This window comes from Larkinella bovis (genome assembly GCF_042655385.1).
GTDB classification, from domain to species: Bacteria; Bacteroidota; Bacteroidia; order Cytophagales; family Spirosomataceae; genus Larkinella; species Larkinella bovis.
On the sequence record NZ_JBHSMA010000004.1, the window covers coordinates 519044 to 613679 of the forward strand.

85 protein-coding genes and 1 rRNA gene (1 of these 86 only partly in view) are annotated in these 94636 nt (G+C 50.5%); 31 read left to right on the forward strand and 55 right to left on the reverse strand.

What is annotated here, in order from left to right; genetic code table 11:
• A protein-coding gene (locus tag ACFPMF_RS16200; protein ID WP_379846998.1) for a radical SAM protein crosses the window boundary here: on the reverse strand, positions 1-748 show its 5' portion. It extends 614 nt beyond the left edge of the window; 748 of the gene's 1362 nt are visible here — the first part of the coding sequence; the start codon lies at positions 746-748; its stop codon lies off the left edge, out of view.
• Positions 705-1079: a hypothetical protein gene (locus ACFPMF_RS16205; protein ID WP_379847000.1), complete on the reverse strand. Its 375-nt coding sequence runs from the start codon at positions 1077-1079 to the stop codon at positions 705-707. Before ACFPMF_RS16205 ends, ACFPMF_RS16200 begins: the two co-directional genes overlap by 44 nt.
• A 37-nt stretch (positions 1080-1116) precedes the next feature.
• On the opposite strand from ACFPMF_RS16205, the gene ACFPMF_RS16210 reads away from it, so the two are divergent.
• Both ACFPMF_RS16210 and ACFPMF_RS16215 read left to right on the forward strand, forming a co-directional pair.
• Positions 1117-1491 carry a helix-turn-helix domain-containing protein gene (locus ACFPMF_RS16210; protein ID WP_379847002.1) on the forward strand — a complete coding sequence of 125 codons (375 nt, stop codon included), beginning with the start codon at positions 1117-1119 and terminating at the stop codon, positions 1489-1491.
• A gap of 30 nt (positions 1492-1521) precedes the next feature.
• Positions 1522-2004 carry a hypothetical protein gene (locus tag ACFPMF_RS16215; protein WP_379847004.1) on the forward strand — a complete coding sequence of 161 codons (483 nt, stop codon included), beginning with the start codon at positions 1522-1524 and terminating at the stop codon, positions 2002-2004.
• A gap of 30 nt (positions 2005-2034) precedes the next feature.
• Here the strand turns inward: ACFPMF_RS16215 and ACFPMF_RS16220 are convergent, their stop codons facing one another.
• Positions 2035-2550: an IS630 family transposase gene (locus tag ACFPMF_RS16220; RefSeq protein WP_379847006.1), complete on the reverse strand. Its 516-nt coding sequence runs from the start codon at positions 2548-2550 to the stop codon at positions 2035-2037.
• A gap of 19 nt (positions 2551-2569) precedes the next feature.
• Positions 2570-3043, reverse strand: coding sequence for a winged helix-turn-helix domain-containing protein (locus tag ACFPMF_RS16225; RefSeq protein WP_379847008.1), 474 nt, complete (start codon positions 3041-3043; stop codon positions 2570-2572).
• Between the two features lie 305 nt (positions 3044-3348).
• Between ACFPMF_RS16225 and ACFPMF_RS16230 the strand changes: the two genes are divergently transcribed.
• Together ACFPMF_RS16230 and ACFPMF_RS16235 are read left to right on the forward strand one after the other, a co-directional pair.
• On the forward strand, positions 3349-3966 hold the full coding sequence (locus ACFPMF_RS16230) for a type IV toxin-antitoxin system AbiEi family antitoxin domain-containing protein (RefSeq protein WP_379847010.1): 618 nt from the start codon (positions 3349-3351) through the stop codon (positions 3964-3966).
• On the forward strand, positions 3959-4738 hold the full coding sequence (locus ACFPMF_RS16235) for a nucleotidyl transferase AbiEii/AbiGii toxin family protein (protein WP_379847012.1): 780 nt from the start codon (positions 3959-3961) through the stop codon (positions 4736-4738). The genes ACFPMF_RS16230 and ACFPMF_RS16235 overlap by 8 nt, the downstream gene beginning before the upstream one ends.
• Here the strand turns inward: ACFPMF_RS16235 and ACFPMF_RS16240 are convergent.
• The 7 genes from ACFPMF_RS16240 to ACFPMF_RS16270 form a co-directional block, all read right to left on the reverse strand.
• Positions 4733-5830 (reverse strand): SIR2 family protein, encoded by a 1098-nt coding sequence (locus ACFPMF_RS16240; protein ID WP_379847014.1) that lies wholly within the window; start codon positions 5828-5830, stop codon positions 4733-4735. The two genes, ACFPMF_RS16235 and ACFPMF_RS16240, sit on opposite strands and share 6 nt — an antisense overlap.
• A gap of 11 nt (positions 5831-5841) precedes the next feature.
• Complete coding sequence (locus tag ACFPMF_RS16245) at positions 5842-7749, reverse strand: Piwi domain-containing protein (RefSeq protein WP_379847016.1); 1908 nt, start codon at positions 7747-7749, stop codon at positions 5842-5844.
• Positions 7750-7782: 33 nt separating this feature from the next.
• Entirely contained in the window at positions 7783-8022 is a 240-nt protein-coding gene (locus ACFPMF_RS16250; protein ID WP_379847018.1) for a hypothetical protein, read from the reverse strand.
• A gap of 2 nt (positions 8023-8024) precedes the next feature.
• Complete coding sequence (locus ACFPMF_RS16255; protein WP_379847020.1) at positions 8025-8294, reverse strand: helix-turn-helix domain-containing protein; 270 nt, start codon at positions 8292-8294, stop codon at positions 8025-8027.
• Between the two features lie 75 nt (positions 8295-8369).
• Positions 8370-9587: a phage integrase SAM-like domain-containing protein gene (locus ACFPMF_RS16260; protein WP_379847022.1), complete on the reverse strand. Its 1218-nt coding sequence runs from the start codon at positions 9585-9587 to the stop codon at positions 8370-8372.
• A gap of 374 nt (positions 9588-9961) precedes the next feature.
• Complete coding sequence (locus ACFPMF_RS16265) at positions 9962-10900, reverse strand: CPBP family intramembrane glutamic endopeptidase (RefSeq protein ID WP_379847024.1); 939 nt, start codon at positions 10898-10900, stop codon at positions 9962-9964.
• Between the two features lie 105 nt (positions 10901-11005).
• A complete protein-coding gene (locus ACFPMF_RS16270) occupies positions 11006-11938 on the reverse strand; it encodes a polysaccharide deacetylase family protein (protein ID WP_379847026.1) in 933 nt (310 codons plus the stop codon).
• A gap of 123 nt (positions 11939-12061) precedes the next feature.
• Here ACFPMF_RS16270 and ACFPMF_RS16275 point away from each other — a divergent pair, with 123 nt between their 5' ends.
• From ACFPMF_RS16275 to ACFPMF_RS16290, 4 genes are all read left to right on the forward strand, one after another.
• Positions 12062-12955 carry an EamA family transporter gene (locus ACFPMF_RS16275; RefSeq protein ID WP_379847028.1) on the forward strand — a complete coding sequence of 298 codons (894 nt, stop codon included), beginning with the start codon at positions 12062-12064 and terminating at the stop codon, positions 12953-12955.
• A gap of 10 nt (positions 12956-12965) precedes the next feature.
• Positions 12966-13940: an NADPH:quinone oxidoreductase family protein gene (locus ACFPMF_RS16280; RefSeq protein ID WP_379847030.1), complete on the forward strand. Its 975-nt coding sequence runs from the start codon at positions 12966-12968 to the stop codon at positions 13938-13940.
• A gap of 96 nt (positions 13941-14036) precedes the next feature.
• Positions 14037-15176 carry an acyl-CoA dehydrogenase gene (locus ACFPMF_RS16285; RefSeq protein ID WP_465262193.1) on the forward strand — a complete coding sequence of 380 codons (1140 nt, stop codon included), beginning with the start codon at positions 14037-14039 and terminating at the stop codon, positions 15174-15176.
• A 172-nt stretch (positions 15177-15348) separates the two neighbouring features.
• Positions 15349-16275, forward strand: coding sequence for a helix-turn-helix domain-containing protein (locus ACFPMF_RS16290; RefSeq protein ID WP_379847034.1), 927 nt, complete (start codon positions 15349-15351; stop codon positions 16273-16275).
• Between the two features lie 91 nt (positions 16276-16366).
• Here ACFPMF_RS16290 and ACFPMF_RS16295 read toward each other — a convergent pair whose 3' ends face one another.
• The 4 genes from ACFPMF_RS16295 to ACFPMF_RS16310 form a co-directional block, all read right to left on the reverse strand.
• Positions 16367-17152: a phosphoglycerol geranylgeranyltransferase gene (locus ACFPMF_RS16295; RefSeq protein WP_379847036.1), complete on the reverse strand. Its 786-nt coding sequence runs from the start codon at positions 17150-17152 to the stop codon at positions 16367-16369.
• The gene (locus ACFPMF_RS16300; protein WP_379847038.1) at positions 17118-17564 is read right to left on the reverse strand and encodes a hypothetical protein; all 447 of its coding nucleotides are present in this window, start codon (positions 17562-17564) and stop codon (positions 17118-17120) included. The genes ACFPMF_RS16295 and ACFPMF_RS16300 overlap by 35 nt, the downstream gene beginning before the upstream one ends.
• A gap of 79 nt (positions 17565-17643) precedes the next feature.
• The gene (locus ACFPMF_RS16305; protein WP_379847040.1) at positions 17644-18069 is read right to left on the reverse strand and encodes a phage holin family protein; all 426 of its coding nucleotides are present in this window, start codon (positions 18067-18069) and stop codon (positions 17644-17646) included.
• A gap of 211 nt (positions 18070-18280) precedes the next feature.
• The gene (locus tag ACFPMF_RS16310; RefSeq protein WP_379847209.1) at positions 18281-18664 is read right to left on the reverse strand and encodes a TraR/DksA family transcriptional regulator; all 384 of its coding nucleotides are present in this window, start codon (positions 18662-18664) and stop codon (positions 18281-18283) included.
• A gap of 336 nt (positions 18665-19000) precedes the next feature.
• Here ACFPMF_RS16310 and ACFPMF_RS16315 point away from each other — a divergent pair, with 336 nt between their 5' ends.
• From ACFPMF_RS16315 to ACFPMF_RS16325, 3 genes are all read left to right on the forward strand, one after another.
• Positions 19001-20275, forward strand: a complete 1275-nt coding sequence (locus tag ACFPMF_RS16315; RefSeq protein WP_379847042.1) for a Glu/Leu/Phe/Val family dehydrogenase — start codon at positions 19001-19003, stop codon at positions 20273-20275.
• A 176-nt stretch (positions 20276-20451) separates the two neighbouring features.
• A complete protein-coding gene (locus tag ACFPMF_RS16320) occupies positions 20452-21111 on the forward strand; it encodes a phosphatidylserine decarboxylase family protein (protein ID WP_379847044.1) in 660 nt (219 codons plus the stop codon).
• 165 nt (positions 21112-21276) lie between these two features.
• Entirely contained in the window at positions 21277-21714 is a 438-nt protein-coding gene (locus tag ACFPMF_RS16325; protein ID WP_379847046.1) for an SRPBCC family protein, read from the forward strand.
• Positions 21715-21789: 75 nt separating this feature from the next.
• On the opposite strand, the gene gcvP is transcribed toward ACFPMF_RS16325, so the two are convergent.
• The gene (gcvP, locus tag ACFPMF_RS16330) at positions 21790-24672 is read right to left on the reverse strand and encodes an aminomethyl-transferring glycine dehydrogenase (RefSeq protein ID WP_379847048.1); all 2883 of its coding nucleotides are present in this window, start codon (positions 24670-24672) and stop codon (positions 21790-21792) included.
• Positions 24673-24816: 144 nt separating this feature from the next.
• On the opposite strand from gcvP, the gene ACFPMF_RS16335 reads away from it, so the two are divergent.
• The 4 genes from ACFPMF_RS16335 to ACFPMF_RS16350 are packed head-to-tail and all read left to right on the forward strand — an operon-like array spanning position 24817 to position 28106.
• The gene (locus tag ACFPMF_RS16335; RefSeq protein ID WP_465262192.1) at positions 24817-25656 is read left to right on the forward strand and encodes a glycosyltransferase family 2 protein; all 840 of its coding nucleotides are present in this window, start codon (positions 24817-24819) and stop codon (positions 25654-25656) included.
• A 6-nt stretch (positions 25657-25662) separates the two neighbouring features.
• The gene (locus ACFPMF_RS16340) at positions 25663-26430 is read left to right on the forward strand and encodes a DUF268 domain-containing protein (protein ID WP_379847052.1); all 768 of its coding nucleotides are present in this window, start codon (positions 25663-25665) and stop codon (positions 26428-26430) included.
• The gene (locus ACFPMF_RS16345; protein ID WP_379847054.1) at positions 26427-27230 is read left to right on the forward strand and encodes an FkbM family methyltransferase; all 804 of its coding nucleotides are present in this window, start codon (positions 26427-26429) and stop codon (positions 27228-27230) included. The genes ACFPMF_RS16340 and ACFPMF_RS16345 overlap by 4 nt, the downstream gene beginning before the upstream one ends.
• Before the next feature lie 3 nt (positions 27231-27233).
• On the forward strand, positions 27234-28106 hold the full coding sequence (locus ACFPMF_RS16350) for an alpha-1,2-fucosyltransferase (protein ID WP_379847056.1): 873 nt from the start codon (positions 27234-27236) through the stop codon (positions 28104-28106).
• Here ACFPMF_RS16350 and ACFPMF_RS16355 read toward each other — a convergent pair.
• Genes ACFPMF_RS16355 through ACFPMF_RS16365 form a run of 3 tightly spaced genes read right to left on the reverse strand, consistent with a single transcriptional unit; the run spans position 28098 to position 31241 of the window.
• Positions 28098-28469 (reverse strand): DUF2304 family protein, encoded by a 372-nt coding sequence (locus ACFPMF_RS16355; RefSeq protein ID WP_379847058.1) that lies wholly within the window; start codon positions 28467-28469, stop codon positions 28098-28100. The genes ACFPMF_RS16350 and ACFPMF_RS16355 overlap by 9 nt on opposite strands.
• Positions 28469-29152, reverse strand: coding sequence for a glycosyltransferase family 2 protein (locus ACFPMF_RS16360; protein WP_379847060.1), 684 nt, complete (start codon positions 29150-29152; stop codon positions 28469-28471). Before ACFPMF_RS16360 ends, ACFPMF_RS16355 begins: the two co-directional genes overlap by 1 nt.
• Positions 29145-31241, reverse strand: coding sequence for a DUF7657 domain-containing protein (locus ACFPMF_RS16365; protein ID WP_379847062.1), 2097 nt, complete (start codon positions 31239-31241; stop codon positions 29145-29147). Before ACFPMF_RS16365 ends, ACFPMF_RS16360 begins: the two co-directional genes overlap by 8 nt.
• A 145-nt stretch (positions 31242-31386) precedes the next feature.
• On the opposite strand from ACFPMF_RS16365, the gene ACFPMF_RS16370 reads away from it, so the two are divergent.
• Both ACFPMF_RS16370 and ACFPMF_RS16375 read left to right on the forward strand, forming a co-directional pair.
• Complete coding sequence (locus ACFPMF_RS16370) at positions 31387-32388, forward strand: lysylphosphatidylglycerol synthase transmembrane domain-containing protein (RefSeq protein ID WP_379847064.1); 1002 nt, start codon at positions 31387-31389, stop codon at positions 32386-32388.
• Between the two features lie 126 nt (positions 32389-32514).
• Positions 32515-34110, forward strand: a complete 1596-nt coding sequence (locus ACFPMF_RS16375) for a M28 family peptidase (protein ID WP_379847066.1) — start codon at positions 32515-32517, stop codon at positions 34108-34110.
• 93 nt (positions 34111-34203) lie between these two features.
• Here the strand turns inward: ACFPMF_RS16375 and ACFPMF_RS16380 are convergent, their stop codons facing one another.
• A complete protein-coding gene (locus ACFPMF_RS16380; protein WP_379847068.1) occupies positions 34204-35829 on the reverse strand; it encodes an amidohydrolase family protein in 1626 nt (541 codons plus the stop codon).
• Between the two features lie 270 nt (positions 35830-36099).
• On the opposite strand from ACFPMF_RS16380, the gene ACFPMF_RS16385 reads away from it, so the two are divergent.
• Positions 36100-36876, forward strand: coding sequence for a hypothetical protein (locus tag ACFPMF_RS16385; protein ID WP_379847070.1), 777 nt, complete (start codon positions 36100-36102; stop codon positions 36874-36876).
• A 13-nt stretch (positions 36877-36889) separates the two neighbouring features.
• On the opposite strand, the gene ACFPMF_RS16390 is transcribed toward ACFPMF_RS16385, so the two are convergent.
• The 8 genes from ACFPMF_RS16390 to ACFPMF_RS16425 all read right to left on the reverse strand — a co-directional run bounded on the left by ACFPMF_RS16390 (position 36890) and on the right by ACFPMF_RS16425 (position 47255).
• Positions 36890-37483, reverse strand: coding sequence for a chemotaxis protein CheB (locus tag ACFPMF_RS16390; protein ID WP_379847072.1), 594 nt, complete (start codon positions 37481-37483; stop codon positions 36890-36892).
• A complete protein-coding gene (locus ACFPMF_RS16395) occupies positions 37465-38277 on the reverse strand; it encodes a CheR family methyltransferase (protein WP_379847074.1) in 813 nt (270 codons plus the stop codon). Before ACFPMF_RS16395 ends, ACFPMF_RS16390 begins: the two co-directional genes overlap by 19 nt.
• Positions 38278-38283: 6 nt before the next feature.
• The gene (locus ACFPMF_RS16400; RefSeq protein ID WP_379847212.1) at positions 38284-38649 is read right to left on the reverse strand and encodes a response regulator; all 366 of its coding nucleotides are present in this window, start codon (positions 38647-38649) and stop codon (positions 38284-38286) included.
• 36 nt (positions 38650-38685) lie between these two features.
• Complete coding sequence (locus ACFPMF_RS16405; protein WP_379847076.1) at positions 38686-42291, reverse strand: response regulator; 3606 nt, start codon at positions 42289-42291, stop codon at positions 38686-38688.
• A gap of 21 nt (positions 42292-42312) precedes the next feature.
• Positions 42313-43902: a hybrid sensor histidine kinase/response regulator gene (locus ACFPMF_RS16410; RefSeq protein WP_379847078.1), complete on the reverse strand. Its 1590-nt coding sequence runs from the start codon at positions 43900-43902 to the stop codon at positions 42313-42315.
• Positions 43903-44104: 202 nt separating this feature from the next.
• A complete protein-coding gene (locus tag ACFPMF_RS16415) occupies positions 44105-44941 on the reverse strand; it encodes a phytoene/squalene synthase family protein (protein WP_379847080.1) in 837 nt (278 codons plus the stop codon).
• 73 nt (positions 44942-45014) lie between these two features.
• The gene (locus ACFPMF_RS16420; RefSeq protein ID WP_379847082.1) at positions 45015-46493 is read right to left on the reverse strand and encodes a phytoene desaturase family protein; all 1479 of its coding nucleotides are present in this window, start codon (positions 46491-46493) and stop codon (positions 45015-45017) included.
• 249 nt (positions 46494-46742) lie between these two features.
• Complete coding sequence (locus ACFPMF_RS16425) at positions 46743-47255, reverse strand: RNA polymerase sigma factor (RefSeq protein ID WP_379847084.1); 513 nt, start codon at positions 47253-47255, stop codon at positions 46743-46745.
• Positions 47256-47758: 503 nt separating this feature from the next.
• On the opposite strand from ACFPMF_RS16425, the gene ACFPMF_RS16430 reads away from it, so the two are divergent.
• A complete protein-coding gene (locus ACFPMF_RS16430) occupies positions 47759-49978 on the forward strand; it encodes a TonB-dependent receptor (RefSeq protein ID WP_379847086.1) in 2220 nt (739 codons plus the stop codon).
• Positions 49979-50107: 129 nt separating this feature from the next.
• Here the strand turns inward: ACFPMF_RS16430 and ACFPMF_RS16435 are convergent, their stop codons facing one another.
• Together ACFPMF_RS16435 and ACFPMF_RS16440 are read right to left on the reverse strand one after the other, a co-directional pair.
• Positions 50108-50938, reverse strand: a complete 831-nt coding sequence (locus ACFPMF_RS16435) for an SDR family oxidoreductase (RefSeq protein ID WP_379847089.1) — start codon at positions 50936-50938, stop codon at positions 50108-50110.
• Positions 50935-52362: a serine hydrolase domain-containing protein gene (locus ACFPMF_RS16440; RefSeq protein WP_379847092.1), complete on the reverse strand. Its 1428-nt coding sequence runs from the start codon at positions 52360-52362 to the stop codon at positions 50935-50937. The genes ACFPMF_RS16435 and ACFPMF_RS16440 overlap by 4 nt, the downstream gene beginning before the upstream one ends.
• A 413-nt stretch (positions 52363-52775) precedes the next feature.
• Between ACFPMF_RS16440 and ACFPMF_RS16445 the strand changes: the two genes are divergently transcribed.
• Positions 52776-53519 carry a hypothetical protein gene (locus ACFPMF_RS16445; protein WP_379847095.1) on the forward strand — a complete coding sequence of 248 codons (744 nt, stop codon included), beginning with the start codon at positions 52776-52778 and terminating at the stop codon, positions 53517-53519.
• 91 nt (positions 53520-53610) lie between these two features.
• A complete protein-coding gene (locus ACFPMF_RS16450) occupies positions 53611-54228 on the forward strand; it encodes a DinB family protein (RefSeq protein WP_379847098.1) in 618 nt (205 codons plus the stop codon).
• A 44-nt stretch (positions 54229-54272) separates the two neighbouring features.
• Here the strand turns inward: ACFPMF_RS16450 and ACFPMF_RS16455 are convergent, their stop codons facing one another.
• From ACFPMF_RS16455 to ACFPMF_RS16500, 10 genes are all read right to left on the reverse strand, one after another.
• Positions 54273-55805: an OmpA family protein gene (locus tag ACFPMF_RS16455; protein ID WP_379847214.1), complete on the reverse strand. Its 1533-nt coding sequence runs from the start codon at positions 55803-55805 to the stop codon at positions 54273-54275.
• Positions 55806-56268: 463 nt separating this feature from the next.
• Positions 56269-56823: an LOG family protein gene (locus tag ACFPMF_RS16460; RefSeq protein ID WP_379847101.1), complete on the reverse strand. Its 555-nt coding sequence runs from the start codon at positions 56821-56823 to the stop codon at positions 56269-56271.
• 75 nt (positions 56824-56898) lie between these two features.
• Complete coding sequence (locus ACFPMF_RS16465) at positions 56899-57675, reverse strand: hypothetical protein (protein WP_379847104.1); 777 nt, start codon at positions 57673-57675, stop codon at positions 56899-56901.
• 51 nt (positions 57676-57726) lie between these two features.
• The gene (locus ACFPMF_RS16470; RefSeq protein ID WP_379847107.1) at positions 57727-58065 is read right to left on the reverse strand and encodes a phage holin family protein; all 339 of its coding nucleotides are present in this window, start codon (positions 58063-58065) and stop codon (positions 57727-57729) included.
• A gap of 97 nt (positions 58066-58162) precedes the next feature.
• Positions 58163-58768 (reverse strand): bifunctional phosphoribosyl-AMP cyclohydrolase/phosphoribosyl-ATP diphosphatase HisIE, encoded by a 606-nt coding sequence (hisIE, locus tag ACFPMF_RS16475; protein ID WP_379847110.1) that lies wholly within the window; start codon positions 58766-58768, stop codon positions 58163-58165.
• A gap of 2 nt (positions 58769-58770) precedes the next feature.
• A complete protein-coding gene (gene hisF, locus ACFPMF_RS16480; protein WP_379847113.1) occupies positions 58771-59532 on the reverse strand; it encodes an imidazole glycerol phosphate synthase subunit HisF in 762 nt (253 codons plus the stop codon).
• A gap of 108 nt (positions 59533-59640) precedes the next feature.
• Positions 59641-60360 carry a 1-(5-phosphoribosyl)-5-[(5-phosphoribosylamino)methylideneamino]imidazole-4-carboxamide isomerase gene (gene hisA / locus ACFPMF_RS16485; protein ID WP_379847116.1) on the reverse strand — a complete coding sequence of 240 codons (720 nt, stop codon included), beginning with the start codon at positions 60358-60360 and terminating at the stop codon, positions 59641-59643.
• A 76-nt stretch (positions 60361-60436) separates the two neighbouring features.
• Positions 60437-61036, reverse strand: a complete 600-nt coding sequence (hisH, locus tag ACFPMF_RS16490) for an imidazole glycerol phosphate synthase subunit HisH (protein ID WP_379847119.1) — start codon at positions 61034-61036, stop codon at positions 60437-60439.
• A gap of 176 nt (positions 61037-61212) precedes the next feature.
• Positions 61213-61887, reverse strand: coding sequence for a hypothetical protein (locus tag ACFPMF_RS16495; RefSeq protein WP_379847121.1), 675 nt, complete (start codon positions 61885-61887; stop codon positions 61213-61215).
• A gap of 169 nt (positions 61888-62056) precedes the next feature.
• Positions 62057-62983 (reverse strand): DUF72 domain-containing protein, encoded by a 927-nt coding sequence (locus ACFPMF_RS16500; RefSeq protein WP_379847123.1) that lies wholly within the window; start codon positions 62981-62983, stop codon positions 62057-62059.
• Positions 62984-63163: 180 nt separating this feature from the next.
• On the opposite strand from ACFPMF_RS16500, the gene ACFPMF_RS16505 reads away from it, so the two are divergent.
• Positions 63164-65839 carry a valine--tRNA ligase gene (locus tag ACFPMF_RS16505; protein WP_379847125.1) on the forward strand — a complete coding sequence of 892 codons (2676 nt, stop codon included), beginning with the start codon at positions 63164-63166 and terminating at the stop codon, positions 65837-65839.
• A gap of 95 nt (positions 65840-65934) precedes the next feature.
• Here the strand turns inward: ACFPMF_RS16505 and ACFPMF_RS16510 are convergent, their stop codons facing one another.
• Complete coding sequence (locus ACFPMF_RS16510; RefSeq protein ID WP_379847127.1) at positions 65935-67041, reverse strand: OmpA family protein; 1107 nt, start codon at positions 67039-67041, stop codon at positions 65935-65937.
• 209 nt (positions 67042-67250) lie between these two features.
• On the opposite strand from ACFPMF_RS16510, the gene ACFPMF_RS16515 reads away from it, so the two are divergent.
• Entirely contained in the window at positions 67251-67772 is a 522-nt protein-coding gene (locus ACFPMF_RS16515; RefSeq protein ID WP_379847129.1) for a D-glycero-alpha-D-manno-heptose-1,7-bisphosphate 7-phosphatase, read from the forward strand.
• Here the strand turns inward: ACFPMF_RS16515 and ACFPMF_RS16520 are convergent, their stop codons facing one another.
• Together ACFPMF_RS16520 and ACFPMF_RS16525 are read right to left on the reverse strand one after the other, a co-directional pair.
• Positions 67773-67904 carry a hypothetical protein gene (locus ACFPMF_RS16520; RefSeq protein WP_379847131.1) on the reverse strand — a complete coding sequence of 44 codons (132 nt, stop codon included), beginning with the start codon at positions 67902-67904 and terminating at the stop codon, positions 67773-67775.
• 67 nt (positions 67905-67971) lie between these two features.
• The gene (locus ACFPMF_RS16525; RefSeq protein ID WP_379847134.1) at positions 67972-69456 is read right to left on the reverse strand and encodes a type III PLP-dependent enzyme domain-containing protein; all 1485 of its coding nucleotides are present in this window, start codon (positions 69454-69456) and stop codon (positions 67972-67974) included.
• Positions 69457-69787: 331 nt separating this feature from the next.
• Here ACFPMF_RS16525 and ACFPMF_RS16530 point away from each other — a divergent pair, with 331 nt between their 5' ends.
• A complete protein-coding gene (locus ACFPMF_RS16530; RefSeq protein ID WP_379847136.1) occupies positions 69788-71143 on the forward strand; it encodes a UDP-N-acetylmuramate--L-alanine ligase in 1356 nt (451 codons plus the stop codon).
• A 126-nt stretch (positions 71144-71269) separates the two neighbouring features.
• Here ACFPMF_RS16530 and ACFPMF_RS16535 read toward each other — a convergent pair whose 3' ends face one another.
• Both ACFPMF_RS16535 and ACFPMF_RS16540 read right to left on the reverse strand, forming a co-directional pair.
• Positions 71270-74122: a PVC-type heme-binding CxxCH protein gene (locus tag ACFPMF_RS16535; RefSeq protein WP_379847139.1), complete on the reverse strand. Its 2853-nt coding sequence runs from the start codon at positions 74120-74122 to the stop codon at positions 71270-71272.
• 192 nt (positions 74123-74314) lie between these two features.
• Positions 74315-75193 carry a sugar phosphate isomerase/epimerase family protein gene (locus ACFPMF_RS16540; RefSeq protein ID WP_379847142.1) on the reverse strand — a complete coding sequence of 293 codons (879 nt, stop codon included), beginning with the start codon at positions 75191-75193 and terminating at the stop codon, positions 74315-74317.
• 136 nt (positions 75194-75329) lie between these two features.
• On the opposite strand from ACFPMF_RS16540, the gene ACFPMF_RS16545 reads away from it, so the two are divergent.
• The 7 genes from ACFPMF_RS16545 to ACFPMF_RS16575 all read left to right on the forward strand — a co-directional run bounded on the left by ACFPMF_RS16545 (position 75330) and on the right by ACFPMF_RS16575 (position 82483).
• The gene (locus ACFPMF_RS16545; protein WP_379847145.1) at positions 75330-75875 is read left to right on the forward strand and encodes an RNA polymerase sigma factor; all 546 of its coding nucleotides are present in this window, start codon (positions 75330-75332) and stop codon (positions 75873-75875) included.
• A complete protein-coding gene (locus ACFPMF_RS16550; protein ID WP_379847148.1) occupies positions 75872-77506 on the forward strand; it encodes an outer membrane beta-barrel protein in 1635 nt (544 codons plus the stop codon). The genes ACFPMF_RS16545 and ACFPMF_RS16550 overlap by 4 nt, the downstream gene beginning before the upstream one ends.
• A 166-nt stretch (positions 77507-77672) precedes the next feature.
• Positions 77673-78914, forward strand: coding sequence for a serpin family protein (locus ACFPMF_RS16555; protein WP_379847151.1), 1242 nt, complete (start codon positions 77673-77675; stop codon positions 78912-78914).
• Positions 78915-78921: 7 nt separating this feature from the next.
• Complete coding sequence (locus tag ACFPMF_RS16560; RefSeq protein WP_379847154.1) at positions 78922-79374, forward strand: META domain-containing protein; 453 nt, start codon at positions 78922-78924, stop codon at positions 79372-79374.
• Positions 79375-79601: 227 nt separating this feature from the next.
• Positions 79602-80888, forward strand: coding sequence for an LVIVD repeat-containing protein (locus ACFPMF_RS16565; protein ID WP_379847157.1), 1287 nt, complete (start codon positions 79602-79604; stop codon positions 80886-80888).
• Between the two features lie 108 nt (positions 80889-80996).
• The gene (locus ACFPMF_RS16570; protein WP_379847160.1) at positions 80997-81491 is read left to right on the forward strand and encodes a hypothetical protein; all 495 of its coding nucleotides are present in this window, start codon (positions 80997-80999) and stop codon (positions 81489-81491) included.
• A gap of 14 nt (positions 81492-81505) precedes the next feature.
• Positions 81506-82483: a hypothetical protein gene (locus ACFPMF_RS16575; protein WP_379847163.1), complete on the forward strand. Its 978-nt coding sequence runs from the start codon at positions 81506-81508 to the stop codon at positions 82481-82483.
• Positions 82484-82519: 36 nt separating this feature from the next.
• Here ACFPMF_RS16575 and typA read toward each other — a convergent pair whose 3' ends face one another.
• The 10 genes from typA to rrf all read right to left on the reverse strand — a co-directional run bounded on the left by typA (position 82520) and on the right by rrf (position 94630).
• Complete coding sequence (typA, locus tag ACFPMF_RS16580; protein WP_379847166.1) at positions 82520-84334, reverse strand: translational GTPase TypA; 1815 nt, start codon at positions 84332-84334, stop codon at positions 82520-82522.
• Between the two features lie 215 nt (positions 84335-84549).
• Entirely contained in the window at positions 84550-84759 is a 210-nt protein-coding gene (locus ACFPMF_RS16585) for a hypothetical protein (protein ID WP_379847169.1), read from the reverse strand.
• A gap of 150 nt (positions 84760-84909) precedes the next feature.
• Complete coding sequence (locus ACFPMF_RS16590) at positions 84910-85179, reverse strand: hypothetical protein (RefSeq protein ID WP_379847172.1); 270 nt, start codon at positions 85177-85179, stop codon at positions 84910-84912.
• Positions 85180-85288: 109 nt separating this feature from the next.
• The gene (locus tag ACFPMF_RS16595; RefSeq protein ID WP_379847175.1) at positions 85289-86137 is read right to left on the reverse strand and encodes a dienelactone hydrolase family protein; all 849 of its coding nucleotides are present in this window, start codon (positions 86135-86137) and stop codon (positions 85289-85291) included.
• A gap of 60 nt (positions 86138-86197) precedes the next feature.
• Positions 86198-87475: a metallophosphoesterase gene (locus ACFPMF_RS16600; protein WP_379847178.1), complete on the reverse strand. Its 1278-nt coding sequence runs from the start codon at positions 87473-87475 to the stop codon at positions 86198-86200.
• A 66-nt stretch (positions 87476-87541) separates the two neighbouring features.
• Positions 87542-90967: an efflux RND transporter permease subunit gene (locus ACFPMF_RS16605; RefSeq protein ID WP_379847181.1), complete on the reverse strand. Its 3426-nt coding sequence runs from the start codon at positions 90965-90967 to the stop codon at positions 87542-87544.
• A gap of 39 nt (positions 90968-91006) precedes the next feature.
• Entirely contained in the window at positions 91007-92140 is a 1134-nt protein-coding gene (locus ACFPMF_RS16610; RefSeq protein ID WP_379847184.1) for an efflux RND transporter periplasmic adaptor subunit, read from the reverse strand.
• A gap of 51 nt (positions 92141-92191) precedes the next feature.
• On the reverse strand, positions 92192-93541 hold the full coding sequence (locus ACFPMF_RS16615) for a TolC family protein (protein ID WP_379847188.1): 1350 nt from the start codon (positions 93539-93541) through the stop codon (positions 92192-92194).
• Positions 93542-93557: 16 nt separating this feature from the next.
• Positions 93558-94190, reverse strand: a complete 633-nt coding sequence (locus ACFPMF_RS16620; RefSeq protein WP_379847190.1) for a TetR/AcrR family transcriptional regulator — start codon at positions 94188-94190, stop codon at positions 93558-93560.
• Positions 94191-94518: 328 nt separating this feature from the next.
• Positions 94519-94630 (reverse strand): 5S ribosomal RNA (gene rrf / locus ACFPMF_RS16625).
• Positions 94631-94636 lie beyond the last annotated feature (6 nt).

Below are 94636 nucleotides of genomic sequence, written 5' to 3' on the forward strand. Positions count from 1 at the left end.
GAATCTGATGCGCCAGCAAGGTTCTCAAATTTCGATCAATGAGGCTGAAACTCCCCGTCCCTGATTTAAAGGTTCGGGTTCTATCATGATCTTCGTCCAACCCATCCACCGAAATCCCATAGGAGATATGATACGCTTTGGAGAATTCCAGTATTTCGTCGGTTAAAATGGTCAGATTGGTAATAAACGCGCATTCCAACTGACAACCTTCTTCCCGCAACACTTTTTGCGCTTGGGGAATGAACCCCTTCCAGGCTTTGAACTGGCTGAGGGGTTCTCCTCCGGCCAACCGGAGTTTGATGCTATTGATTTTGCGTTTCTGAACTGTTTCGACCATTTTATTCAGCAACTGCTGCCTGGTCGAGTCTGACATGCCAGCCGTCGTATTCAGTGTTGAGATATAGCAATAACTACAGGTCAGATTACACCGATTAGTGGTATGAATCCAGAAATTGAGCGATTTTGGACTGGATGGTCTTTGGGGTATGCTGAAATGATGATCAAACCGGATAATTTCGGTTTGGGCCAGTAAGCTTAAAAATTCCTCTAACTTTTCCGACGAAATAGCGAGTTGGTCACTCAGGGCTATTATCGAAGTCCGATTATCAATGGCAGCAAGAATCTCATACTGCGCCCGATTGAGAAGACGGAGCGAGTTGGGATAGGCACAATTGACGACATAAAAATGCTGATCGTCAAGAGGTTTAATCAGTAATTGAGGTGATTTGATCGGGATCAGATTCTTCATCGTCTGATGTTGAGTAGCCAATGCAATCGCAATTGGCATTTGCAGAGGTGATGGCCAGTTCTTTTTGACCAATCAGTTTTTCTAAAATTGCAAGATCATCGAAAAGGATCTCTTGCTCATTGATCGCTTTCATTGAGGAATTTTTATGATTATTGGTGGTTTCGTGTTGGAAGGGAAAATCAGGAGAGCGTCTGTTTAAAAAGGTAGACCCGATCATCTTCCATAAAATTACTGCATTAGGCACGGTAGCGGAACATTCCGCTACTTGTATCGTACAAGTGTTTTGCTTGTTTTTTACAATAGCATTTTTGATAGCTTTGTGTATGGACACGACGAGAACTATGCCCCGACCGCATCAAGGGCGAAATATGAAGCGTATTCGCGAAATGCTAGGGATTAAGCAAGAATCCATAGCAGTGGGATTGGGGCTGACTCAACAAGCCGTATCGCAGCTTGAACAGAAAGAGACTTTGGACGAACCGTTGTTAGAAAAAGTAGCTAAATCGCTGGGAGTGCCTGAAGAAGCCATTCAAAATTTCAATGAAGAGACCGCTATTAATATTATAGCGAATACTATTACTAATCACGACCAAGCTGCGGTTGTTAATTATTACCCTACTTTCAATCCTATCGACAAAATAGTTGAGTTATATGACGAGAAGATCGCTCTATATGAGAGGATGTTGGCGATGGAAAGAGAGAAAAACGATTTGTTACAAAAACTTCTAAACTCAAAAGAGTAAGCAAGTTGTAACATTAAGTTATTTATACCTATGTCGTACAGTGACCTCTTAGCCCAACAGGACAAGGAGCTTGAGCGGCTGAATCAGGAGTATTACGCAGACCACGCAACGATCAAAAATCTGCAAAACGATCATTACGATAAAGGCCGCTTTGAGGGTCAGTTAGATCGGCTTAAGCAATTGCATGAAAAGAAGGTCAAAGACCTGCAAACCCGCTTTGCCCAGGAACAACGGGAGTACCTAGGAGAGCCAACCCCGCCGGAACCATCACCTGATATTTCCCAAAGCCAGGATAAAGCCGTTGATATGATCAAAGCGCATCGGCAACAGCAAACCGAAAGTCCACCCAGCAGTCGGCAAGGCATGGGCGGTGGCCAAGAAACCACGCGTTCGCAATCTGTAAAAGGTCAATCCGTCGATGAAGCCGAAGTCAAAAGGCTAGCGCAACAGACGCGAGAAAAACGGGAACAAAAGCAGCAGCAACAACAGCGTCGGCGTGGGTTCCGGCGATAAATTCAATATCTTCTCTTATAGATCCGTGAGTTAACTTGTAATAAACCCTATTTCTTTCTTATGGAAGAATGCTTGTATTAATTTGGGATCGCTCTCTACTAATCTAATTTGGTCTAAGACAGCTATGGTCAAATCGTTTAACGAAAGGAAGACTCGGTTTTTCAGGCTCTGCTTCAGGTAGCTCCACACTAACTCAGTGGGATTTAGCTCCGGACTATAGGCCGGTAAACGCTCCAGATGAAGCCGACCCGGTCGATCTTTGAGCAAAGCCCGGATTGCATCACCGCTATGAATGGAAGCATTATCCCAGATAATTAAGAGATCTTTCTTGCGGTAGCGGCTACAGAGTTTCTCTAAAAACCAGGCAATATCTTCATTACAAAAAGGCCGATTCTGTCCAGCAACATAAATTCGCCCATTGGGGGCAATAGCGGCAATCAGATTCAAATGGGCACGCCCAGCTTGCTGCTGCAAAACCGGTGTTTGTCCACAGGGTGCCCAAGTCAACCCTAACATAGGCAACAGATAGCAGGCTGATTCATCCAAATAGAGAATAACTCGCTGCTCAGTCTGAGCTTTTTTTGAGTTCGGGTAAGCGTTCCTCTCGCCATTGTTTAATCCGTTCTGGATTCTGTTGGCGAGCTTTGGGCTGGGGTTTCTGCCGTGTCCATTCCACTTTTTTCAGTAAGCGCCCTACTTGAGAGGGATCATAGCTAACGCCAAAAAGTTTCTTAATCACCTCATTAACACGAGGACGAGTCCATAGCTGGCCGGGAAAACCATGATGTTCCGCCCCTTTATTGAGTTCTTCAACCAGTTGAGCCAACTGTGTTTGGCTCAGTCTGGCGGTCGCACCGGCGGGTTTTCGCCAGGCCAGCGCGGCTTGTCCTTGCTGTTGATATTTGGTCAAGGTGCGGCTGACCCAACCTTGGGTCAAGCCTAGAGCTTGAGCGATCGCTACTTGTTTCCAGCCCTGTTGGTGCAGAGCAACGCAGCGTCGGCGCAAAACTTCGTATTCGGTTTGTTTGTAGCTTGCCATAATAATTGCAAGTTACCAAATATTACAGATCTATTCACAGATCAATAACAAACAGCAAAAGATATTTCCTTTCTTTGCTAAAAACCGTAAAAGAAGGAAATAAATGACTTTCCCATGCAAAAAGCGTATAGTTAGCTGATTAGGTATTGGTGCCGTAAGCTTATAGACTTATTTTTCCGTTAAAGAATTAAGCTTATAAACTTAATTTCAAGAATGACGAGCTGGATCGTTCAAAAACTATTGACACATCATTTATATTAGTTTATATCTTATTTTTGTTATTTTTCACAAAAATAAGGAACGATGTGAATTTCATCACTTTTCAACAAGCCTTCAAAGAGCGGGATGTCATTCCGGTGAATGATATTCTTAAGCGATTCCCCAACTTCGACACACGCCGATTAGTAGAATGGCAGGAAAAAGGCTATCTGCAAAAAATCATCAATAAATTCTATAGCTGGACAAACCGGCCCATTTCAGAAGATCGACTGTTTTTTACAGCCAACCGTTTGTGCCATAACTCCTACGTATCTTTATGGTCAGCGCTGCGCTGGTACGGCTTTATTCCAGAAGGTGTTTATCAAGTCTTTTCGGTCACGACCAAAAAAACGCAGCACTTTGAAACTCCTTTGGGGTATTTCAATTATCAGCATGTCAAGCCTGATCTGTTCTTTGGTTACCGGCCCATGCAATCCGGTCAGCGGGAATACTTATTAGCAGAACCGGAAAAAGCATTGCTTGATACATTTTATCTAAGCCCCGAGTTGCGTGATCAGTTAGACATTGAGGGTTTGCGTCTGAACATTGAAATCATGGCTGAACGCTGCAATCCTGATACACTTGCTCTGTATGTCCAGGCTTATCATAACAAGCGTGTAGAGAAATTAACATCCCTCATCATTGAGCGTCTGAAAAATGGTTAATCTCCAATATATTAAGCAATATTATCCCGAAAACCTACACGGTTTCGAACGGGAGCTTCTGCGGGAATATCTGCAATGCGTCATGTTGCAAATCCTTTTTGACAGCCCATTAGGTCGGCATTTTGTTTTCCTGGGTGGAACATGCCTGCGGCTTGTTCACGATAACAGCCGATTTTCAGAAGATCTGGATTTTGATAATCTTGCTATTACGCCAGAACAGTTTGATGATGTGGCCCAACTCATGGAAAAAGAGCTAACTGGCCAAGGATATCATGTTGAAATCCAAGTCGTTGGTAAAGGAGCCTACCGGTGCAATATCAAATTCCCCGAAATGCTCTATAAACAAGGATTATCTAACTTGAAAGAAGAAAAGATACTGATTCAGTTAGACACCGAAGCCCAACGGTTCGATTTTACACCCGAAAGCCATATTCTCAACCGTTTCGGCGTGTTTACCCAACTCAGTGTCACACCGCTTGATCTGATTCTTGCGCAAAAATGCTATGCCGTGTTGAACCGGCCACGCAACAAAGGGCGTGATTTCTTCGATATTGTATTCCTACTTGGCCGCAATATTAAACCGAACTATGCTTATCTTGAACAAAAGGTCAACATCCGCACTCCAGCAGAATTGAAAGAACGACTGCTGGCACATTGTGAAAAACTGGATATGAACGAGCAAGGACGAGATGTAGCAAAATTCTTATTCAATCCGAATGATGTGCGCCGTGTAGTTTTATTTCAAGCAATTGTAAAGCAAACTGAATTATAGAACATCTTGCACATTTTGAACCGGATCTATAAGAACTTCATCTTTAAAAGGAACATCATCTGGCTCGTGTAACTGGCTTATAAAATAATCTTTATTCATTATCTCGGTCATAAATTTTTTAGCTGAAGCATCTTCAACAATAATTTGATCTATAGAATCCAAGGAAAGCTTTTTTGATATAAATTTTCTTTTTTCATTGACATCAGCATTCCAAATAGGTTCAACGCTAAGTAAGCGTACATTAGGTTTTGATTTTAATGCTTGCGAAAAAATAATATTAACGTAGTCATCAGCAAATGAGTACCCAATAATAACAATCAAACGAGCTTCATTTAAACATGCCTCTCTAAGCTTTGATGAATAAAAAAAATAAGGGTCTACCGAAGTCATTTTGTGCTGAATACCAAAAATCAACTCAGGATGTTCTACTGGGTCATCACTTATAAAAAGTTTACTCCCGTCAATATACCAATCAATAGAGCCATGTAGCTTATATAAAAAGAAATGTTTTCCTTCTGAATTATCAAAATTAGAATAATGCCAATCTTTTGTGCCTTTATTAAACCCAGTTTCTATTGTCCGGCGTTTACCAACTACACGTTCAAAACATAAATCGTAATTTAAAGTAAAAACCTTTATAGTTTCTGCAATATCGCCTGACAAACTATCAAAAGCTTCATAATAACTAGCATTATCATAATTTTTAATCCTTACCCACTCGTTCAATTGCCTTCTTATTAATTTTTGGAGATTACTTATATTTTGAAAATTTGCTCCTGCTAAATCAATAAGCCTCGTATTCCAAGCTCCAATGAAAGGATACATTATATTTTTGTCTCTTTTCTCAATCTCAGAAATAACAATTAGCAATTTTTCTACATTGAACGCTTCATCAAATCGCCCAAATATACCGTCAGAATAGTGGATACTACTTTTAAGATAATAATACAAATCTCTGTATTCTTGCCATTCTTCTTTTTCGTAAATAAGCCTCTCTATATGCCTCACCATCTGGTTAGATATAGGGATATTAGCGTCTACACTTGCGCCAGCGCCAAAAAGAAAAATAATATCATCTCCATTAATCTCCATATAACAAGCTTCTATAAAAACCAAGGCTTCTTATTAGATATAGCACCTTCACTATATCCTTCTATTATCTCAAAGGCTTTTGTGTATTCAGTAATAATTTTAGAATAATATATAGAAATGGGGATAGACTTTGAATTAAATCCCCGCCAATTAGCCCCTGATAAATTCAAAACATCTTGTAAGTATGTGTTCATATTTATATTGTCCGGCTCTTCCAAATTCAGGAATTCAATATGAACTGGATTTGATAGTCTTTTATCAACTATTTCTTTTCCGTATAATAAACCTTCAAACCATACCAAGAATTCTCTTTTAGAGAGCCTTACACAACTACTTTCATAAGGTACAAGGGTATTGTGATCACTGTATCCAAAAAACTTACTTTCAAGGTTGATTTTAATAGCAACGAAATTCATCAGCTTAATTTGCTGAATTGCTTCTGTTAATGCCGTAACTTCAGAGTGTTTAATTTTAAATGGTAAATGCAAAACGCAAGTCTTATAAGCATCAAATTTACCTGACACTAATAAGGCCACTAAATTCGCCTGAAGTTGTTCTAAATAACTCTCTTCCGTATCAGCGTCTGCCAAAATATCAAGACTTCTATATAGCCCACTTGAGTCTAGGCATATGGTATAGGCGAAATATTTGCTTATTTTTCCAGATTTAGCGTCCTTTTTATGTGAACTACCTATTCCTAAGATTAAGCAATTATTATTGCTTGGTTTAACAATCCATGGAATGCCTCCTAATTTTGCAAAAATTTGTAACGCTAAGTTAGAGGTAGACCACTTTAATGCATTCCGCAAACCTAATTTTCGATAATTTACCACTTGAAGTGGAAAGTCTTCTTTTATGAAATTATATTTCAAGTAGAAATAATGTTCAGAAGCGTCATCATCATTATTCTGATCATAATCTTCAATATATAAAGCTATATATCTTTTATTAGGTTCGTTTATTCTAAACTCTTTAGCTTTATTTATGGCTTCATCCAGGGACTCTTTATCGAAATTGTATAATGTTATTCTTTTAACATTTTCTAACCCAAATTGAATTTTAAACATTATATTAAATCCAGGAAATGTGCCTGGATTTAGTTTGCCTAGTAGACTTAAATATAACTCATTAGCAAACTGTCTATATTTATCATGAAAAATAAAAATAAAATTTACATCAGCGCTTACTTTTTGATAGGGACCAAAGTTTCTTACACCTTGAAATTGTGAATATGATGTATTACGATTGTTGAAAATATACTCCTTTTTACTAAGTTGAAAACTATTTACATTACAAAGTTCATCTTTTACAGTTACAAAAGAAATTTCATCTATTGGCAAAGTTCTAAAATCAATGTAAGCCTTTTCAATAAATTTATTAATAAGCCTGTGTTTATCTGAATAATAGTTTTTATTGCTATTTCCTTCTGAATTAAGGCTGAGGCTTAATTTTTGTACTTCTTTATCAAATGGCACATGAGGGTGCTTTACAAAGCGAAAATCTATTAAGAATCCAAAAGTTCCTTTATTTTCAAAAAAATAAGGACTTAAATAAATTATTTGTCGCCCTTGGGGAAAAGCCTGGATAGTGAATTCAATTCTATCTCCTGAATATTTTGCCTTTATATATTCAAATGGGAAAGTAGAACTTTTTTTAAGGCATTTAACAAGACTATATATCAAAAATTTTTTCGTCATATTTCTTGAATCTAAGAAATATGCGTTGAAAAGCTCAAATCCATCTTTTGGAAGAAAAGAAACAAGGTATCCTGTCCTATCACTACTTCCACTATCTTCAGGTAAAGAATACGTATGGAGTTCAATATCTTCTATTTTACCCTCAGGTCTAAGCATTCTGTAGACTGGAAAAGTAAAATCCCGTTCTTCTATTGGCAAAAAATTTAATTTTATATTATTCATACTTAATATCTACTAATCAAATATTATGAATTACTACCGCTTCCTTTTAATGTTCTGCTTCTGCCGTTCGCGAATTGCTTTCATTTCTGCGACCAGCTTTTCGTGTTCGAACTGATTTTTGCCTTGGACCATTGCTCGGCTGTAATCATTGGGAGTAGTGCTACTTTGGGATTTGAGAATCTTATCCAATAATTCCGGTTCGTGCTTGGCCAGTTGGTAGCCATGATTGTACCCTCTTATAAATTGCTTACTGGGCTCCTCTTCTTCGATCATGGCTAAAAAGTGCTTTTAGAATTGCGGTTCAAATAGTCATTGATGGAATCGGAATCATAGAGGATGATTTTCTTTTCCGGCTGTGAAAACCGAATGCTGCCTTCGTCGCGGAGCTTTTGTAAGGTCGTTTTACTTTGAATGCGCAGTTTCTGCATGGCCTCAGTCCCTGAAATCCATTTATCTTCCTTAACAGAATGCTGCTGTTGTATGCGTTCAACAACCTTATCAATCAAGGCATAAAAGGCTTCATCCTGAAGACAGATAACTTCCATTGCATTTTTTTACGGCAAAATAAAAAAATACATTGAAAAGCCAAGTGATACCCTACCAATATACGTGGATTGTACTTATGGTTTTGATTCCATATTGAGCACCTTATCCAAAGCATCGTCGGTCTGCTGGGTGGTAAAGTTAGACTGATATCCCATCGTCGTGAGAATGCTACTATGCCGATAAAGCTTTTGCAGAATTTGTACCGGTATTTTGTCACTGGCGACTTGGGCAAAGGAATGCCGGGCTAAGTGCATCGTCAGTTTCTTGTCGGTTCCGATCAGCGGAGCAACCTGCGTTTTAAGGCATTTGTCGATGGCACTGGTCTTGAAAGCAATCGTGCGTTGAGTAATAAACTTGTCGTTGAGGTCAACGCCTTTTAGTTCAGGAAATAACAAGTCGTCCTTCGTTTGCTGGAAAGCCTTGTAATGCTCAATGATTTTTAAGGCCTTATCCGGTATTTTCAAAGAACCGCTTTTGCTGTTCTTACCCATTTCATAATGAAGTCGGTCATTTTGAAAATCGCTCCATTTCAGCCTGAGAACGTCACTAATCCGCATCCCAGCAAAATAATAGGAGAACAGCCATAGATTTCGAACGTGATCGGCATTGCCTTGTAGCTCGACGGTTTCCAGTCGGGTTATTTCATCCTGGGTCAGACCAATCTTACTAGATTCCGGGAATTTGATTTTCATCTTGCCTTTGCCAAACGGATAGTGTTTGGGATCAATAACACCTTCCTTGATGGCATGACTAAAAACCGACCGGATCATCACGATATGGTTTACTGCTGACCGCTCCGAATGATTGTGCTTCGTGATCAGATGGGCTTTGAACCGTTCCAGCATGGCGACGGTAATATCGGCAAAAGCAATGTCGTGTTTCAGAAACTCTTTGAAGTGCTTGATGCGGGGTTTATCAGCCGTGTACTGGTTGTACTTGCCAGCCTCCTTCAACCGCTGCTGAAACACTTCAGCTTGGGCAAAGAATGTCGAACCGGCAGACGGTTTGATCTTCTGCTTGACAGCACTCGAGGACACATAGGATTTCTGCGTCTCCAATTCAAGCGAATGGTCGTTGGCTTCAGAGAGCTTTTTTAGGATAAAGTTATTCAGGCGTGTTGCATTGGGATGCGATTTCCTGACGCGCTGTTTGACTTCATCCCATTCGTCTTCACTCAGGTGAAAACCGAAATGGATAAATGAGGATTTCCGATCTTTGGTAATCCGCAAAGCAAGCGGAAATTTGCCTTCTTTATTGGGCTTTTTGCGTAGAACAAGCTTAACTTCAGCCATTTAACCTCCAAAATTGGTACAACATAGGTACAACATTTCGCGGTTTTACCTGTTTTCAGGTGTTTTTACCTGATTGCTAAGTTATTCAAAATCAGTCACATTTGCCCATATTGAACCATATCAAACCACATTTTTTAGAACTGAAAATCCTTGTGTCGGCGGTTCGATTCCGTCCATCACCACTTCAAAATCAGGCAGTTACGACGAAAAGTTGTAGCTGCCTTTTTTCTTTTCGTCCGATACCCCGGTTTTGGGCAAGTCCACAAAGAGAACGGCAAGTAAAAGCGTGGCTCCGTCCTGTCCAAGGAATGCTCCGAAAATTTCCTCCGGCTTGCACTCAGGAACAAACGAACCGGCCAGGTGTTTAGCCGGTTTTACTGTCCTAAGCCCAACTGCAAAAAGGCCGCCAATTCCATCAGCCAGGCGACGCCCAGGTGAATGATGATTCCCCCCCAGATACTACGGGTCTGCTGGGCAATTACCCCCAGAATGTAACCGCCAAAAATAGAGCTGATCGTCTCACCGGGCGGTTTTCCGAAGTGAATAAACGCGTAGGTGATGACCATCGGCAAGACCGCCCCCCGGCCCAGAATCCGGGTCATGCCGATCACCAGAAAACCGCGGAACATCAATTCGGTCGGCACAAAATCCCAGCCGTAGGCCAGCTCGTAAATCAGGGCCGTAGCCCATTCCGGGATATTAAAAAATTCGTTGGCATCGGTGTCGCGGTAGGTCGGATACGATTCCAGAAACGAAGGCTGGAAGGAGGCATACGTGATCAGCGGCACCATGCACAGCAGCAAAATGAAATAAATTTGCAACCCTTTCCACTTCGGACGCAGGCCGTAAAAGCCGTTTGGTTCTTTTTCAACGAAGCGGTAAAACAGCACCAGCGGCAGAATTACCGTCAGCAACGACTGCAAATTGCGGAGGCAATAAAACGCAAACCGGTAAATCTGTCCGTCGAAAACCGCATAACTCCACGCGTTGAAGCCGTAAAAACCGGCGTACCAGCTGTAAATCCCCAACCCAGCCAGGCTATACACCCAAAAATCCCGTCGTTGCCAGAGATCCCGTCGCCCGTGAAACCGGGTCCACAAGGCAACGCCGGAATAGTAGGCAAACGCGTAGAGCAGAAAATAATAGACAATCCGGATGTTCTGGCCCCGGTACGCATCGATGTAACTGTCTTCTAAATCCAGGTAATAATTAATGCTGATACAAACCGCCAGAAATACAGCCGCCGACACGTAGAGGTCGGTGCGAAAATCAGCTTTCAGGTGTTCGCGAAGGTAACGGATCAGGGTACGCATGATGACCTAAAATTGGGAGAAAGCTGCCAGCCAACCAAACCCATTCCGTTGACGAAGGCAGTGGGGAGGATGAATCGGAACTTCTGGCCGCTGAATTGCTGGCGGTCACTTTCGCTCCACCAGTTGCATTACCATCGCCGGAACCTCAGGCTCCCCGGCAAAGAACGCCCCCTTCTTCCCGTTTGTCAGCGCCCAGCGGTGAATCCACGAAATGCCCCCTTTGCCAACGTAGCCGTCCACCGACCGATACGCATCGTCCTGCAGGGCTTCGTCCAGCGCCACAAACGTGTACCCCATTTTTTCCAGCCGGCTCAGTAACTCGCCCATGTAAACCGCATTGATCGTGTTAGCGTGGGTCAGCAGCGTGTGCGGGATGGGCCGGCCAAACAGCGAATCGGCCTGCGCTTCGTAATACCGTACCGTGGCCGTCATATAATCCAGGTACTGACGACCAACCTCTGCCGCCAGCGCACTATCACCCTGCAGCAAGGCGTTGTCATAGGCCTGCGAAAACAGGTAATCGTTGTTATCGATCGTTACGGGCGCTTCGCGGTAATGTTGGCGGGCTAAAAACTGCTCCAGCGAATCTTTCTTGGCCGGTGTTTCGCCCTTGCGCAAAAACGGGTGCCGGAAAAACCGGAACGGCTTCCCCTGCTGTGCCACCAGTTGTTTGACAAACTGCTCGCCCCCGATCACCTCGTCCTGGTACTCCGGGATGGTGATGACAGTGTAATCTTTATGCGAGAACGTATGATTGCCAAGTTCCAGCCCGGCGTCGAGCCAGATGTGTAGCACCCGGATCTGGTCGGCACTGGGGACGCCCTCGCGGTATAAGGACTTCGACACCACAAAACCGATGGCCGGCACGCGGTGTTTGGCGAAATGCGCGACCAGCCGCTGACTCAGCTGCGCATGGCCGTCAGGGGTACGGTAATACCGCGTCACCCCCGGCAGATCGTCGACAGTAATCACCATTTTTTTCTGCGCCCAAAGCCGGGAAGCCCCCAGCAGACACAGGATTAGTAACCCGAAACGCATAACAGAAAACCGGTTTTTAACGAAGATTACAAACGGGCCCCGCCGTGTCGATAAATTTTGCTAAACTTTGACGTTTTTCCCGTAGTGCACGGGCGGTTTTGGCCCGGTACCGATTTTGTCAGTATGTTATTGGTAATCCTGACCCTTACTACCGTCGCCATCCTTGTTCGCATTGTATCGAGCCCTTTATCAAACGTCTTTCAAAAACAACTTACGCAACGCGCGGCCGAGCCCTTGTTCGTTTCCTGCGCAACCTATGGCTTTTTGAGCATAGTAACAATTCCTTTCTGGCCCGATCTGGCCCTGCGCAGCCTGCCCACAGCGTTCTGGTGGGATGTGCTGGTCTTTACGGTCATCGGTGTTTTGGGCAATGTGCTCCTCATCAAAGCCATCCGAACCGGCGAATTGTCGGTTTTAGGACCGGTCAACGCCTACAAATCCGTCGTTAGCATTATTTTCGGTATCCTGCTGCTGAATGAAATACCGAGCTGGATGGGCACCCTTGGCGTGGGGCTGATCGTCGCCGGGAGTTACATTGTGCTGGGTTCGGGCCAGCCGGGGCGCGGTTTTTCGCTCGCTATCCTGAAAAAACCGGAAATTCAGCTCCGGCTGATTGCGCTGGTCTGTTCGGCCATCGAAGCGACGTTTATCAAGCGGGCTATGCTCCTCTCCACTCCCACCACCACGTTTGTGCTCTGGTGCGTACTCGGTTTTCTGTTTTCTTTCGGCGGGATACTCTTCACGCTGCGCAGCCAGTGGAAGGAACAGCTTCGGATCTTTTCCGTATACAAAGGGACTTATGCCGCCTTATTCATCGCAACGGGCCTGATGCAATTCTCGACCAATACCGCTTTCAGCGGAATGCAGGTTGGCTATGTGCTGGCCTTATTTCAAATCTCGGCGCTGTTGAACGTCCTGTTTGGCTATCAGTTCTTTCAAGAAAAACACATCGTCCAGAAGCTCATCGGGGCGGCCATTATGGTGAGCGGAGCGGTGTTAATTGTGGTTTACAACTAAAAAATCCTGCATGAAAGCCATTCTCTGCCATCAATACGGTCCGCCCGAAAACCTGCGGCTGGAAGAAACCGGGTCGCCTACGCCGGGACCAGGCAAACTGGTGATTCAGGTGAAAGCCTGTGGCGTCAACTTTCCCGACACCCTGATGATTCAGGGAAAATACCAGTTCAAACCGCCCTTCCCGTTTTCGCCCGGTGGCGAAGTGGCCGGTATCGTCAAAGAAGTCGGTGAAGGTGTCACGCACCTGAAACCCGGCGACCCGGTTTTTGCGCTCACCGGTTGGGGCGGTTTTGCCGAAGAAACCCTGGCCGACGGTTTTAAAGCGTTTCCACTCCCCGACGCCATGGATTTCGTGACGGCGGCTTCGCTCATGTATACCTACGGCACCTCGTACCACGCGCTGAAAGACCGCGCCAACCTTCAGCCCGGCGAAACCCTGCTGGTGCTGGGAGCCGCCGGGGGCGTCGGGCTGGCCGCCGTCGAACTGGGCCGGACGATGGGCGCAACGGTCATTGCAGCCGCTTCGACCGACGAAAAGCTGGCCCTCTGCCGCCAGACCGGGGCTCGCGAAACCATCAATTACAGCCGCGAAAATCTGCGCGAACGAATCCGGGAGCTAACCGACGGGCGGGGTGTCGATGTGGTCTACGACCCGGTGGGCGGAAACCTTTCCGAAGCGGCTCTGCGTTCTACCTCCTGGCGGGGGCGGTATCTGGTTGTCGGTTTTGCGGCCGGTCAGATTCCGGCCTTGCCCCTGAACCTGCCGTTGCTGAAAGGGTGTTCGGTAATTGGGGTGTTCTGGGGGGCCTTTGCCGAAAAGCAACCGAATGATAATTTTAAAAATGTTCAGGACTTACTGACGTTTTACCAACAGGGACGCATAAAACCGCACATTCAGGCGACCTATCCGCTCGAAAAAGCGCCCCAGGCCCTGCGTGAAATGATAAACCGGCGCGTGCTCGGCAAACTGGTCATTACGCCCTGACGTGTCGGTTTACCAGCCAGCATGAACAATAAATAACTGATTTTACAAAGTCTATTCCAGCCATTACGACGTATGACCTCCTATGAACTTTCCGGCCTGAATTTTAACCTCACTGAAGAACACCTGGCCGTGCGGGAAGCCGCGCGGGATTTTGCCCAAACCGAACTGCTCCCGGGCGTCATCGAGCGCGACAGTGCCGCCAAATTCCCCACCGAGCAGGTCCGGCGTCTGAGCGAACTGGGCTTTCTGGGCATGATGGTGTCACCCGACTACGGCGGGGGCGGTATGGATACGGTTTCGTACGTGATCGCCATGGAAGAACTTTCCAAAGTTGATGCGTCTTGTTCGGTGATTGTCTCGGTCAATAACTCGCTGGTTTGCTGGGGCCTCGAACAATTTGGCAGCGAAGAGCAGAAACAGAAATACCTGACCCGCCTGGCCACGGGCGAAATCATTGGTGCGTTCTGCCTTTCGGAGCCGGAAGCGGGCTCGGACGCGACCTCCCAGCATACGACGGCCCTCGACCAGGGCGATCATTTTCTGCTGAACGGGACCAAAAACTGGATTACCAACGGCGGTTCGGCGGGGGTTTACCTGGTGATCGCGCAAACCGACGTGGAGAAGAAACACCGGGGCATCAATTGCCTGATTGTCGAAAAAGGACAGGACGGTTTTGTAGTCGGAAAAAAAGAGGACAAAATGGGCATTCGGGCGTCGGATACCCATTCACTGATGTTCACGGACGTGAAGGTGCCGAAGGAAAACCGGATCGGCGAAGACGGTTTTGGCTTCAAATTTGCAATGTCGACCTTGAACGGCGGTCGGATCGGGATTGCCGCCCAGGCGCTGGGCATTGCCGCCGGGGCTTACGAGCTGGCGTTGAAATACGCGCAGGAACGCCAATCGTTCGGAAAAAAAATTTTTGACCACCAGGCGATTCAGTTTAAACTGGCCGAAATGGCGACCAAAATTGAAGCGGCCCGGCTCCTGGTGTACAAAGCCGCCCGGCTGAAGGATGAGCAGAAAGATTTTGTGCAGGCTGCCGCCATGGCCAAATTATTTGCCTCGGAGGTCGCGATGTGGGCCACGACCGAAGCAGTTCAGATTCACGGGGGCTATGGTTACGTGAAAGAGTATCATGTGGAGCGGCTTATGCGTGATGCCAAGATCACGCAGATTTATGAGGGTACGTCCGAAATCCAAAAATTAGTAATCGCCCGTGAGCTTATCAAATAGAACTTTTTTACCGTTAGCACAATTTTTTTAAAAAACAGGCGCGCTGCTTTTATTGGTATCGCGCTATTTTTTTTATCTTTTCGCAAGAACGAATATTGTATTGGATTTGTACAATTTATTAGATTTGTGCAACTTTGCAAAATAATCAATGTAGAGACATCACTTTCCCCCTATGGAAGACTATAATAAGATTATCGAATCGCTGGGTGTAAAGTTCATCAAAGCCCGCAACATCCGTATTTTACACCCCATAACCATCAAGAACTATTACGACGTTGAAAATACCCTGACCGTTCTCTACAACGGCGAAGTGTCGTTCGGCGAAGAAAAAGTGAAGGTGGAAACGGGTGATATGCTGTTCATTCCGGGCGGCAAGCACATCACCGTAACGTACGGCGATGCCTCACAACCCAAAACCGTCACGAACGAGGAGTTCATGATTCACCGGGAGCAGTATTGGGAAGCCAACCGCGATCCGCAGAAAATTGGCAACATGCCGAATTCGTTCGGTTATGTATCGTTCGAAGCCAAAGTGTTCGATTCGGTAAACTTCTTCAACTCGCTGGATGTGCCCCCATTCATTATCAAACGGGAAGATTCACTGGTACAGACGATCAACCAGATTCTGACCGAAGACATGCTGGATACGGCGGGTAAAGGCCGGATTATCAAGATCAAAACCGAGGAAATCGTTATTGAAGTCATTCGGTATATTCTGAAAAACCGCCTGTTTGTTGAGCAGTTGGTGACAAACAGCACGTACTTCAAAGATCCGCGCCTGATCGATATTTTTGCCTACATCAAAGACAACCTGGGCGGTGATCTGTCGAATAAAGTGCTGGCGAACGTCGCCAACGTCTCGGAAGATTACGTCGGGCAGTATTTTAAAATGCTGACCGGGATCAACCCGCAGGATTACATCGAATACCAGCGCATGGAAGCCGCCGTCGGACTGCTCCGGACTTCGAAAAAGAGCATCCGGGCCATTGGGGCCGAAGTGGGTTACAAAGATACGGCCTACTTCTGCCGCCGTTTTAAAATGATGTTCGGAATTCCGGCCGGTAAAATGCGCCGTCGGGAGTCGCTGATGAATGTCTAAAAAGAACGGCTATAAAAGCGGAAGGGGAAGAAAGGAGTAAGGAACATAAATTCCTTCGTCCTTTCTTCCCCTTCCGCTTTTTCCCTGGTTATTAGGCCAGCTGCCGGTTCAATTCCTGAACGACAGCGGCTATTTCGGGTAGTAATTCCGGATTTTTCTCAATTCCGTTGCCAACGACGATGACATCGGCCCCGGCTTGCAGCGCAGCCTGTGCCCGCTCGACGGAATTGATTCCCCCTCCGACCACGATGGGTGTATCGACGCACTGGCGAACCATGGTAATCATTTCCGGTGAAACCGGTCGGCGGGCGCCACTGCCGGCGTCCATATAAATCAGTTTCAACCCCAGCATCTCACCCGCCATCGCCGTGCAGGCGGCAACGCCCGGTTTATCGTGCGGAATCGGCGTGGTATTGCTGATGTAGGAAACCGTCGTTGGGGCTCCGCTATCGACCAGCATGTAGCCGGTGGGCATAATTTCCAGACCGCTTTTCTTCAATAATGGGGCGGCAATGACGTGCTGGCCGATCAGGAATTCGGGATTACGGCCCGAAATCAGCGACAGCAGCAGAATCGCGTCGGCACTGGGTTCTATGTGAAGGCTATTGCCCGGAAACAGGATAGCCGGAATGTTCGTATACGTTCGGATGGTTTCAATAACCTCCCGCAGAATGAAATTGGTAATCAGGCTGCCCCCGACGAAAAAGAAATCGACCCGGTTTTCAACGCTGCGCACCAGCAGGTCTTTAAAGGCGTCTTGCTCGATCTTATCCGGATCGAGCAAGACGGCAAATGACTTTTGCCCTATTTCCTTGCGGTGGTACAGGGTATTGAGTAGCGAGTTACGGGTACTGGCCTGGTTGTTGTGTGGTTGCATTATCCTGACGTAAACGCGAAATAAAATCGGTTAGCTGCTGCCGGGCGATGTTCGTCAAAATGGACGTCACAATCCCGGTGATCGCACCACCGATTGCCGATCGTTTGGGAGCTTCTTCGGCGGCTTTGGCGGCCCGACGCGCGTGGTCGCGGACACTGCCACCGGCATACGCATCATCCTCTTCTGCATCGTAATCGTCTTCTGTTTTATCAGACTTAGGCAACACGATGCTGGCAACCACATAAGCGGCTAAACAGACTCCAGCTACCAATGCCACGGTTTTGCCGACTTCGGCGGCATCCTCTTTTAAGGCTTTGACATTAGACTCTATCGAACTTTTATACTGCTCGGTGGCTTCCATCAACTCAGCCCGTCGGGCCGCCGTATCGGAAAAGGGCACATTCGTATCCATAAAAAGAGCGTTCTAAAATTAGTAAAAAAATGGATTGGCTGACGTACTTAACGATTATTTGAGGGTAATTACCGGTTTTTTAATTATTTAAGGACCCGCTTTCATTCATCGATTCGCGGGTTTGTTGCATTAAATCCTGAATCGCTTCGGCCCGTTCTTCGGCCTTTTTCTCCTGCTGATTTTTAAGCATCCGGTACGTGATTCGCCGGAGCAGGCCTTCTACCGGGCGTTTTGCCAAAGCCCAGCTAAGGGTCAGAAGCAGAAAAAAACCGGCTACAATCAGAAAGCCCAGATAGCGGCTATCAAAGACTTCGTTGAGGTAAGCGGCCAGTAACGAAAACAAAAAGATGGTCGTAATGGTGGCCAAAAAACCGAGCACGATCCCGTGAACGGCATTCAACGCTACATTCTCCAGTTGATTGCGGGTTTCCAGTTTAAATAACTCAATCCGCGCTTCCAGATACTTGAATATACTTTCTCTGATTTCTTCCAGTTTCTCTAACATAACGGTTCGTCATTTAGGGCTGCAGTAGTAGTTACCAATTATGACCGGTTTTGTTTAGAAAAGTTTGACGTTCAGGCCGGTTTTTCGTTCCGAATTATATATTGGACGGAAAAATACGGAATTGTCATGCACAAACGCCAAAAAAAATCCCGCTCCGGGTCCGGAGCGGGTCGTTCGTAATCGCGTTAAATCGGAATTGATCTGAACGGCATCAGGCCCGTTTCAGTTTTGCTTCAATCGTCTGCTGGGTGTGCGGTACGGCGCGCAGACGTTCTTTGGGAATCAACCGACCGGTATCGATACAAATACCGTAGGTCCCGTTTTTGATCCGCACCAGCGCCGACTCCAGCTGCTGGATAAATTTCTGCTGGCGAGCTGCCAACTGGCTCAGGTTTTCGCGCTCACTGGTGTCGGCCCCATCTTCCAGTAACTTGGACGTACCGGAGGTATTATCCGTGCCGCTGTCGTTGCGCTTGCTAAGTGTTTCCTTGATGTAATTAAGCTCGCTGCGGGATGTCTCCAACTTCTGGCTAATCAGCTCTTCGAATTCTTTTAGCTCCTCTTCCGAGTATCTTTTCTTTTCTTCCTGAATCATCGTACTCATCAGCTAGTTAAAGTGGGTGAAATTTTTCCGTCGATGAAACAACAAAATTACAACCCGATTGATTCTTTTTCAACGTAGAGGGCCTACCGTTTAAAAAAAAGTTTAAAAAATACTTATTGGCAAATGCGAATAAACGCCAATCAATATTTGGCCTAACAACTTTTTATTAGGTTCGATATTTGGTTTATAACCGCCTGAATAACACATGATTTTGGCCGAAAAAATTATACTAAATCGCGAAAAAATAGTTCATAACAAGCATCGTTATCTTTTTTGGTAAGTTTGCTGTTCTATGGTAGCAAGCTCATCAACTAAAAATTTAGGATTATGGCTTATATAGAACCAGCCCCCATAAAAGATAAAGAAAACCCCCTCGAGTCGATGATGTCGCGCTTCGACGCGGCCGCCCAAATGCTGGGCATTACCGAGGAAATGTACTATATTCTGAAAGTTCCGGCCCGGCAGGTAACCGTCGGTCTCCCCATCACGATGGACAACGGAACCATCAAAGTTTTTGAAGGCCACCGCGTGATTCATTCTACCATACTGGGCCCGTCGAAAGGCGGTATCCGGCTCGATCCGGACGTGACGCTGGACGAAGTGCGGGCTTTGGCCGCCTGGATGACCTGGAAATGCGCGGTAGTGGACATTCCGTATGGTGGAGCCAAAGGCGGTATTGCCTGCAATCCGCGCGATATGTCGGCGGGCGAAATCGAGCGCCTGATCCGGGCGTACACCGTTGCGATGCTCGACGTTTTTGGCCCCGACCGCGACATTCCGGCCCCCGACATGGGCACGGGTCAGCGCGAAATGGCCTGGCTCATGGACGAATACTCAAAATCGCGGGGCATGACCATCAACGCCGTCGTGACCGGAAAACCGCTTGTTCTGGGCGGTTCGCTGGGCCGCACGGAAGCCACCGGACGCGGAGTAACCGTGGCCGCGCTCTCGGCCATGGATAAATTACGGATGAATCCGTACCGCTCGACGGCGGCCATTCAGGGCTTTGGCAATGTCGGTTCCTTTGCGGCTGAGTTACTGCACGAACGGGGCGTGACCGTCACGGCGGTCAGCGACGTCACGGGCGGTTATTACAACAACAACGGCCTGGATATCAGCGCGGCCCTGGCCTACCGCAACGCGAACAATGGAACCCTTGATGGGTTTAAAGGTGCCGAACGGATTTCGAACGAGGAGTTGCTGGCGCTGCCGGTCGATGTCCTGGTCCCGGCGGCCAAAGAAGACGTGATCACGGCCGAAAACGCCGATACCATTCAGGCTAAAATGATTGTGGAGGGCGCCAATGGCCCTACATCGGCCAGTGCCGATGATATTATCAACGAAAAAGGAATTATGGTCGTGCCGGATATTCTGGCCAATGCCGGCGGGGTAACGGTTTCCTATTTCGAGTGGGTTCAGAACCGGATTGGCTACAAATGGACGCTCGACCGGATCAACCGCCGGGCCGATCGCAACATGAAAGATGCGTTCGACCGGGTGTTCGAAACGTCGCAGAAATACAAGGTTTCGATGCGACTGGCGGCCTATATTGTGGCCATTGACAAAGTAGCGAGCACGTACAAATTCCGCGGAGGTTACTGATCCGCCCTTCCAGCCATCGGGCTTCCCGACGCTAACCCGGTTTTAGTGTCGGGAAGCCCGATGACTCTGTGTATCGGCCCCCGAATCTGGCGGAGCAATTGGTGCCAATGCGGTTTCTTTCATACCTTTACTCCCTCAGCCCATCATTGTAAGGCACAACCGCTTTTTTGAACCCCATGACCATCCATAAGGAAGGATATCAAATTTTGTTCTGGACAGTGTTGATTTTGCTGGCAATCAACATTTTATCAATTTCATACCTATTCAACGGCAACGAAACCGCCATCACACTGATGCTGGCAGTCAGTCTGGTTTTGTTTCTGCTGATCCTGCAATTTTTCCGGAAACCCCGCCGGGTGACGCCCCTGAACGATCAGCAAGTGATTTCGCCCTGCGACGGCACGGTTGTGGTGATCGAAGAAGTAGATGAACCAGAATATTTCAAAGGAAAACGTCGGCAGGTGTCTATTTTTATGTCACCGCTGAATGTGCATATCAATTTCTACCCCGTCACGGGCACGGTCGAATACGTTAAATACTACCCCGGCAAGTACCTGGTCGCCTGGCACCCCAAATCAAGTACCGAAAACGAGCGGACGTCGGTGGTGCTTCGGGCCAAAAACGGGGCCGAAATTCTTCTCCGCCAGATTGCGGGTGCCCTGGCCCGGCGCATTGTCTGGTACGCCAAAGAAGGGCAGTCGGTTCAGCAGGGCCACGAACTGGGTTTCATCAAATTCGGCTCCCGGGTCGACCTGTTTCTGCCGCTGGATGCAGAAATCAAAGTGAAGATGGGCGACAAAACGAAAGGCGGAGTGACAGTTATTGCCGCTTTGTAGGCGCTTTTCCGGGTGCGAGTCGAATTGCCAAACCAGCATTGCCTTTCCAGCTTTCCGGCCTTCACCGGTTTTACTTCACTGCCGGAATCTACCCGCAAATTGTCGTTATTGCCCCCCATGACTTTCGTTCGATAGACCGATCTTTGTTCTAAACAACAACAGATCATGGAAAGAAGAACATTCAAAACCACCATCGACGCCCCGCGCGAAACCGTCTGGAACATTCTTTGGGGCGACACCACGTATCCGCAATGGACGGCGGTTTTCAGTGAAGGCTCACGGGCCGAAACTGATTGGCAGGAAGGCAGTAAAGTGCTGTTTCTGAATGAAAAGGGCGAAGGAATGGTCTCCCGGATTGAAACCAGCATTCCGAATGAGTACATGTCGTTTAAACACCTCGGTGAAGTCAACCATGGCGCCGAAGATCTGTACAGTGACCGGGTCCGGGAATGGGCCGGTTCAATGGAAAATTATACGCTCAAAACCGTCGATGGCAAAACGGAACTAACCGTCGAGATCGACATTGTGGATGATCACATCGATTATTTCGAGAAAACCTGGCCACCAGCTTTGGAGAAATTAAAAGAGTTGGCAGAAGGATAATTTTGTCAATTGCCTGCTATAAAAACCGCACCCGTTTCAACGGGTGCGGTTTTTTATACGCAACGGGTATAAACACTACGAAGCCGTCTCCGGCACTTCAGCGGCATATTCTTCCACTGGCAGGCACGCACAGACCAGATTCCGGTCGCCGTAGGCATTGTCGATCCGGCTGACGCTCGGCCAGAATTTACGGGCTTTCACGTAAGGCAGCGGGAAAGCGGCTTTTTCGCGACTGTACGGACGATCCCACTGGTCGGCAATAAACACACTGACCGTGTGGGGCGCGTTTTTCAGCACGTTATTGGCTTTATCGGCTTGGCCTTCCTCAATCTCACGAATTTCGGCCCGGATACTGATCAGCGCGTCACAAAACCGGTCGAGTTCGTCTTTCGATTCGGACTCCGTCGGCTCGATCATCATCGTGCCCGGCACCGGAAACGAAACCGTCGGCGCGTGAAAACCGTAGTCCATCAACCGCTTGGCAATGTCTTCCACTTCCACCCCGGCGGCTTTAAACGGCCGGCAATCGACGATCATTTCGTGGGCGCACCGGCCATTTTTGCCCGTGTACAGAATCGGATAATGTTCTTCCAGCCGCACCTTCAGGTAGTTGGCATTCAGAATGGCGGTTTTGGTCGCATTGGTCAGGCCCTCGGCGCCCATCATCGCAATGTAGGCGTACGAAATCGTCAGGATGCTGGCCGAACCGTACGGAGCCGCCGAAACCGCATGAATGGCCTGTTTGCCCCCCGTCTCGACCAGCGGATTACCCGGCAGAAAAGGTGCCAGATGTTCCACAACGCCAATCGGCCCCATACCCGGCCCACCGCCACCATGCGGAATGCAGAAGGTTTTGTGCAGGTTGAGGTGACAAACATCCGCCCCGATTGTGGCCGGGCTCGTCAGACCAACCTGGGCGTTCATGTTTGCGCCGTCCATGTACACCTGCCCACCGTTTTCGTGGATAATTTCGCAGATTTCCTTGATCGTTTCTTCGAAAACGCCGTGCGTCGATGGATAGGTCACCATCAGGCACGACAGGTCGTTGCTGTATTGTTCCGCTTTGGCACGCAGGTCATCCACGTCGATATTGCCGCGCTCATCGCACTTCACAATAACCACTTTCATCCCGGCCATCACCGCGCTGGCGGGGTTGGTGCCGTGGGCCGACGACGGAATCAGCGCTACATTGCGGTGCCCGTCGTTGCGACTTTCGTGGTACGCCCGAATCACCATCAGACCGGCGTATTCTCCCTGCGCCCCGGAATTGGGCTGCAGCGAAACCGCCGAAAAACCGGTAATTTCACACAGCCAGTGGCTTAAGTCGGCGACTAATTTTTGATACCCCGCCACCTGATCTTTTGGTGCAAAGGGGTGTAAACCCCCAAATTCCGGCCAGGTAACCGGAATCATTTCGGCGGTTGCATTCAGTTTCATCGTACAACTGCCGAGCGAAATCATCGAATGCACCAGCGAAAGGTCTTTTTCTTCCAGGGATTTCAGGTACCGCAGCATCTGGTGCTCGGTATGGTGTGTATTGAAAACCGGGTGGGTCAGGTACGCTGATTGCCGAACGAGTCGCTCGGGCCAGGTGAGCGCCAAGGTTTCAGTAGCCGCTTCCATATCGGCACAGAGACCGAAAACATCCAGCAATTGAACGACATCGTCGATGGTTTTGGCTTCATCGAACGAAACGCTCACCCGCTCATCGTCCAGATACCGCAGGTTGACCCCTGCCGTCCGGGCCGATTTCTGCAGCGATTCCACGTCTTCGACTTCCACCGTGATCGTGTCGAAGTAATTCTTGGTCTGGATCGAATACCCGTTCCAGCGCAAAACCGTCGCGAATAATTTGGTCAAACCGTGTACGCGTTCGGCGATGGCCCGGAGACGTTGCGGACCGTGGTAAACCGCGTAGCTACCCGCCATCACCGCCAGCAACACCTGCGCCGTACAGATATTCGACGTCGCTTTTTCCCGGCGAATGTGTTGTTCGCGGGTTTGCAGCGCCATCCGCAAGGCTGGATTTCCCTGCGCATCGACCGAAACCCCGATGATCCGGCCCGGAATCTGGCGTTTAAACGCTTCTTTGGTGGCAAAAAAAGCCGCATGCGGGCCGCCGTAGCCCATCGGAACGCCAAACCGCTGTGAAGAACCAACGACCACATCCGCGCCCATTTCACCCGGCGGAGTCAGCATCGTCAGGCTCAGCAGGTCGGCGGCCACGGCCACAAAAACATTGTGTTCGTGCGCAGCCGCAATCAGATCGGTATAATCAAACACTTCGCCGTCGGAAGCCGGGTATTGCACCAGCATACCGAACAGATTGTCGTCCGTCACATTCATCTGCTGGTGGTCGCCAACCTGAACCTGAATGCCCAGGGGCGTGGCACGCGTTTTGATTACGTCAATCGTCTGCGGATGGCAACGGTCCGACACAAAGAAGGTCCTCGCCGATTTTTTAGCCGCCGAACGCTGGGCAAACAGCACGTGCATCGCTTCAGCAGCCGCCGTGGCTTCGTCCAGCAGCGAGGCATTGGCGATTTCCATGCCCGTCAGGTCGATCACAACGGTTTGGAAGTTTAACAGCGCTTCCAGACGCCCCTGCGCAATTTCGGCCTGATAAGGCGTGTAGGCCGTGTACCAGGCCGGATTTTCGAGTATATTGCGCAGAATGACGTTCGGCGTAATCGTATCGTAATAGCCCGTGCCGATGTACGATTTATAGATTTTATTTTGCTGAGCGAGTTTTTGAAAATCAGCCAGAAACTGATGCTCGGATTTAGCGGCTGGCAGATCGAGCGGTTTTTCGAGCCGGATGAGTGCCGGAACAGTTTGTTCGATGAGTTCATCCACCGATCCGACGCCGATGGTTTTCAGAATGGCATTGGTTTGGGATACGTCCGCGCCGTTGTGCCGGTCTTCGAAACGTTCCTGATAGCTGAGATTGAGCTTCATTGATGAATTTGTAGCAAAAATTGCAAACGGAAATGCAAATTTACGAAGAATAAATTTGTTCGGCCCGTTCCGAATGGATGAAGTTTGGCGGACACCGTAAAAGTGCTATTGATTTGGTTTTTTATCTGATTATGAAGTTTATACATGCCTAATTCTGCCGCACCGCTGGTATCTGTGATCATGCCGGTATACAACGGGGCCCGGTTTCTGCCGGCCGCGCTGGAAAGTATTCTGAACCAATCGTATCGGAATCTGGAAGTGCTGGTTTTAGACAATGGATCCACCGATGGGACCCGGCAGATCATCGAATCGTATGCCCGGCGCGACAATCGGGTTAAACCCCTGTATGAACCCCGACCGCTCGGATACGGCGGTGAAGCCGCCACCAACGTGGCAACGCGTCACGCCAAAGGCGAATTGCTGGCCAAACTGGATGCCGATGATCTGGCTCATCCCGACCGACTAGCCAGACAGGTAGCTTTTTTGCAGGCCAATCCGGATGTTTTTCTGGTCGGGAGCTGGTTAACGTTAATCGATGAACACGGAAAACCAACGGGGGCCCGCACCTACCCCGTTGACCACCAGGCTATTTACAAGGAATTTTATTTGCGATTTCCGATTGCCAATCCGGCGATTTTATACCGGAATTATTTTCAGCAGAACGATTTATACCAAATTCAATTTGATCATTTTAATGACTACTATAGCTTGTTTGTGCAATTGAATAGTGGATTAAAAATGCATAACTTGCCCGAGTATCTCACGTTTTACCGCATCCACGACTCTAATACGGTTTTTACGAAGCTGCGGGAAAAATGGCGGAGTAATCTCAACATCAAAGAAACATTCATTCGGGATTTCGGCTATAAAGCGCCCCTGTCCCACCGTTTGAAAATTAAACTGATCAGCCTGGTGATCAATACCGTTCCGGAATCTTTTTTAATTCGAATCATGAATCGGGCCCGGCGGGTCCTCAATGCCTGATACCGTATGATTGGTCGTATTGTAAAACTGGGGTCAAAGGTTGTCTGGAATGGGATGAAAGCGGTTCCCAATTTCGTCGGCGACTATTTTGAACTGAAAAAGCAGCTAAACGCGCAACCCGACTTTCCGGTGCGGGGTTTCTTTCCGGCCCTGACGGATCGCTACGCCGAAAGCGGGCATTTAATCAAGCACTATTTTTTGCAGGATCTCTATGTTGCCCAGCGCATTTTCCAGAATCAACCCGTTAAACACCTCGATATTGGCTCCCGGATCGACGGTTTTGTAGCCCATGTCGCCACGTTTCGGCCCATCGAAATTCTGGACATACGCCCGCTGAACCGGCCGATTCCGAATGTTACGTTCCGTCAGGCTGATCTGATGACCTTGCCCCCGGATCTGAAAGCCTGCACGGATTCGCTTTCGTCGCTTCACGCGATCGAACACTTTGGCCTGGGCCGTTACGGTGATCCTATCGACGTAAATGGCCACCTTAAAGCACTGGATACGATTTACGAAATTCTGAAACCGGGCGGTACGTTTTATTTCTCAACCCCGATTGGCCCCCAGGGAATCATTTACAACGCCCACCGCGTCTTCGATGTCGCGTACCTGCTCCGGCTTTTTACCCCCCGCTACCGCATTGAATCCTTCAGTTATATTGACGATGATGAGCGGCTTTTCGCCAACGCCGACTGGCAATCGGAGGCCGTTCGGACTAATTTTGGCTGTTCGTACGGCTGCGGAATTTTCGAGATGACCAAATTAAGCTCATGACACGGTTTCTGAAGTGGTTATTGGCGCCCATCCGGGTCACCTGGCTCCAGCCTTTGTACGAAAAACTGTATCTATTTACGCTCTACGCCATGAATTACGGGGGTGGCTCGTATACGGAAGACAGCGGAGAACAATTTGTTCTTGCGTACGTTGCCCGCAAAACGGAGCGACAGTCGAAACCCATTGTCATTTTCGACGTCGGTGCCAACGTGGGCAGTTACGCCCAACTGGTTCTGAAAACCTTCGAAAGCCGGGCAACCGTCCATTGCTTTGAACCCTCGCACAGCACCTATCAGACGCTGGTGGCCGCCGTTACAGCGCCTACGGTTATTAAACACCCGTTCGGATTAAGCTCCAAAACCGGCCAATTGCCGCTCTATGCCGATGCCGAACAGTCGGGCATGATGTCGGTTTATTCACGCGATCTGCAACACCTGAATATTTCGTTTGGGCCGATGGAGGTAGCCACGTTTAGTACGGTGGATGCCTTTTGCCGGGAGCAGAACATCCCTGAAATCAGTTTGCTCAAAATTGACGTTGAAGGACACGAATTTTCGGTTCTGGAGGGCGCCCAACAGCTTTTAAAAGACCAGCGAATCCGGTTTATTCAGTTTGAATTCGGCGGAACGAACATCGACTCCCGCACTTTTTTCCGGGATTTCTGGAAATTACTGCACGATGACTTTATCCTGTACCGCATCGTCGGCAACGGCCTTCGCCGGATTGATGCCTACTCCGAATTACTGGAAATCTTCGTGGCCGTTAATTACTTCGCCGAACGCAAATCAAACCCGGTTTAGTTCATGGTTATTTCGTCCCTGATGGGTGGGTTGGGCAATCAGTTATTCCAGTATGCGTTCGGCTTGCGGATGGCCCACGAACGTCAGACGGAACTGAAGCTGAGTACGGTTATTCTGGAAAGCCGTTTGCTGGCGAGGCTGCGGAAGTATACCTTGCGCCCCTATGAACTCGATGTCTTCGACTTACAAACTCCGCTTACTTCCTTCTCTGAGACAACGACTGGTTTTCTAAAAGCCGTTGCTGGTTACCGGGGCAGTGTTTTTTTGCCGGAAAATTCTAACGTCCAATCCCGCTTAACCACCATCCCGTCGTCGGCCCCCGTCGTTTTTTGCTGGGGATACTGGCAATCGGAAACGTGGTTCCAACCGATTGCGCCCGCCCTCCGCGACAAACTTCGCTTTCAAAAACCGCTTTCCGTCGCCAGCCAGCGGTATGCCGATGCCATCCATCGGGCGGCAACACCGGTTTTTATCCACGTCCGCCGGGGCGATTACATCACCAATCCCAACGCCCGCGAAGTACACGGGTTTGCCGGCGAAACCTATTACCGAAACGCCATTGCCCACCTTCGGGAACAGCTCGAAGGCATCCACTTTTTTGCCTTTTCCGACGATATGGCCTGGGTGAAAGCGAGGCTGGGGCCGGTTCTGAAAACCGTGACGTACGTAGAAGGCAATACCGGAACGGACAGTTGGCAGGATCTGTACCTGATGAGTTTGTGCCCCCACGCGATCGTGGCCAACAGCTCATTCAGCTGGTGGGGTGCCTGGCTCCATTCCGCGCCGAAACGAACGGTCGTTGCGCCCCGGCAATGGTTTGCGTCTTCAGTCCCGTCGGCCCGGATCGTAGTGCCGCAGCAGTGGACGCTACTCTGAGTCGGAGGTCGTCTCCCGCCCGTTTTCTTTCAGGTGCAACGCGTTTCGAATCGCGTTTTGCCGAACCAGTTGGGTAATGATCAGATCGTGCTGAAGCACACGCCGATACAACACCACCCCCATCAGCAGAAAACCGGTAAAGAGTAAATAAAAGACCAGATCAACCCCCCGCCCGACGCCCAATTGCATCGCCAGGTAATACGGAATGGTGGGGACCGCCACGAAAAGAATACCGATGGCAATGATGCCCAGGAAAAACAGGCGGTACAGCAGCCGGTTCCGTAGCAGGCTCAGCGAGGCAATACCCACGATGACCAGCAGCAGGGTCAGCAGTAACTGAATCGGCGTTAGCGTAAATTCCATCAACGAAAATATTTATTGATAAACACATCAATCAGAATGTTGATCGCGCCCGACCAACGCTGCCCTTTCTCCTGCGAATAGGTCGTATAGGTAATATGCGTCGGTTGTTCGATATACCGCAGCCGGTTCCGGCGAATCTGCATCAAGAGTTCGGTGGCATGGGCCATGCGGTTTTCCTTCAGTTGAATCGCTTTCAGGGCCCGCCAGTTCATGACCCGAAACCCGTTATGAGCGTCCGTCAGCCAAAGCCCGGTCAGTAACCCATTCGCCAGGCGGGCCAGTCGCAGGAGCAGCCGCCTGAAGCGGGGAACGGCCTTTAAATCCTCCCGGCGTAAAAACCGGGAACCCAGGACGATATCGACCCGCTGGGTCCGTAGAACATCAATAAAGCGTGGAATATCAGCCGGGTTATGCTGCCCGTCCGCGTCAAAATGCACAACGATATCCGCATCATGCAGCCGGGCAAAATCCATCCCCGTCTGGAGGGCCGCGCCCTGCCCTAAATTGATTTCGTGGCGTAAGTAGTAAACCGGCAAATCGCGCACGGCATTATAGGTCGAGTCGGTCGAAGCATCATCGATGACCACCAGCGTATACGGTTTTCCCTCCAGGGAACGAATGGTCTGGCGAATCACTTTTCCTTCGTTATACGACGGAATCAGGACGAACACGCGCTCATTCATTGCTGCGGTAGATTTCAATACTTCCCAGCTTCTCCACCAGTTTCATGCATCGGATTTCCACCGCCTGCGGGGTTCGGTCGAAGATGAAATACTTCACGTTGAGCTTCTTCAGCTTCGGCGAACAAGGGTCTACACCGACAAAATAACCGTCTTCGAAGTTACTCTGAATAACCGTACTGTCTTTTCCATCAATATACGTATTGTAAACGGCATGAGCATACCGGTTATACGCCGAATCCCGCTTAGCCGTAGGGTCCAGCACCCGCATGGTTTTAAAATCAGGCTGGTTTTTAACCCCACTTAACTGATTCACCCCCGTTGCCGTCACCAGGTAGGCAATATACTGACTACCCAGAACCACCCACCGGGCATCGGGTTCTTTCTGATACAATTCCCGTATTTTTTTATACAGCGTGTGTTCCGTAATGGGGGCCAGCCCTTTAGCCAGCGGATTGATTTTCAGGTTCGGCAGGGTAAATAAAACAAGGGCAACGCCAACGACCAGTTCCTTATACCGAAAATTCGTGACGGGCAACAGCAGAAAATTCAACGCCATAAAAAAGAGCGTTGGAACAAACAGCTGGTGTGCCTTGTAGAAGCCCTGTGAGGTTGAGATATTGAGCCAGGCCGCGTAAATCATGAACACCACCACCCCGATCGACAGAGCCACCGACAGGGCAGTTCCAACTTTAACCTTGTGATTCCGCAGGTAATCCAGGTACAAAACCGCCAGAACCACGTTGGCAATCCCGAACGGAATCTGCGTCCGGCGGGTCGGGCTCACATCCAGCAGCGTGGCTTTGGCCAGAAACGCCGGAAAGCCCACTTCCATCCAGACCAGTAAGACCAGCACATACGTCAGAATGATCAACAGCAGCGGGTCGATTTTCCGGAGACGCCAGAAGAAAACCACGGTACAGGCCAGAATGGTCGGCGTAAAGGTAATGAAGTGGGATAGCTCACAAATATTTAACCAGTGTTTCGGAAACTTCTGATCGGACAATAACCAGCCGGCATAGTATTCTGAAAACCAGTTGGCAATGAACCCGGTGCCCCCGGTTTCGCTGCGTTTTCCGGGATAAACCGTATTCGACATCACGTCGATGGTTGATTTGGCATCCAGGTAATAGAGATAAAAAACCGCCCCCAGAATCGCAAAAACCAGCGCGAAAACACCCAGCTTATAAGGAACTTTGGCCAGCAACCAGTCTTTACGGTAATCCCGCCAGACAAAACCGATCAGCAGAAAAACCAGCAAATAGCCCATCGGTACCTGGTAGGGCGGATATAACGTGAGTGCATACGCGCCAAACGACCACAGAAAAACCGCCCCCCAGCCCAGAATCGTTTTGACATTTCGGGCATAAAAAATGTAAATCGACGACGTCAGCAACAGGCACCCGGCCAATATACTCGTCAGAAAGAAAAACGACCACCAGGCCAACCCCGGTGAAAAAATCAGCCAGAACGCCCCGATGACCGACAGCCAGAAATTATTTCGGGTTAAGAGCAGGAACGTCAGGGTAACGGCAATCAGGCTAAAAAAGAGAATAAAATTCCAGCGCCAGGCGAAACCGATTTCGGGGCCGAAGGCGTAAAAGCCCCAGTAATCCGGACGAAAAACCGACACAAAGTGCTTGATCGGAAAATAACCCACCAACGCGACTTTTTCTCCGCCAATTGCCGGATTTTCAAGGGGATAATTCTGATGGGCCTGCGAGAGCATGAACGGCGCCAGAATGGCCCATTCATCCATCCGAATCTGCTTGGGCGTACCCGCCATAAGCCCGCGCCGTTGATCCGATCCGTCCGGAATAATTTGATTCCAGATCGGAATGGACGAAAAGTGAATTTTCGTGACGGTAAATAGCAGGAAGAAGCCCAGACAAATTCCCAGAAACCATTTCAGGCGGGTGTCGAACCGAATCAACTCAAACTCGGTCCGTTTACGGTCTGCCCTTTCGGCCACCAGGGGGGCCGGTTTCGTTCGGGTATCTGGAATGGGTTTACTGACCTCAACAGCGGGTGTCTCCCCGGTTTTGGGTTTCGGCGAAATAGAAGCCGGTTTTTTCTTGCTGGACTTTGACATGTTTGGTTAACCAACCTAGAACGAACAGAGGAAATATGGGTGCTTTGCGTACTTTCAAAGGTAGCATGACCGATAATTGGGGTCAAATTATGTGCCATAATTTATCCGTTGTTTTGTCTAACTTACAGCGGATTCTTACAAACTAATGACATTATTTTTCAAAAAGCTCCTTCCGTTTGGGCTGGCGATTGCCCTCCTGGCCTACGCCCTGAAAGATATTGCCTTTGCCGATATTGGCCGCCAGTTTCAACAGGCTCATTACGGCTGGATTGCACTGGCCGGTTTCGGAACGGTTTTATCCTATCTGGTGCGGGGAAAACGCTGGCAGCAACCGCTCCTGGCGCTCGGTTATTTTCCCAATGCTTTCCGGACAACCGTTGCGCTGCTGGCGGGGGTGATAGCCAGTCTGATTGTGCCGGGTTCGGGCGAGCTGACCCGTTGCGCCACCCTCCAGCGAACCGACCGGGTTCCGTTTTCGCAGGGTGTGGGCTCGGTGGTGGCCGAACGCGTCATCGACTTATTCATGCTGGGCCTCATTCTGCTGCTGGCTTTTGGGCTGGAAGTAACCCGGATGAACCAGTACATGGCAACCCTCTCCTTGCGAACACCCCAGGGAACGGGCTGGTGGTTGATCCTCGGCGGCTGTGTCATTCTGGGTGCTATGCTCTGGCTCGGCTGGCGCTTGTTACGCAAACCCGGCATGCGGAAACATCTATTCGCGCGCCAAACAGCTAACACTGTTAAAGGGCTCTGGGCGGGTTTTAGTGCGATCCGTCGACTGCCAAACCTTTATTTGTTTGTACTTCTAACAGTGTTAACTCAGCTTTTATCCTGGTTAAGCACGTATTGGCTCCTGCTGGCATTAGACAGTACGCGGTCGCTTCCCCCCACGGTAGCCCTCACGATTCTGGCCGTCAGTTCGCTGGGCGGGCTGGCTGTTCCGACACAGGGGGGCATTGGCACTTACCATTTTCTGGTCAGCCGGGTCCTGGTGTTGTACGGTTTTACCCCGGCGGAAGGAGCCGCCATCGCCACCTTTCTGCACGCTGTCGGTTTTGGCATCAACTTACTCCTGAGCAGCCTGAGCTTTTTAATCATCCCTTTTCTTCTGGCCGAAAACCGCCCCCAGCGCACCGGCCCGGGCTGAGCGCCGGAACGCTGCATCGCCAAAAGGCGTTTCAATAAATTAACCCGCAATTTCGTTTTATCTTTGCACAGGCAGGGTCGGTTTTACCCTGCTTTTTTGCTTTCTCATTTTCTTCACAACATCCTCATGACCTATTTGAAATACGGGGTCGGTTTGCTGTTCTGCTGTCAGCTGGCGACGGCCCAAACCGCCACCGATTACGCCAACACAATTCTGGCGGCCGATCTCGAAAAACACCTGCGCGTGCTGGCCGCCGACGATATGGAAGGACGCGAAACCGGAAAACCGGGCCAGCGAAAAGCCGCCGATTACATCGCTCAGCAGTTTGCTGCCGAAAAACTCCAGCCCATCGTTAAATCCGAAGAGGGCAAAACCGGCTATCTCCAGCCGTTTAAGCTGTACCAGAAAACCTGGGGCGATTTCTACGTCAAAGCCGCCGGAAAAACGTATACGTATCCCAAAGATTTCATCGTCAACGGATTGTTCGCGGTTATGGAGGAAACTCCGGTCGAAACCGTGTTTGCCGGCTACGGGATTCTGACGGATCAGTATAACGATTACGCCAAACTGAATATTCAGGGCAAAGCCGTCGTCATTCTGGAAGGCGAACCCAAAAAAGCGAACGGCAATTACGTCATCTCCAACTCAACCAAACCTTCCGACTGGAGCAACGAGGAAAGCGTGCGGAAGAAAGCCCTGATTGCCAAAGACAAGGGGGCCGAGCAGGTGTTTATTATTTCCGCCGAATCGCCGGAAGCCTATCGCCGGCTGGTGGCCCAGCGCACGGCCCTGATGGGGCGCTTTAACCGGATGAGCCTGAAACCGTCGATGGAGAAAATCGGCGCGGTCGGTACGTTCCTGATTACGCAGGAAATGGGAGCGGATTTGCTGAATACCACGCCCGCCAAATTACAGGCAGCGGTGGCCAAAATCAACAAAACCGGTAAAGCCAATTCCGGGGCTCTGAAAGGAAAAATCAATCTGAAAGCGGAGCGGAAAGACGAAACCCTGGAAAGCAGCAACGTGCTGGGCTTTCTGGAAGGCTCCGATAAAAAAGACGAGGTGGTGATCGTTTCGGCCCATTACGACCACATTGGCATCAGCGCCGACGGCCAGGTGAACAACGGTGCCAACGACGACGGTTCGGGCACGGTTTCGGTCATTGAAATTGCGCAGGCCTTTGCCAAAGCCAAAGCCGAAGGCCACGGCCCGCGCCGGAGTATGTTGTTTTTGACGGTTTCGGGTGAAGAAAAAGGATTGCTCGGTTCGGAATATTACACGGATATGAACCCGGTTCTGCCGCTGGCCTCTACGGTTTGTGACCTGAACATCGACATGGTGGGTCGCGTGGACGATCTGCACGAAGGCAAGTCCGACAACTACATTTACGTCATTGGCTCAGACAAATTATCGTCGGAACTGCACCAGATCAGCGAAGACGCCAACCGGAAGTACACGATGATGGAGCTGGATTACAAGTACAACGACCCCAACGATCCGCAGCGGATTTACTACCGCTCCGACCATTACAACTTCGCCAAGCACAAAATCCCCATTATTTTTTACTTCAATGGCCTCCATGCCGATTACCACCGCCCCGGCGACGATGTGGAGAAGATGAATTTCAAGCTGGCCGAAAAATCCGCCCGGCTGGTGTTTTATACCGCCTGGGAAATTGTAAACCGGGAAAATAAGCTGGTGGTCGATAGCAATAAACCGTAACCACATACCCACCGCCTTTAGTCCGTGTCAGATCATGGAATACACTCAATCAGTGGCGAGTGTCCCGATTTTACACGGACTAAAGTTGGTGCGTTAGTTGCCGCCGGAGAGTTTAGCCGGTTTGGGCGCAACACCCGGCTGCGTAATTTCGAAGTTTTCCTTCTGTTTGGCGTCGGCTACAATTTTACGGACGTCAGCCAGCAGTTGCTTGGCGTCGTAGACAACGCCATCTTTTACGGTATACTTCACCCCACCAGCGCGCGTTACTTCGTTCTTTTCGTTGAGCTTGATGGCTCCCGTGCCGTACAATACTTTCAGGTTCGCCAGCGGGTTTTCTTCCGTGATCACAAAATCAGCCAGTTTACCGACTTCCACCGAACCGATCTGATCGGCCATGCCGAGGGCTTCGGCCCCTTTGAGCGTAGCCGCCCGGATGACTTCGAGCGGATGAAAACCGGCTTCGCGCAGGAGCTCCAGTTCACGGATGTAGGCAAAACCGTATAGCTGGTAAATAAAACCCGAATCCGAACCCGCCGTAACGCGGCCACCCCGGTTTTTGTATTCGTTGATGAAGGCCATCCAGAGTTGATAATTCCGTTTCCAGGTCACTTCCTGTTCCGTGCCCCAATTGTGCCAGTACGAACCGTGCGAAATCCGGCTGGGTCCGTAAAACCGCCAGAGCGCCGGCAGCGTGTACTCGTCGTGCCACTCGGCCCGGCGCGCCAGCATCAACTCGCGGTTGGCTTCGTAAATGTTGAAAGTCGGATCGATCGTGAAATCCATCGCAATCAGGTCGTCCATCACCTTGTTCCATTTTTCGGTACCCGGTTTGGCGGCCTGCTCCCAGAGCTTGCCCGCTTCCTCGAAGCGATTTTGCTCGTTATTGTAGTTATAATCCGCGGGATACGACTGGATGGTTTTGTCTTCAAACAGGGCTTCGGGTAAACCATACCAGTGCTCCATCGACGTCAGACCGGCTTTGGCCGTGGCCAGTACGTTCATCCGGGCCACTTCCAGTTGGGCGTGGTGACAGGCCGACCGCAGACCGAGTTTTTTGTTTTCCTCCAGTGCCGCTTTGAACACTTGGGGTTCAGCACCGAAAAACTTGATGCCATCCGCTCCCTTTTTGGCGTTCTCGCGCACCCAGGCGCGGGCCTGTTCCGGCGTCGAAATCTGCTCTTTGGACCCTTGTCCAAACGACGTATATGCTTTGATGCGCGGGGCCGTAATCTCGTTGCGTTCACTTTTGGCGCGGTGATCCAGCACCCAGTCGAGACCATTGCCCGCCGATGGGTCGCGGATGGTGGTGATGCCGTGGCCCAGCCAGAGCTTGAAAACGTACTCGGACGGCGTCCCCTGCGCCTTGCCACCAATATGGCCGTGCATATCGACAAAACCGGGCATCAGGTACATGCCTTCACAGTTTAGTTCTTTGTCGCCGGGACCGGCCTGCGGGCGTCGGGCCGACTCGATCGGCACACCGGGATGACCCACCTGCCGGACCTGGGCGATGCGGTTTTTCTCTACAACGATATCGACCGGCCCCATCGGTGGGGCTCCGGTGCTGTTGATGAGCGTCACCCCCCGGATGATGAGCCGTTTATGAGGGCCGTCGCCTTCCTTGCGGGCGGGTGCGTTGGTGATCTGGGCCAGCAGCCGGGTGGTGACAAAAAGCAGAATGGTTACGTAGGTAAACCGACGCGTAAAAAATGAATTCATACCTTGAGTGGGTTTGTTGATCAGCCGATAAAGCAAGATACGCAGTTTGTTGGTACATTTGGTTTTCCGGAAGCCGGTTTTGACGACAAGCCAATAAATGCCAAGATTCGGATAATTATGGAAGGCAAAACCCAAATTTTCGGAATCAGAACGGGGCGCCACAAACAACTCTCGGCCCGTAACGTTTTAAAAAAAACCAGGATCTGATCCGTGAACGTTTTGGTATTCCGGCGTTTCGGCGACCGAACTTCCAACGACGGTTAAACACCTATGAAAACGATACTTTCTAGCTGCGTACTGCTGCTGACGCTCGCGGCCTGTTCGTCCAACAACGGCCAAGAAACCCATTCGACTGCGCCAACAACCGCGCCGGTTCATACCCTGATTTTTCTGGATAAGTCCGTCAGCGTGAACGCCAACAAAGCGTTTGTGGCTCAGAAATACCAGGGAGCGGTCAACGACATCATCGAGCAGAACATCAGGAATAAGGGCGATCTGCTGGACGTCTATTTTATCCACGAAAACACCTCGAAAGCCCGGGCGCTCTCGGTAACGACCCGCTCCGAAATGGAAGACGTCAGCAACGCCAACGCGACCGACCGCGAAGCCGCGCAAACCAGCTTCGATCTGTCGCTGGGCCGCGAAAAAGCCGCTATCCGCCAGCGCGTGCTGCAACAACTGATGACGCCCAATGCCTCGTCATCGAACAAAGAAACCGACATCTGGGCCAGTTTGCCGGTCATTGCCAAAGCCAACGAAACCGGGGCCACCGTGAAAGTGTATTACCTCAGCGATATGGTGGAGAGTGTTTACCAACCCGGCCGCCGGGATTTTCATAAAACTCCGCCCAAAGACAATGCACAGGCCGATCAATGGGCCAAGGCCGACGCCGAACAATTGAAACGTTACCCCATTGGCAGCCCGGCGATTTCGATGGTCTTACCGTTTGCCCCCAACGCATCCGTGAAAGAAAACAACCCGGCGGTAACCCAATACTGGCAGACGTTATTTCAGGAACTGGGCGCGGGCAATGTCGAGGAACAGTAAAGGAGCCGTTTGCTTAGCGCTTCGGGACGTTGAGGGCGTTGATAAAAACCATGAGTTCATCAATGTCCAGCACCTCATCAATTGGTGTGTGCAGAATGGCATGCTGTGGCATAAAACCGGACAGGGCGGTTTCGGGTTTCTGGGCCACAATTGTTCCCCCGGCTTTTTTGATGGCATTTAATCCGGCGGTCCCGTCGGCATTGGCACCCGACAACAGAACCCCGACCACCGCCGGGCCGTACACATCGGCGGCCGACTCGAAGGTGACATCGAGCGAGGGGCGGCTGTAGTTGATTTTCTCCGAATTATCGAGCGAAAACACTTCTTCCTTTTCAATCAGCAGGTGGTAGTCGGCGGGGGCCAGGTACATCGATCCGGGCAAAACCGGTTGTTTATCTTCGACTTCCTGAATCGGAACGGCGGTTTTCAGCGACAACAAATGGGCCAGCGACGAATCGACCGAATTTTTGCGGTGCAGCACGATAATTACGGCAAACGACAAGCCGAAAGGCAAGGCCGGGAGTACTTTTAACAAAACTTCAATACTCCCCGCCGAACCGCCGATAACGACCGCCCGGCAAGCCGGTTTCAGGCGACTTTCCGCCATATTTTTTCTTTTTTTAGCTGTTTATACCGGGGTTTCAGGGCCGAAAAATTGAGAGTTTCTTTAGAGCCTAACGCCAGATAACCGAGCGTACCCAGGCTTTCATCGAACAACGTTAGCGTCCGTTCCTGCAAGTGTTTATCGAAATAAATCAGAACGTTGCGGCAAAAGACTATATCAAACTCGTTAAAAGACCGGTCAGAAACTAAATTATGGGTCGAGAAAATCATTCGTTCGGCCAGCGTTTCGTCAAATTTAACCTGGCCGTATTGAGCGGTATAATACGACGAAAAATCCTGTCTTCCGCCCGATTCAATGTAATTCTCGGAGTACAACTTCATGTGCGCCAGCGGGAAAATACCTTTCCGGGCTTTTTCCAGAACTTCGGGATTTAAATCCGTCGCGTAAAGCAACGATTTATGCAACAGATTAGCTTCTTTGAGCAAAATAGCCATCGAAAATACTTCTTCACCGGTTGAACAACCCGCGTGCCAGATCCGGATGAATGGTTTGGCCGATAGCGTTGGGACGACTTCCGTGCGTAATAAATTAAAAAACACCGGGTCACGGAACATTTCGGTCACCGTTACCGTCAGGCCTTCCACCACCCGCTTCAGGTAATCCGCATCCGATTTAACCCGGTACCGGAACTCGGAAAAACTGGGAAACTTATCCAGCATCAACAACCGGCTAATGCGCCGTTTTAACGAGGCCCGGGCGTAATTGGTAAAATCGTATCCGTATATTTCAAACAGATCATTCAGGATTTGTTCAACTTCTTCCTCTTCGATGACCATAACCGATTACACTTGCGACAACAGTTGTAGCAGCCGATCCACATCCACCGGTTTGGAAATATAGTCCGATGCGCCGGCCTGCAGACACTTTTCCCGATCGCCCACCATAGCCTGCGCCGTTACGGCAATAATGGGCGTTTTTGCTCTGCTTTCAATGTTTTTTATCCGCGGAATGGCTTCATAGCCGTCCATTTCCGGCATCATCATGTCGATCAGAATAGCATCCACGTTTTCATTGGTTCTCAGTAACTCCAGGGCTTCGTGCGCACTCGTACACGACATACAATCGAATGATCGGGCTTTTAAGGTAGCGCTGAGGGCAAAAATATTCCGGGAATCGTCGTCAATAATCAGGATTCGTTTTTTAAGCATGGCACCTTCGGTTAAAATTTTCATTGAGCGGATTTATCAGAAACGTTCGTAAAGCCACACCCGCAATAGCGAGATCAATTGATCAATATCAACCGGTTTCGTAATGTAGTCCGATGCGCCGGCCTGAATGCACTTTTCGCGGTCACCAGTCATGGCTTTCGCCGTCACGGCAATCACCGGCAAATTCTTCCACTGGTAATTGCTGCGGATTTTCCGGGCGGTTTCGTAACCGTCCATCTGCGGCATCATCATGTCCAGTAATACCACATCAATGCTTGGATTCTCCTGGAGTTTCTGGTATGCTTCTTTCCCATCCAAAGCCGTAATCACGTTCATTTTATACCCTTCGAGCGCTTTGGAAAGTGAAAAGATATTCCGCACATCATCGTCGGCAATCAGAACGGTTTTATTGGCTAAAACCTGACTCAAAGCGCCCATTTTTTTGTAATCGTTCGTCGCCTTGCCGGCCTTTTTATTTTCGTCAACTAAATGCAGGAAAAGCGAAACTTCGTCCAGCATCCGCTGGTAGGAATGAGCGGTTTTTACAATGATTGAATCGGCGTATTTCTTGATTTTTAATTCTTCGGCCAGCGAAAGGCTTTTCCCCGTAAAGATAATGATCGGCAGGTTTTCAAGACCCGGGTTTTTCTTGGCTTCTTCCAGCGTTTCGTACGCTTTCGTATCCGGAATTCCCATGTCCAGAATCACACAGTTGATCTCATCTTTCTGCAAGGCATCGATGCCTTCCGACACGTTACTTTTCCGCTCGGAGGGGATATTGAATGTTTCCAGAAAATACGCCAGAGCTTTGGCGTGTTTCGGATTATCCTCAATAATCAGCACTTTTTTGGTCGTACGGTTCAGCACATATTCGATCTTTTTAAAGATCTCCTGCATTTGCTCAAAAGCGACCGGTTTATCGACAAAATCGATCGCTCCTTTCATTAAACTTTCGTTTTTCAGCTTGTGCGACGACATGATGTGAACCGGAATGTGCCGGGTCTGGGGATCGGCTTTTAAGGCATCCATCACCTGCCAGCCGCTCATCACCGGCAATTGTATATCGAGCATAATGCCCAGCGGTTTGTAGATTCCGGCCAGCTTCAGCCCTTCGTCACCCCGAACCGCCACAATGCCCTTATAGCCTTTCTGGCGGGAATAATCGAGCAGCGATTTGGCAAAATTCGTGTCGTCCTCGACAATCAGAATGGTTTTATCCCGCTCCGTAATCGATTCACGGTCGTCGGGAACACTCTGCGGAATGGTCGAACTGATGTATTTATACGTATTTTCCGGTTCTTCACTGAGCGACGGTTCCGGTTTCCGGTTTACATAGTGAACCGTATGGTCAGGGACATTTTCATCGGGCATGCCGCTGATCGGCAGTTGCACCGCAAACTCACTTCCCTCGCCTACTTTACTGGAAAGTGCAATTTCGCCACCGAGCAACCGCGCCAGTTCGCGGCTGATCGACAAGCCCAACCCGGTGCCGCCGTACTTCCGTTTGGTCGAGCCATCGGCTTGCTGAAAGGCTTCAAAAATAAGCTGCTGTTTTTCCGGCGGAATGCCGATTCCGGTATCTTTTACGATGAAGTTCAGGATCGACTCCTTTTTAGCCGACCGTTGGACAATCAGCGAAATACCGCCTTGCGACGTAAATTTCAAGGCATTGGAGACCAGATTTTTCAGAATTTGTCCCAACCGCATCTTGTCGGTTTTGATCACGGCCGGCACATTCTTTTCCACCGTAATCGTAAAGTCCAGCCCTTTTTCCTTAGCCAGGGGCGCAAACAACGCCTGGATTTCGTCCGTAATTTCGGGAATGGAAACATCCAGGTATTCCAGCTTCATCTGCCCGGCTTCGATCTTGGAAAGATCCAGAATTTCATCGATTAAACCGAGCAGCCCATTGCCCGACGACTGGATCACTTTCGCATAATCGATCTGATCGGTCGACAGATTCTGTTCGTTGTTTTCGGCCAGTAACCGGCTGAGTAAGAGAATCGAATTGAGCGGGGTCCGAAGTTCGTGGGACATGTTCGCCAGGAATTCGGACTTGTAGCGCGTGCTCAGTTCCAGTTCTTCGGCTTTCCGCTGTATCTCATTGTTTTTCTCTTCCAGCAGGAAACTCCGTTCTTCGAGTTCGGAATTGGTTTGCTGCAATTCCTCCTGCTGGACCCGCAACTCCTCTTCCGATGCCTGCAATTTCAGCGACTGGGCTTCCAGTTCGGCATTGACATTTTCCAGTTCGTTGTGCTGCGCCTGCAACTCCTCCGCCTGGGCCTGCGTTTCTTCCAGAAAATTCTGCAACTTCACGTAATCCAGCGCCGAATTGACACTGATGGCGATGGAATCCAGGTTGGCTTTCAGAAACTCGATTTCCAGCGGCTCCGGTTTTCGCAACAGCCCAATTTCGATCACACCGATACAAATACCGGCGTAAGTCAACGGCAGCAGCACCAGGGTGGTTGGTGGCGTCGTTCCCAGTGACGAATTCACACGCACGTAGTTAGCCGGCAGGTCATGGATCAGAATCGGCTGACGGTTTTTGATCACCTCCCCCAGCAGCCCCTCACCCACCCGCACAACGCCCGGTGCGTCGGTGGCGGCAAAGCTTCCGGCCAGTTTAAACGACGAATCCGTATCAATGATATAAACCGTACCTAAGGGCGCATTGATGTACTGGGTCAGGGTGACGATCAGCCGGTTGGCCAGCGTTTCTAAATTGCGTTCTCCCCGGATGGCGTCACTGATGGCTACCGCGCCGGTTTGCAGCCAGTTCCGGTTATTTAAATCGGTAAAAGTCGATTCCAGCGACGCGGCCATAGTATTCAGTGCCTTCGCAACCCGCCCCAATTCATCATCCCGGTTATCTTCACTTCGAATGGCGTAATTCCCCTCCGCTATATCCGCAGTAATGTCTTCCATTACCGCAATCCGTTCGGCCGTTTCGCGGTATTTTGCCTCGTCTACTTTCTGTTGATCCAGCCGGTTATCAAGATCTTTTTTAATCCGTATATACGCACTTCCGGTAATAAGAACGGAGATAATAGCGGCAATGACCAACAAATAAGGCGTATAGGTAATATAAATCTGCTGTTGTTCAAGGCGGGAGGTTAAAAGCGCATTTTCGTCTTTTTTTATCTGATCGATGGTAATGCGGAGGTTATCCATGACCTTTTTCCCGTAAATCATTTCCCGGTGACGCTTAAGGGTATCGCGCAGGAAGAACCGATTGCCTTTTACCAGGTCAATAACCCGCTGCATCTGGTCAAATTTTGCCTCGTATAAAGCCTTGACTTCCGTCAGATTTTTCAGCTGAGCCGGGTTATCGATGGTCAGGCTACGAACCTTATTATAGCTGGCTGTCACTTTTTCGTAACTTCCATTATAGGGCTGCATAAACGTTGGATCCAGCGTTATCAGGAAACCACGCTGACCCGTTTCGGCATCTTTTACGTAGGAAATAATGTTTTCGGACTCGATCAGAATCTGGTTCGTATGATTAACCAGCTTCGAATTATTAATCAATTTCTGGGTGCTGTAGAAGGAAGCAATCAAGCTGATTAACAGCAGGATAACGGAAATGGAAAAGACAATCTGTAATTGTCGAATAACGGAGTTTGTAGACCCTTTCGGCATAGTTTCGCGCTTAAAAATTGGTTATCGGTTCTTGATCTCCGGGGTATCATTTTGATCAATCGGCAGGATCAAAATAAATTGGCTACCTTCATTAACGCGGCTTTTTGCGGAAATTATTCCGTTATGCCTGTCCACGTTCTTTTTGGCGATGGCCAGCCCGATCCCCGTTCCTTCGTAATGATTCTGGTTTTCCAACCGCTGAAAAATAACGAAGATTCGATCCATAAATTTCTCGTCAAAACCGATCCCATTATCGTGAACAATAAGCCGGTAATAACGCCCCGTATCATCGGGCGCACTATCCAGGTCTTTATCTTTAACGCGTTCCGCCAGGATGCCGATTTTTGGGGGAATATCTTTTTTCGAAAATTTTAACGCATTACTGATTAAATTCTGAAAAACCTGCCGGATCCGGCCCGGAATGGTATCAATAATGGGTAATACCCCAACCGAAATAACGGCTTTCTTTTTAGTGATTAACTCGTCGAAATCTGCCAGAATTTCGACGACAATCTGGTTTAAATCCGTGGGTTGAAACAACGCAGGCGTCGATAACTGTGAATAGGCCAGCAAATCATTGATCAACCCCGACATACGGGCCGACGAATTAATGGACCGGTCGAGGTACGAAACCGCTTCCGGATTTGTCGATAAATATTTTTCTTTGATCAGGTCATTCAGGATCTGTATTTTCCGGAGCGGTTCTTTTAAATCGTGCGAAACGACCCAGGTAAACTGCTGCAATTCGTGATTACTCCGTTCAAGCTCGATGTTTTTAACCAGGAGTTCCTTGGTCCGTAATTCGACTTCCTGCTCCAGCAATTCCGCGGCCATTTTCTGGGGGTGAATGTCGGTATACGTACCCACCCACCGGACCGGAACCTCCTGCTGTTTGATGGGAACAAGCCGTAACAAATGGTAGCGATACTCATTGGATTCCAACTCCTTCAGCCGGATTTCCCGCGAAAATTCAATACCTTTTTTCAGGTATATCCGCCACTCGTCGCAAATGCCGTCGTCGGGATGCGTATTCGGAAACGCTGTCGGATTAGTCGAATAGCGAAACCAGTGTTCGTTGACGTACTCAATCTGACCATCGGGCCGAATCATAAAGGCCATCTGGGGCAACGATGCCAGCACCAGGCGCAGTTCCTGCATCCGCACTTCAACCTCTTCCTGCGCCCGTTTCCGTACTTCGATTTCTTTCTGGAGAATTTGGTGGGTTTCCCGCAGTTCCTGCTGCTGCCGATACAGCCGGTACAGCGTTTTCACTTTCAACACCAGAATATCCGGATCGACCGGTTTGGTGAGGTAATCGACTCCGCCTGACGTATACCCTTGGGTAATAAATCGTTTTTCGGTATTGACCGCCGACAGAAATATAATGGACGTGTCTTTGGCCTTGCTGAAACCGGCGATGGCGTTGGCGACCTCAAAGCCGTCCATCCCGGGCATCTGAACATCCAGAATAATGACGGCATAATTGGTTTTCAGTACTTTTTTCAGGGCTTCTTCGCCGGATTCGGCGGTGTCGACCGAGAAATTATGTAACTCCAGTATTTTCTTTAACGGAAGAATATTTTCCGGCCTATCATCAACAATCAAAATCATAGGCAATACACGTGTTTAGGGCACCGAAAAAGGCCGTTTGAACGTTTCCGATCTTTTTAAAAGAAATGTGAAGATAGAACGCCGGGAGGGGTGCTTCCAAATCAATTGACGTGCAGTAAATAAATAAATAGCCAACCGCCTGGATTCGGGATCCGGTGTGAGACGTTTGGCAGAAGGATTTTTTTCGGTTCGGGATGCGATTTTATATCCCACTCCAGCGAAACCGCATATAAGTTTGCGCCAGCAGCGCGATTTTTTTCATATCGGGCACACGCACCCGTTGCTCCTGAATCTTTGACGCGGGGACCTGTTTGATTTTGTTAAACAGAGTCAGATAATACGTATAGGCCAGATGCACGCCCATACGTGCCCCGCGCGGAAGTTTCACAATGCCGGCATAGGCATCGTCGAAATCGCGCTGAATATCCTGCTCGATCAGGCGCTTGGCATCTTTGGTAAATTCGTTAAAGTCGACACCGGGAAAATACACGCGGCCCCGATCCACGTAATCGCTTTTAAGATCGCGCAGAAAATTTACTTTCTGAAAAGCGGCCCCCAGCTTGCGGGCCGGTTCTTTCAGTTGGTCAAACATCGCCCGGTCGCCTTCGCAAAACACCCGCAGACACATCAGCCCCACGACTTCCGCCGACCCGTAGATGTATTCCTGGTAGCGGTTTTCGCAGTAATCATTATAATATAAGTCCATTTCCATGCTTTTCAGGAACGCATCGATCAAGGTCCGCTCGATCCCGTATTCCTTCACAACCCGCTGAAACGCGTGCAGAATGGGGTTCAGGCTAATCCCCTCCTCCAGGGCTTCGTAGGTGTCGGCCCTGAATTTTTCCAGCAAACGCTTCTGGTCGTATTCATAAAACGTGTCCACAATTTCGTCGGCATAGCGCACAAAACCGTAGACGGCGTAAATCGGAAAGTGGAATTTACGGTCCAACGTTTTAATTCCCAGCGTGAACGAAGTGCTGTACTGTTCGGTAATTAGCTTGCTGCATTCTACCGCGGTTCGATGGAATAACTCAATCATAAAGGGTTGTTGCTACGCTGCCGGACTCTGGTCCCCGAAACAGCTATTCGTACATTCATCGTAAGACACCTTCTTACCCAAATTCTTTGGCCACTTCGTCGGCGACCACCAGCCCCGAAATCAGCGAGGGCGGAACCCCCGGTCCCGGTACCGTCAATTGACCCGTGTAAAACAAGTTGTTGACCCGTTTGTTCTTCAAACCCGGTTTTAAAATCGCTGTCTGCCGGAGCGTATTCGCCAGCCCGTACGCGTTTCCCCGGAAAGCGTGGTAGTCGGCAATGAAATTGCTGTGGGCGTAGCTCCGTTTAAAAATGACGTGATCGCGGATCGATTCGCCCACGTACGCTTCCAGCCGATCCATCACTAGTTCATAATACCGCTCCCGCGTTTCTTCCGGGTCGTTCAGGTCCGGCGCCACCGGAATCAGAATGAACAAATTTTCCATCCCGGCCGGAGCCACCCCCGGATCGGTTTTCGACGGGGCCGAAACGTAAAACAGCGGTTTCGTCGGCCACTGCGGTTTTTCGTAAATCTCGAAGGCGTGCTGCCCGAAATCTTCGTCGAAAAACAGGTTATGGTGCTGCAAACGCGGCACCCGCCGGTCAATGCCCAGGTAAAACAGCAGCGACGACGGGGCCATCACCCGGCTATTCCAATACCGGTCATCGTAATTCCGGTAATCAGGAGCCAGCAATTTGCTATCGACGTGCTGGTAATCGGCGCCGGCCACTACGATGTCCGCTTCGAAAGCTCCCTGATACGTCTCCACCGTTCTGGCACTACCATTTGTTACGGTAATTTGTTTTACCGGGTGGTTCAATACGATTTCCACCCCCTTTTCTTCGGCCAGTTTCACCATCGCTTTCACGATTTCGTGCATCCCGCCCATCGGATACCAGGTTCCCATCGAAATCTCGGCGTAGTTCATCAGACTGTACATCGCCGGGGTGTTTTCGGGCGTGGCTCCGAGAAACAGGATGGGAAATTCCATCAGCTGCAACAGCCGTTCGTTGCTGAAATATTTGCGGACGTGGCTGGAAAACGATTGAAAAACATCCAGCCGCAACACGTCCTGCAACAATTTCAGACTCATAAATTCCGATACCCGCCGACTGGGTTTCCAGACAAACTGGTTGATGCCGACCTCGTATTTATAGGCCGCCTGTTTCAGAAAATCGAGCAGGCGTCGGCTGGCACCCGGTTCCATGTTTTCAAAAACCGCCTGTAGATTGTCGACACCGGCGGGCACATTGACCGCATCATCCGCCCCGAAAATAACCGCGTACGACGGATCGAGCCGGACCAGCTGGTAATAATCGGACGGTTTTTTACCAAATCGGCCAAAATACGTTTCAAACACATCGGGCATCCAGTACCAGCTTGGCCCCATGTCGAACGTAAAACCACTATCCTGAAAAACCCGCGCCCGGCCTCCGGCCTGCGCATTCTTCTCCAGCACCGTAACCCGAAAACCCTTGTCGGCCAGACTGGTAGCGGCCGATAAACCGGCAAAACCGGCACCTATCACAATAACATGCTTCGCTCTCGCCATACACATCCGACGAACTCGTGAATCCGTCTCCATTACATTTAGATGGGTAATAAACACAAAAAAGACGGATTGAAAAATCCGCCCCTATCCAAACCAAAAAAGTTAGACGGAAACCATCTAACTTTTCGGAACCTTCCTCTTTTTTAACCAAAAACTACTCAATCAATGTCTTTAAGAAGTCAGACAAGAGAATAAAGAAGTAACTAATAAGAAAAAGTCTTTACTCTCTTGTCTTGCCTCTTTTCTCTATTACGCCTGATAAGCGTAAACTTTCAGTCGGTCTTTCAGTTCTTTACGGGCAATGTGGATGCGGTTTTTCACCGTTCCGATGGGGATGTCCAGCCGGGCGGCAATTTCGTGGTATTTAAACCCACGGAAGTGCATCATAAACGGCGTCCGGTAGGTATCATCCAGGGAGTTCACCGCCCGATTGATATCGTCCTGCGCAAATGACGAGTAAGCCAGATTATCGGTGCTGCTTTCCGTCGAGTTGATATAGTGCAGGTTGTCCGTCGTATCGATGAACGTATTTTTCCGCACCATGCGCTGGTAGTTGGTGATGAACGTGTTTTTCATGATGGTATACAACCACGCTTTCAGGTTCGTACCATCCGTGTATTTATCGCGATTTGTGAAGGCCTTCAGTAAGGTATCCTGCAATAAGTCATTCGCGTCTTCAACATCTTTCGTCAACCGCAGTGCAAATGGTTTCAGCGACTTTGAAACTTTGCCGATGTTGTAGGTAAATTCAAGTGCTGTCATGATTTATAAGTCGTTTTGTGTTGAACCAAGTCTGCTTATCTACTAGTCAAGAATGCAACCAAAAAGACGAATCATTCAAATTATACACACCAACCTACAAATAAAGTACTAATTATCAGCGATTTAATAAAATCGAATTGAGGAAATGGGACCCCTGTGCCAAAGAATGTCAAGGAACGATCTGTGGTGATATTTCCACAGTGTGTGGAATCATGCACCACACCTTGTTTAACTTTCACCAAAATTAGTTAAACAAAACTTAAAAACAAGCTTTTGGGGTGCCAATTCCAGCTCCGCCAATTGTCCTTAAATCCGAAGAAAAGTTAGCTACACTTGCAACTATGTTGCAAAATAACGTACTTTTGCACCATCGTTATTTTTGTAACTCTCTGAAAGTGAACGGATCCAGGCGGATTATTTTTTTGGGGTTTGTAGGGTGGCTTATAGTGGGAATCCAATTCCCCACTTTCGGGCAGCCGCCCTGCGATTGTTTCATAAAAGGTGTGGTACTGGATAAGGACAGTCGCCAGCCCATCCCCGGGGCGGCAGTTTTTGTGCGGGAACTTCAGAAAGGCACCGTTACCGACGCCAGGGGGCACTACCGGATCGATCAATTATGCCAGGGCAGCTATACCCTGGTCAGCCGCATCCTGGGCTATAAGGAAATTGCCCAGCCGGTAACGCTGGTGCATACCGCCGAAGAAAACGTGCTGCTCACCGAAGACGATATTCATTTACAGGATGTGACTGTAACGGCGCAACGGGCCGCAGCCCTGAACAGCCAGACGGTTTCGCAGCTGGAAGGCAAAGCCCTTGACCAGACCCGCGGTCAATCGCTCGGCGACGCCCTGCGCAACGTCACGGGCGTCACAACCCTCCAAACCGGCTCATCCATTGCCAAACCGGTTATTCACGGGATGCACAGCAACCGCGTTCTGATTCTCAACAACGGCATCCGGCAGGAAGGCCAGCAGTGGGGTTCGGAACACGCGCCCGAAATCGACCCGTTTATAGCCAATCGGCTTACCGTCATCAAAGGAGCTGCGGGCGTTCGGTTTGGTTCCGATGCCATCGGCGGAGTGATTCTGGTGGAGCCCGCCCCCCTGCCCACGACCCAAACCGTGCACGGCGAACTGAATCTGGTCGGTTTCAGTAATGGTCGACAAGGTGTGGTATCACTGCAAACCGAAGGCGGTTTTGGCAACGGCTTCGGCTGGCGGGTGCAGAGCACGCTCAAACGGGGCGGCACCAGTCGAACACCCACGTATTTTCTGGACAATACCGGTATGGCGGAGCAAAATTTCTCAGCCGCGCTGGGATACCGAAAAAACCGGTTTCGCACAGACCTGTATTACAGCCGGTTCGCCACCAAACTGGGCATTTTTTCGGGATCTCATATCGGAAGTCTGAGCGACCTGCAGGCCGTACTGGAAAACGGCAAACCGTTCGTTCAATCCGGTTTTTCGTACACCATCGGGCGGCCCTACCAGCAAATCACGCACGATTTATTGAAATGGAAAACCGCCTGGAAACCGGCCGCCGGGGGCGATCTGAGCCTGACGCTGGCCCGGCAGTTCGACAATAGGATGGAGTATGACCTGCACCGGCCCAAAAACGATTCGCTGGCGGCCCTGAACCGGCCCGAACTCCGGTTCCGGCTCACGACGTATACGGGCGATCTGGTTTTTGAGCACAAACCCGTGGCCGAAAAACTTACCGGCAGTCTGGGCATCAGCGGTTTTTACCAGTTTAACATCATGAACGGGCGGCCCCTGATTCCGAACTTCCGGACCTACAATGCCGGTATTTTCTGGATTGAAAAACTGAAACGGAATCGCTGGGAATACGAAGCCGGGCTGCGGTACGATTACCGGCACATGCAGGTTTTCCGGTACGAAAACCGGGTGCTGGAAAAACCGGTGTTTGTATTCCGAAATTTTTCGGGCACTGTGGGCGCAACCTATTCGCTCACGGACCAATGGGCGATGCGCTTCAATGCCGGAACGTCCTGGCGCGCGCCCAACGTGAGCGAGCTTTTCAGCGACGGGGTGCATCATGGCGCAGCGGCTTACGAACTCGGCGACCGCACGCTTCGGCCCGAAATGGCTTATAATCTGAGCCTAAATAGTGAATATAGTAGCCCCAACGTACAGGCCGAAGTCGGTTTTTTCTACAACACCATCCGGGATTATCTGTATCTGAAACCGCAGTCCGAACCTGTTCTGACGATTCGGGGTGCTTTTCCTTCGTTTAAATACACCCAAACTGATGCCTTATACGCCGGTCTGGATGCCAGCGTCAGTGCGGTTTTGCTGCCCAAACTGCGGGGAACCTCTAAAGTATCACTCCTGCACGTGCAGGATCTGGTGCTTGATCAGCCGATTGTGATGACGCCCCCGAACCGCTGGGAAAACAGTCTGCGCTACGATGTTAAGACGTGGGGCCGTTTGCAGGACGTTTTCGTGGGGGTAGGCAATGTCTGGGTAGCCCGGCAAAACCGGGTGCCGCCCAAGAGTGATTTCCTGCCGCCCCCGCCCGCTTATTCGCTCTGGAATCTGACCGCCGGTTTGACGGTCCCCGTCTCCAAAAAACACACGCTGGACATTGGCCTGACGGTTACCAATCTGTTCAATACGGTTTACCGCGACTACCTGAACCGCTTCCGGTATTATGCCGATGATCCGGGCCGGAATGCATCCGTGCGGCTGAAGTGGACGTTTTAACGCTGGGCAGGATTTCAAATCCTGCCCCAACCTGCCGCCGATTTGCAATCGGCATCCCGTGTACGTTAAAATGCCGATTACAAATCGGCGGCAGATTCGTTCGGGATTTGAAATCCCGAACAGCGGCAGTTACAGCGCGTAATAAAACGCCAGCGGATCGGCGTATTGGAACGAATACCCCAGCGTTTTGATCAGTTTGGCCGAACTCACCATTTTGAAAGGAGCCGGTTCCGCCGGTTCGGCAAACGTCGGCGTTTCGTAGCCAAAAGCCTCGCAATTTCTGCGGTAAATGGCCTCCCGCGTGGGGTGTTCGGGCGCCACGACGTTGAACGTCTGGCCCGGTTGCGGCTGCGTCAGGAACGCTTCGATGATCCGAACACCGTCGTCGCGGTGAATATAATTGACCGGAATCGATCCCGTGGTCAGGCCCTGTTTTCCGGCCACATACCGACCGGGTAGCCGGTTATAGCCCAGCAAACCGCCAAACCGCAGCACCGTCGAATTTCCCAGCGCCAAAATGATCTGTTCGGCTTCGACAAAAGCCGGCGAAATGGATTGCTCCGGTGTAATGACATCTTCTTCGACCACTTCGCGGTTCAGATCCGGATAGATTGAGGTCGAACTCACATAAATGGTATACGGGCGCTTGGCTCCGGTTTGCTGCAGCGCATCGGCCACCGCCTGAATCTGTTGCGGATGAAACTGATCGCCCTGCTGACCGGCTTTGGGCGGAATGTCGATAATCAGCGCGTCCGTATCCAGAAAATCCAGCAAATCGTCGCCTTCCGGCTCCGGGCTGAAGCGCAATGCGTACGGTTTAATGCCCCGCTTCCAGAAAATGGGTAGCTTTTCCGGGGAGGTCGTGCTTCCCTTGACCACATGGCCCTTGTCCAGCAATGCTTCGGCCAGCGGAAAACCCAGCCAGCCGCACCCTAAAATACTGATGGTGTTTATATTCATGGGGTGGGTCCTTCAGCAAGTTTTTGAAATCCTCCTATTAATTCTTCAATGGGGTTTTGGCTGTTGGTCAGCAGCACAACGGCGGTTTGGCGTGACGGATTGAACCCCACGTACGTCACAAAACCGCCCGTTCCACCCTGGTGCCAGAACCAGGGATTGGGATTGTCCGACTGGCTATGCCAGCCCAGCCCAAGGGCGGTTTTACCATTTACAAATGTGGTCTGCTGGGTTGTTTTCATCACCTCCACCAGCTTTTTAGGCCCTTTCCCCAACTCCGCTTTCAAATACGGTATTAAATCCGCAACGGACGATCGAATGCCGCCCGCACCGACCAGCGACTGAAACTCCCAGGGCGAAGCCGGATTTCCTTTTCCGTCGTAGCCCTGCGCAAACCGTTTTTTATCACTTTCATTCAGCGTAATGACCGTATGCGCCATACCGAGCGGTCTGGCAATCCGTTCCTTCACCAATTCCTCGTACGGTTTTTTATGGACCGTTTCCAGAATGGTTCCCAATAGCCCAACCGCCAGATTGGAATACTCGTATTCCTGACCTGGCTGACGCGTCAGGGTGGCGGTTTTCAGGTATGTATACAGCAATTTCCGGTCATAATGTTTATACGGATTAGCCATATCGGTGGCGGTCACCAACAAATTCGCCGGTAGCCGGGGCAAACCGGAAGTGTGATTGGCCAGGGTTTTGATAGTCACCGCAATTCCGTCCTTTTGCAGCTTCGGAATGGAATCGGGAAGGTACATGTTCACCGGATCGTCGAGTTTGACCAGTCTGCGCTGCACGGCATCGGCCAGCAGCGTGGCCGTGAATGTTTTGCTGATCGAGCCAATTTCGAACAGGGTGTTGACGTCAGGCAGCTGGCCATTGCCCTTGACGGTTTCACCGTAGCCATACGTAAACAGGCTATCGTTCCGCAGTATGCCGATGCTAAGTCCGACAGTAGTGGCTTTTTTGATGTAAGCCTGCGCCACCGCATCGATCTGCTTATCCAGGGCGGTTTTGAGCGGGTTACTGGTCAAAACCGCCGAGGTTTTGTCGGCGATGTCGGCTTCATACGGCTTGAACAGGAAGGTATGGATCCGGCCGGTTTTGTCGCGGCTGATGTAAAAATCGATTAGGGCTTTCTCAAAAGTGGCCTTATAACGCGCTACTCCACCCTGCACACTTCGCCGTTCGGCCGATTGCCAGCGGCCCAGCTGGGCGCTCAAACGTTGGTAAACCTGCGCGAACTGGGCCACCGAAAGCCGCGTGTGGGCTTCGTTACCCATCAGGGCGTAAACCGAATCCGGTTGCTGATTGTTGAAATACCGTTTGGAAAGATCGGTCAGCGAGTCGAGAGAAACGGTTTCCGGCGTTTGGGCCAGGGCTGAAAAACCGATCAGGCAAAAAAGGTATAATACGTATTTCATGAAGGCGGGGATTTAGCCCAAAAATACACGGTTCCACTGAAAACGGTTTTCGGACTCCGTCTTTTGCCCTACTATTCAGCGATAATTTTCGTAAGCGGATGCGTCATTTCAAATAATGTGCTTCAAGCAGATTGGCTATTTCGAATTTCGACGGCGCCCCTCCCGAACAACTTACCCAGCACAGACGACCGGCTCCAACCAGATAAAGTTCCATTTCGCCTACCAACGCACGCAGAGGATTCACTAGAACTATTTATAAGCATTATCGAAATTCAACCGAATAAAGGCTATAAATAACGGCATAGTATTTGTAGTTTATACTAAAATATATAACTTCATAACCATTAGGCGATGCCTGCGCTTTGCCGAAGCACCTTAGCAAATTTATAAATCACCGTAACTATCTGTAAATCATGAAAGAGGATGTGGAGCCAATACCGGGCATTTACAACTACTGTGACTCGTGGTGCGAACGTTGCCCGCTAACGAAACGGTGCCAGAATTTTGCCTTACAATATCCTAACGGCTTGAACCAGCCGACGCTAAACGCCGATACGCTGGTGAATCGGTTGATGGAAACGCTCGAGTTAACCAAATCCTATATTCACAAAGCCCAGCAGCAACGCCTGCTGCCCGAAGCGAAAAGGCTCCGGCAGGAAACCCAGGCCGCCGGTTTGACCAACCACGAAACAGCCCACCACCCGCTGGCAACCCTGTGTGATACCTACCTGAGCCAAACCGCTGCCTGGCTCAAACACGAGAAAGATTTGCTCGAACAGGCCGGTCATCAGCAGGTATTTGAAACCAACCTGGGCCTGCGGACAGAAGACGAAGCCCTGGCATTGCTCAATCGGCTGAAAGATGCCTGGGAAACCATCAAGTGGTACCGGACGCTGATTCCGGTTAAGGTGGTTTCGGCCCTGCAAATCACCAACGGCAATCCCGATGCAATGCTGCAGGCCTATTTCAACGGCAAGGCCAAACTGGTGCTGGTCAGCGTCGATCAGTCGCTGCTGGCGTGGCACACGCTGCTGGAAACCTATCCCGAAAAAACCGACGATGTGCTGGACATGCTGGTGCTGCTCGACCGCATCCGGCGGCACATGGAAATGGCGTTCCCCGAAGCCCGGAACTTCCGGCGACCGGGTCTGGATTAGCTTTCCGGCGGTGCGACAATGTCGCAAACATACAATGCCATCGTTTCGGTGCACCGTAGTTTTGAGGCTTCAACCAAAACAAGGACACACCATGAAACGCATCGCCATTATTCTCTTCATTTTATTGCCCACCGTCCCCATTTGGGGCCAGTCGCCAACCCGGCTCTGGACAACAGCCGACCAGCAGTATACGGTCGAGAACCTGAAACGGACCCGCGACGAGCTGGTCCGCGAAACCGCAACCCTGACCGACGCCCAGTGGCATTTCCACGAAACACCCGAACGCTGGTCGATTGCCGAAATCGTTGAACACCTGGCCCTTTGGAAAATCATCTGGGCGCGCGAAATCAGCATCGGAATGCGCAATAAACCGCAGCCGGAGTTGAATCAAACGAGTCGTCCCGACAGTTACTATAAAAATTTTATCATGGAAGATAAACCCCACCAATCACCGGATTTGTCGAAACCGACCGGTTTTATTCGGGGAAAAGATAACCTGACGTTTTTCCTGCAGCATCGCGAACAGGCCATCGCCTTTGCGGAAAAAACCACCGCCGACCTGCGGGCACAGTTCGAATTCACGGCGACTGGCGACAACCCGCGGAACATGCACCAGGTGTACCTTTACCAATGGGGCCATGTCGACCGGCATCTGCGGCAAATCCGGAAAGTGAAAGCCCATCCGACTTACCCGAAAGACGCTAATTGATTGTTACGCAGGGCTTATCCGAGAACCCTGCGTAACACCTTCCGTTATTTCTTTTTAATCACAAACTCCACCCGTCGGTTAGTCTGGCGTCCTTCTTCGGTATCGTTGGTGGCAACCGGTTTTCCTTCACCGTAGCCTTTGCTGGCCACGCGATCGGGTTCGATGCCTTTCCCGATGAAATATTCACGCACGGCGTCGGCCCGGTCCTGGGAAAGTTTCAGGTTCAGTTCGTTGGACCCGGTATTATCGGTATGCCCACCGACTTCCACGCTCATTTTCGGATTTTCATTGAAGGTAGTCACCATCCGGTCCAGTTCCGGGAAGGATTCATCGCGCAGGGTAGCTTTTCCAACATCGAAGAAAATGTTGTTGAGCCGCACGGCCCGACCCACTTCAATCGGAATCAGGTTCAACTCCTTGCCTTTGATTTCCTGAAACCCTTTGGTTTCGGTCAGGTCGATGTTGCCGCCTTCGGAAATAAAATTCGGAGCCACGGCCCGCATTCCGTATTTTTTACCGTAAGGCAACACAATTTTGTATTCACCCGTCAACGGGTCGGAGGTGGCTTCCCCCGCTTCGGTTCCGTCGGGCAGTGTTTGGTAGATCACCCGGGCTTCAATAGGTTTGCCGGTTTTCTGATCAATGATTTTTCCGCTCACAATCACCACCGGATCGGGGCGGGTTTCCACCGGCACCGTCGTGTTGTTCGGATTCGTGTCGTCAATTAGTTTGATACGCACAATATCGCCTTTGCCCAGCGTGTTCTTAAAACTTGTCATGTAGGCATATTCGCCCGAAGCGGCCACAGAATAATAGGCATCATACCCCTCCGTATTGATCGATGGCCCCAGGTTCACCGGTTTCGACCAGTGCTTCCAGGTTTTATCCACGCGCTTGGCAACGTAAATATCATTGCTGCCCGATCCGCCGGGCCGGTCGCTGGAGAAATACAGGGTAGCCCCATCGGCGGCCAGAAAAGGTGTTGTTTCGGTGCCGTTGGTATTGATTTCCGGACCCAGGTTCATCGGTTTGCTCCACGAACCATCTTTTTGCCGGAAGCTGACGTAAATATCATCCTCCTTGCTATTCTTTTTCTCGCTGAACGCCATGATCAGCACTTTGCCGTCGGCCGACAAATACCCGCAGTCGTACTGCCCTTTGCTGATTCGGTCGTAACCGGGAATGTTCAGTTTTTGGGGAGGCGACCAGCCATTGGCCGTTCGTTTGCTGGCCGAAAAACCGCGTGTTTCGTAATTTCCGTTGTTATAAGCCCCCTTGATCAGCATCGTATTGCCGTCGGGTGTAATGCTGTATGCGCAATTATACTCATCTTTATTGAGCGGGGAGGCCATACGCCGGGCGGGGCCCCAGACATTATTCTGGCCCAGTTCCGAATACCAGATATCCTGACTGCCCTTCGTACCATGGGTATTCTGGGGATGGCTAATCCGGGCAAAATACAACGTCCGCCCGTCCGGTGAAATGACGGGGTTTACTTCATTATATTCAGAATTGACCTGATTTCCCAGACTTTCTGCCTTCAATGCCGGGTTTTGCTGGGCGAAAGCCAACGGCATTATAAGGCCCAAAAGTCCAATAAACGCACACTCCCGAAGTTTCATGGGCTACGGTGTAGAAGTTAATAGAAGTAGAACGACGGACTCCTTCGAATTAGTTTATCAAATGAACTACCAAATCGAGTGCCAGAGGTAATAACCGGCCTGTTTTTTGCTGTAACTATTTATCACATAAAGTTTGTAGACCTCTTTTTTATGTCAATTTTTTTCTAAACTTTATACCCGTATTTATATTTAGTAACATGGAGCCATCCCAAAAGAGGAAAAAGAAACACGTGCTTTTACCTGCCGTGACCTCCTACCGCGATCTGATTCGTGTGCTGGTCAATGTGCTACTGTGTCTGACGGGTTTGGTTTGCAGCTTTATCTATATCACTAACGGCCTGATAATGGGCTGGTTACTACTGTCGGTTTTTACTTTTTTTCTGTTCGTACAATTTTCCAAGCCGACCGATTACGATATTTAACGCTCCTGCTCCCAGGAGTTCTTCATTTTATCCAGCAGTTCATCCGCCGTTTCGGCAACCATAAGTAATTCCCGGCCTTCGGCTTTCAGGAAACCATCATCTACCATCCTGTCCAGTTGCTGAAGTATTAAATCGTAAAAACCGTTGATGTTCAAAAGGCCGACCGGGCCATCGTACAGCCCAAGTTGCCGCCAGGTCAGAATCTCGAAGAGTTCGTCGAAGGTACCATAGCCCCCGGGCAACGCAATCACGCCGTTGGCCAGTTGGACCATTTTGAACTTGCGTTCGTGCATGGTTTCCACAAAATGCAGCTCGGTCAGCGTTTGGTGGGCAACTTCCAGCGCGGCCAGAAAGTTGGGAATCACGCCCGTCGCCTGGCCGCCATTCGACAAAACGGCATCGGCCACGGCCCCCATCAGGCCTATGTTCCCGCCCCCATAAATCAGTCGGATTTCGTTTTCGACGAACTTTTCGCCCAATTCCCGGGCCACTTCTTTATAAAGCGGATTCGTACCGGGACTCGAGCCGCAGTAGACAACAATGCTTTTCATTCCACAAAAATACGATTGTGAACCGGCTTTTCGTGAAAGGAGGGTTAATAATGACTACCGAAAACCGCCGATTCTTTATTTCGCCAGCGTATTGCTGAGCGCCTGCCAGTCGATTTTCTTCACGATTTCGTTGGCCACATCGAACGGTGCTTTGATCGTCACAATGATATTTTCGATCATCGTACCGCCTTTCTTGTACGAATAATGATAGAGTTTGTCGCCCCGCGGATTTTTCTGCAAATTATTTTTCCAGTTACCCAGCAACACCACGGTTTCCGGCCGGGCGGTAATGCCGGCTTCGTTAGGTTTTAGAATGATCTGGAGGGCGAGCGGAGCGCCTTTCACGGGGATGACTTTGTAGGAAGCCGCAAACCGGTTACTGATGGGTTCCTCAACCCGGTAATTGCCCGCATTCATCTCGACGTTGATATCAACCATCGATTTGGCCAGATCGCTCGCCCGGTTTGGGTCCGCTTCGCGGTAGACGGAATCCGTACTCATCACAAACGAACGCTGTTGCTGGGTAAACGTGTCGCCGATGGCTTTGGCACTGTCGGCACGGGCTTTCTGCCGGCTGGCGGCCGATGCCTGAATAAAGGTCAGATCGTAGCGATCGCCACAAACCCGGAAAATCTTGCCGTATTCATCGCTCAGTTCCAGGTTCCCGAGCGAATGACGCTCGTCGAAAACCTGCCAATTTCCTGCCGGGGGATTATTCCTGAACTGGTTCTGTAATTCCCTGACCACTTTTTCGTAAGCCGCATTCTGCGCGGGGGTGGCGGGGTCGCATTGGCCGAAAACCGTAGTTGCAAACCCTAAAAAAGTGACGATCAGTCCAATGAATCCTTTCATAACCATTTCAGTTTTAAGGAAAACCCGTGAATCTGCAAAAGGTTATAAAAATCAGTCGCCGATGATGGAGTCGATCAGCCAGGTAACGATGGAAACGACAATACTGAAGAGCAGGGCCGCAATGAACCCGTCGACGCGAAAACCGCCCACCAGGTAATCCGTCAAATAGACCATTAATACGTTGATGACCAGGTAGAACAGCCCCAGGGTCAGGATAGTAATGGGAATGGTCAGAAAAACCAGAATCGGTTTCAGAAAAGCATTGAGCAACCCCAGAACAATCGCGACAATTAAAGCGGTCCCGAAACCGTCGACACCGACGCCAGGAATGAGGTAACTGGCGACCAAAACAGCCACCGCGCTGATAAGAATTCGGATGATCAGACCCATAGTGCGTATAAAGATTAACGTTTGACGGCTAAAGTTGTATGAAAAAATACCCAACTCCAACCTTCAAACCGGAAACTTTAACGCATTGTTTGCTGGCCTACTTCGCGTGTCGTTGCTGCAAAACCGCAATGATCTCATCCAGATCGATATTTTTCTGTTCGAGCAGGATCAAATAGTGATAGAGCAAATCAGCAGCTTCGCCCTTGAACAGGTCGTCGTTGGTATCTTTGGCTTCGATCACCAGTTCCACGGCCTCTTCGCCTACCTTCTGCGCAATTTTATTGACCCCTTTTTTAAAAAGAGACGCCGTATACGAACCTTCCGATGGGTTTTCTTTCCGATCCCGAATCACGCTTTGCAAATAATTCAGGAACAGCCCTTTCCCCCGATTGACTTCCTCAAAGCAGGTATCCGCGCCCGTATGGCAGGTTGGTCCGGCGGGCTGGGCTTTGATGAGCAGCGTGTCGCCGTCGCAGTCCACGAGGATTTGTTTGACATGCAGGAAATTGTTGGAAGTCTCGCCCTTGGTCCAGAGCCGTTGTTTGCTGCGGCTGAAAAACGTGACGACGCCTTCTGTTTTGGTTTTTTCGTAGGCGGCCTGGTTCATGTAGCCCAGCATCAGCACCTTGCCCGTTTCGGCGTCCTGCACAACGGCCGGAATTAAGCCATCGGTATTTTTTGAAAAATCTATTTCGGTAGTCATGATCAATCCGTTAAACGAACTTCGATTCCTTTATTTCGTAAATACGACTTCAAAGCCGGGATTTCGATTTCCTTGAAGTGAAAAATACTGGCGGCCAATCCGGCATCGGCTTTGCCGCTCGTGAAAACCTCCACAAAGTGCTCCATCGAACCGGCTCCGCCCGAGGCAATGACCGGAATATTAGCCGTGCCGGAAATCTGTGCCGTCAGTTCGAGCGCAAAACCGGCTTTGGTTCCGTCGGTATCCATCGAGGTCAGCAGGATTTCGCCCGCACCCCGGTTTTCGATTTCTTTCGCCCACGGAATCGTCCGGATTTCAGTCGGTTTCCGTCCGCCGTGCGTATGAACAATGTGCTCGCCGTTTACAAACCGGGTATCGATCGCCACCACAATACACTGACTGCCAAACTCCTGCGCCAGTTCATCAACCAGCGCCGGATTCCGCACCGCCGACGAGTTGATCGACACCTTGTCGGCCCCGGCATTGAGCAGCGCCGACACGTCGGCTTTCGACGAAATGCCGCCCCCGACCGTAAACGGAATGTTGACGACATGAGCCACTCGCCGGACGAGATCAATCAGCGTCTTGCGCTCATCGACCGTGGCCGTAATGTCCAGAAAAACCAGCTCGTCGGCACCTTGTTTCGCGTAAATGGCTCCCAGTTCTACCGGATCACCCGCGTCGCGCAGGTTAACAAAATTGGTGCCTTTCACCGTCCGACCATCTTTGATGTCGAGGCAGGGAATAATGCGTTTAGTAAGCATAGGTTGTGGGCTGTTTCGCGGAGTTGAGCGGAGTCTAAAAGAGTTAAGCAGAGCCTCCGCGTACCTCTGATTCCCTCCGCTTAACTCCGCGAAATAACTTACTGATTCTCATTTTAAAAATTTCGATAACTCCTTCAGCGTCACCCGGCCTTCGTAAATCGCCTTCCCGACGATCGTGCCAAACACGTTCATGTCGGCCAGCACCTCCAGATCCTGCATATTGCTGACGCCCCCGCTGGCGATGATGTTCAGCCCCGGACACTGTTCCTGCAAATTGCGGTACAGCTCGAACGACGGCCCTTGTAGTAAACCGTCTTTGGCGACATCGGTACTAATGACGTAACGAATGCCTTTTTCAACGTAGCCCGCCACAAAATCATACACCCAGACCTCGGTGGATTCTTCCCAGCCACTGACGGCAATTTTTTCGTTTTTGGCATCGGCACCCAGAATGATTTTCTCCGGCCCGTGCTGACTCAACCAGCGTTCGAATACATCCGGTTTTTTGACGGCAATGCTGCCACCCGTAACCTGTTTGGCTCCGCATTCGAACACAATCCGCAGGTCGTCGTCAGATTGAACCCCACCGCCAAAGTCGATGTGCAGCCGGGTTTTACTGGCAATCAGTTCCAGTACTTTCCAGTTCACGACGCGTTTTTCTTTCGCACCGTCGAGATCCACCAGGTGAAGGCGCGTCAAACCGGCATCTTCAAACTGCTGGGCCACTTCCAGCGGACGGGCATTGTATTCTTTTTTCTGGCTATAATCGCCCTGGGTGAGTCGAACGGCCTTGCCTTCAATCAGGTCGATGGCGGGTATAATGTGCATTTCTTTAGACAAAAGAGGTAAGACAAAAGAGGTAAGACAAAAAAGAGCAAGACGGTTTTCGTCTTTATTCTCGTGTCTAACTTCTCGTGTCTATTTTCAAAAAATTCTCCAGAATTCGCTGGCCGACGTTCCCGCTGATTTCGGCGTGAAACTGGGCCGCATAAAAATTATCTTTCTGTAACATGGCACTGAACGGCCGAACGTATTCGCAAACCGCCGTGGTTTCGGGACAGACGTCGGCGCAGTAGCTATGCACAAAATACACGTAGGCCTGGTCCGGCAGACCTTCGGTCAGCGGTCCTTTCAGATCGGTCAGGCTGTTCCAGCCCATGTGCGGCACCTTAAAACCGGGTTGGGCCGGAAACCGCCGGACATCCACATCGAAAACGCCCATGCAGGTGGTATCGCCTTCTTCCGAATACCGACAAAGCAGTTGCATCCCGACGCAGGTGCCCAAAACCGGTTGTTTCAGGGACGGAATCACCTGATCCAGCCCCCGTTCGCGCAGGTAGGCCATGGCCGTGCTGGCTTCGCCGACGCCGGGAAAAATCACTTTGTCGGCCGAACGAATTTCGGCTTCGTCGTCGGTCAGCAGGTAGCTGGCGCCAATGCGATCCAGCGCGTACATCACCGACTGTACATTACCGGCGTTGTATTTGATAATGACGGTTTTCATAACAAAAAACCCGGTTCGTGGCAGAACCGGGTTTGGTATCGGGAATTCGTTGTTTCTTTCTTCAACCCCAAAAACGCATCCGTTCTGCCGTATTAGCTGACAGAATGATGATGGTAACGGACGGTTTTGGCGGAATTCATGCGGCAAAGGTAAACCGACCGGCTATAAATTCAAAATTACTTGCAGCTTGTCAGTACTTCAGCCGCCAGTTTTTTCGCCAGTTCCTGGTTGGCTTTTACATCCGTTCCCGTCAAGGCCGTTACTTTAAACGTTGTCCGTCCCTTCAAAACAACAAGCTGGCTGCTTGTTAAATCCCAGGCTGCGGCATCACCCACACCCACGATAGTTTCGTAGCCTTGCGTACTGATCAGCGTGTTCCCTACGGCGTTACCGGCAGCCTGTCCCGTTTTTGTAGCGCCATTCTCTTTAAGTTTTTTATCTATCAACGCTGCCGCTTGTTGTTTTTCGGCTTCAGTAGCCGTGCGGTAAAAGCTCTTAAAATACGTAACGGGGTCTGGATAACGTTTGGTGTCCACCTCATTGATCCAGGCCAGGCCGATGCGGTTATCATCCGGAACCTCCATTTGCCTTCCTGCTACCGTCATTTTCCGGATACGCCCACTTTTCCAGATATATTCATAAGTGTCGCGTTTGGCGTATTTGGGGTCTGATTTTCGATATTTCAATTCTGCATTCGACAGATCACCTTTGTAATGTTTCTGAATGATTGCGAGCGGGAGCAGTTGATCCATTTTAGTCTGGTACCCCAGAATACAATCTTGAGCATGACCAGGTAATCCGGTTGCCAGAAGGGCTAGAACTCCAATAAGTAGCTTTATTTTCATACTCATGCGTCGGATTGGGTTAGCCTTAATGGGTTATTTCGTTCCGTTAGCGACGGGTTGGAACCTATTAGCAATCCGAAATGTAAATATGTCAATTTAATACCAATAGTCTTATATTTTCTGTTTTTTTAACGCTGATTTTCTCGAATAAAACTTCTCATTATCAAACCATTGGCTAAAACAAACTGCCCTGAACAACCGCCGGCCGAATAGTAGGTTCCTGGAGATTTAGTCCGCAAACCGCATTCAGCCGCTGGACCCAGTACCGAATCAGTTCAGGAGCCGTATCATTTTCCTCCCCGCCGTGAATAAACAAATAGGCCCTTTGCAAGCCTCTACCAAACCAGCCGTTCAGCCGCTGGACCCAGGCATCGGTTCGTTCGTAGTCGGTCCGGTGGCCTTCGTTGGCCACAAACCGCAACACCAGCGTTGGGCTGGTCAGGCTCATGTGCAGCACGTCGCGCCGGCCGGCCACGTCGGTAATGACCAGATCGCGGTGCAGGGCGCACATGCGTTCGAGCGTCCGTTGCCAGATGGCTGGCTGGCGAAACCAGTCCGGGTGCCGGAATTCCACGGCGACTTCCAGATCGTCGGGCAGGTTTTTCAGGTAATTTTCCAGAATCGGCCATTTGTCGGGGCCAAACGTTGGCGGCAGTTGCAGAAACGTGGTGCCCAGAAACTCTTCCAGACTTAAAACCGCATTGACAAACTCCTCCGTTAGCGACTCGGCGGCCACCAGGGCCCGGTCGTGGCTGATGGCCTGCGGAAATTTCGGGCAATACACAAACCGCGGGCGAATGGGTGAATTAGCAGCCTCAGCTTTCCACTTTTCGATCATGCCTGGCGTCGGAATCTGGTAGTGCGTACTGTTCAGTTCGATGGTATTGAACTGCTGGGTATAATAGTGCAGAAAGTCCCGCTCTTTGGCCTGCGACGGGTAAATCCGGCCCACATAGGTTTTGTTGGCCCAGAGTGGCCCCCCAATGTAGACCTCCGGCGACGCTGTGGGTTCGACCTTGTCCCAAACCGTCTGGTTGAACGGCGAATCCGGTGGCAATGTAAAGTCAACGGGATCGACAGTAGGCAATTTTCCAAAGTCCATACGCGCAAAAGGATGGTAGTGTGAACGTAAAACTACCAAATCCGGTGTTTCGTTTTCGCACCCGTTCCGAATTGACTAATTTTGTGGAAGAAATAGACAAGAGAGCATAGACAAGAGATAAAAGATTTATGGAAAGTAAAAGTCTTTTATCTCTTGTCTTACTTCTCACATCTCATTGACATGATCTCAAAGACCTATAATCCGAAAGACATCGAGGATAAGTGGTACCAGTATTGGCTGGAAAACCGCTTTTTTCATTCCACCCCCGACGAGCGCGAACCGTATACCATCGTTATTCCGCCCCCGAACGTCACGGGCGTACTGCACATGGGACATATGCTGAACAACACGATTCAGGATGTGTTGATCCGGAAAGCGCGGATGCAGGGCAAAAACGCCTGCTGGGTGCCGGGAACCGACCATGCATCCATTGCGACAGAAGCGAAGGTGGTGGCGATGCTGAAGGATCAGGGCATTCGTAAACAGGACATTGGCCGGGAGAAGTTCATTGAACACGCCTGGGAATGGACGCATAAATACGGCGGCATCATCCTGAAACAGCTTCGGAAACTGGGCGCGTCCTGCGATTGGGACCGGACACGCTTCACGATGGAGCCGGTTTTGTATGACGCTGTGATCGATACCTTCGTGGACCTGTACAACAAAGGCCAGATTTACCGGGGCGTCCGGATGGTGAACTGGGACCCGCAGGGCCGGACGGCGGTTTCGGACGAAGAGGTTCTGACGAAGGAAGTACAACAGAAGCTGGTTTATATCCGGTATGAAATCGCAGCGAGCCGGGCGCATGGAACCGAGGGCGACGAAAATCCCGACTACATTACCATTGCCACGGTTCGGCCGGAGACGATCATGGCCGATGCCGCCATTTGCGTCAACCCGAACGATGAGCGGTATACGCATCTGCACGGCAAAAAAGCCCTGATTCCGCTGATCAACCGCGAAATTCCGATCATTACCGATGAGTATGTGACGATGGATTTCGGGACCGGTTGTTTGAAAGTGACGCCCGCCCATGACCCGAATGACTACGAGCTGGGCATCAAGCACAAACTGCCGGTAATCGACATTCTGAACGATGACGGTACGCTGAACGAAAAGGCGCAGATTTACGTCGGTCAGGACCGGTTTGCCGCCCGGAAAGCCATTATCAAAGAACTGGAAGAAAAAGGCTATCTCGTCAAATCGGAAGAGTACAAATCCAACGTCGGTTTTTCAGAACGGACCAATGCGGTTATTGAGCCGAAGCTCTCGCTGCAATGGTTTCTGAAAATGAAGGAGCTTTCAAAACCGGCGCTGGAGAATGTCATGAACGATACCGTTCAATTGCATCCGTCGAAGTTCAAGAACATGTACCGTTCGTGGATGGAGAACGTGCACGACTGGTGCATCAGCCGCCAATTGTGGTGGGGGCACCAGATTCCGGCGTTTTATATGAAAGACGGCACCATCATCGTTGCCAAAACCAAGAAAGACGCCCTGCGGATTGCCCGCGACAAATACCAGTTGTTTGCCCTGAGCGAAACCGATCTGACGCAGGACGAAGACGTGCTGGACACCTGGTTTTCGTCGTGGCTCTGGCCCATGTCGGTTTTTCTGCCGTCGAACGACCCGAACGATCCCAAAGCCGCCCCGGGCGATCTGGATTATTATTACCCGACGAATGATCTGGTGACGGCACCCGAAATTCTGTTTTTCTGGGTCGCCCGCATGATTATTGCGGGTTACGAGTACAAAGGCCGCGAACCGTTCCAGAACGTTTACCTGACCGGTATCGTGCGCGACAAGCAGGGCCGGAAAATGTCCAAATCGCTCGGTAACTCGCCCGATCCGCTGGACCTGATCGAGCAATTCGGGGCCGATGGCGTGCGGACGGGGATGCTATTCAGCTCACCGGCGGGCAACGACCTGCTGTACGACGAGAAACTGGTGGAGCAGGGCCGCAATTTCTGCAACAAAATCTGGAATGCCTTCCGGCTGGTGAAAGGCTGGAAAGTAAGTCCGGATTCGGCGGTTACCGAAAAACCGCTGGCGGTTTTGTGGTTTGAGTCAAAGCTGAACCAGACGTTGATCGAGTTGGAAGACCACTTCAGCAAATACCGGATGTCGGATGCCCTGCAAACGGTTTACAAATTGATCTGGGACGATTTCTGTTCGCAATACCTCGAAATGCTCAAGCCAGGCTACGAGCAGCAGGATCAGGTCCGGCCCATCGATCAGGTTACCTACGACGCCACGATTGATTTCTTCGAACGACTCATGAAGCTGGCGCATCCGTTCATGCCGTTCATTACGGAAGAAATCTGGCAGGAAGTCAGCGAACGAAAACCGGGTGAAAGCATTTGCGTCTCCGATTATCCGGCTGCCGGTATCGTTGACAAAGCGTTGCTGGCGGATTTCGACCTGCTGTTCGAAATCGTTTCAACGGTTCGGAACATTCGCAACAGCAAGCAGATCAGCCCGAAAACCGCCCTGCCGCTGGCGATCAAAACCGACGATGCGGCCCGTTTCCGGCCGCTGGAAAGCCTGATTCAGAAGCTGGCGGTTGTGTCCGACATTAGCTATGTTTCCGAAAAAACCGAAGGCGTTTCGTTCCTGATCAAAAGCACCGAGTTTTTTGTCAACATCGCCGGCGAAATCGATGTGGAACAGGAACGCGCTAACATCGAAAAAGAACTGACCTATACAAAAGGTTTCCTGGAGTCGGTGATGAAAAAGCTGTCGAACGAGAAGTTTGTCGCCAACGCCAAACCGGAAGTGATCGAACGCGAACGCCAGAAACTGGCCGACGCCGAAGCTAAAATCAAAACGCTGGAGGAAAATCTGGCGGCTTTATAATCGTCTTGAACCGGGATTCCACGGATTAAAGGATTAACTGGATTGGCTAACGCAATCTTTTATAGCCTCTTACTCCGTGGAACCCTGGTTCAGGATCAGGATGTTAAAATCTTCACCTCGACCCGCCGGTTGAGCCGCCTGGTTTCTTCGCGCGAATTGTCGGCGATGGGGCGGCTGCCGCCATAGGCCTGGGTTTGAATCCGCACCGGATCGATGCCGTTGTTGGTCAGGTAACTTTTGACGGCATCGACCCGCTTCTGCGATAAGGCCACGTTCAGTTTGGGATCGCCCACGTTGTCGGTATGGCCCGCCAGCTCAATTTCCATCGTTGGGTTCCGGGTCATGATAGCAACCAGCGAATCCAGTTCGGGATACGAAGTCGGTTCGATTTCGTACGCCGATTGTTTGAACAGAAGATTATTCAATCGATACGTCCGGCCCGCTTCAACGTTGGAGCCAAAATTTTCCACTTTTTCGGCCGGGGCCGGTTTAGGCGTTTTGCTGGGCGGAGCCTGGGCGACCACCGAATCTTTCGGCGCGGGGGTCGGAGCCGGTTTTTTAGCGGGTGGTACTGTTGGCTTGGCTTTAGCCGTTACAGCCGGTTTTTTAGCGGGTGGTACTATTGGTTTGGTTTTAGCCGTTATGGGCGGTTTTCGGGCGGGTGGTTTGGCATTTCGCATATCGTCTTTGTATACCATCACCCGGAGATCGTATACGTTGTACGGCCATTGAGAGTTCACTCTTCCAAACGGATCGGCGGGGTTGCGACGTCCTTCATAAAACTCAACATCCTCTTCAATCATGTTAACGGCGCGAACGTTCTTGTCCGGTCGTTCAAAGTGAATTTCGCAGGTAATTTTCATCACATCCCGGATTCGTACACCTTGTGGATTATCCAGAATATCAGCAATAAGTTCGCCGTCGGCAACAACGTTTTTTATATACAATAGTGCATATTCCTTTTTGCTTTTGGTATCATAGAGTCGCCAGCAATTGGGGTGACCAGGGCCGTAAATGGTAGCTTGCTGGGCATAGTCACGGTCTTCAACCGTGAAGTAAACGATCATTTTGTGGTTCGTATACTCCACTTTCAAAACCCGCCCTCCCGATTTTACATTCCGCTGGGGAGGATTCAGGTCGCGCTGGACAATTTTCGGTGCCTGAGCAACCAGTTGAGTAGCCAGCCCGACCAACCATAGCATCAATAACCCACGTTTCATCATGTCATTCATCCCATCTCGGTCGTTGTACTAGGATAACAGCGTGTTTCGGCACACTGTTTCAGTTACTTTTTACTAGTAAAAAGTAAAAAAATTATTCTTTTATTTCTATTTTATTGCAATTAAAGTTCTATTTGTAAAGAATTACGCGCGGACACGAATCATTCCGCCAAATAACGCATTTCCACACAATGAGCAAGTGTATTTTTCTGGACCGGGACGGTGTTCTGAACGAAGACCGGACAGATTATGTCTACCGGATCGAAGATTTTATTATTCCGAACGGAGTGGTTGAGGGCTTACAAATTCTGAAAGAGGCAGGCTATCTCCTGATTGTCGTGACTAATCAGGCGGGCATTGCGCGGGGCTTATACTCACGGAGCGACGTCATGCGGTGCCACCAATATTTGCAGGAACAATGTGGGAACCTGATCGACGATATTTATTACTGTCCGCACCATCCCGATTTCGACACGCAGTCGCTGCTGCGAAAACCGGACTCCCTGATGTTGGAAAAAGCCATCGCTAAATACAACATCGACGTTACCCAGTCGTGGCTCATCGGCGACGCGTTACGGGACATCCAGGCTGGTCAGCGCGTGGGAGTTCGCACCGTACACATTACGCACGAAATACCAAAGCCACCCGTTGGTGATCAACAGGCCCCCAATCTGCTGGAAGCGTCGAGAATGGTGGTTAACGCGACGTTTTAGTTACGCCACTTGCTCAACCGGAGCCGGTTGTTTGGGCTGCAACTGGCTGTCGTAGGCCGGACACGCTCTGCGGGCGCATGAACCGAGCGATACAAGAAGAGCCATACCGAACACAATACCTATCTTTTTCATTTTTATAGATGTTTTCTGTCCACAAAAACCGACCGGTTTTTGTGGACAGGGCAAAAACTGTGCTATTTTAATTTTCCTGTTTCTCCAATTCTTCCACAGGTTGCTCTTCCTCGGCGGCTTTGGCGGCATCAATTTCCAAGGTCACCGGCGTGGCGGTTTGCTGAAAGCCCAGAATTCTGAGCATCACTTCGCTATCCTGCTCGGGCGCAAAAAGCCGGGTGGTCAGTTTGCCTTCGCTATCCCGGTCCACAATAACGTGCTGCGGAGCCGGAATGAGGCAATGCTGAATGCCGCCGTAGCCGCCCAGTGACTCCTGGTAAGCACCCGTATGAAAAAAGCCAATATACTGATCTTCCGTATCCCGTTCAAAAATCGGAAGGTATAAATCGGCACTATGGGCTTCCGTATTGTAAAAATCATGCGAGTCGCAGGTCAAACCGCCCAGGTTAACTTTCTGGTAGGGATTGTCCCAGTTATTGACCGACAACATGATGTACTTCTGCCCTAAGCCCCACGAATCAGGCAGTTGTGTAATGAATGAACCATCAATCATATACCACAACTCCTTATCGTTCTGCAATTTCTGATCAATTACTTTGTATATAACGGCGCCACTCTCTCCTACCGTATAACTGCCGAACTCTGTAAAGATATGCGGCACCGGTACGTTGCTCTTGTTACAGATCCACTGGATGCTTTCCACGATCTGATCGACCATCGCCTGGTAGTCGTAGGTGAACTGGAACGAGGTCTGGATGGGCATACCGCCCCCGATGTCGATGGAATCCAGATCCGGGCAGATTTTGCGCAGTTCGCAGTATTTATACATAAACCGGCTCAGTTCGCTCCAGTAATAAGCGCTGTCTTTGATACCGGTATTGATGAAAAAGTGCAGCATCTTCAATTTGAACTTACCGCTGTTCTGAATTTTGGAGCGGTACAGTTCATTGATGTCGCTGTAACGAATGCCCAGCCGGGATGTATAAAAAGCAAAGTTCGGTTCCTCATCGGTCGCGATCCGGATGCCCAGATTAACGGTTTCGGCCGTTACCGACGTCTCGTACGCTTCGATTTCTTTCAGGTTGTCTAAAACCGGCACCACGTTGTAGCCGTCGTTGATCATCTCGCTGATGTACTGCGTATACAGTGGCCGCTTGTAACCGTTGCAGATGATAAACGTATTCTTGTCGATTTTTCCGTTTTTATACAATTCCCGGATAATCGGAATATCAAATGCTGACGAGGTTTCGAGGTGAATTTTATTCTTTAAGGCTTCTTCCAGCACAAAACGGAAATGCGAGGACTTCGTGCAATAACAATAGGTATACGTTCCCTTGTAATTATACCGCTTCATGGCGTTCTTGAACAACAGCCGGGCGTGTTCAATATGCTCGGTAATTTTGGGCAAATACGTCAGTTTAAGCGGTGTTCCGTACTGTTTGATGATGTCCATCAACGGAACATTGTTGAACAGCAAATTATTATTCTCCACTTTGAATTCGAGAGTCGGAAATTCAAAGGTCTGTTCGATCAGGTCGTTATAGCTTTTCATCCCTTCGGCAGAAGCATAAAAGAGTTTTGTTGGTTTTGAAAAAAGTCTGCGAAAATGCCATAAAAAGAGCAGCTTTGCAACGTGGCAGAAAGCTGTTTACAAAACAAAATGTAATACAGATCGGATGCCTGATTGGTAAGCTGCTGCGTGGATGACGACTCGCAGTAGGAAAAACGTAAAAACGGGGGTTTTGATTCGGCGATACCGGTTAAATTTTTCCCGCGAAACGGTCCGGGCGGGGAGCTGGTTATCGGGTTTTTGCAGCCGCTTTCCTTGCTTTTCGGTTTCAAATAAAAAGAACTTGTATTTTTAGCGCCACAAATTTGACAGAATGAAGCCACAGACCATTCATTTTATCTCCATCGGCGGCAGCGTTATGCACAACCTGGCCATTGCGCTGCATCAACAGGGACACCACATCACCGGCTCCGACGACGATCTCTACGATCCCGCCCGGACCCGACTTGAACAGTACGGTTTGTTGCCCGCTCAACTGGGCTGGCATCCCGAAGTCATTCATGCCGGTCTCGACGCCGTCATTCTGGGCATGCACGCCCGGGTCGATAATCCGGAACTGCAAAAAGCCCGTGAACTCGGTCTGCCGGTTTTTTCGTACCCCGAATTTGTGTACCAGCAAAGCCTGCATAAACAGCGGATCGTTGTGGCCGGGAGCCACGGCAAGACCACGATTACGTCGATGATATTACACGTGCTGAACTACCACCAGCGCCATTTCGATTACCTCGTCGGGGCCCAGGTCGACGGTTTTGATACGATGGTAAGGCTCACTCCCGACGCCCCGGTGATCGTGATCGAGGGTGACGAATACGGGACCTCTCCGATCGACCCCCGCCCGAAGTTTCTGCATTACCAGCCGCACATTGTCCTGATCAGCGGCATTGCCTGGGACCACGTCAATCTGTACCCGACCTACGAGCAGTATGTGCACCAGTTCGAACTGCTGGCCGATGCCATGTCAAAATCCGGTACCATTGTTTTTGATGATACGGACGACATGCTGGATGTGATTGCGCTGAAAGAACGCGAAGACGTGACCCGCCAACCCTACGACGTTCATCCGTACCGGATCGAAAACGGAAAAACCGTGTTGCTCACCAAAAGCCAGGGCGAGGTGCCGGTGCTGGTCTTTGGCGAACACAACATGAAGAACATCAGCGGGGCGCTGGCCGTCTGCGATCACCTGTCGATTACGGAAGCGATGTTCTACGAAGCGATTCAGAGTTTCAAAGGCGCGCACAAGCGGCTGGAGAAAGTGGCCGACAACGGCTCGACTCTCATTTTCCGGGATTTTGCCCACGCCCCTTCCAAAGTCGAAGCAACCACAGCCGCCGTGAAAGCACAGTTTCCCCGTCATCGGCTGGTGGCCTGCGTCGAGCTTCATACCTTCAGCAGCCTGAACAAAACCTTTCTGACCCAATACCGCGACAAACTGGATAAAGCCGACGCGGCTGCGGTTTTTTATAGTCCGCACACGCTGGAGGTCAAACACCTTGATCCGATCAATGCTGCGGAAATTTCCACGGCGTTCGATCGGCCCGATTTGCAGGTGTTCACCGATGCGGCCGCGCTCGAACAATTCCTGAAAAGCCAGGTGAACGGCCTGCCGACGGTTTTTCTCCTGATGAGTTCCGGCACGTTTGGCGGAATGAATCTAAACCTGTCATGAACCAGGGGTACGCGGAGTAAGGCCTAACGGTCTTGAACCGAGATTACACGGAGTAAGGGATTTATTAAGATTGGCTACGGCAACCTTAATAAATCCCTTACTCCGTGTAATCCTGGTTCCGACGATTTAATTTCCTTTCAGCAAATACGCCACCAGATCGGCGAGTTGCTGTTCGGAGAGGCCCAGCGACGTGGGGTCGGGCATCAGGCTGGTGCTGTATTGCTTGCGGGAAGCCACCTGAGCCGTCGGAATTGTCTGTTTCTGGCCGGCGGCATCTTTCACGACAATGGCCTGCTGCCCGTCACTGATCAGAAAACCGTAGTACGTCTGCCCGTTTTTGGTCGTAATCAACCAGGGTTCGTAACCAAACGCCAGCCCGGCGCTGGGGTTCAGAATGGCATCCAGCAAGCCGTTCCGGTCAAACTTCTGGTGAATCTTAGTCAGTTCCGGGCCAATGTCCCTGCCCGTAGGGCCGTGCCGGTGGCAGGTCGAACAGCTGGCCTTGAAAACCGCCTGCCCCGCCGTTTCATTGCCCGACAAGGCTGCAATCTTTTTCAATGACAAAGCCGCTGCTCCGCCGGGCCGCGTGAAGTAATCGCCCGCCATCGTGCGAACGCTCTGGTCGGGATTGGTAAAGATGACTTCGCTGATCACCGGTTTCAGACTTTCGGGCAATTTCTTCTCGGCCGCCAGACCCACCAGCAACATCCCCCCTTCCGGACTAACCGCCATCGCCTTCGCCAGCTTCTGCCGGTCTTCCGCCGAGGTATATTCTTCCAGCAGTTTCTGCCGCATCGCCATGGCCTTTTGCCCGGCTTCCGACAGTTTCGGCGGCATCACCTCATCCCAGTTCAGGAGCGTAGCCCAGTCGTTCGACCGGCGGAAATTGGTCCAGTAATCGGCCTGCTGCGCAATGGTTTTATCGTCCACTTTCGTTAGTTCGACCATCGCCCGGGCAGCCGCCGGATCTTTCATGAACCCAAGGGCCACAATGGCCTGTTTGCGGGCATCGGCGGTCAGGGTTGGAGCCAGCGCCCGTTGCTTCATCAGGTCCGCCGTACTGGCCGGATGGAGCCGCCAGATGAGGTTAGCGGTTTTCTGATCCCATTGAACAGGATTAGCCGGCATCGACGGTTTTAAAACCGCATACAGCGCTTCTTCTTTCCGGTCGGCGGCCAGGCCAACCGCTTCGAGGTAAAACCGGTCGTTTCCGTCGTATTGGTTGGCCAGTTTCACCAGCAAATCCCGACACTGCTCAAACGGGACATCGCGCAGGGCAATGGCCACCTCCCGACGCACCGCCGGAGACGGATCGTCGATCACCTGCCGGGCCAGCGCCACCACGTCGGGCTGCGTCTGTTTCAACGCCCGAAAAGCCGCGATCCGCAAATCGACCTGCTCCGATTTTAGCAATTCCTGTATTTTCTGCTGCCCTTTCGGCCCCAGTTGCGAAAGCAACCAGACCGCCCGCGCCCGGTGATACGGATTCGGAGCGGTCAGGAGTTTGGCAACCGGTTTCACAACCTTGTCGCCCTGCGCTTTCAGTTTTTCAAAACCCAGCACCCGGATATTGATCGCCGGATTCATCAGCGCCTGAAGCTGGCCTTTGGTTCTGGCCGTATTAATAACCGGTGCTTTCAGATTTTTGCCTTTGGGAGTAATCCGGTAAATGCGTCCGTAACCTTTGGAATCTTTCATCTGGTGCCCCCCTACCACCGGATCGAACCAGTCGGCGATGTAGAGAGCCCCATCCGTTCCGACGGCCACGTCGCTGGGTCGGAACCATTTGCGGATGTCCTCCTTGATGTCGTTCCACTTGTATTCCTCGTCCACCTTCGGAAAGGTGCTGATAAAGTCCGTGCGGGGCATTCGATACCCGGCGCCCTGCGGCTCGGGCCGGTAGCTGAAGATCACGTTCCGGCCCGCTTCGCAACTCAGCAATAAGCCCCGATAGTTGGCGCCCAGTTCATCCCCCTCGTAAAAAACCATCCCCGTCGGCGAACCGGCTCCGCTGATATCACCCGCCGGCACTACGCCCGGGTCTTCCTGGTGCCAGTGCGCCGTCGGAATGTCCTGGCCGGGCCGCTGGTCACCCTGCCAGAAGCGCGTTCCATCCTGACTGAAATAACCCATATTACCGCCTTCCATTAACCAGCTGGTCCGGCAGGCCACCACCTGGTCGTCGTTGTCGTTCTGCCACAGGTTGCCGTACGAGTCGATGGCGGTTTCGTAGTTGTTCCGAAAATTGTGCCCCATCACTTTCAGGCCGGTTCCGTCCGGGTTGATCCGAAGCGCCATCCCGCCGACCCAAACCCGGTCGTCGTCGCTGACCATGTTGCCTTTGTTCTTGGTATTGTACGGTGTCCCCCCTGTGTAGATGCTCCCCGACCGCAGCGTCCACCCCGCTTTATCGGTCACGGTATGCGGCCCGGCATTACCGGTATTGAAGTACCATTTCCCGTCGGGACCAGCCACCAGCGAATGCAGGGAGTGATCGTGATCAAGACCGCCAAAACCGGTCAGGAAAATTTCTTTTTTGTCGGGTTTATCATCGCCATTTTCGTCCGTATAGACGACCAGATGCGGGGCGGCCGACACGATGATTTTGTTGCCGATCACCGCAATGCCCAGGGGCGACACCAGGTCTTTGTCTTCCACGAAGACCTTCGACTGGTCGGCTTTGCCGTCGCCGTCGGTGTCTTCCAGAATCATGACCCGCTCGCCGTTCGGGTGGTCGAGCCGGGTTTCAGGCTTGTTATTGAAGTTGCGGTAGTTGACGGCTTCGGTCACCCAGATGCGACCACGCGCATCGACATCGATGTTTGTGGGGTTATAAAACACCGGGGCTTCGGCCCAGACGGTAGCCTCCAGATCGTCGGGCACATACAATTTATTGGAGTCGGCCGCGGCTAAAACCGCCCTTCGATCGGGCTCCAAACCTTCTGATCCGGGGCGGGTTGTATGGCCTGATTGTTGCATCTGTATACTCCATCCGAAGAGACCTCCTACCAGGAGGGATGCCTGTAAAAACCGGACGGACTTAGGAATAGCGAGTTTCATCTTCAAGTGTTCCACGTGGAATAATTACCTGAAAAACAACATTTAAAGACTAGTAAACTTATTATAATAAGTGGATATTAGCAAAAACCGTGGAACAGTTACACGATTGCCTTATCCCAGAACCTCCCTTACAAACTTATTATTATAAGTATAACTTTCCAATAGGTTTTTCCCCTCTGGCACAGCACCTTCAATATGCACCCAACCCCGGTACTGAATGTCGTCCAACGCCTTCCGAACCTCCGGGTAATTCACTTTCCCCTGACCCAGCAGGTAGCTGTTTTCCTTAAAGTGGAATTCACAGATCTGTTTTTGCTGCCCGAGCCACCGGATTTCCTTTAAAATATTATATCCCATAACCGTGGAGTTACAAACATCGTAATACACTTTCACGGCGGGTGACGCCACGGCCTCGATGATCGCCATGTGCTCTTCGGCACTCAGCCACGACTCGATGGCCAGCACCACCCCCGCTTTTTCCGCTTTGGGCGCGACGGCTTTCAACCGTTCAATAACTACCTTCGTCCCCTGGGGATCGTTTTTCAAATCACCTTTGTTGAAGAACGCCAGCAGAATGTTTTTGGCCCCGAGGGCGCGGGCGACATCGACACTCTCCTGAACCCATTGCTCGGCCCGCGGATCGGACTTGTAAGGCACGTTGTTCATCTCGCCCAGCGCCAGACCGCCGATCCTGACTCCGGTTCGTTTGGCGGCCGCGCGCCAGGCTTTTTGCAGGTCTTTCTGCCGGAGGTGCATGTCGTTTTTCGCCGAACCCATGTTCACCTGGATTCCGTCGAGACCGATGGTTTTAGCCACATCGAACGCTTCGATTTTGCTGGATTGCCCAATCGACCAGTCACAGGCGCCGACGTAGAAACGTTGGTCCTTTGGGTTTTGTAGCGTAATTTTAGACGTTAATTGGGGCCAGGAAGCCTGGGCACTCAGCCCAATAAAGCCCATCGTTTGCCAGAGAGCGGTACGTCGGTTCATGGATGGTCAGGAATAGATTTTGTTCAAAAGTACAGGCTAAATGTTATATTCACTCGTTGCCAGCCGGTTAGGCTAATTTTTTTTTAATACGTTCCAACCGTTGCAACGGGATCAGGGTCAGTAGGAGTGAATTAATATGTTGGATGAACGAGCGTTAGTTGACGGCTGTCGAAATAAGGACCGAACTGCTCAGCGAAAACTGTACGAGTTATTCGCCAGGAAGCTCTTTGTGGTCAGCCAGCGGTACACCAAAAACCGCGACGACGCTGAAGATGTGTTGCAGGATTCTTTTGTGAAGGCGTTCCAGCATATTGATACGTTTCGGTTCGAGTGCCCGTTGGAAGCATGGCTCAAACGCATTGTGATCAACACGGCCCTGAAACACATCCGCAAACAAAAGCCGTGGCAAAACCAGGCCGAGCTGGAGGATGTGATACCGACCGCTCTACCGCAGACGGAAGATAGCCTATCGGGTCTGCACTACCAGCAACTACTGAAGATGGTGCAGGAACTCCCGCCGGGGTGTCAGGCCGTGTTTAACCTATACGCTATTGAGGGGTATACCCATCCCGAAATTGCGGAGTTACTAGATATTTCCGAAGGTACATCCAAATCGCAGTTCTCGCGTGCCCGCATGCTCCTGCAACAAAAGATTCAGAACGAGCGTCCAATTCCGAAATGAGTCTGTCTCAAGAAGAACAATTTAATGAAGAATGGCGAGGCCTCTTCGAAAATGCTGAAGAAAGCCCTTCCGAGGAGCTTTGGGATAGCATTGTTCGTCGCTTAGACGAGGAAGAGTCGGAACCAATACTACCGCTCTGGCCCCGGGTAAGACCCTGGGTGTACGGTGTGGCTGCTACTTTTATTACGCTTTTAGTAGGTTGGTGGGCCACCCGGTCCATCGAAGACGCCGGATTCAATCGGCCGGTAGCCGGTCAAACCCAAACTGAAAACCTGGCGGGCAAAACCGGGTCGGCAGACAACCGCAAACCGGCAACGGCAACCGGCGAACCCACCGGCGTGAAGGCCGAAACCGGCGGTAACGCAACTGAAAACCTGGCGGCTAATGGCCGGCGTACTTCCGAAAAGACAAAACCGGAAACCCCGGAAGATTCGGAACTGGAACAGTCCGAAACCGCCACCACGATCGATCACCTGATCAAAGACCAGTCGGCGCTGGCCCTGAACCGGAAAGCGCCCCGCGCTTCGGCGCCCCCCGCCCAACGGCCCTCGCTGGCCACGGATCGGATCGCCCAGCTTGACCGCACCAGCCGAAAAACCGCGCTGAAAAACCGGGTCGAAAAATCGGAGCCGCTAGCGCTAACCACCCGGTCTGACCAGCAACAGCCGACCCGCGAAACTGAACCGGCCATACAGCCTGCCGACAGCCGTCTGGCCTACGAAGCGAGTTATATCAAAAACCGGATAGTGGCCACTAAAAAACCGGCCCCCATTAGCCGGATCGTTTGGTACCGAGCCCCGGAAATTGCCATCGAACCCCAGGAAAAAGGCCGGGCCAAAAAAGAATACTGGGCGGCAGTAACGGCGACCCCAATGTCATTCAATCCGATGACGTCCATTCATTCCAATCTTAATCAGGCGTATTTAGCCTATAATGCTGTCCAACAGGCCAGCCGCCTGCCGAACACCCCATCGCTCCAGAACCAGTCTCAAATTTCGATGGCGTGGCAGGCCAGTTCCGGCGTTAAGTTCAGCAAACACTGGTCGGTCGAAGCGGGACTCCAATACCTCAATGGCCGTTCACAGGCCCGGAACAATGCGTCGGTCATGAACTCCTTTACTAACCAGACGGAAAATATGCTGGTCAACGCGATCCGGAACAGCAGTCCGACGGTAGCGAAGGACGCAATCCCACAGGCCGGTAATTCGTTGCTTCCATCCGGTCTTGATAAGAACAACATGTCTAATTCGAGTTATCTGACCGTTATTCCTTCTGATCAGCTCGTATCGAATAACTTTCAATATTTGCAGTTACCTGTTCAGCTCGGGTACCACATTTTGCCCGAACACAAAATCAGCTATTCCGTACTGGGTGGTTTGATGGCCAATGTGTTCCTGAAGAATACCATCAACGGTTCGCTGGAAGTTAATGCGGGGGATCAGGTTTACCGCCCGCTAGCGATGGCGGGTACGGCCGGTTTACGTATCAACTACCATCCTACTCACCACTGGTCCGGCTCGCTGACGGGTTCGTACCAGCAATCCCTGCAGAGCGGTACGCAGTCGGACACCCAATTACAGGTTCGTCCGCAGGCTCTGGGCGTCGGCTTTGGCTTGAATTACCATTTCTAAGCGCCCGGTTTTATGGTGATGGGTCTACGGATTTATCACCATAAGACCGTTTTTTTACCAAATTTTCATTTTCTCCCGTTATTTTTTCAACGTTTTCCAACCCCTACCCTCCGGATCGGGTCTATCCTACTGAGCGCTCAATGAGGTAGCATAAAACCGATTTGCGATGAAACGAGTAACGTTTTTTTCCTGTCTGATTACGGCCTCGGTGGGTCTATTGCCGATGGCGGGTTGCCAAACCGATACCACTGCGCCCAATCCCGGAACTGGGGGTTTGAAACCAACGGCGCAGGCCCGGTTATTTGCGCAAAAAACCAATGATTTTTCCTTCGATTTTTTAAAGCGTATCAACGCGCAACACAAGGAAGATGAGAATATTTTTGTTTCGCCCCTGAGTCTTCATATGGCGCTTGGCATGTTGCTGAACGGTGCCGATGGCCAGACCGCGGATGAAATGAAAAAGGCGATGCACCTGGATGGTGTTTCGCTGGCCGATGCCAACCAAACCTATGAGTTTTTAAGAAAAGGGCTGCCCACCGCTGATCCGAAAGTAACAACAAAACTGGCTAATTCAATCTGGTACCGCAACGGGTTTTCCGTTGAACCGTCGTATCTCGACGTCACAAAACAAACCTTCGATGCCCAAATTTCAGGGGAGGATTTCAGCAACCCGACGCCCGTTATCAACAAAATCAATCAATGGGCCAGCGACAACACCAACGCGAAAATCAAGAAAGTAATCACGGAGGTTAAAGATGAGCAGGTGTTGTTTTTGTTGAATGCCCTGTATTTTAAAGGCGACTGGAAGTATCAGTTTGATCCGAAAAATACCGGCGAAGAACCTTTCACGCTGGTTTCGGGGGTCGATAAGCGGGTCCCGATCATGACCATGAATTCGGTGATTCGACACGCGTTCCGGCCGACGTACGGGGCCTTCGAACTGCCCTACGGCGACGGTACCTATGCCATGACGGTGCTGTTGCCACACAGCAACTCGCCAGACGCGTTGATCAATAGTCTGAACGCAACGGAATGGGCGGATCTGCAACAGGCCATGCGGGAAAGCAAAATAGCGGTCGGCCTGCCCAAGTTTACCCTGGAGTACGAAGCCAATCTCAACAACGTACTCAAACAGATGGGAATGCCGTCCGCGTTTACAGATGCGGCCAACTTTTCCAGAATTAGTACCAGGCAAGGGTTGAAGGTGAGTTACGTAAAGCAAAACACCTTTGTTGCCGTCGATGAAAAAGGTACGGAAGCCGCAGCGGTAACCAGCATTGGGGTTGAAGTCACTTCGTTGCCGCCATCCCTCATTTGCAACCGTCCTTTTGTGTTCCTGATTACCGAAAAAGGAACGGGTTCGGTACTTTTTATGGGGAAGATCGTCAATCCGGAAACAACAAAATAACGAACGAATGAAAACGATTCTCTGTCTTTTTTCAGCGATTCTATTGATCTCGGCTTCCTGTCAGGATAAAACCAATACAACCATTCCGCCCCAATTACTGTCTACTACCCATATAGCCGGTACCTTTAAGTTGGTTGAACCAGCATCGAAATTTGACGTCACGCTGGTCATGACGCCGGACTCGTCCAGCAGCGAAATCAAAAACCGGGTGGCGTATACCCTGAGCGGGCGTTCGTCGGTTAATCAATACTTCGGCAGTTTTGTCGGCACAACGGGTTCCAACGACGTGCAGGTTAGTGCTATCGGTAGCACCAAAATGGCGGGGCCGGCCGATGCGATGCAGTTTGAAAGCGATTATTTTAAAAAACTACAGGCTGTCAAACGGTACGAAATAACGGGTAACCGCTTGCAATTGATCATTGACGGTAGCAACGTACTCGTGTACGAAAAGGAAAAATAATACAACCTGAACATAAGGAGTGGGCCGGTACGAATCCACACCAGCCGGTCTGCTCCATTTTTTGGGCTGACGGAGTCCCGTACTCTTAGAAAAGCTTTGACCTCTGATTCATTGTGCAAACCGGATTGCCCGGGGGCTTTGCCTTCCGGGCAATTTTTTATGGGTATATTCCAACGTTTTTTAAAGCAGCAGGGTCTGAGTAGATATCCCTAAACGACCTGTTGCATATGAAACGAACTCTTTATCTTATCCTCGCAATCGTGTTGGTCGGCCTGAACAGCTGCTCCGACAAATGCAAAGAAACCCGCACGTTCCGACAATTTACCCCGCTCACGCTAACCATCGCTCAGGTACGGAACGGTGTCCAGACCGAACAAGCCCGCACGCTCGTCAACCCGGGCAAAATCTACACGAAAGACGGTTTTCTGCTGATCAACGAAATCAAGGAAGGCATTCACATCATCGACAACCGGAATCCGTCGTCGCCCAAAATGGTGTCCTTCATCCGGATTCCGGGCAACGGCGACATGGCCATCCGCAACAACATCCTGTACGCCGACAGCTATATGGATCTGGTTGCATTCGATATCAGCGACCCGCAAAATGTCCGGGAAATTAACCGGGTGAACGACGTCTTTCCGAATGGTCAGTTTGAGGGGGGCTACTGGAGCGTAAATAACCAACAGGCTATTATCAACGACCAGAAAGTAGATTACGTAACGCAAACCGTCCAGACCAATTGCGAAAGCTCCGTAACAGAAGGCTGCCGAAACTGTGGTGTGGTGTTTGACCTACGGGGCAACTGGAGCGCGTTCTCAACAGGCTCTACTACGCCCAATACCAGCGGAACGGGCGGTTCTATGGCGCGCTTCACGCTGTACGACAATTACCTGTATACGATCAGCCAGTCCGACATGCAACTGTTCGATATCAAAACGCCTTCTAACCCGAAAATAGGCAATAAGATTAGCCTGGGCTGGGGGATCGAAACCATTTTCCCGTATAAAGACAAACTGTTTATCGGTGCGCAGTCTGGGATGCACATCTACGACAACAGCAACCCGGAAAAACCGGTACGGATGTCAACCTTTGCGCACGCGAACGTGTGCGACCCGGTGGTCGTTCACGAAGACAAAGCCTACGTCACGCTGCGTTCCGGCACTACCTGCCAGGGTTTTACCAACCAGCTGGATGTGGTCGATATTTCGAGTCTGTACAACCCGCGTTTGCTGAAAAGCTATCCGATGAAAAACCCGCACGGCCTGGGTATCGATTTCCCGACGCTATTCATCTGCGAAGGGGCGTATGGCCTGAAAACCTTCAACGCCAGCGACGCGCTGAAAATCGACCAACTGGAGCATCTGGAAGGCTTCCAGGCCTACGATGTCATTCCGATGGGCAAAACGCTGCTGATGATCGGGAAAGACGGTTTCTACCAGTATGATTACAGCAATCCGAAGAAATTGCGGCTGTTGAGCAAGATTCCGGTGCAACGTCCCTATCCCGCCAGCTAACCATTCGATCCCATGAAAAAGATTGGTAGCAAAGCCCTATGGCTGTGGTGCCTATTGGCGTTCCCTGCCTGCGCTCAAAAAGCCCCGTTTAAGCCCGTTTTTACGAACATGACTGAATTTGGTGCCCTGTTTGGGCAAGTGCGTTATAACGTCGGTTCGGCCTCCGAAAACGTGGGAAAACGCCAGAACCTTACGGCGCAGACATTCAATGGCGTTCAACTGCGGCCGAAGCTGGCCGTAGGGGCGACGGTGGGTGTCGATTGGTACAATTCGGCCCTGTTGATGCCGGTTTGCGCGGGGGTTCGGTATGATCTGGCGCAGCCGGGCAAAAAGAACCTACGGGTATTTACAAGCCTCGATACCGGTTACGGTTTTGCGTGGCTGAACGAAGATCCGACGGGCTACGAAACCCGGGGGGGCTGGGTAATTGCCCCCGGCATCGGTTTCCGCATCGGAAAACCGCAGAATGCCAATTTCATTCTTTCGCTCAGCTACAAACGCCAGGAAGCCGAAGCCGACAAACCGCTCGGCTGGAATGAAATTTCCAAACACGAAACCCGGGTTTATAACCGGGTGGCCCTTCGGCTGGGGTTGAGTTTCTAACGCTTTTAACCCGCATGAAATCAGCACTTATACTCCTGACGGGACTCTGTCTGGCCCTGGTCGGCTTACGGGTCAACGAACAAATCATGACGACCGCGATCAATCCCTTGATTGGCGACAAAAGTTTCGTGGCGCGTTTTGGCTCCGAACCGGATGAAACCATTGATGACAAACTGCGCATTCATACTCATCTGGAATACGTCGAACAGCTCTTACGGCAACGGACTACGCCTGGGTTACCTAAGGAGCAGCAGAAGAAGCGACTTTTTCTGCTGGACAAATTGAAAGAATACCGTCAACGGGGTATTTTTCCGAAAAACTACGATTATCCCAACGAGCGAAAACCGTGTTTCATCGACAAGGATGGCAGCATCTGCGCCGTCGGGTATCTGGTTGAGCAAACCGCCGGACGCGAGGCAGCCGAATCCATCAACCTCCGGTATCAATACGCCACGATTTATGAAATGAACGACCCGGACGTAGTGAACTGGATTGCCGAGTCGGGGTTGACGCGGGAAGAGTGCCAGATGATTCAGCCGGCGTATTCACCACCTCCTCCGCCCGCTATTTCGAATCAATACAAGATCACGAACGCGTACGCCATATCCTCGGGTTTATTGAATGGAGCCAATGTGGCCCTGAGTGGAGCGCAGTTCATGAATCGGCCCGGTATGACCCCTAAACAACTTAGCACCTGGGGGATGCTGACTGGCCTTGCCACAACCACATTGGGGATCATTAACCTGGAAAAGTTCTCCTACGATTACAGCGTCCTGACTCAAAGCACTTATTATGGCCGGGAGCTGCCCAGTAATCAGTCGAAGCGGACCCTTTCCATGGTCAATATTGGAGCGGGAGCCGCCACTACGTTGTTGAGCCTGATTAATCGACGTGCGTACAAAAAAACGCCCCGATCTGTGTCCTTCCATGTGTATACTCCTCCCGTTGACGACGGTTTTGCGCTTGGTTTGCACGTTGTAAAACGGCTCTAATGAAAAAGCCCCGGTTTAGGCCGGGGCTTTTGTGTTTTATGCCATCGTAAATTTATGCTGATTGCGTTTTCGCTCGTTTTCGTCGAGGTAGATTTTCCGAATCCGCATCGACTTCGGCGTTACTTCCAGATACTCATCTTTCTGGATGTATTCCATCGACTCCTCCAGCGAGAACGACACCTTTGGTGCGATCCGAACGTTGGCGTCGGAGCCGGCGGCCCGCATGTTGGTCAACTGCTTGGCAGTTTGCACGTTCACGACAATATCGTTCTGGCGGTTGTGTTCGCCAATCACCTGGCCGGTATACACTTCGTCGCCCGGTTCGATAAAGAACGTCCCCCGATCCTGTAATTTATCAATGGAATAGGCCGTTGCCACCCCACCCGTCATCGAGATCAGTGACCCATTGATCCGTTCCGGAATGGCGCCCTTATACGGTTCAAAGCTTTTGAAGCGGTGCGTCATCACGGCTTCCCCGAACGTAGCGGTCAGCACGTTGGACCGCAGTCCGATCAGACCGCGCGACGGAATTTCGAATTCGAGGTGTTGCAAATCGCCTTTCGGTTCCATAATCAGCAACTCCCCTTTCCGCTGCGTCGCCAGTTCGATTACTTTTCCGGCAGTTTCTTCCGGTACATCCACCACCAGCGTTTCCACCGGTTCCAGGCGGTTGCCATTCTCATCAAACTTATACAATACCTGCGGCTGGCCTACCTGCAATTCGTAGCCTTCCCGACGCATGGTTTCGATCAGAACCGACAAGTGCAGAATACCACGTCCGTAGACCAGAAACCGGTCTTCGCTATCGGTATTTTCAACGCGCAGCGCCAGGTTTTTCTCGGTTTCCTTATACAACCGATCACGCAGGTGCCGTGAGGTCACAAACTTGCCTTCTTTGCCGAAGAACGGTGAGTTGTTGATCGTAAACAACATATTCATCGTTGGTTCATCGACCGCAATACGCTCCAGCGCTTCCGGGTTTTCGGCATCGGTCAGCGTATCGCCAATCTCGAAATCCTCCAGACCGGTTACCGCGCAGATATCACCGCATTGCACTTCCGCCACCTTTTGTTTGCCGAGGCCCTCGAAGGTTTGGAGTTCTTTAATCCGGACTTTCTTAATCACGTCGCCCGCTTTGACCAGCGCCATGTTGGCGCCTTCTTTCAGCGAACCGCGTACGACCCGGCCAATGGCAATCCGGCCCACGAAGGCCGAATAATCCAGCGAGGTAATCTGCATCTGCGGGGTTCCTTCCACGACCGGCGCGGGCGGAATCGTTTCCACAATGGTGTCCAGCAGGTACGTAATGCTATCGGTCGGTTTTTGCCAGTCCGGCCCCATCCAGCCCTGTTTCGACGATCCATAAACCGTCGGAAAATCCAATTGCTCTTCGGTGGCGCCGAGGTTGAACATCAGATCGAAGACCTCCTCATGCACCTCTTCCGGGCGGCAGTTTTCTTTGTCGACTTTGTTGATGACCAGAATCGGTTTCAGGCCCAGTTGCAGGGCTTTGCTCAATACAAACCGGGTTTGGGGCATGGCGCCTTCAAAGGCATCAACGAGCAGGCAAACACCGTCGGCCATTTTCAGAACGCGCTCCACTTCACCCCCGAAATCGGAGTGACCCGGCGTATCGATGATGTTGATTTTAACGTCTTTGTACCGCACCGAAACGTTCTTCGAGACAATCGTAATACCCCGCTCCCGCTCCAGGTCGTTATTGTCCAGAATCAGATCGCCGAATTCCTGATTTTCCCGAAAAATCTTGGAAGCGTGAATAATTTTGTCAACCAGCGTCGTCTTACCGTGGTCAACGTGAGCTATAATAGCTATGTTGCGAATGGATTGCATACAACCTTGAAATAGAGTAACGACAAAAGAGAATAGACGAGGGCTGTCTGATTCGTAAACAAGCTGGTTTTCCGGCGGTTTTCTGTTGTCCTCTTAATTAGGGCGCAAAGATACGGAATTTTTACTGAATAACAGTATTTTACAATTTATTAACCTACAGAAAAAGAAAAAGCCGGGTTACCCCGGCTATAAGTACAATTTACGATACGTACGGATTAGAACTTGGGGCAACCACACCCGTTTTTTTTCTTGAAAAGACCCCACATAAAGCCTTTTTTCTTGCGATAGCCACGTGCTTTCTTCCGTTTAAAGATCGGCGCACTTTTTAGTTCTGAGTGGGCGGACTTCACATCGGCCGCTTCGACCGGTGCTTCCAGCGGAAGCATCAGGCTCATCGTTAAACCCAGCAACAGGAGCTTCTTCATACTTTCACGGCTATACTATTCTATCCTTACAACGCAAAGACTCACTAAAAGTACGTAAAAAAGGAAAGATTTTTACCGGAAATTTCGTCGGCTTCGTTAGCGATTGGCCTAAAAAAGAAAAACCGCCCCTTTCGCGACGGTTTTTCTTTTTTAACGGGGTCCCCGGTACGGCCGGTAGCTGTATTGCTGCGGAGCGCGCCGATAATTGCGGTAGTGCTTCTGCCGATGAGGGTGCGACCGATAGATCACTCTCGGCGGAGGGGTCACAATAACCGGCGGGCGACGGTACATGTAGGGGCTGTATCCATACCTCGGTCCGTAGCCATAATCGGCTCTCACACCGACCGAAGGGGCACAACTGGTCAAAACGATGCCCAGCAGCGCAATCACCAGCATTGAAATCAGACTATGCGTTTTCATGATACTAACAGTCTATTTGGTACACGCTTGATACCCCTTAGACTCGTTTGGTTCACTTAGGTTTAACGCACACACCGAAAAAGTCGTTCGCTTTTCCCGGGAAAAGCGCCTATACCTTCAGGTGGGTTTTCAGGTAATTCAGCGTAATCTGGTAGGCATCGGCCGTCGCTTCCTTGTTAAAACCGGGGTTGCTCGGGTTCGCAAAGGCGTGGGGCGCATCGTACATCTTGATGGCAATGTCTTTTCCGGCCTCTTTCATGTTTTTCTCAAACTCGGCCACCGTTGCGGGTGGAATTCCGGAATCCTTCGCGCCAAAAATGCCCAGCACATCGGTGTTCAGTGTTTTCAGTTTTTCCACATTTTTCTCCGGCTGACCGTAGTAGATCACACAACCGACGGTTTGTTTCCCGGCCAGAATGGCTGATTGCAGCGACATACCGCCCCCAAAACACCAGCCGACACTGGCAATCTGTGCCTGTGGGCCCACGTAAGCAATCGCGCCCTGCATAATGGCACCCAGCCGTTCGCGCGGAACCTGAACCAGCTTTGAGGCTTCTTCGCGGGTTGTCGCCACCTTGCCGTCATACATGTCAACCGCCAGTACGTTGACGTCTTTCAGGTCGTTGTACAACTTTTCGGCTTCCTGTTTGATGTAGTCGTTCAGCCCCCACCATTCCTGGTAGACAAACAGCCATTTGTTGGTTTCCTTTGGCGCTTTCAGCAAAAAACCGTTGGCTTCCTGGCCATCCGGTGTTTTGAACTTCACCATCTCCCCAGCCGCGCTATGGAACGTAAACGGCAACGGTTCTTCGTGTAACATGACAAACGAACGATTACTGGCCAGCAACGCCATGTCATTGGACACATCAGCAACGGGTTGATCGCAGCAGGAAGGCCCCTGCGCTGACGTCGTCAGCGCGACGAAAAGTCCACTGGCAAGGAATAAGAGCTTTTTCATACATTTCTAGATCCGGGATTACACGGATTAAAGGATTAAGCGAATGGTCCTGAACTGGGCTTACACTTTTTTCAATTCAAAGATGGTCACTTCCGGCAGAATGCCAACTCGGCCCGGATAGCCTAAATATCCATACCCACGATTGACGTACAGATATTGCTGCCCTTCCTGATACAAGCCTGCCCATTGTTTATAGACATATTGCGACGGGCTCCAGCGGACATTCCCGACTTCGACGCCAAACTGCATGCCGTGGGTGTGTCCCGCAAACTGCACGTCGATATCCGGAAATTGCGGCCGAACCTGGGCGTCCCAATGGCTCGGGTCATGGGAGAGTAACAACTTAACCGGGTAGTCTTCGGCCCCTTTCCGGGCCTTCGCCAGGTCACCGTATTTGGGCCACCGGCCCGACCCCCAGTTTTGAATACCTAGTAAAGCGATTTTGTCACCACTTTGTTCTAAAATACGGTTTTCGTCCATCAGCAAATCCCAGCCGAGCAGTTTGTGAGCCGCCATCAGGTTCTGCAAATTCTGCCGTTTGGCCTGCTGGTTCGGCCAGTTCACGTAATCGCCGTAATCGTGATTGCCCAGGGTCGAATAAACGCCCATCGGTGCTTTCACCTTACTGAAAATATCAATGTACTGTTCGACCTCGTCGGCGGTGTTGTTGACCAGATCACCGGTAAAAAAAACGACGTCCGGTTTTTCGCGCAGCAACATCTCAACCCCGCCTTTGACTGCGACTTTGTTAAAAAAACTTCCCGAGTGAATATCCGATAACTGAGCGATCTTCAAACCGTCAAAGCTCGACGGCAGGTTTTTGAGCGGTACCTTAATCCGCCGGATGCGGTAATCGTGCGCGCCCGAAATAATGCCGTACGTAAAGGCCACCAACGGCACCGCCCCCGCGACCAGGGCGGTTTTCATCAAAAATTCGGAGCGGGGAATGAGGTTCGTGGCCGGAATGGTCGCCTGAGTGGTATCGTTAACGGCGGCCCGAATGTCGGGACGATAAAAGAGCGAGGCAACCCAGCGAACAAACCGCCCCAGATCATCCACGAATATGAACAGAATGGCAAATACTTTCGAAAAGTATGGGATCAAAATCGCCGACCAGATAAAACTGCGCGTGATTCTTCCAACGGCATCGGGTGGCAGCAATTGCATCGTCAGGTAGGTGATGATGGAAACCGCCGTAAACCCCCAATACATGTAGTGAACAGCACGCTGCGTGGTTTCGGAAGCCGAGCGGGTGACGGTTTTTATAGCCTGGAAAATGTACCAGTCGATCAGAAGTAAAAGGCCAGATACAATGAAAAACAGAACGATACGGTTCATAGTGGTCGAAAAAGAAAACCCACAGCGTAAACAGACACTGTGGGTTTTTCGGTTCAATACAGTTAGTTATTCATTAATTAATTCAGGTTCCCGCTCCGGTTGGGGGACTGTTTTCTTTATCCGGCCTTTAACCTTCTCGCTAACCCAGTACATACACGGCACAATCACTAACGTTAAAACCGTCGAAAAGGTTAGCCCGTAAATGATGGTCCAGGCCAGAATGTTCCAGAAGACGGCGCTATCGCCCCCAATGATGACGTGCGGAGCAAAATCCCGGAACAGACCCACAAAGTCGATCGTCAGACCCAGGGCCAGCGGTACCAGCCCGAGCACGGCAGCCGAAGCCGTCAGCAAAACCGGGGTTAGACGGATGGCTCCCCCTTCGATGATCGCTTCGCGCAGGGGCGTTCCCCGATCCCGGAGTTCTTCGATAAACTCGATGAGAAGAATACCGTTTTTCACCACAATCCCGGCCAGGGCAATAATACCAACCCCGGACATGATGATCGAGAACGTTTTCCCGGTAAGCATGAAGCCCAGCAGCACCCCGATCAGCGACAGCACAATGGTGAAGAAAATAATGACCGGTTTCACCGCGGAGTTGAACTGCGTTGCCAGAATCAGGTAAATGAGCAGCATCGCCATGCCGAATGCCGACATCAAAAACACCATCGACTCCTGTTGTTCTTCCTGTTCACCACCCATCCGGATCACGTAGCCATTCGGAACATCGAGATCGGTGATGAGCTCCTGAATCTGAGCCACAATTTCGTTGGCGTTGTAGCCCGGCACAACGTCGGAACCCAGCGTAATAACCCGCTCCTGGTTTTGCCGGTTGATCTGGCTGAACGTGGTCGAATAGCTTATACTGGCCACCGACTGAATCGGAACCTGCCGCAGTTGCCCACCCATGTTCATATCCCGGTACACAATATTGAGGCTCAGTAGTCGCTCAATCTGGCTACGGTCATCCTGCTTTAACCGAACCATGATGGGGTATTCGTCCTTGTCATCGCGGAATTTCGATACTTCCAGACCGAACAGCGCCGTCCGAACCGCCATCGCCACCTGCGAGGAAGAAATGCCTTCCCGCTCGGCTTTTTCACGATCGATGTTGATGACTATTTCCGGTTTGTTGGTCACCAGGTCCGACTTCAACTGGTCGATGCCCTGAATCCCGGACTGCGCGATTTTCTGCCGCACCTGTTTTTCGATGCTTTGCAAAACCTTGAAGTCATCCCCGGCAATTTCAATGGCAATCGGTTTTCCGGTCGGTGGACCGTTGTTCTCGCGTTCCACCGAGATTTCGGTTCCCGGAATGCCCTGCATGGCTGTCCGGACTTCGTTCAGCAACATTTCGGACGAAATCCCGCGCCGATCTTCTTTTTTCCCAAACGCCACCGTCACCTTCGATTTATGGGGCGTATCCGAACGATCCGGGTTGAACGGATCACCGGCATTTTTCCCAACGTTGGCGATTACTGAATTCACAATATCGGTTGCCTTGTGTTTGTCCAGCACGTCAAAAACGCGTTTCTCAATAATCTTCGTTACCGAGTCCGTCACCCGGGCATCGGTCCCGACCGGCATCACATTGTACACATAAATGTAATCCGGATCCCCACTCGGGAAGAAGATCACTTTCGGCTGGACGATGCCCATCAGGAAAAACGTCAGAAACAATAACCCGATCATGCTCACGATGGCGCCCACCGGTCGCCAACCGACCAGCACCCAGGAAATCAATTTGCGGTAGCCGTTTTTCAGTTTCGGCAGCAGTTTTTCCTGGAACGGAACGATAATATGAGGGGTGAGGATATAGTGATTGAATACATATAAAATTATGAACAGCACCATGAAGTTACCGATACCACGGTCGATCAGGTAACCGATAACGGTCAAAACCGCCATGATGATCAACGGCCGCCGAATCGGCTGGAAACCCTGGTTATCTTCGTGGTGGTCGTCGTCGTGCCGCTTCATGAACGTCACGGCAAAAACCGGGTTCATGACGTAAGCGACGAACAGCGATGAAAACAGCGTCAGAATCAGCGTCAGTGGCAGGAACTTCATGAATTCGCCCACAATCCCCGGCCAGAACAGCAGCGGGAAGAAGGGAGCAATGGTCGTCAGCGTACCGGACAAAACCGGAATAAACACCTCACCGGCGGCCGCTTTTACGGATTGTTTAATATCCCAGTCCTTGTTCAGGTTGAATAACCGGTGGGTGTTCTCGATTACCACGATGGCATCGTCCACCACCAGACCCAGACCGAGCAGGAAGGCAAACAGCACGATGGTATTCAGGGTAAAAACCGTCCCGACGATGGGCCCAACAACCGGCATGCACACAAAGGCCACCAGCGCCGACAGCGGTACGGAAAGGCCCACGAAAATGGCATCCCGAACGCCCATGAAGAACATCAGAACCAGAACCACGAAAATAAAACCAAGAATAACCGTGTTGACCAGATCGTGCAGATCGGCCCGGGTCCGTTCCGATTGGTCGGCGGTTACTTTAATATCCAGTCCTTGCGGAAATCGGGTTTCTTTGTAGTCATCAATGATTTTTTCGATTTTGTCCGAAGCCGAAATCAGGTTGGCCCCCGAACGTTTGATCACGTTCAGCGTCACGACCGATTTGTTGTTCAAACGGGCAAAATCCTGCTGTTCTTCGAAACTATCCTGCACATCGGCCACGTCGCCCAGCCGCACTGTAGCACCCGTCGACGTCCGGATTTGCAGATTCTGGAGTTGCTGCATGGCGTTAAATTCGCCTTTCACCCGCAGCGTCCGGCGAACACCATCTACGTTCAGTTCACCGCCCGACACGTTGATGTTTTCGCCCTGAACCGCCTGCTGAATGTCGAAAAACGACAGACCCGCCGATTGCATCCGGGGCAAATCCACGTTGATCTGGATTTCACGTTCCAGCGCCCCCACAATATCCACCCGGCTGATTTCCGGCATGGCTTCGATCCCATCCTGCAAATCCTCGGCGTATTCCTTCAGCTGTTTCAGCGAGAAATTACCGGCCAGGTTGACGTTCATGATCGGGAATTCGGAGAAGTTCACATCCTGCGCCGTCGGACCGCTATCAATTTTCTGGGGCAGATCGCGCCGGGCCTTGTCGATGGCATCCCGAACCCGCTGCAAGGCATCCGGAATCTGTACATCCGGGTTAAATTCAACCAGAATGACCGACACATCCTGCAAGGCATTCGATTTTATCTTTTTAACCCCGTTGATCGACTTGAGTTGTTTCTCGATCGGCTTGTTGATGGTGTTTTCCACATCCGCCGGTGCCGTTCCGAGATAAATCGTATTGATATAGATCTGGGGTACTTTAATATCCGGGAATTGTTCTTTCGGCAGGTTATTGTAAACCACCAGACCGCCCAGCGTAATGATAATCGTAAAGATGTAAATAGCCGTCCGGTTCTCTACGCACCAGTTGGTAAAACTCAGGGTTTTATACTGTTCAAATTTCATGGCGTTGATTGGTTTATAGCCACTAGTGAAAAAGGGAACTTAGAAGTTGATCGGTTGTCCGTCAACTAATTCCTGATAACCTTGCGTAACGAGCTGATCGCCTGCCTGCAACCCGTCTGTAATCTCGATCTGACCACCGTAGCTGAGACCGGTTTTTACCTGCCGGGCTTTGGCTACTTTCTTGTTATTTTCGGTCACAGCAATGTACACCAGCTGGCCGTTTTCGGTGCTCTGTACCATGTTCTGGTTGATCACAATGGCATTCGATTTCGAAATGTCGTTGATTTTGATCTGCGCCAGCATGTTTGGTTTCAGGCTATTGTCCGACGGCAGGGGAGCTTCGATGGTAAATGTCCGGCTCAGCGGGTCCACCGTCGTCGAAACAAAACTAATCCGGGTAGTCAGTTCCTTGTTGATGTCCGGAAACCGGACGATAACCGCATCGCCCCGACGCACACTGCCCGCGTAGGTGTCGGCCACTTTTGCTGTTACTTTCAGTTGCGCCAGATTGACCACGTTCACAATGCCTACACCCGGCATGGCGGTTTCGCCCGCTTTCACATTGACCCGGTCTACAACGCCGGAAATCGGCGAGGTAACGTTCGACTGCGAGAGTTGCGCGTTCAGCGTGGCCAGCCGTTTTTCAAGCCCTTCTTTGTTATTTTTGGCCTGCAAATACTGAATTTCCGTCCCGATCTGCTGCTTCCAGAGGTTCGCTTGTTTTTCATAAACCGTATTTGCCAGCGTGAGCTGGTTCCGAACTTCTTCCAGCGACTCCCGCAGAATCTGATCGTCGATTTTTGCCAGAACCGTACCGGCTTTTACCGCATCGCCCTCTTTCACGTAAACCGCCGTAACGGACCCGCCCGATTTCGGACTTACCTGCACGTTATTCTTCGCATCGATCGTTCCCTGTAACTCAACAAAGTGTTTGAAGGTGGTCGCTGTTAAGGGTGACACCGTCACTTCTTTCACTTTAACCTGCGCAGCCTGATTCGGATCGAGTTTAGCAACCTCGGCTTCCAGCGCTTTGATTTTCGTCGACAACTCGGTTTGCTGGGATTTCAGATCGGCTAATTCCTGCTTTTTGGATGCTAAATCCGTCTTTTTCTCCTCCGAAGCGCAGGACATCAATAAGGCCGTTGCCAATCCGATTGCGTAATATGTTCTCATCTTTGATTAATTCGATAAAACTGCCTTGAACAGCGTGAAAATATGGGGTAGTTATTGACCGGTGTAGAGTTTTCCCAGAGCTTTATCCAGATCGACTTTCGTAATCATGTAATCGAGCAAAGCCGCGAAGTAGTTGGTTTGCGCTTCCCGCGAAGACGTCTCGGCGTTCAGTACCTCGATATTGGAGCCAACTCCTTCTTTGTATTTGATCCGCGTAACCCGCACCACCTCCTGGGCGAGATCCATGTTGCGTTTCTGATTCTGGAGCGATTGAAGATTATTCGCCAGGGTAACGCTGGCCTGTTGGATCTGCAGATCAATGGAATTTTTCAGCAATTCACCGCTCTGACGGGCTTTGTCAAGGGCTATCTTTTTCTGCTGGGCCTGATACCGTTTCTGAAATCCATCAAAAACCGGCACATTCAGGTTCAAGGAAATAGCCGCCGAGTTGAACCACTGCGTGGTCCAGAAATCCATGAAATTGTTCCGACCGTTATTGTGTCCATAGGTGGCGGAGGCCGTCAAACGCGGATAATACTGCTTGCCTATGCTCTGGTAATCGAGATCTGCCAACTGTAGCTGGGTCTGCAGCGTCGAGAATTCAATCCGCTGGCCATAGTCGAAGGACGCATCCAGGAGGGCCGCCCGGTCGAGATCCTGCTGGCTATACGTTTCAATGCGGTCGGTCAGCTGAATGGGTGCATTAATTGGCAATCCCATTTGAAATTTCAGCAGATTGTAGCTCAGATCAACCAGGTTTTTGACGTTTTGCCGTTCGGTTTTCAGGTTATTCAGTTGAACTTCCAGCCGATCCACATCAATTTTCTCAACAAACCCCTGCCCGTTCATCGCCCGGGTTTCGCGCAGCAGCGTATCGACCCGCGCGATATTCAGGTCCAGCAATTTCATCCGCTCCTCGCTCACCAGCACCCCGTAATAAGCCTTGGCAACTTGTTCGGCTACGTTGATTTTAGACGCTGTAACATTTTTTTGAGCGAGTTCCCGGTAAGTTGCCGCGGCTTTCAGACCAATTTTATAAGAGGCATCAAACACGATTTGATTGACGTTGGCCCCAACGTTTCCCTGAAGTTTTACCCCGAACGGAATCGCTGTTACATCATCCTTACCTTTACTTGCCGTTGAATCCCCCGGAGCCCCAAAACCGCCCGCCGGAAAAATCACCCGCTGAATGATGGCATTATAGGTAATGGCACCCCCTACGTTGACCTGTGGTAGAGCGACTCCGCGGATTTCTTTAATCCGGGCTTCGGCACTTAAGGCATCCAATTGGGTGTTTTTGACATTAATATTCTGTTGGGTGGCAAATTGAATGGCATCATTCAACGAGAATTCACGAGGAGCCTGCGCCATCGCCGACCCCACTATCCCAGTTAGAAGCAACGCACTTAAGATAGCTCTACCGGGTGGTCGAAGCGGGGACATTCTGATATTTCTGAACATATTGGTTGTAGATAATTGATCCTTTTTCGGTAAGTATGCCACGCACAAAATGATGAAGTAACTGAATCTGGACTTCGATCATAGCTGCCAACCCTTTGGGAAACACATCCGTGTCGAAAGCCATACGGATAAGTTCGACACGTAATCTGGCCATAATTTCAACATCGATTTCTGATCGATACAACCCCTGTTCAATTCCTCTACGCAGATTCAGCCGGATCGACTCCAGTATAAATTTCTCCTTGAACTCTGTACAAATTTCCCAGGCCCTTGGATAATGGCGTTGAATATCGATCATCAAAGCCGGATTCATATCCGAAAGTTGTTGTCGGAGCATTTCCGAACCCAGCAAAATTTCTTCAATCGGGTCATGAGCGGTAGATATATGACAACTCACGTTCTCCCGGTTTTTATCCATTCGATACAGAATGACCTGGTAGACAATATCATCTTTATCGACAAAATGCTGATACAAGGTTTTCTTGGAAATTCCGATATCCCGCGAAATATCATCCATTGTTATGCTACGGGTCCCAAATTTCCAGAACAAGGCTTCAGCCTTTTCCAATATCCGTTCTTTGATCTCCAATGAATTATGACATTTTTAAGTCGTAAACTCAGGAAACTATTATAAAGTTCATAGTTTCCTGAGTTTTTACAATTCATTTAGCAGTTGGATACTACAAAGGTCTGTCTAAGCTGTATTTTGATCAATGTTTAAGGCGTGAAGCGGCTGATTTTACGGATGAACAGCCGGATTTAGGAAGATGAAAGGAAATCGCTATGAATCAAGCGATGTTGAAACAGAAGGCACATGAAGACCACCTGTGAGGAAATAATGAATCCCTATACGGTTTTGAAACGTGGTGTGGCCAAAAAAAAGGTCCTCTCGTTTCGGAGAGGACCCTTAAAATCTGTGGTGGCGGCAACCTACTCTCCCGGAAGTGACTCCAGTACCATCGGCGTAACGGGGCTTAACGGCTCTGTTCGGTATGGGAAGAGGTGTTCCCCCGCACCCTTACCACCATCCCAGCT

Bases quoted from the DNA above. Each gene is read 5' to 3' on its own strand.
- ACFPMF_RS16275 (WP_379847028.1), top strand. From the start codon at position 12,062: ATGTTATTGGTAATCCTGACCCTTACTACCGTCGCCATCCTTGTTCGC.
- ACFPMF_RS16335 (WP_465262192.1), top strand. From the start codon at position 24,817: ATGCCTAATTCTGCCGCACCGCTGGTATCTGTGATCATGCCGGTATAC.
- ACFPMF_RS16525 (WP_379847134.1), bottom strand. From the start codon at position 69,456: ATGAAAAGCTATAACGACCTGATCGAACAGACCTTTGAATTTCCGACT.
- ACFPMF_RS16245 (WP_379847016.1), bottom strand. From the start codon at position 7,749: ATGAATAATATAAAATTAAATTTTTTGCCAATAGAAGAACGGGATTTT.
- ACFPMF_RS16385 (WP_379847070.1), top strand. From the start codon at position 36,100: ATGAAAACGATACTTTCTAGCTGCGTACTGCTGCTGACGCTCGCGGCC.
- hisH (WP_379847119.1), bottom strand. From the start codon at position 61,036: ATGAAAACCGTCATTATCAAATACAACGCCGGTAATGTACAGTCGGTG.
- ACFPMF_RS16585 (WP_379847169.1), bottom strand. From the start codon at position 84,759: ATGAAGAAGCTCCTGTTGCTGGGTTTAACGATGAGCCTGATGCTTCCG.
- ACFPMF_RS16300 (WP_379847038.1), bottom strand. From the start codon at position 17,564: ATGGATACGAATGTGCCCTTTTCCGATACGGCGGCCCGACGGGCTGAG.
- ACFPMF_RS16445 (WP_379847095.1), top strand. From the start codon at position 52,776: ATGAAAGAGGATGTGGAGCCAATACCGGGCATTTACAACTACTGTGAC.
- ACFPMF_RS16465 (WP_379847104.1), bottom strand. From the start codon at position 57,675: ATGAAAGGATTCATTGGACTGATCGTCACTTTTTTAGGGTTTGCAACT.
- ACFPMF_RS16415 (WP_379847080.1), bottom strand. From the start codon at position 44,941: ATGATTGAGTTATTCCATCGAACCGCGGTAGAATGCAGCAAGCTAATT.
- hisA (WP_379847116.1), bottom strand. From the start codon at position 60,360: ATGCACATTATACCCGCCATCGACCTGATTGAAGGCAAGGCCGTTCGA.
- typA (WP_379847166.1), bottom strand. From the start codon at position 84,334: ATGCAATCCATTCGCAACATAGCTATTATAGCTCACGTTGACCACGGT.
- ACFPMF_RS16410 (WP_379847078.1), bottom strand. From the start codon at position 43,902: ATGATTTTGATTGTTGATGATAGGCCGGAAAATATTCTTCCGTTAAAG.
- ACFPMF_RS16350 (WP_379847056.1), top strand. From the start codon at position 27,234: ATGGTTATTTCGTCCCTGATGGGTGGGTTGGGCAATCAGTTATTCCAG.
- ACFPMF_RS16470 (WP_379847107.1), bottom strand. From the start codon at position 58,065: ATGGGTCTGATCATCCGAATTCTTATCAGCGCGGTGGCTGTTTTGGTC.
- ACFPMF_RS16450 (WP_379847098.1), top strand. From the start codon at position 53,611: ATGAAACGCATCGCCATTATTCTCTTCATTTTATTGCCCACCGTCCCC.
- ACFPMF_RS16435 (WP_379847089.1), bottom strand. From the start codon at position 50,938: ATGAATATAAACACCATCAGTATTTTAGGGTGCGGCTGGCTGGGTTTT.
- ACFPMF_RS16250 (WP_379847018.1), bottom strand. From the start codon at position 8,022: ATGATCGAAGAAGAGGAGCCCAGTAAGCAATTTATAAGAGGGTACAAT.
- ACFPMF_RS16325 (WP_379847046.1), top strand. From the start codon at position 21,277: ATGGAAAGAAGAACATTCAAAACCACCATCGACGCCCCGCGCGAAACC.
- ACFPMF_RS16235 (WP_379847012.1), top strand. From the start codon at position 3,959: ATGGTTAATCTCCAATATATTAAGCAATATTATCCCGAAAACCTACAC.
- ACFPMF_RS16510 (WP_379847127.1), bottom strand. From the start codon at position 67,041: ATGCTATGGTTGGTCGGGCTGGCTACTCAACTGGTTGCTCAGGCACCG.
- ACFPMF_RS16405 (WP_379847076.1), bottom strand. From the start codon at position 42,291: ATGCCGAAAGGGTCTACAAACTCCGTTATTCGACAATTACAGATTGTC.
- ACFPMF_RS16340 (WP_379847052.1), top strand. From the start codon at position 25,663: ATGATTGGTCGTATTGTAAAACTGGGGTCAAAGGTTGTCTGGAATGGG.
- ACFPMF_RS16315 (WP_379847042.1), top strand. From the start codon at position 19,001: ATGGCTTATATAGAACCAGCCCCCATAAAAGATAAAGAAAACCCCCTC.
- ACFPMF_RS16270 (WP_379847026.1), bottom strand. From the start codon at position 11,938: ATGCGTTTCGGGTTACTAATCCTGTGTCTGCTGGGGGCTTCCCGGCTT.
- ACFPMF_RS16375 (WP_379847066.1), top strand. From the start codon at position 32,515: ATGACCTATTTGAAATACGGGGTCGGTTTGCTGTTCTGCTGTCAGCTG.
- ACFPMF_RS16605 (WP_379847181.1), bottom strand. From the start codon at position 90,967: ATGAAATTTGAACAGTATAAAACCCTGAGTTTTACCAACTGGTGCGTA.
- hisF (WP_379847113.1), bottom strand. From the start codon at position 59,532: ATGCTTACTAAACGCATTATTCCCTGCCTCGACATCAAAGATGGTCGG.
- ACFPMF_RS16535 (WP_379847139.1), bottom strand. From the start codon at position 74,122: ATGCAACAATCAGGCCATACAACCCGCCCCGGATCAGAAGGTTTGGAG.
- ACFPMF_RS16370 (WP_379847064.1), top strand. From the start codon at position 31,387: ATGACATTATTTTTCAAAAAGCTCCTTCCGTTTGGGCTGGCGATTGCC.
- ACFPMF_RS16460 (WP_379847101.1), bottom strand. From the start codon at position 56,823: ATGAAAAGCATTGTTGTCTACTGCGGCTCGAGTCCCGGTACGAATCCG.
- ACFPMF_RS16320 (WP_379847044.1), top strand. From the start codon at position 20,452: ATGACCATCCATAAGGAAGGATATCAAATTTTGTTCTGGACAGTGTTG.
- ACFPMF_RS16530 (WP_379847136.1), top strand. From the start codon at position 69,788: ATGAAGCCACAGACCATTCATTTTATCTCCATCGGCGGCAGCGTTATG.
- ACFPMF_RS16420 (WP_379847082.1), bottom strand. From the start codon at position 46,493: ATGGCGAGAGCGAAGCATGTTATTGTGATAGGTGCCGGTTTTGCCGGT.
- ACFPMF_RS16575 (WP_379847163.1), top strand. From the start codon at position 81,506: ATGAAATCAGCACTTATACTCCTGACGGGACTCTGTCTGGCCCTGGTC.
- ACFPMF_RS16425 (WP_379847084.1), bottom strand. From the start codon at position 47,255: ATGACAGCACTTGAATTTACCTACAACATCGGCAAAGTTTCAAAGTCG.
- ACFPMF_RS16395 (WP_379847074.1), bottom strand. From the start codon at position 38,277: ATGGTCATCGAAGAGGAAGAAGTTGAACAAATCCTGAATGATCTGTTT.
- ACFPMF_RS16600 (WP_379847178.1), bottom strand. From the start codon at position 87,475: ATGAACCGTATCGTTCTGTTTTTCATTGTATCTGGCCTTTTACTTCTG.
- ACFPMF_RS16520 (WP_379847131.1), bottom strand. From the start codon at position 67,904: ATGAAAAAGATAGGTATTGTGTTCGGTATGGCTCTTCTTGTATCGCTC.
- ACFPMF_RS16495 (WP_379847121.1), bottom strand. From the start codon at position 61,887: ATGAGTATGAAAATAAAGCTACTTATTGGAGTTCTAGCCCTTCTGGCA.
- ACFPMF_RS16515 (WP_379847129.1), top strand. From the start codon at position 67,251: ATGAGCAAGTGTATTTTTCTGGACCGGGACGGTGTTCTGAACGAAGAC.
- ACFPMF_RS16595 (WP_379847175.1), bottom strand. From the start codon at position 86,137: ATGAAAAAGCTCTTATTCCTTGCCAGTGGACTTTTCGTCGCGCTGACG.
- ACFPMF_RS16365 (WP_379847062.1), bottom strand. From the start codon at position 31,241: ATGTCAAAGTCCAGCAAGAAAAAACCGGCTTCTATTTCGCCGAAACCC.
- ACFPMF_RS16400 (WP_379847212.1), bottom strand. From the start codon at position 38,649: ATGCTTAAAAAACGAATCCTGATTATTGACGACGATTCCCGGAATATT.
- ACFPMF_RS16360 (WP_379847060.1), bottom strand. From the start codon at position 29,152: ATGAATGAGCGCGTGTTCGTCCTGATTCCGTCGTATAACGAAGGAAAA.
- ACFPMF_RS16505 (WP_379847125.1), top strand. From the start codon at position 63,164: ATGATCTCAAAGACCTATAATCCGAAAGACATCGAGGATAAGTGGTAC.
- ACFPMF_RS16355 (WP_379847058.1), bottom strand. From the start codon at position 28,469: ATGGAATTTACGCTAACGCCGATTCAGTTACTGCTGACCCTGCTGCTG.
- ACFPMF_RS16565 (WP_379847157.1), top strand. From the start codon at position 79,602: ATGAAACGAACTCTTTATCTTATCCTCGCAATCGTGTTGGTCGGCCTG.
- gcvP (WP_379847048.1), bottom strand. From the start codon at position 24,672: ATGAAGCTCAATCTCAGCTATCAGGAACGTTTCGAAGACCGGCACAAC.
- ACFPMF_RS16225 (WP_379847008.1), bottom strand. From the start codon at position 3,043: ATGGCAAGCTACAAACAAACCGAATACGAAGTTTTGCGCCGACGCTGC.
- ACFPMF_RS16555 (WP_379847151.1), top strand. From the start codon at position 77,673: ATGAAACGAGTAACGTTTTTTTCCTGTCTGATTACGGCCTCGGTGGGT.
- ACFPMF_RS16305 (WP_379847040.1), bottom strand. From the start codon at position 18,069: ATGTTAGAGAAACTGGAAGAAATCAGAGAAAGTATATTCAAGTATCTG.
- hisIE (WP_379847110.1), bottom strand. From the start codon at position 58,768: ATGACTACCGAAATAGATTTTTCAAAAAATACCGATGGCTTAATTCCG.
- ACFPMF_RS16500 (WP_379847123.1), bottom strand. From the start codon at position 62,983: ATGGACTTTGGAAAATTGCCTACTGTCGATCCCGTTGACTTTACATTG.
- ACFPMF_RS16560 (WP_379847154.1), top strand. From the start codon at position 78,922: ATGAAAACGATTCTCTGTCTTTTTTCAGCGATTCTATTGATCTCGGCT.
- ACFPMF_RS16255 (WP_379847020.1), bottom strand. From the start codon at position 8,294: ATGGAAGTTATCTGTCTTCAGGATGAAGCCTTTTATGCCTTGATTGAT.
- ACFPMF_RS16390 (WP_379847072.1), bottom strand. From the start codon at position 37,483: ATGGCGGAAAGTCGCCTGAAACCGGCTTGCCGGGCGGTCGTTATCGGC.
- ACFPMF_RS16550 (WP_379847148.1), top strand. From the start codon at position 75,872: ATGAGTCTGTCTCAAGAAGAACAATTTAATGAAGAATGGCGAGGCCTC.
- ACFPMF_RS16540 (WP_379847142.1), bottom strand. From the start codon at position 75,193: ATGAACCGACGTACCGCTCTCTGGCAAACGATGGGCTTTATTGGGCTG.
- ACFPMF_RS16545 (WP_379847145.1), top strand. From the start codon at position 75,330: ATGTTGGATGAACGAGCGTTAGTTGACGGCTGTCGAAATAAGGACCGA.
- ACFPMF_RS16380 (WP_379847068.1), bottom strand. From the start codon at position 35,829: ATGAATTCATTTTTTACGCGTCGGTTTACCTACGTAACCATTCTGCTT.
- ACFPMF_RS16310 (WP_379847209.1), bottom strand. From the start codon at position 18,664: ATGATTCAGGAAGAAAAGAAAAGATACTCGGAAGAGGAGCTAAAAGAA.
- ACFPMF_RS16440 (WP_379847092.1), bottom strand. From the start codon at position 52,362: ATGAAATACGTATTATACCTTTTTTGCCTGATCGGTTTTTCAGCCCTG.
- ACFPMF_RS16280 (WP_379847030.1), top strand. From the start codon at position 12,966: ATGAAAGCCATTCTCTGCCATCAATACGGTCCGCCCGAAAACCTGCGG.
- ACFPMF_RS16295 (WP_379847036.1), bottom strand. From the start codon at position 17,152: ATGCAACCACACAACAACCAGGCCAGTACCCGTAACTCGCTACTCAAT.
- ACFPMF_RS16455 (WP_379847214.1), bottom strand. From the start codon at position 55,805: ATGCCGTTGGCTTTCGCCCAGCAAAACCCGGCATTGAAGGCAGAAAGT.
- ACFPMF_RS16590 (WP_379847172.1), bottom strand. From the start codon at position 85,179: ATGAAAACGCATAGTCTGATTTCAATGCTGGTGATTGCGCTGCTGGGC.
- ACFPMF_RS16215 (WP_379847004.1), top strand. From the start codon at position 1,522: ATGTCGTACAGTGACCTCTTAGCCCAACAGGACAAGGAGCTTGAGCGG.
- ACFPMF_RS16210 (WP_379847002.1), top strand. From the start codon at position 1,117: ATGAAGCGTATTCGCGAAATGCTAGGGATTAAGCAAGAATCCATAGCA.
- ACFPMF_RS16260 (WP_379847022.1), bottom strand. From the start codon at position 9,587: ATGGCTGAAGTTAAGCTTGTTCTACGCAAAAAGCCCAATAAAGAAGGC.
- ACFPMF_RS16240 (WP_379847014.1), bottom strand. From the start codon at position 5,830: ATGGAGATTAATGGAGATGATATTATTTTTCTTTTTGGCGCTGGCGCA.
- ACFPMF_RS16345 (WP_379847054.1), top strand. From the start codon at position 26,427: ATGACACGGTTTCTGAAGTGGTTATTGGCGCCCATCCGGGTCACCTGG.
- ACFPMF_RS16265 (WP_379847024.1), bottom strand. From the start codon at position 10,900: ATGCGTACCCTGATCCGTTACCTTCGCGAACACCTGAAAGCTGATTTT.
- ACFPMF_RS16570 (WP_379847160.1), top strand. From the start codon at position 80,997: ATGACTGAATTTGGTGCCCTGTTTGGGCAAGTGCGTTATAACGTCGGT.
- ACFPMF_RS16610 (WP_379847184.1), bottom strand. From the start codon at position 92,140: ATGAGAACATATTACGCAATCGGATTGGCAACGGCCTTATTGATGTCC.
- ACFPMF_RS16290 (WP_379847034.1), top strand. From the start codon at position 15,349: ATGGAAGACTATAATAAGATTATCGAATCGCTGGGTGTAAAGTTCATC.